The following is a 115,343-nucleotide window of genomic DNA, read 5'->3' on the forward strand; positions in this document are numbered from 1 at the left end:
TTTGATTTGGATATATTCTAAACTTAAAAGCTTTCATCTGTATCATTTCTTCACCTCCTTTTAATTTATATTACAGGTTTACATCTCCACCCTACTTACGTTGAGGATGGAGTATTTCGCCTATCTTTGATAAAATGTTTTTATGTACTCTAGATTTTAATGTTTATTTTCTGATATAAATAATTTGTATACCCTCTCAGGTCTACCTTTTGTTGAGTTTTGTTTTTCGTATAATATAGTAGCATTTCCAGACTTTAGGAGACTACTTAAAAATCTATTGGCAGTTCTTACTGTTACATTTAAACATGAAGATAATTCCTTGGGAGTAACTTCATCTCTTTGTAGAATTTCAGTAACAGATATAATCTTTTGAATAGTAAGAGTAGATAATTTAGAATTTTTGGCAATTGTATTTATGTGTGGAGTTACTTTATTTGAAACAGTAAGTAATTTATCACATAATAAAGGTCCTATTGTCTCATAACTTTCATTAACTAAGAAACTGTAGTTTAAATGATTTATTTTAGATTCCTTATTAGCACTTATGGCGTTAGACATAGCTTGTTTTATATCATTACCAATTCCATACCCAACACATACTTTAAACTCTATACTATTTTCAATAAATTCTTTTATATAACATGTAGTAAAATTTTTGGTTAATGATTTAATAGTGTCGCATTTAGTAAAAATTTTAAAAGAACTACTATTTTTTTCAATTATAAAATCAGTTAATTTGTCTTTTTTTACAGTATTCAATATTTTATAAATTTTATCTATATTATAATCATCATAGTTTGTATCTTTAGCTGTTATATATATTACACTAGGTTGGTTTACCTTCATTCTATGCAGATGAATGTCCTTTATTAATTCATTAAAAGTACTTTTTAATAAGTTTATGTCAGGATATATAAAATGAAAATTTACTCCTGCATCTTGTAACATAGGAACAATACTACTAAAACGAGTAGTAGAAAAATCAATTTTACCTTCATCCCATAACTTAATATGTTTTTTTGCAATATTTTTTTCAAGTTCTGCTATATCAGATAAACTCATTTTGGATGCATTTTCATTAATACTATACATTAAATCTCCAAAAGTACCATTTGATAAATAATATGATATGTCTTTTGGATTATCTGCCCAGTCCATTAGGTCAAAGTATGCTCTAGAAAAATCTAATGTATTGTATTTAAAAATAAGTTTTAGAAACGTATCATAATAACTTTGTAAATCAGTACCAAAATCAACTAAAGGTTTTTTTATAGTACCAGCTTTTTTTGTAATAGCTTCCTTAGGGATAGGGCCACTAACTGCAAATCCATCAAACTTATCTTCGATTTCTAGATACAAATCTCCAACATGAGAAAAATCTTTATAAATATATATTTCAATTTCTGCATTAATATTTAACTTTTTTATAGAGTTCTCTACAAACTCCTTTAAGAATTCAGTTGTTATGATTGCTATTTTCATAGACTACTTCCTTTTCAATTAGTATAATTATTTCATATTAGGTATTACTTTTTCTAGCTCTGATAAAACAATCTCTCTTTGTACTATTATATATAATAATATCATGACAAAATATTTATTGTCTAACTAATTATAATCTATACAATATGAATGATAAATTACAAGTACTTTCTGGAGCAATGATGATTCCTGTTATATTACTTGTTGTAGCAGGGGTATTTATAGGATTAGGGTCAGTTTTTGCAAATATGGAAAACGTTTCTGTCTTAGGGTTTATATGGAAGTATATTGATACCAGCAATAGTAACAGCCATATTGGTAGGGGTAACAGAACCAATAGAGTATACATTCTTATTTGTTGCACCATTATTGTACTTTGTAGTATATGTATCGCTAGCAGGATTAACATATGTATTTACAGAAATGTTTAATGTTTCTATAATGGGAGAATCATTTAGAAATATGTTTCCTAACTTGTTACAATCTCAAAAAGTGGGTACATTACCTTTATTATTTTTAATACCAATATTCTTTATAGTTACTTATGTAATATTCAAATGGGCAATTAAGAAGTTTGATATAAAGACACCAGGAAGAAGTTCAGAAGAAGTTAAGCTTTATAGTAAGAAAGAATACAGAGAAAGACAATCAGTAGATAATGTTAAAGCAGTAAATAATGGTGCAGTAGAAGATACAGTAGAAGACAAAGATACAGAACTTGTACATTCTATAATAGAAGGTCTAAGAGGAAGTGGTAATATAAAAAATATTACAAACTGTGCAACTAGGCTTAGAGTAGAGTTAAACTCAATAGATGGATTCTATGAAGATGGTTTCTAGGTAAATGATTTAGGTGCAAGCGGAGTAGTTAGAAAGAAAAATTCAGTTCAAGTTATATTTGGTCCAAGAGTTATCACAATAGCAGCAGAAGTTAAAGCTGTATTAGGTGTAGATTAATGGGTATAAAGCCGTGCAAATTAGATTAGTTTGCATGGCTTTTTTAGTTTCAAGAGTATTATAGTTATTTTGAATTTATGGAAAACTTGTGCATAATAGTCATATCTACTAAATAAACTGATGACTTTAAAATAGGACTGTTAAATTAAGAAATACGGAAGTATAAAAAAATGAAACATAACAAAACATAATAAAACATAACTAAAATTATAAAAAAATATAAAATATTATAGCTAAATAGTATAAAACATAATATAATTACTTTGAAGGGGGTGACAAAATGTGGGAATTTTATAATAATTTAATAGATAAAGTACCAGAAAACATAAGAGTAAAAGATTTTGTTATAGGTTCAGAGTTTGCTATGGTAATAACAGATTATGGAGCAGGTATTAGTCATTTATTATGTGATAAAAGATTTTCTTTTGAAAACGATATAAAAATAAATATGTCTTTAAAAGATTTATGCACGTCAATTAAGTCTTGGAATTTTATAGAGGCTAGTTTAGGATTAGCAGCAATAAATTCTTATTATAATCAGAATATTTGCAATAAAACATCAAAAGTAGAGAAAATTAATCATCATTTTATTTCCATGATTGATGATTCATCAAAAAAAATAGCAGTAGTAGAGGGAAATCTTAAAAATAAAAATAAAATTAAATTTAGATATGATGTGGATTTTTTCAATAGAAAAATAGAAGAAGGTGATTACAACATATCAGCATATGGATATTTAGTAGAAAACTATGATAGTACATATTTAGGTGGAGACTTAATTATTAATAAACATTTAATAAAAATAGCCAATGATTCACTTAATAAAGAAAGCGTAATTTGTGATATATCGACACCTATATCTTCAGATTTTAAAAAAATAGGTATAAAAAATATAGGTGGATTTGTTGTAGAGGATATAGACAAATGTTTTAATTTAGTAAAAATAAGTGCACCTTATGAGGATATTGAAAAGACAGGTAAAATGATGAAAATAGTAGGGGCAGAAAGGGATTAAATAAGTGAGTAAGAGTGTAAGAAGTAATAAATTAATTATGCTTTGTTTAGTTATTATATTGATTGTATTGATATTAGTATCGTTAGCACTTGGAAAATATCCAGTAGAGCCTCATCAAGTATTTGGAATTTTAGTTTCAAAAATATGCAATATAGATAAGTTTTGGACAGATAGCATGGAAACTATATTTTTAAATGTTAGATTGCCAAGAATAGTACTTGCATGTTTAGTAGGTGGGGCATTGGCAGCTGCAGGAGCATCATATCAATATATTTTTTTAAATCCTATGGCATCACCAGATATACTAGGGGCATCATCTGGAGCAGCATTTGGAGCAGCTTTAGCGCTATTTCTTTATAAAAGCGGTAGAGAGGTTACTGTTAGTGCATTCATTTTTAGTTTAATTACTGTAATTTTAGTTTATTTGATAAGTGAAAGAACAAAGGGAAGTAAAGTGTTAGGCTTAATTTTATCTGGTATTATGGTAAGTTCATTATTTTCTTCAGGTACATCTTTTATAAAACTTGTAGCAGACCCTAATGACCAGTTACCTGCAATTACATATTGGTTGATGGGGAGTTTATCAGGAGCTAAAATATCTGATATAAAATTTGCAATTATTCCTATGCTAATAGGTATAGTACCTCTAATACTTATTAGCTGGCAAATAAACACATTGACTGTAGGAGAAGATGAGGCAAGAACAATGGGGATAAATACAAAGCGTATAAGATTTATTACTATTATATGTGCTACACTTTTAACTTCTGCAAGTGTTGCTGTAAGTGGAATGATAGGTTGGGTTGGTCTTGTAATACCACATTTATCTAGAAGATTAGTTGGAAATAATTTTGTTTATTTATTGCCAACATCAGCTATGTTTGGAGCATCGTTTTTGTTGTTAGTTGATAATGTATCTAGAAATTTATGGACTAGTGAGATACCTATAGGTATATTAACATCATTTATTGGTGTACCATTTTTCATATATCTGATTACGAAAAGGGGGGATTAATATGATTTTAGAAGTTAAAGATCTCAGTTATTTTTATAAAGATCAAAATGTACTTAATCAAATATCCTTTAATGTTGAAGGTAGTCAGTTACTATGTATATTAGGACCTAATGGTGCAGGGAAAAGTACTATGTTTAAGTGTATACTTCAGTTATTAAAAGGATATAAAGGTGAAATATTATTGGATGGAAAAAACTTGAAGGATTATAAAATTAAGAATCTAGCAAGAAAAATAGCTTATATCCCTCAGTCTCATAATCCTGTGTTTAGTTATTCCGTTGTTGAAATGGTATTGATGGGAACAACATCACAAATTTCACCTATGTCTAAACCTACTAAAAAACAAATGGAAATAGTTGAAGAATCTTTAGACAAAATAGGAATTTCCTATTTAAAAGATAGGAGTTTTGTAAATTTAAGTGGAGGAGAAAGACAATTAGTACTTATTGCGAGAGCTTTAGCTCAAAACGCAAAGATACTTATTATGGACGAGCCGACCTCTGATTTAGATTATGGGAATCAAATCAGAGTATTAAATACAGTAAAAGAATTAACGAGGGATGGATATATAATAATTCAGTCAACACACAATCCAGACCAGGCCTTTTTGTATGCAGACAAGGTTTTAGCTTTATACAATCATGAAATATTAGCTTTTGGTGTGCCTAAGTACATAATTAATTCTGGTCTAATTAAAAAATTATATAACGTAGATGTAGAATTAAACAGTTTATATGATGATAAAATCAGAGTCTGCATACCAAAAAGTGTAACTATATAATTTACTTAAGGGGGATAAAATGAAAAAGAAATTATTATCATTGTTATTGGTACTAACTTTAGCAATAACATCTTTAGTTGGATGTACATCATCAAATGATGATGTTAAAGGTGAAAAAGAGGATAAAAACGCATCTAAAACAATAATGTTTACTGATTCAGTAGGTAGAAAGGTTGAGATTCCAGCAAATATTGAAAAAATAGCACCTTCAGGAAGTTTAGCACAAATCGTACTATTTTCAGTGGCACCAGATAAGTTAGTTGGATTATCAGGAGATTGGACAGATGATTCAAAAGACTATGTGGATAAAAAGTATACTAGTCTTCCTGTTTTTGGTCAATTTTATGGTAAGGGAGATTTAAATATGGAAGCCCTTGCAGCAGCAGAACCACAAGTAATTATTGATATAGGTGAGAAGAAAGGTAGCATGAAAGAAGATTTAGATTCTATACAAGAACAAACAGGTATACCAACTATATTTATAGAAGCTACAACTGCTAATATGTCAGAATGCTACACTAAGCTAGGAAAAATTTTAAATGTAGAAGATAATGCAAAAGTATTAGCTGATTACTGTAAAACTACTTATGATACAACTGTAGAAACGATGAATAAAATAGGTGATAAGAATAAAGTAAACCTTGCTTATTGCTTAGGAGATACAGGAACAAATGTAATCGCAGAAGGGTCTTTCCACTCTGAAATTATTAATATACTTGCAAATAATGTTGCAAAGCTTGATGACCCATCAAGTAAAGGCAATGGAAATGAAGTATCATTAGAACAATTATACTTATGGAATCCAGATGTAATAGTGTTTGCACCACAGAGTATATATAGTAAAGTAGGAAGTCAGGCTGAATGGCAAAAAATAAGTGCTATATCTAGTAATAAATACTATGAAGCACCAAGCACTCCATATAATTGGATGGGATTCCCTCCATCTGTAAATAGATATATGGGTATGATTTGGTTATCTGAAATACTTTATCCAGAGCATTTTAATTATGATTTAAAAGAAAAAACAAAAGAATTTTATAAGTTATTTTATCATGTTGATTTAAGTGATGGACAATATAGCAAATTAACTAAAAACGCTATTAAATAGTATATAGATATAAAGTTATTAAATAATGTATAGACATAAAGTTAATAAATAATATATAGACGTAAATTAGAAGAAAGTAGGATTTTACCTACTTTCTTTCATAAAAAGGGGAATTGATATGAAACTAATTACAGTAGCAGGGCCACCATCATCCGGAAAAACATCTGTTATTCTTCATCTAATTAAAGCTATGGAGGCAGAAGAAAATAAGGTTGGAGTAGTAAAGTTTGACTGCCTTACATCTTTTGACCAGATTAGATATGAAGAGAATAATATACCTGTTCAAATTGGACTTTCTGGTAAAATTTGTCCAGACCATTTTTTTATAAGTAATATTGAAGATGCACTTTATTGGTCTAAAAAATTAAACTTAGATATTTTAATTACTGAAAGTGCAGGGCTTTGTAATCGTTGCTCACCATATATAAAAACTATACCAGCAGTTTGTGTAATAGATAATTTATCAGGGATAAATACACCTAGAAAAATAGGACCAATGCTAAAATATGCTGATATTGTTGTAATTACAAAAGGAGATATAGTATCACAAGCAGAAAGGGAGGTATTTTCCTTTAATGTACGTCAAGTAAATTCAAAAGCTAAGATAATATTTATAAATGGAATCACAGGACAAGGAGTGTTTTTACTTAAGAAATATTTAAGTGATATAAAAGAAATAACTACGCTTAGAGAAAAGCAATTACGTTTTACAACACCAGCATCAGTGTGTTCTTACTGTACTGGAGAGACTAGAATTGGAGAATCTTATCAAATGGGAATGATAAAGAAAATGGAGTTTGACTATGAAATATGATAATTATGAAAATTTACTAAACATGTCTATAGAAGAGATAAAAGAAAGCTATTCTATGGCCTTTGATTTTTTCTTAAATTATAATCTAAGTAATATAGATGACTCAATTGCTTTTAATAATTTAATAGAATCTTTAGATGAGGAATTTTATATAACTTTTGGTATAGAAAAAGAAGAATTATATATTAAATTGGTGGAGTTTTTAAAAGAATTTGACCAAGATGAAGAGAGCTTAAATATAGAAAGTATTACTATTAATGGTGGGTACAATAAGCTAAAAGAAAAAGAAGCTATTTCGTTGAAAATAAAGGCTGGAGAAATTATAAGTATTGTTGGACCTACAGGCTCAGGAAAAAGTAGACTGCTAGAGGATATTGAATGTTTAGCCCAGAGAGACACTCCTACTAACAGACAAATATTAATAAATGAAAGTGTTCCAAGTGATGAAACTCGTTTTGTTATGGATGGAAAGTTAGTAGCTCAACTTTCACAAAATATGAATTTTGTAATGGATTTAACAGTAGAAGAATTTTTACAAATGCACTCTAAAAGTCGTTTCTGTAAAAATCAAGATGACATAGTAAAAAAATGCTTTTATTGTGCTAATAAACTAGCTGGAGAAAAATTTGAATTAACCACAAAAATAACTCAATTATCGGGAGGTCAATCAAGAGCTCTTATGATATCGGATACTGCATATATGAGTTCTTCACCGATAGTTTTAATTGATGAAATTGAAAATGCAGGTATAGATAGAAAAGAAGCTCTAAGACTATTATCTAAAAAGGAAAAAATAATTTTGATTTCAACACATGACCCTATATTAGCTTTAAATGCTGATAAAAGAATAGTTATTAAAAATGGTGGAATTTCAAAGGTAATATCTACGACAGATGAAGAAATAGAAAGTATTAAATACATAGAAAGCTTAGATAATATTTTACTAGATATTAGGCACAAGGTTAGAAAAGGTGAAGTCTTAAATAGAAAAGAAATAAAAAGTATTGTACAGGAGGAGGTAACTGGCTTTGTGGGAAATTTATGATGATTTAATAGAAGGAATTCCTAAGGATATAATCGTTGAAGATATAGCTGTTGGGCAACATAATATTTTAGTAAGAAGTAGTGTAGGTAGTGGTATCGGTTTTGTATATAATGAAGATGGGCGTCCTCCAGAGTTCGTAAAATCTTTTAAAGGAAAATCTTTATATGAAATAGCTGGATGTATTAAGTCTTGGAATATCACAGAATCAGGAATTGGCTTAGCTGCAATAAATTCTTATTATAATTCTGTAAAAATTTCAAAAGAAAATAATATAAAGTTAAATGAAAACAATTTTATAGAAGATAGAATTAATGACCCTTTTATTTCATACCAAAATATGATAAGGGGGAAAAAGGTAGCGGTTATAGGTCATTTTCACTATTTAGAACAACTATTTGCACCTGTGTGTGATTTATCCATAATAGAAAGTGAAGATATATATGGTGATTATCCAGAGACTTCAGCACCATATATCTTACCTGAACAGGACTTTGTAGTTATATCTTGTTACACATTAAGTACAAAAACTTTTCCTTGGTATTTAGAATTAAGTAAAAATGCTTATGTGGTATTGGTAGGTCCAGCAACTCCAATGGCACCTATATTATTTAAGTATGGAGTAAATGATTTATCAGGATTTGTAATTAAAGAACATGATAAAGTAATGAGCATAATAAGTGGAAATGAGAGAAACAGTATGTTTTACAGTACAGGTCAGAAAGTAAATTTAAAAGATAGTGGGGAAATTTAAGTATGAGAATGAATTGGAATGATACTACAATAAAATCTTTTGTTGATGCAAGTGAATATACTGGTTTTCACAAGATATTAGCTAAAGAAATAATTCCATACATCAAAGATAGCCAAACTTTTTGTGATGTAGGTTGTGGATTAGGTTTAATAGATATGTATTTAAGCGAAGAACTAAAAGATATAACTTGTATTGATATAAACCAAAATGCTATAAATTACTTAGAAAAATCAATAAAAGACAATAATATAAACAATATTAGATATATGGTCAAAGATTTTAAAGAGATAAATACAAGATTTGATACTATATTAATTTCATTTTTTTCATATGAGAATATAGAATTTTTTACTGAACACTGTGATAGATTAATTGCAATTGTTAATGATAAATCCAAAACTCATATTCCAGTATCTAAGAAAAGAATGGACATGGTAGAAAGACATAGTTCAAAAAATTTAAAATCATTATTAGATGAAAAGAAACTTAAATATGAATTAATACCATTAAGTCTTGAATTTGGACAGACATTTACCTGTAAAGATGATATAGTCAGGTATGCTAAGTCTTATGATGAAGGCGGAGAGTATGAAACTATATACAATCATATTATGAAAAATGTAGTTAAAGGAGATAAAGTAGCTTATTACCTTCCGTATGAAAAAAATATATCTGTTTTTATAATAGACTTTAATAGATAGATAATTGTAAATTTTAATTTAAATATTTATATTTCATAATAAAGCTTAGACACTTAGTTTGTAACATATACAACTAGTAAATATAAATACTAAATTAAAAGTAGTATTTTTATCAGATGAATTACTATATATTTATAATTTTGCATATAGTGCTATATTTTGATTTAAGTTGACAATTTATATAAGATTGCATACAATTAAACTAAGAATTGAATAAACGTATTTAAAGAGTAGGGAAGTTGGTGAAAATCCAACACGAACCCATCACTGTAAGCATGGATAAATTCTACATAGCCAACAGATGTTATTTAGAAAGGCTGAGAAAATGAAATGTAAGTCAGATACCTACATTAAATATTAGTAAATAAATTTAGAGGGGAGCAACTAGATTTATTGTTTTGTATATGGAATTTAGAATTTAAAGTATACATATTAAAATGGGATGTTATAGCATTATTTGCTATAACTTTTTTTATGCTCATATTTCTAAATAAGGGGGAAATGTATCATGAGGAAGATTTCAAAAGGGAAGTTGAGTAGTATAATTTTAGCAGTTATGCTGATGTTATCATTGCTAACAGGGTGTAGTAAACCAGAGGAAAATAATGATGTTAGTAAGATGAATAATGAAAAGGAAGTAGTTTTAGCAGCAGCTAGGGATTTGGCACCAGGTGAACAAGATGCTTATTACACAAGTTCTATACTTTATGTTTGGGAACCGCTAATAGGATTGGGTGATGATGGAAAACCAAAGGCAGAACTTGCAGAAAAGTGGTCAAATTCAGATGATTATAAAGAATGGACATTTACAATAAAGAAGGGTGTAAAATTTCATGATGGTGTAGATTTGAATGCAGATTCAGTAGTAAAAAACTTTGAACGTTATATGAATATGAAAACAAAATCCTCACCTTTTTATTCGTTTGATATAGAAAAGACATATCCTAATTTACTAAGTGTGGATAAAGTTTCTGACTATGAAGTTAAACTTACTTTTAGTAAACCAATATCAACTTTAATATACAACATGGCTAGATTTGGAAGTGCTATGTATAGTCCAGAGTGTTTTGATATAAAAACGGGAGATTTTACTAAATATGCACAAGGAACTGGTCCATTTAAGATAAAAGAAAGAGAAAAAGAACAATTTGTTTTGTTAGAGAGAAATCAAGACTATTATGGAGATAAAAGTAAAGTTAAAAATGTAAGAGTAAATGTAATTAAAGATGCACAAACTCGTTACACAGCACTTAAATCAGAGGAAATTATGGGTGTTATGGATTTAGGGGCTATTACTCCAGAGTTAGCTAGTGAGCTAATAAAGGATGAAAACTTTGAGATTAAAACATCTCCATCAACAATAACTCAATTTGTATCTACAAACGGTACTAGGGCACCATTTAATAATGTTAAGATAAAAGAAGCACTAAGTTTGTTGTTGGATAGAGAAACTATAGTAAATAAATTTTATGGAGGATATGGAACTCCCACTATGAATATATTGAATCAAGGTTCTCCTTTTGCTAAGGAAATTAAACCTGTTTATGATGCAGAAAAAGCAAAAAAAATCATAAAGGATGAGTTAAAAGGGGAAACAAAAGAGTTAGAGTTTATAATACCATCTTATGGTGTAGACCGTTATCCATACAAAACTGTAGCAGAGTATATACAATCTGTATTAAGTGAAGTTGGATTAAACTCTAAAATAACTATACTTGATGGAGCAGCTTTTAAGGAAGCACAAAAAACAGGAAATTATGATATAGCACTTCACACTCAAGGGCTTCCAAATGCAGAACCATTTTCTATATTTGATAGTTATATGAGAAGCACAGGGTCAAGTAATATAGCTTATTCATTGGGCTATAAAAATGAAAGAGCAGATGAATTAATAGGTCAATTAGAAAAAACAATGGACTTAGATGAAAGAAGTAAAATATATAATGAACTTCAAGATATATCAGCAGAACATCCATCAGCTATACCATTATTTGAAGATGTTAACTTAATTGCCTATAATAAAAAAATAACTGGGTACAAACCTACATTATATGGAACTACATTAGCAAATATGGAGTGGAGTAAGTAGTGAAAACACCATTTAAATATTTAATTAGAAGGATATTGATGACTATCCCTATTTTGATAGGAATAACTTTTCTAGGATTTATATTAGGGGTTATAGCACCTGGTGACCCAGCGGTTGAATATTTAAGCATGGATGGTATTTCTGCTCCTACAGATGAAGAAATAGAAAGAGTTAGAGAAGAATTAGGGTTAAATGATAATATTATAGTTCAGTATATTAATTGGACTAAAAAAGCTATGACTGGAGATTTAGGACTTTCCTATATCAAAAAGACATCTATCACAGAAGAGATATTAAGAAGGTTACCAATAACCTTCTCTTTATCTTTAATGGCTATATTTTTTGTTATAGTGTTATCTATACCACTAGCTATAATCATGGCTTTAAAAAAGGATTCAACGATAGATAAGATTGGCACTTTTGTATCATTGCTTCTGACATCTATTCCAGGGTTTTGGTTAGCTATTATCATGTTAAGTATATTTTGTGAGAATCTTAGATGGCTACCTACAAGTGGGTATGGTACAATTAAACATTTAATAATGCCTGGATTTGTTTTAGCAGCTGGAACTATAGGAACTGTAGCAAGGCTAAATAGAGCAACTTTAATAGAAAGTATAGGACAAAACTATATAACAGTGGCAAAAGCTAAGGGCCTGCCAAATAAAATAGTTATTTTTAAGTATGCTTTTTTAAATTCATTAATGCCTATTGTAACTGTTCTGGGAAATTATTTTGGTGCTATTTTAGGAGGCTCCACAGTGGTTGAGGTTATTTTTAGTATTCCAGGTATGGGAAGCTATGTAATACAAGGAATAATGAGTAGGGATTATCCAGTAGTGCAAGGATATGTGCTATTTACAGGGATTATATTTATAGTGTTTAATTTAATTGTAGATATATGTTACCTATTTCTTAATCCTAAAATGAGGGTTGGAGGTAAATAATATGGATAAATTTAAAGAAATGTTATTTATACATAAACTAGCTTTTTTAGTGCTAATAATTATGATACTTGTTGCAATGTTTGCACCAGAGTTAGCTCCATATGACCCTAATCAAGTACAAATGGAGGATAGGTTAATGGGGATTTCTAGAGAGCATATACTTGGAACAGATACTCTAGGTAGAGATATTCTAAGTAGAATATTATATGGAGCCAGAGTATCCATATCTTTAGCTTTTTTAGCAAGCCTATTAACAATGCTATTTGGTAGTTTTGTAGGTATAATAGCAGGATATTGTGGTGGTATAGTAGATACGATAATCCAGTCTATTGTAAATATATTTCAAGGTCTTCCCAGTCTTAGCTTTATGATTGCTCTTGCTGGAGTTCTTGGACCAGGTATAAAAAGTTTATTAATTGCAATAGTATTTACTTCCTGGGCTGGTTTTTCAAGAGTAGTTAGAGGAGAGGTATTAAAGGTAAAAGAAGAAAAATATGTTGAAGGTGCAAGAGCATTAGGTGCTAGTCATCTTTATATAATTTTGCACTATATAATTCCAAACATATTTGCTCCTTTTATAGTACTATTTACAATAAGGATAGGAAAAAGTGTACTTTCTATGGCATCGTTAAGTTTTTTAGGTCTAGGAATACAACCTCCACAAGCCGATTGGGGTGTTATGATAAATGATGCTAAGACTCATTTTAGAAGCTATCCAAATCTATTATTAGCACCTGGTTTTAGTATATTATTATTGTGTTGCAGTATAAATTTAATTGGAGATGCACTAAGGGATATGTTTGATGAAAAAAGCAACTCTTTAAGCCAATATCTTTAGAAGGAATAAAACTATGAATAGAGATATAAGTATAAAAGGTTTAAAAATTCATTTTAATACTAAAGAAGGAAAAGTAAAAGCTGTAGATGGAGTATCTAGAACCTTTCAAAGTGGTAGAATTACAGGAATTATTGGAGAAACTGGAAGTGGAAAATCGGTGCTAGGACTAGGAATTTTGAACCTTGTATCTAATAATTCAATTGTTTCAGGCAGTGTTTTATATGAAGAAAAAGATTTGCTAAAAATTAAAGAAAAGGAAATTAGAGAAATCAGAGGGAAAAAAATAGCGTTAATCCCCCAAAATCCATCAAGTTCTTTTAATCCAATATTGAAAATAGGAAGTCATATGAATGAACTTTTTTATTATCATGGAAAAGAGAAAAAGAATTCTTGCAAGAGTAAAAGTTTAGAGATATTAAAAAAATTCTTTTTCGCAAATAGTGAGTTGGTTTATAATTCGTATGGATTTCAGCTAAGTGGAGGTATGAGTCAAAGGGCATTGGCAGCTATAGGGACATCATTAAAACCTAACTGGATAATTGCAGATGAACCAACTAAAGGGTTGGATGCAATAATAAGAAAGCAAGTATATGAAGTATTTTATGATTTAAGAAATAATATGGGTGTTAGTATGATACTTATAACTCATGATTTAATGCTGGCTAAAAAGCTTTGTGATGAAGTTGTAGTTATGTATGCAGGTAAAATCATAGAAGAGGGTCCAAAAAATAGTATATTTAATAATCCACTACATCCTTATACAAGAGGTTTAATCGATTCACAGCCAAATGAAAAATTAATACCTATTGAAGGGATAGCACCAAGTTTAACAAACTTACCAAAAGGATGTAGATTTTCTCCAAGATGTAAGGTTGCAAAAAAAACATGTATTGATTATGAACCAAGACTATTTGATGTTAATGGTTCAAAGGTGAGGTGTTTTCTTTATGATAAAAGTTTGTAACCTTTATAAGGAGTTTAAAAGCGGAATAATCAATAAAAAGATAGTCAAGGCGGTAGATGATGTATCATTTGAAATAAAAGAAGGAAAAACATTAGGTCTTGTAGGAGAAAGTGGATGCGGAAAATCAACTTTATCAAGGCTTATTTTAAGACTTATTAAATCTGATGGAGGTAAAATTTATTTTAATGGTAGAGATATCAGTAATTATGATTTTTCTCAAATGAGGGATTTAAGAAAAGAGATGCAGATAATATTTCAACATCCAGATTCTGCCCTAAGCCCTAAAAAAACTATATATGGGAGCCTTGTGGAGCCATTAAAAATTCATAAACTCTACGAAAAGAATAAAGCAAGAGAATACATAATGGAATACTTAAGTTTTGTTGGGCTTAGTGAGGAAATTTTAAATAGATACCCACATCAAGTAAGTGGAGGACAAATACAAAGAGTTGCTTTAGCTAGAGTCCTTTTATTAAATCCTAAATTTATGATATTGGATGAACCTACATCAATGCTAGATGTATCTGTGCAAGCTCAAGTTATACAGGTTTTGAAGAAAGCTCAAAAACAGTTTAATATAACCTATTTATTTATATCTCATGATATAGACTTGGTAAAAGAAGTTAGTGATGAGGTTGCGGTCATGTTAAATGGCAAGATAGTTGAAACTATAGAGGCTAAGGAATTGTATAAAAGTGCAAAGCATGCTTATACTAAAGAGCTTATTGAGAATTTCACTAATTTTTAAAATATAGTAATCAATTGTTTAGTCAATCAATTATTACATTAGTAAGAGTAGTTTTTTGAGTATAGAAAATTACAAATCTTGTCCCTAACACTTTTAGAAAGGAAGATTAAGCATGTGTTATAAAAATATAGATTTTGAGAAAAAATGGCATGAGTATATTGAAAGTAAAGAAGGATATGCAAGAGAAAGAGCTTTTGATGATGAAGCGGAAAGAATATTTTTCAAAAAATTATCTCATAAATATGATGATAATCCAACACTTTATGATTATTCAAAAGAAGTATTTGATTTTATAGATGAGTTAATAGATGAAGGAAAAAATCTTATAGAAATTGGTGCAGGTACTGGAAAATTTACTATACCACTTTCTAAGAAATGTAAAGGTGTAATTGCTAATGATTTTTCAATAGATATGCTTAATGTGCTTGAAGGAAAGATTAGTGAACATAATATAACTAATATAGACACAGTACAAGGGAAATGGGAAGAGATTAATGTTGGGCATAGTGATTATATTTTATCTGTGAATTCTCTTTATCGAATTTGGGATATTAAAGATGCTTTGAGTAAGATGGATAAGTTAGCTAGAGAAAAAGTGATTATAGTGAGAACTATTCAAAAACCATTATTTAATGATTTGTATATGGATTTAGGTGATAAAGATAGAACTTGTCCAGATTATATATATATTCCAAATATACTACATTCTTTAAATATATGTGCAGATATAAAATTTATTGATGTTGAAAATGAAATTGAATTCAATAGTATAGAGGATATACTTTTTAAAATGGAAACAGAATTAAATAAAAAGATTAACATTAGTGATATGTTAGATAAGTATATAGACAATATGATAGAAAAAAGAGAAAACAAATATATTTTTAAACATAAAACTAAAGTTGTAATTATATACTGGAATAGTATAAGTTAGATTTATTAATATTATCAAAGCATAGAAACTCTTCTGAAAATATTTACAATCTCGACACATTATGCTACAATTATTTAGAATAAATAAAATTTAATAAGAATTACCTCATCTAATAAAAAGATTGAGGTAGAGGTCGCATTTACTAAGATTAATATTGAAGAGGTTGGAAGCCAATGAAGCAATATAAAAGGAGTAAGTGCCGAAGTGCTAGTGTCCAAAGCTAGTGCTGGGGCTGTATTTAATAAGTACAGCACTGTCATCAAAATTATCCCGAATTTTGATGGAGAGCTATCTTAACTAAGATAAAGGGAAGGTGTAGGTATATTGTATTTAGCGCATTTAGCTCAACATGTATCCATGTTGAGCTTTTTTACATCTATACAAAATAGGATAGAAAAGGGAAGCAATAATAAAATATTTTAATTTAAAAAGTGGGGAGATTAAAAATGAGCAGTTTAAAAAAGAAAAAGTTTACTATGCCACAGACACTTACTATAATATTTTTACTAATAGTAGTAATGGCAGTTCTTACTTGGATAGTGCCAAGTGGAAATTTTGAAAGGGTAGATATAGACGGAAGATCGGTTGTTGTAGCTGGAACTTATGAAAAAGCAGCATCAAATCCACAGGGAATTACTGATGTATTTACAGCACCTATAAATGGATTTATAGATGCGGCTGAAGTAGTTGGATTTGTTTTGATAGTTGGAGGAGCTTTTGGAATAGTTAATAAAACAGGAGCTATAGAAGCTGTTATAGCTCATACTGTAAATAAAATGAAGAGATTCCAATTTTTAATAATACCTATATCAATGATTCTATTTGGATTAGGTGGAACAACATTTGGAATGAGTGAAGAAACACTACCTTTTTATATGATATTTATTCCACTCATGACCAGTATGGGATATGATTCATTAACAGCAGTAGCGACAGTATTTATAGGAGCAACAGCTGGATTTGGAGCAGCTACTACTAATCCTTTCTCTGTAGGAATAGCACAAGCATTGTCACAAATAACACCAGGTTCTGGGATAGAGTTGAGAGTTGTTATGTTTATAATATATATGGCTATATCTATAGGATTTGTTATGATGTATGCCAATAAAGTTAAAAAAGACCCTAAAAAGTCTTTAGTACATGGTATATCATTGAATCAAGAATCAATGGCTAATACTGATACAAACATAAAAGAATTTACAAAAAGAGAAGCTATGGTAATAGCAATTTTCACAATAGGTATGGCAATTATGATATATGGAGTTTTAAAGCTAGGATGGTACATAACTGAAATTGCAATGATATTTACAGCTATAGGTATAATATCAGGAATAGCATCAGGGCTTAAACAAGATGACATAGTCAATTCATTTATAAGTGGAGCAGGAGATTTAATGACAGCAGGGTTATGTATAGCATTTGCACGTGGAATAGTAATAATAGCAGAAAATGGATTTATAATAGATACAATTTTAAATTCTGCCGCAAATTTATTAAATGGACTTCCAAAAACTATATTTATAAATTTAACTTTCTTAATAGAAGGTTTAATAGCATTTTTTATACCATCAGCATCAGGACTTGCATCACTTACAATACCTGTACTTGCACCACTTGGAGACTTAGTAGATGTATCTAGACAAATGATAGTTACAGCTTATCAATTTGGTATAGGTGTAACTAATTTAATAACACCTACATCAGGTGTTTTAATGGGAGCACTAGCAGTAGCTAATATTCCTTGGTCAAAGTGGGTTAGATTTGTAATGCCTTTAATGGTAGTATTAACAATTACTGTAATGGTATTTTTAACAATAGGATTATTTGTTGGATTCTAATAGGAGGTATATTATGATTGAAAGTATAAAGAAAAGAGCTTATGAGATAGAGAATGAACTGGGAAAAGAAATTGAAGAAGTATGTGATTTTATATTTAACAATCCAGAGTTAGGAGAAGAAGAATATATATCATCAAAGTACTTAGTAGAGAAAATGAAGGAATATGGATTTGATACAACTTATCCGTACTGCAATATGGATACTGCTTTTAGAGCAGAGCTAGGGGATAACGATGGTCCAACTATAGCATTTTTAGCTGAGTATGACGCACTACCTGGATATGGGGAAAATAAAGAACCAGGTCATGCTTGTGGACATAACTGGATTGCTGCATCTACATTAGGTGCTTGTATCGTACTAAGTAAGTTAAAAGAAAATTTTAAAGGAAAAATTGTACTAATAGGAACACCAGCTGAAGAGACAACAGGAGGAAAGTGTGATTTAGTTAAAGCAGGAGCTTTTGATGATGTTGATGTAAGTTATCAGATGCATATAGAAGCTTTTAATAACATAAACTGCAAGGCTTTGGCAATAGACTCAATAGAGTTTAGTTTTGAAGGTGTATCAGCACATGCAGCTAGCCACCCTCATATGGGAGTTAATGCATTAGATGCAGTACAACTTACTTTTGCAGGAATAAATGCACTAAGACAGCATGTAAAATCAGATGTTAGAATACATGGGATAGTTTCAAATGGAGGAGAAGCTCCAAACATAGTTCCAGAAAAAGCAGCCTGTGAGTTTTTCGTAAGAGCTGCTGAAAGAAGTTATTTAGATGAAGTAACTAAAAAAGTTATAAACTGTGCGAAAGGTGCAGAGCTAATGACAGGAGCTAAACTTTCTTATAGATACTTTGAAAATTCTTTTGACAACATAATTAATAATAAGGTGCTTCAGAATATAACAAAGAATAATTTAATTGAAGCAGGTATAACGGATATATTAGAAGGAAAAGAGGGGCCAGTAGGTTCTACAGATATAGGAAATGTAAGCCAAGTTTGTCCTACTATGTATACAGAAATAGCTCTAGACATAAATCCAATGGTATATGTTCATGAAAAAGAGTTTTTAAATTATGCAAATTCTGAGGAAGCTTATGATAAACTCCACAAAGCAGTAAAGGCAATGGTAGGATGTGCGTTAGAAATTTATCTAGAAGATGGACTACTTGATGAGATTAAGAAAAATCACTTAAATTAAAAATAAAACAAAGGGGTATTACCGAAAAGTTGGTAATACCTCTTTATTTTTTGATAGAAGTCATATTTTTGTAGATTCTATAGATAAAGTTATATTATTTATCTAATCTTAATCATATAATAATATTTCTAAGTCAATATTAAATAAAAATAAGTAATCTATCAATTTGGCATAACTTTTGCTTTATACTAAGTTAAAAGATTTTGAACTATATTAGAACTATTAAAATCTCACATAATATAAACAAAAGAAAGGATAGATTTATAATGAAAACAATAGCAGTAGTAACTGATGGATTATCTAAATTAGAATGTTTTTTAAATAAAAATCTAAAGCTAATATTTAAAGATAAAGTAAAAATAAAAAATTATTATTTAAATAGAATAACAGAAGAAGAATTGATAAAAGATGACATAATATTAGTAATGATAGATGATAGAGTATTAAAAATAAAAAAATATGTAAAGGATGTCTCAAAAATAATAACTATAAACAGGAGTATAAAGCAAAGGGATATATACAAGTTATTTTCATTACCAGAAGGAATAGATGTATTAGTAGTAAATGATAATAACCATACTGTATTAGAAACAATATCTAATTTATACAATATAGGAATAAATCACTTAAATTTTATACCATATAATCCTAATGAAGAATATAGACACATTAAGATAGCTATAACACCAGGAGAGAGAGAGTTAGTTCCTGAATATATTAAAGAAGTTATTGATTTAGGACATAGATATATTGATAGTTCAACATTTATTCAAATAATAGCAAAGCTTAAACTAGATGATAAAGAAATTACTGAAAGGTTAATTAAATATACAGATGAAGTGATTAGTTTATATTCAGGTATAAATACTAAATATAAAGAACTTACTATAAAAGCAGATGAATTAAACTCTATAATAAACCTATCAAATTTAGGTATGGCAATGATATCAGAGAAGGAAAATATAATTATTTGTAATGATAGTTTGAGTGATACACTAGATATTCAAAATGATATTATAGGAAAAAATATAGATGAACTAGAGAATGAAAATATTAAAAAGATTTTTAGATTAAGTAAGGCACATGATGAAGTTATAAAGTTTAATAATAAATATTTAAATGTAAATAAGTATAATATAGAAAGTTTTGGAAGGGTGACTGGATATTATTTTTGTATTCAAGAAATAACTTACATAAGGAAATTGGAACAAAACCTATCAAAGAAGCTTAGAGAAAAAGGGCAAGTTGCTAGGTATACCTTTGATGACATAAAAACAGTATCAGTAAAAATGGAAAGAACTAAAGAGCTAGGTATGAAAATAGCGGAATCTGATTATACAGTTCTTATAACTGGAGAAAGTGGAACAGGAAAAGAACTCATGGCTCAGTCTATTCATAATGCATCACCAAGACATAGTCAACCATTTATAGCTATAAACTGTGCAGCTATGCCAGAAAATTTACTTGAAAGTGAACTTTTTGGATATGAAGAGGGTGCTTTTACAGGTGCTTTAAGAGGAGGAAAAAAAGGTTTATTTGAGCAAGCTAATAATGGAACTATATTTTTAGATGAAATAGGAGACATGCCTATATATTTACAAAGCAAATTACTTAGAGTATTACAAGAGAATCAAGTCATGAGAGTTGGGGGAGAAAATGTAATAGACACTGATGTTAGAGTAATTGCAGCTACAAATAAAAATTTATTAGAAATGATAAAAAAAGATAGGTTCAGAGCTGATTTATATTATAGGATAAATGTATTGCCTATAAACATACCACCTTTAAGGGAGAGAAAAGAAGATATAGAAGTTATGTTAAAGTATTTTATGAAAAGGAAGAGGGAAATTAGTCAAGATGTTCAAGACATTATTAATGCATATGAATGGCCAGGGAATATAAGAGAGTTAAAAAATACAGCTATGTATATTAACATTATGAGTTCTGAGCATGTTATTTTAATCAATGACCTACCTCATAACCTATTAAATATAACTGAAGATTATAGTAAAGAAATAAGTACATTAAAAGATAGAACATCTATAGAAAAAGTAAGGTTAGTAATGGAATGCTTAAAAAATGCCAATAACCTTAATAAAAACATAGGTAGAAATGGTATTGTTAATTCAATAAATGAATTAGGTTATAATATAACAGAAGGTGAGGTAAGGGGAATACTTAATATACTTAAAGAACTAGATTTGATAATATGTGAATCAGGTAGAAAGGGAAGTGAGTTAAATAGAAGAGGGAAAAATATATTAAATAGTATTTAATAGGTCAATAAAAAGGAAAATATAAATGCCTATTTTGCCCATTAATTAGACTTAAGACTATTCAAAAAAGCCGAATTAAACAGGATTAAAATAAAATGTAAATTAGTAGAATGATTTATATAACTGCTGCCTTAGAAAAAGTATTTTAAAAATAAATTAGAATTTTTAAATAAATAAAATATTGGTATGCTACTTGCTCTTTAACAGAGAAGTAGCATTTTTTATTGTTCATAAATAATTTAAGGGGTGAAGAAAGTGATTAAAAAGAAATATCCAGTAATAGGAATATCAGGAAACTTATTAATTGATGAAGGGGGGATGTTTCCTGGTTATGAAAGGGCTTATGTAAACAATGACTATATACAGTCAGTAGTTATGTGTAAAGCTATACCATATATTGTACCAATTGTATATGATGATGAGATTATAAAGGAACAAGTATCAAATATAGATGCACTTATACTATCAGGAGGGCAAGATGTAAACCCTCTCATATGGAAAGAGGAACCTCATAATAAGCTAGGTGCAATATCACCCAAAAGAGATGGTTTTGATATGAAGTTATTAAAACATGCTTTAGATATGAAAAAACCAGTGTTAGGTATATGTAGAGGGGAGCAAATAATAAATGTAACTGAGGGAGGAAGCTTATATCAAGACTTATCTTTAATTGAAGGAGCTTACATAAAACATAATCAGCAACATTTATCTAATATACCTACACATACAGCGCAGATAAAAGAGGGTACAAAGTTGTATGAAATATTAGGAGAAAAAGAAATCTTAGTTAATAGTTTCCATCATTTAGTTGTCAATAAGGTAGCTCCAGGATATATTGTTTCAGCTACTGCTAAAGATGGTTTAGTTGAAGCTATAGAAAAGGAGGGAAATGAGTTTGTAATAGGTATACAATGGCATCCAGAAATGATGACTAAGGATTGTGATAATATGAAAAAAATATTTATGGCGATAGTTAAAGAAGCATCTAAAGAAAAATAATTATAACTATATTTAAGTTGGGTTTGGAGGAATAACAATGAAAAAAAGCGTTAAGTTAGGTTTCTGGAGTATTGTATTATTAGGGATTAATGCAATAATAGGGTCAGGTATATTTGGTTTACCTGGAGATGCTTATACAAATATAGGTCCAGCAAGTATATTAGTACTAGTTTTTTGTATGTTTTTAGCTGTCTCTATTGCTTTATGTTTTGCTGAAGCAGGGAGTTGGTTTGATACTGATGGAGGGCCATATCTTTATGCAAAAGAGGCATTTGGAGATTTTATTGGGTTTGAAGTTGGATTTATGAAGTGGATAGTTAGTATGATTGCTTGGGCGACTATGGCAAACTTTTTTGCAGTTACACTATCATCTATATGGCCTCAAGCAGCCGAGCCACTTATTAAAAATATAATAATTGGTATATTAGTTGGAGGGCTTGGGCTTATAAATTTTATGGGAATGAAGCAATCTAAGCATTTAAATAATATAATGACTATAGGAAAATTATTACCAATAGTTTTATTTATAGCTATAGGTTTATTCTTTATAAAAGGTTCTAATTTTACACCATTTGTAATAATACAAAAAGGTCAAAGTACATCATCAGCTTTTGTAGCAGTATCAATAACTTTATTTTATGCTTTTACAGGGTTTGAATCTTTAGCTGTTGCAGCAAAAGATATGGAGAATCCTAAGAAAAATGTACCTAAGGCATTAGTGATGGTAATGTTTGTGGTATCAGTAATATATATGCTTATATTGGGGATAAGTATAGGTGTATTGGGAGATGGATTAAGAGGGTCAGCGACTCCTGTTGCAGATGCTGCTATTAAAATGTTAGGTCCTATAGGTGGATATATAATTACAATAGGGACTATAGTATCTGTTGGAGGTATAAATATTGCATCATCTATATTTACACCAAGGTCTGCTGCTGCTTTGGTTGAGCAAGGATTAATGCCTAAGTCTATAAGAAAAACTAATAAAAATGGAGCTCCATATATAGCAATTATAGTATCTGTTATAGGAACTTTATTAATAGCATGGTCAGGGTCATTTACAACATTATCTCAAATAAGTGTTGTATCTAGATTTATTCAATATATTCCTACCTGTCTAGCTGTATTAATATTAAGAAAGAAGTATGCTGGTAAAGACATAAACTTTAGGATACCTGGAGGAGCAATTATACCAATATTTGCAGTAGCTATAAGTGTAGTATTATTGATAAAAGCAGGTATTGATGAACCAATGAAGATAGTTTGGGGACTAGGTGGTATGATAATTGTAGTTCCTATATATTTCTATATGACTAAGGTATACTCAAAGAAATATAATGATATTGAAGTCAAGTAATCCTTATAATTATTAGATAGTAAAATTACGAGGATTGTAATAAATTTTCTATCTATAAATTGGATGCAGAAATATAATCATGTGAGTGATTTTTTTGTACTTTAGCTCCAGTATTGAAATTAACAAAGAATTATATTTATATGTATTTCATAAGGATACTTTTGAATTGAGGATAAGCGGTATAACATTTTGGTGTTATACCGCTCTTTGCATAAATAACTTTATTTTTTTACTGATCTAGTTGCATAAAATGATGGAATATTAAATTCATCTAATAAGAGATGTCTATAAAGAAGAAACTGTATGTACAAAGAAAGGAGTAGAGTATAAAATAGAGTTTAAACTAAAACTTATAAAATTGTATGGTTAAAATAAGGAGCAGATAAAAATGAAAGTATTAATTTCTATAGATTCCTTGAAAGGAAGTTTATCTTCAATCGAGGCAGCAAATGCAATAAAAAAGGGAATATTAAAAGTAAAAAAAGATGCAGAAGTAAAAATATTGCCACTTGCAGATGGTGGTGAAGGGACAGTAAATGCTTTAGTTCAAGGAATGAATGGGAAAAAAGAAACTATAGAGGTTACTGGACCCATAATTAAGAAAGTAAATGCGACATATGGATTATTAAAAGGTACAAATACAGCAATAATAGAAATGGCTCAAGCCTCAGGATTAACATTAGTTCCAACTGAATTTAGAAATCCTTTATATACCACGACTTATGGTGTTGGAGAAATAATAAAGGAAGCAATAAATAAAGGCTATAGAAACTTTATAGTTGGAATAGGTGGAAGTGCTACTAATGATGCTGGGGTAGGTATGCTTCAAGCTTTAGGATTTGAGTTTTATGATGAAAACAACAACTTAGTAGGGTTAGGTGGAACAGTTTTAAATGAAATAAGACATATAAAAGTAGATAATAGATTAAAAGAATTAGATGAATGTAATTTTAAAATAGCTTGTGATGTAAACAACCCACTGTTTGGAAAAAATGGAGCTGCGTACATATATGGACCTCAAAAAGGTGCGACACCAGAAGTAGTTGAACAATTAGATAATGGACTTAGAAATTTTTCTAAGGTAGTAAAAAGTAACCTAAATAAAGATGTAGCTAATGTAGAAGGCGTAGGAGCAGCAGGTGGATTAGGTTTTGCATTTTTAGCGTTTTTAAATTCAAAATTAGAATCAGGAGTAAAAATAATATTAGATGAAATTAAATTAGAAGATGAAATAAAATGTGTAGACCTTGTTATAACAGGTGAAGGTAGATTGGACAATCAAACTGCTATGGGCAAAGCGCCAATAGGAGTTGCAAAACTAGCCAAAAAGTATGGAGTAAAAGTAATAGGTTTAGCTGGGGCAACGACAGAAGATGCAGTTAAGTGCAATGAAGAAGGGATAGATGCTTATTTTTCTATAGTAAATAGGGCTATGACAATTGAAGAAGCAATGGATAAAGAAACTGCAAGTAATAATATGACTGCTACAACAATACAAATATTTAATCTTATAACTAGTATACAACAGACAAAAAATAAGTAGTATTTAAAAGTAAGTGGTATTAAAATTAAGATATATTGAGTAAAAAGAAAGCTGTCACATATGAATTTAGATTTTTTCAGTGTGACAGCTTAATTTATTTTGTATTAATAATTTTAATAATATGTATTGTGAACAAATTAATGAATTTAGATGCTTTGAATAAGATAAGCTATTCTATTCATAAAACTACTATAACTATCTGCTTTAGTGAGCTCTTTTACATTATTCCACTCAGATAGTATTTCAATAAAACTTTCAAATATGTAATTGAATCTTTCTTTTTCTTTTTCGTTTATAGGTATCATGGCTATAATTTGAACTTTTTCCTCTCCCCATTTAACTGGTTTATCGTTTACAATTAAACAGACTCCAGTTTTTAAAGCATTCATTTTCATACTATGAGGAATTGCTACATTGTTATTAAACGCAGTTGAAGACATATTTTCTCTTATAAGAACGTCATCTATATAGTTAGGCTCAACATATTTATTTTCATATAGTACATTTCCCATAAATCTTATATAATCTTTAGCACTGTCTAAATATATGTTTTTCATAAATAAAGATTCACTGAAGTACATTTCTAAATGATTTTGTACAGTAAGTATATTTTTTCTTTCCTTAATCTGAATAAATTTACTTTGAATATTGTCATAATCTTTTCTGTTTGGATAAGGATTTATATAGACAAAAGGTAGAGGACATCTATCACTAATTGGTAAGGTAGTAATAACCATATCTACTTTGCTATCAAAGTCTAGATTATGAATGTCTGAAAAAATCTGAATAACTTCTATAGATTCATTAAATCTTTTTTCGAGGTCTCTCACTATTTTGAGTTGTAAGTCATAGTAATTTGGAGTAATTAATGCACAGAGAACTTTATCTTCTAGTAGTTTTTGCCTATCAAAAAATGAGCCTACATGAAGAGATATATATGATATCTCATCTTCATCTATCTTTATATCCTCTAAAATTTGAATTTGATTACAAATATAAACAGAAATATCATATATTAGAGGATAGGAATCTTTTAACTTTTGAGGTATTTGATTTCTCAAAACTTGATTATTATTGGCCCTACTTACTAAGTTTTTTACATGAAGAGTAAATCTCACAACGAATTCATCATCAGATAAATCTATAAAATATAAATCATATACATTTTTAATTATTTTTTTAGTTAAATCAACGAAATGTTCATTTATATAATTAGATAATGATTTAGTATCCATTTGATGGTAGTTTAAGACTGTGGTTTTGTTTGTTAACTGAAATACTAAATAATATAGTTCTGCACTAGTTAAAGTTATATCGTATTCAGACTCTAAAAAGCTCGATATATCTTTTGCTATATTTATATCTATATTATTGTCTATGTAGTTTACTACTTCACCTGATTCTATGTAATTATTCTTTTTTATCCTATCTATGGTTATCATTAGATGAAGAAGTATGTTATTTATAGCATATTCATTTGTAAATAAATTGTACTTTTTTAATATATGTATTACATTTTCCTTTAGTTTAGTTAGATTATATTCCTGATATATTTTTTGAACATCAAATAAACTTAAAAAGTCACTTCCTGTTTCTTTAAATATTATAGAACTCATTAATTTGCGTTTTGAAGACTCATCTCCAACTAGTTTTAGTAAAAATCTTGATTGTTTTATTTTTAAATTATAATTTTCTATAAATTTATTAGCTTTGACTATATCACCTTCAATGGTTGCTGAGCTAACAAATAATTCTTCACTTAAATCAAATATATTAATTCCTTTACTGTTAATGATAAGTTCCTTTAAAATTAAATTTAACCTATTAGCAGGTGATGCATTTTCTGAACTATCAATTTTAGTTTGACAACTACTATTAAGATTTACTTTATATCCTTTTTTAGAGGACAATATAATTTCACCAGTAGAATTAATCTCATTTACATATTTTCTAATTGAACGTGTTGATACGTTAAGATAATTAGCTATTGTAGATGAATCTATCCAATCATGTTGCGTTTTTATGAAATTTAAAAATAACTCTTTTTTAGATGTTTTCATCAATATCCCCTCACATAGTTTTTAAAATAAAATCTGTATGATATGATATATTGTATAATTGAATGTACGTATTATAAAGTACATTATACTATATATTAACATGTCTAGTTAAGAGTAAATGATTTCCTATTGTTAGGAACTATATTTATGTTAAAGGAACTTATTTAGGAAGTACAATATAAATATAATCAAATAAAAATAAAAAAAATTCATTAAGAAGTAAATTAATGAATGAAGATATTGGAGGTATTATTATGAAAAATATAAGAGTGTTATTAGCATGTGGTTCAGGAGCAAGTACAGGGTTTATGGCAACTAGTATGAGAAAGAGTGCAAAGAAAAAGGGGATAGAAGCAGATATAAAGGCTAGAAGTGAGTCAGAAATAGATAAATATTTACCAGAGATAGATTGTTTATTATTAGGGCCACATCTAGACTATATGAAAGATGAGATTCAAAAAAGAGCAGATGAGTATAACGTTCCAGTAGCATGTATATCTAAAATTGCATACGGGAGATTAGATGGTGCAAAAGCTTTAGAAGAAGCACTAGAGCTAATATCAAATAAATAAAATATTTATAGGGAGATTATTTATGAATAAATTTATAGATTTATATACATACTTGCTACTGAATTTTAATATAGGGAGTTTAGATATTATTATTAGAAATATAAGTTTTCTCATGGGTCATATACTTATGTGTGGTGGATTTGCAATGCTTATAAAGTTTGATATTGGAATGAGTCCTTTAGATGCAATATTAATCCATATTGAAAATAACTTTAAATATTCATATAAAGTTTTAAAAACTACAGTAGATGTACTATTTTTAATTCTAGGTGTATATTTAGGTGGAAATTTAGGATTTGGAACTCTATTTTACATATTATGTACAGGGACCACAATTTCAATTTTTAGTAAATTAATCTCTACTAATAAAAAAATATACTTTTCAAATATATAAACTGATAAATGGATAAGTATGAGATATATCTGTGAATCGTATTCAATAATTTAAGTCGCTTGAAGACTGAAAATCTTGTAATTGCTCAATTTTGATGATTGAGCAATTACTTTTTTATTGTGATATAACATAATGATAATATAATAAACTAAAGTATAAAATTATAATATTATAAATTTATATATATAGACATTGACTAAATCATAATTGTGTATAAAAATAAGTAATTAAGAGGTAATATATTATTATAATATGTGATAAATTTAGACAAATAAAACCTATATATAAGGAGAGCGAAAATATGATAATTGAGTTAAATAAAAGAAATTCTGAAAATCTAACAAAAACAGAAATGGAAATAATTAAATTTATAAATCAAAATGAGTCGATATTATCAGAATTGTCCATAGTAGAGATTGCTCATGAAACATATTCGTCTCCAGCAACTGTTTCAAGAGCAATTAGAAAATGTGGTTTAAATGGATTTAATGAACTTAGATATAGATTGACAGTAAAAGATGAAAATAATGATATACACAATATGGGGGATATAATAAACAAGTCTTTTATAGAAGCACAACGAGTTATAGAACAAATATCTTTAACTACACTAATTAATATAATAAAAACTATAAATGAATCTAGTAAGATATACGTCCTAGCAAGAGGTCTTACTGAATATGTAGCAAAAGAGTTTAGCCTTAAGTTACAATTGCTTGATTTCAATGTGTTTTTCATAAATGACCCTAATATAATGAAAATAAAATCTAAATCAATGAAAGAAGATGAACTTATAATCATATTTTCGTTGAATGGAAATACTAAAGAACTTGTAGAATCAGCACAAAATGCCAATTTAGGTGGAGCCAAAGTTATAACATGTTGTTGTAGTGAAAATGCAAAACTTATAAAGTATTCTGATTTATATATTGTAGGATATAAGCATTATCATATATCTATATCTGAATATGAAGTGTCTTCTAGGTTGCCCCTGTACATTATATCTAGGATAATTATAGATTATATGGTCAAATATAATAATTCTGGAAATTAAATTGAAAAAGTCTATGAAAATCTATTTTCTATTTATGAAAAGATTTTCATAGGCTTTTTTATTATAATGAAAACATACACAACAGAAGTAAGGGGGAAGACAATGATATATACATTAACCACGAATCCAGCAATAGATATGAACATATCTACTAATGGTATAAAAAGTAAATTAGTAAATCGTACATCAAATGCTACATATTCTCCTAATGGAAAAGGTTTAAATGTAACATTTGTACTAGGTCATTATGGTATAGAGTCTAAGATATTAGGTTTTTTTGGAGGATTCTCAGGAAAATATATAGTTGAAGAAAGTGAAAAGAAAGGGTTTGATGTACTACCTACATGGGTAGAAGATACAACTCGTATAAATATATTTTTAAATGATGGAAATGATGAGTTTAAATTTGTAAACTCTGGGTCATATGTAAATGCAAAGCAAAAATTAGACATGCTAGAGAAGCTAGAGTCATTAGAAGATATAAGTTATTTGTCAATAAGTGGAAGTTTACCACCTGGTATTGATGAGAATTACTATGAAGATATATTTGAGATTTGTAAAAATAAGAATATAAAAACAATACTTGATATAAGTTCGCCGAAATTAAATGAATTATTAGAATATAATCCATATTTGATAAAACCAAATGATGAGGAAATCAAAGATATATTTGGAATTATCGTAAGAGATGAAGAGGATATTAAGGATGTACTTAAGTTTCTACATTTAAAAGGAGCTCAAAATATATTACTAACATTAGGAGAAAAAGGTTCTTATTTTTACAATGGAAAAGCAATTTATTATGCTAGTGCTCAACCAGTTACAGTTGTTAGTTCTGCATGTGCTGGTGACTCTGCATTAGCTGCTTTTTTAAGTATATGGCTAGAAAATCCAGAAGATATTGAAGATGCATTAAAAAGGTCTGCGGCAACGGGTGCAAGTGTGGCTGAAAGTAATGGTATAGGTAATTTGGCGAATGTAGAAGATTACATAAAAAATATAAAAGTAAGAAAGGTGGTATAAAAATGGGGAAGAAGATAATCCTTGGGGTAACAGGTTGTCCAACTGGAATTGCTCATACATTTATGGCAGAAGAAGCATTAAAAAAATCAGCTAAAGAATTAGGATGTGATATAAAAGTTGAAACAAATGGCGCCATAGGTGTAGAGAATAAATTAACAGCAGAAGATATCGAAATGGCAGATGCAATAATAGTTGCTTGTGATAAAAACGTTGATATGGATAGATTTAATGGAAAACCAGTAATAGAGGTGCCTGTAAAAGAAGGTATACACAAAGCTAGTGAGCTTATAAAAAAGTGTATTGATGGTAAAGTACCAGTTAGAAAAGGAAGTACATCAAGTAACAAATTTACAGAAGAAGGTAATTTATCGTTTGGTCAAAAGTTATATAAGGACTTAATGAATGGGGTATCTCATATGCTACCTTTAGTAGTAGCAGGTGGAGTGCTAACTGCTATATCATTTTTGTGGGGAATTTATTCATTTGACCCAAATTCAGAACAGTATAATCAGATAGCAGCTACATTAAAATCTGTTGGTGGATATTCTATGAATTTGATGGTTCCTGTATTAGCAGCATTTATAGCTCAATCTATATCAGGTAGACCTGGTATGTTGGCAGGGCTTGTTGGAGGAATGATATCGTTTGACACAGGTTCAGGGTTCTTAGGTGGAATTATATCAGGATTTTTGGCAGGTTATGCAGTTAAATTATTCGTGTATTTATTGAGAAAATTACCAAGACAGTTGGAAGGACTTAAATCGATTTTTATAATTCCTATAGTCAGTGTAGGTGTTGTTGGTATATCTATGTTGTTACTTGGAGGACCATGTTCAGCACTTAATAATGCTATGATGAATTTCCTTTCAGGATTACAGAACTCAAGCCCTATAATCTTGGGATTAGTAATAGGGTGTATGTCAGCATTTGATATGGGAGGTCCAGTAAATAAAGCAGCATATGTAACTGGAACTATGCTTCTAGGTCAAGGAAACTACTTATTCATGGCAGGTGTATCTGCAGCTTGTATAACACCACCATTAGTAATAGCTATAGCATCTACTTTATTTAAAAATAGATTTACAGAAGAAGATAGAGCAGCAGGACTGATTAATTATATACTAGGTAGTACTCATATAACAGAAGGAGCGATACCTTTTGCGGCAAAGAATCCACTGAAAGTCTTGCCAGTACTTATGATTGCATCATCAATATCAGCGATTTTAACTTACATAATGAAAATAGAGGTACCAGCTCCACATGGAGGATTTTTAGTCTTAGGATTAGTAAATAAGCCACTTTTATGGGTAGGATGCATACTTGTAGGTTCATTAGTAGGAGCAATACTTTATATGATGGTTACACCTAAGGTAGTAAATAACAATAATACTACAGAAAATACAAATGAAATTAAAAATGGACATAAAAATGAAAATAAAAATACAAATACAAAATTGGAAAACGTATCTAATAACATATCTTTGTATAACGAAGAAACAGTAGTTTTAGATGTTAAAGGAAAAAATAAAACAGATGTAATTGATGAAATGGTTGAAATACTTGATAAATCGGGTGTTCTTTTAGATAAAAATAAATTTAAAGAAGAAATTCATAAGAGAGAAGAAATATCATCTACAGGTTTTGGTATGGGCATAGCGATACCACACGCAAAAACAGATGCAGTAAAAGTACCACGTGTAGCAGTTGGTGTATCAAAAGAAGGGTTTGATTTTGAATCGGAGGATGGAAGTCCAGTACATATTATATTTATGATAGCAGCTACAGATAATGGTGATAATTTACACTTAAAGACATTGTCTCAACTATCTGCAAAGCTAATGGATGAAGAATTTTTAAATGCGCTAATAAATAGTAAGACAAGCATAGAAATAGTATCAAAATTAAATAATGAAGAAATTAAATCATTATAAATATATAGGAGGATGAATTATGGCATTAGTGACAACTAAACAAATATTATTAGATGCACAAGAAGGGCATTATGCAGTAGGAGCATTTAATGTTGAAAATATGGAGATGGTTATGGCAGTAATAGAAGCTGCTGAAGAACTTAAATCACCTGTAATACTACAGACAACACCTTCAACAATAAAGTATGCAGGATTGGATTATTATTTAGCAAATGTAAAGGTAGCATCAGAGAAGGCAAGCGTTCCTGTAGCAATGCACTTAGACCATGGTTCAAGTTTTGGGCTAGCAATGCAGGCACTTAGAGTTGGATATACTTCTATTATGATTGATGGTTCTCATGAAAGTTACGAAGATAATATATCAGTATCTAAAGCTGTTGTAGATGCATGTACACCTTCAGATATACCTGTTGAAGCTGAATTAGGTAAAGTTGGAGGTAAGGAAGACGATTTAGATGGTGGTGATGGTGGAGCATATACAGACCAACTAGAAGCAAAAGAATTTGTAGAAAGAACAGGGGTATCATCTTTAGCAGTAGCAATAGGTACGGCACATGGGTTATATAAGGGAGAGCCAAAGCTTGATTTAGATAGATTATCTGAAATTAGAGAGGTTGTATCAGTTCCATTAGTGTTACATGGTGGGTCTGGAATACCAGATGAGATTATTAAAGAATCTATAAAAAGAGGAATTTGTAAGGTTAATTATGCAACAGAGTTAAGGATTGCTTATAGTAATGGGGTTAAGGATGTGCTTAATTCTGACCCAGAGGTAATTGACCCTAAAAAATATGGTAAAAAAGGTTTAGATTCGGTTAAAGAATTTGTTAAGAGTAGAATGGAAGTTTGTGGATGTGTAGGAAAAGCAGTAGGGGCAGTGGAGTGTTATCAATAAAACCTAATCATAAATAAAAATAAAGTAAGAGGTCTATAATAAACCTCTTACTTTATTTTATATATTTAAGAGAGTAAGTGAGCAATATGGAATAAAGAAGATATTATTAATATAATAAAAATCTCTTCTTTCATTTTAATTTAATAGTAAAAAGACCATAATAGAGGAATAGTTATTAAAGTAGATGCTACTTCAATGATGAATATATGATAAAATAATTTTGTAGAGTATATATAATAATTATAAAATAAGATTGTTATGTTAATTTTTAAAATTAAAAAGTATAATAAAAAAGAAAATTTGATAATTATTTAGAGTGCTTTTTAATTGAGTGTAAAAAGTTACCAATTATTAAGAAGTATAACTAAAATATATATTCAAATTATTTTATGGAAAGTCGTATATAATTATAGATAAATTAAGACATAAAGCAGATAAGAGATTAGTATGAAAAGCAAATTTTTAGATGCAATTCAGTGATTCTGTTAATCAAGTAGATAAATGAAAACTAGAAATGAAAATTAGTTTAAAATAGTTATAAGATAACTTTAATTCATTAATGTAAAGAGCTTTTGAAGGAGAATTATTTAGCTAAGTAATATTACATAATAAATATGAGGTGATTAAATGAGAAATATACCAGATGAGATTAAAAACTCAATAATAAATATATTTCCAAAAGAAAATACTATGGCCATCATAATATTTGGTAGTTATGGAACAGATAGGCATACATCAGAAAGTGATATAGATATAGCATGGATTCCTATCAAAAAAGTATCAATTACAGAGCTTGCAACGAAAACAGAGGCTCTAAGAAATATATTAGATGTTGATGTAGACTTAAAGATTGTTACAGATAACTATACAATAGCACTTAGAAAGGCTATTTTAGAAGGTGATGTTATTTATGAATCTAAAGATTTTAAGGATTATATAAATAATTTCTATTTTGAAAATAGTGATGTAATAGATATCTTAGATTGGAGGGATATGTATGGTAATTAGAAATAAATTGTCTTGGAGTTCAATAGAAGAAGTAAATAGAGATTTTGGTTCTTGTTTATATGATTTGCAAAACTTCAAAATACTATATACTAAAGAAGAAATGCCTGAATTATGGGCTAGATATATAAAAGAAGGTTTTAAAAGCTATATGGTATCATTTCTAGAATTAACAAAAGCAATGCTGTATTATAAATCAACTAATTTAAATATAAAATCTAAGACCTTCTATGATTATCTCTTGGCTTGTGAGTATCATAACTTATTGCCCCAAAATTCTTCTATTGTTATAGAAACACTTAGAAAGTTAAGAAATGATGATTCTCATGGATATGATATACCAGAGTTTGAAGATATGTATGAGTTGTTTACAGAAAACGAAGAGGTATTTGTTAGTATAAGAAATACTTGTAAAAAATGATTTTTAGGGAGACGCATTTTAACTAAGATGTAAAGGAAAGAAAAACCTTGAGTAACTTTGAGTTTTTAAAAGAAGTTAAATAAAATGTATCAGAGATAAGTTAGTAGTAGCAATTGGCTAATATCTTATTTGATTATAATAAAATAACAATACGACCTCTTAATACAGCTTTAGAATTTAAATTTATATTAAGAGGTTGTATTTAATTAAATTAATACAAATGTTGTATAATTAAATCATAAATACTAAAAGTTAATGAAGCCAAAATAGAAAATATCATTATACAAATATATGCATATAAATTTATTATAAAGATTAATAAATCATATATTATTTACAATTTATTAAGAAGAACTAGATGTACTCCTATTATATTGAGATATGAAACCTTTAGGCATTTTACTTATAAAATACACAACCATAATACAAGACAAAGGCTTGTCTACTATATTGCTAAGGATTCTTGGAAAGAATGCAGCAGTAAATATCTTCTGACCAGACTGAACTAAAAAACCGACCAATAAATCAGCACCACTTCCACTTAAACCACCAAACAATAAAACTGAAATAGGAGTACCAATTAAAGGACAAACAACAGATAGAATTAGTCCTGTAATAATAGCCTCCTTATAACCAAAACCTTTTTTCTTAGAAATATAACCAACGATAAGACCAAGAACAATATTTACAAGGGCAAAAGGTATATTCGTAGGGCCTGATATAACTCCTAAAACCAAGTTTGTACAGCCACCAATAAGAGCACCCCAAAAAGGCCCTAATACTACAGCTCCAAGCACAGTACCAACCGTATCTAAAAATAATAATGGTATATTTATCATAGATATAGCTATACCTAAAACAATGTTAATAACTATACACATTGAAGAAAATGTTATTTTCTTAGTATTCAATTATAATACCTCCTAAAAAAAATGTATATATTTTTATCATAGTATAGATTATAAAAGATTACTAATTGTATATTTCTATATAGAATACTATAAATATAGAGCAAATGAATAATATAATTATCAAAATATGTAGTATTATTAAAAGTGAGAATACTTAAGGAGAATATTATGAAAAGAAACAGAGAGATTGTAGTAGTTTGTCATTGTATATTGAATTGTAACTCTAAAGTAGAGGGTCTATCAGAATTTAAAGGTGCACAAAGTATAACAATAGATTTAATAAATAATGGATATGGAATAATTCAATTACCATGTCCAGAGATGATTTTGTATGGAATAAATAGGTGGGGACATGTAAAAGAACAGTTTGACAATTTGTTTTTTAGAGAACAATGTAGACAAATGCTAATACCTTATATAAGACAGTTTGATGAATATTTAAAAAATAATTATAATATAAAAAGTATCATTGCCATAGATGGTAGTCCAAGTTGTGGATATAATAAGACCTGTAGTTCTAAAAATTGGTTTGGTGAATTAAGTGGTTGCAAGGACTTGATGAATAAAATAAATGATGTCCAAATGGTAGAAGAGAAAGGTATTTTTATAGATGAGTTAGAACAACTACTTAATGAATATAATTTAGAAATACCTATAGTTGGATTTGATGAACTTAGAGAAGATAAGTAAGTGAAAATTTTATTGATATATGCTTAAGAAGTATGATAAATGCTAATATATATAAGCTTTAGTGAAGGTATAGGTAAAGACATAGTAGAAGGTAAGGTTGGATTTAAGGATTTAGAAGCTTATGCACTGAAAATGCCAGTTATAAAGAATAAGTCTGGAAGACAAGAAATGTTAGAAAATATGCTTAATAGGTATATATATGAAGTTGATACAATTTGTAACAAGTAGTTGTATTGTTATGAATCTTAGATGATTAAATAAAAACTAGGGAGTATTCTCTAGTTTTTATTAAAAAAATTATAAATAAGAGCATTCTTTATCAGTAAAAAATTGTCTGAAAGATTTTCTATTGATAGTGAGTTTTCAAATACCTTTGAGATAAAAGATATATAACACTAAGTAAAAAATAAGCTATAATAAACTTATCAAGAAGCTATATATGTATAGTTGCTAGTGGAGTTGCTTTACATAAAGAAAATATGGATAACAGTATTAGATGAAGAATAACTAAAAAGGAAAATAGGGTAAATAAGAACGTAGGGAGATTTTTGTTAGATAAATCTTCCTACGTTTTTATTTACAATAATTTTGAATGATGTTTGTTTTAGTTAGTAGTTTTGAGAAATATATAATGAGATAAGTGGTTACACTAATAAAGATTATATAAATATATATCTAAATATTTTTTGTTATATAGAAATACATTGTGTACGGTTAAAAGTTAGTGGCAAAAGTTATTATTAATTTGTTTATTAATATATAAATACAGATTAGAATTCCTTTGATAAAACTATAGAATAATAAATTTAAAATATATTTATGGATATATAAATTATAATGAAATATAATATATAAGTATTACTCTAAATATTTATAATAATATAATATATTAAAATATGAAGCTGGAAAGTTGATGAGAATTATATGAAAAAGAAAATATTGTTTTTAGGAATTATTTGTATATCTATAATTTTACTAGGTAATTCTACTTATTCCCAAAAGAAGCAACTATCTGAGAAAGAAAAGGTAGATGACTTTAAATATGTATATAATGTTATAAAAACGGGGTATCCTTACTTAGATGTAAATAAGAGACTTAATAATATTGACTGGTTAGAAAATGAGGATAAGTATATAAAAAGAATTAAAAATACTGAAAGTGATGAAGAATTTATAGAAGAAATGTCATCTATATTACCTGAATTAAACAATAAACATACTGAATTAATAGATAATAAAAACCGATATGAACTTTTTAAAAAATCATACTCTAATAATAATTGGTATGACTTTCTTAATGATAAAAAAGTTGTAGATAGATATGATTCTATAAATACTAAGATAAAAATGCCAAATGATATTTTTGTGAAAAAAGAACTAATTTTAGAAGATATAATTAAAGGCAAGGTTGGATACATGTATTTACCTGCAATGTCGCCACAAAATGGGTCAATAGATAAGGATTTAAAAATGATAGGAGATTATATTAATAATTTAGAAAAACATAAAGTTTTAATTATTGATATAAGAGGAAATTCAGGCGGAAGTGACAGGTATTGGAAAGGAATTGTATCTAAACTTATAAAAAATGATATAAAAATAGAGGGTTATAGGCTCTATAGAAATAATAACAAAATAGTAAAAAAATATACCAATGCAAGAAATATAAAATTAGAGCCTATAGAAAATCTACCAGTAGGTGTAAAGAAAAATGCACCAGAAGAAACTTTAAAAAATTTTAGTGATTTTGAAAAGACTTCTTATACTATAAATACTAATAATGATTTAAAATTTCAAGGTAATATATACTTACTTATAGACGAAAAAGTATATTCATCATCAGAGTCGTTTTCTATGTTTTGTAAAGAGACTAAGCTTGCAACTTTAGTAGGAGAAACTACTGGAGGTGATGGTGGAGGAATAGACCCTGTGTTGTTTGAGTTAAAAAATAGTGGTTTAATAGTTAGAATGTCAAGTTGTATGTATTTAAACAAAGATGGAATATGTGATGAAGAATTTAAAACTATTCCTGAGTTTAAAGTAAAAGACTGTAAAAGAACGATAAATTTTAAAGATGATAACAGTATAAAAAGGGTACTAAAGCTTGAAAATATCAATTATTAAATAACAATTAAATATTACTTTATACTGGAGAAAATAGAATTAAAAAATCAACGGTTTGAGATGTTATATTACTTCCAGCACTTGACCAAGGCAAACATATAAGAACAAGTAAAAATAGATTTCCAACCAGTGAATAACGCCACCTAAGTAGAGACTATAGGTGGCGTTTTCATATGGCAATAGAAAGGAGGAAATCCCATGAATCGACCTTTAGCATAGCTTGCCGTTTAGCGAAAACCAAAAGATTGCTCTATTTGACTACATCATTGAAAATTCAATTAAAATACGATATATTAAAAACATAACAAGCTAACCAAGATTGTAAAATGTGTTAAGTATATTTTAATTTGGGAATTTGAAACAAAAGAGGATTATGGAAAAGCATTACAAAACCTATATCAAAAATATGACAAACAACTTAATCATTGCTTAATTGTTTCTCACGATAAGTTAATTGGAGAACGTATTTACTAAGGAGAACTTTAATGCAGATTGAGCGTTTAGTACAAATGGTTTTTTATATAGTCAATCGTGAGCATATAACGGCTAAAGAATTGGCAAATTATTTTAATGTATCAACAAGAACAATATACCGCGATATCAATACTCTGTCTATTGCCGGAATACCTATCATATCTACAAAGGGAACAGGTGGGGGAATATCGCTAATAGACGGATATGCTCTCGACAAATCATTGTTATCTAAAGAGGAGCAACAGAATATATATCAGGGATTACAAATGTTACAGGTTATAAAATATCCTAATGCTGAAATTGCATTAAGTAAAATTAGTGATATTTTTAGAAATGTCTTGGAACCAAAATGGTTGAAAGTTGATTTTACATTCTGGCAAAGTGATGAAAATAAGATAAATAAAAGATTTTCAGAATTAATGTTAGAGTTAAATAAATCAAACAATTTTAGAATATTTGATAACTTTGAGGATGCTAAAAATTATATTTTAAATCTAAAATGACAGAAAATAATAAAATAATATAAGCAAAGCATTTAGAAGTATTGAATATAAAAATAAAATAAATATATATGATGAGTATTTAATAAGGAAATGGCATTTTCAGCATTAAAAAATTAATATAAGTAAAAATTTAAGAAACATATTTATTAATAACCTTTCTATGTTACAAAAGTGTAATATTGGTAGGCAAAATGTAATATTTACATAAGGATTTAACCGTACAAAACCTTTAAAATGAAGATATACTAAGAAGTGAGCAAACGGAGGTTATTAATTATGAAAGAAATATTAAAAATAAAGAATATATCAAAAGATTATGGTATAAAAGGATTTAAAACAAATGTACTAAAAAGTATATCTCTTACAGTTAATGAAGGTGATTTTATAGCAATAATGGGGCCATCAGGTGCAGGCAAAACAACATTACTTAATCTAATGTCTACACTTGACAAACAAACCTCAGGAGAAATAATACTCGATGGGATTGATATATCGAAAGTAAAAAATAATGAACTATCGAAATTAAGAAGAGAAAAAATAGGATTTATATTTCAAGACTATAACTTACTAGATAATATGACACTCATGAATAATATAGCACTTCCTCTGGCGTTAGGGAAAAAGAAAAGTAAGGAAATTGAAGATAAGGTATTTTCTATAGCCAAAAAATTTGGATTAGAAAATCATTTAGATAAATATCCATACCAATTATCAGGTGGTCAAAAACAAAGAGGTGCAGCAGCAAGGTCACTAATTACAAACCCAGCAGTAATATTTGCAGATGAACCAACGGGTGCTTTAGATTCTAAATCAGCTTATGAACTTTTAAACTCATTAGAAAGGATAAATAAAGAAAATAATGCTACTATTATAATGATTACACATGACCCTCTAACAGCAAGTTATTCAAATGAAGTATATATGATAAATGATGGAACTATAAAGTGTAAATTAAACAAAGGAAGTAGTAGAAAAGAATTTTATGGAAAAATTATGGATATGTTGGCCTCTATGGGAGGTGAAATGTAAGTGAGTGTACTTGGGATTGCTTATAATAATTTTAAAAGTAATATAAGAACTTATTTGGCATTTTTTATATCTATGGTCTTTTCAGTAGTTGTACTGACTAATTTTGAATTACTAAGATATGGTGATGCCATAAATGTATTGCAAGGAGAAAATCAGAAATTCACATTATCAGTGTTAATATCTGTAATAATAATATTATCAGTATTTTTATTTTTCTTTATATGGTATGCAACAAATATATTCTTTAAAAATAGGTCAAAAGAAATAGGAATACTATCTTTTATGGGGTTGGATTTATATACTATAGGAAAAATATATTTTGTAGAAAATATGCTTATAGGAATAAGCTCTTGTATAACAGGAATACTTATAGGGATAATAACATCTAGATTTTTCCAGGTAGTGATAATAAAATTATCTGGATTTGATATAAATGTATCCAATGGGCTTAGTATCAAAGCTATAATGTATGCCAGTTTGATATTTATTTCTATATTTATGATAATGACTATAAAAGGTTTTGTAACAATATGTAGAAGTAGTGTAATAAACCTAATTAACACATCTAAGAAGCAAGACAAAATACCAAAAGTAGGAATAGGATTATACATATTAGCCATAATATCAACTTTAGTATTAGGATGTGGTTATTATCTTTCTATGGATATACGCTCTGGAAACATAACTAGTGTAATGGCAGTTATAGTTATAATAATAATAGGTACTTATGGTCTATTTAAATCAGTTATGCCTGTTGTATTTCATATGATAATGAAAAATAAAAAAGTATTATTTAATGGAAATAATATAATTGCTATAAACAATATAAATTACAGATTAAATAAAAACTATAAAACTTACTCTATAATAGCTATAATTATAACTACTACAATATCAACCCTTGGTGCATCAGTTGCTATAAAACATCTACAACAAAATGCTCAAGAACAAAGAAATGTATATACTGTTAGTATAGTTTCAACAGATAGAAATGAAGTAAACAGAAAACAAATAGAAGATATAATCAAAGACACTAATAATATAAGGTATTCAGTAAATCCAGAACTAATTGCTTTAGAAAATCCAGATAGCAAATATGATTATGATAAATTAAATACAATAATGAAATACAGTGATTTTTACAATACTCTTAAAGTAAATGGAAATGAGGAAGAATTAAAAGAGTATGGCGAAAAACTAGTTAAAGGAAATAATGTAATACAGTTAAAAAGTCCTCAAACGATAGTAACATTAGCTAAAAAAGAAACCAGTGTGAACATTGATGGACAAGTATATAATATTACAAAAGGGGAAGTAAAAGTACCAGTATTAGGAACAGGGATTAATGACAGTATTATAGTAGTGAATGATAACATCTACTCTAAGTTAAAAGACAAAGGACAACCAATATATTTCTATGGAGCAAAAGTATCTGATGAAGAAAATAGCCAAAAGATGTTTGATAATATTGAAAAAAATTTAAGTATGCAAAGTGGCTACATGAGAAATGGATATAAAGCTCAGAACGAAAGTCAATGGATGAAATTTGCATATGTAGTGCTTGTATTTTTATTTTTAGTATTTACGCTTGTGGCTGGAAGTATAATATACATGAAAATATATAGTGATGCTTATGAAGATAGAGATAAATATAAAACTTTATTAAAGATAGGAACGACAGAAAAAGAAATAAATAAAGCTGTATTTAAAGAAGTAGCCATATTTTATACTTTACCAATGTTAAGTGCAACAATATCAAGTTACTTTGCATTAAGACTAGCAGGCAATTTATTAATGGCTGATTTATTTAGTATATATATATTGAGCTTAGTAATATGCTTAATAATATTTATAATATATGGAGCAGTATCTGTTAATAAGTTTAAGAAGGTAATATACGAAAATTAATCAACAAATCTATTAAAATAAAGGGGGTGTCTCAAAATGAACTTTTTAGTTCATGAGGCACTCTTTTTTGTATAAAATCAAATATATTTTCATCATTTCAACAATGAAAAAGAGGCTTATATCTATTTTGAGACAGCCCCTTATTAATTAGGTCTAAGTCGTTTGACTAATAAATGTATACAAAATATGATATGATAGAGATAATTTATATTATAAGAAAATATTAAAATAATGGAGATTACATAAATGTATAAAATTTTATTAATAGAAGATGATATTGATTTATCAAAAGAAATTGCTTTGGCATTAGAAAGATGGGGATTTAAAGTAGAAGTAATTGATAAATTTGAACTGATTTTAGAAGAATTTATAGATAAAAAACCAGATGTAGTACTTTTGGATGTAAATTTACCACTGTATAATGGATTTTACTGGTGTGAGAAAATAAGGTCTGTTTCAAATGTTCCAATAATATTCCTTTCATCAAGAGATTCTGATATGGATTTAATAATGGGAATAAATAATGGAGGAGATGATTATATTACAAAACCATTTTCTATAGATATATTGGTTACCAAAATAAATGGGATAATAAGAAGAACTTACAATTATAGCGACTCTAATAGTGTTATATACTACAAAGATTTGATGTTTGATGTGGGAAAAGGAATCATAAAGAACAAGTACAAGGAAAAAGATATAGAATTGACTAAAAATGAAATAAAAATTTTAACTTTATTATTAAAAAATAAAAATAAAGTTGTATTAAGAGAAAGTCTTATGATGACTTTATGGGATAATGATGAGTTTGTTACAGATAATGCTCTTACAGTAAATATGAATAGGCTAAGAAGTAAAATTAAAGAGTTAGGGTTTGATGATTTTATAAAAACTAAAAAAGGAATAGGATATACAATATAATGATAGTAAAATATTTAAAAGACAGATTCAAGTATATTGTACTTTTTTTAATTATCATTAGTATAATAAATATTTACTTATTTGCTATAAATATATTTGAGAATCAATATGCAGAGTTAATATACTTAGATTTTTTAGCTTTACTCATAATAATAGTATTTTTTATTGTAGATTATATAAACTTTAAAAATAGCTATAAAGATTTATGTAAGTGTTTAGAAAATAATGATGATATAGACAACTACTTGATTAGTGGACAATCCTTTGAAGAAAATATCATAAGAGATATTATTGAAAATTTGAAATCAAAGAACAATGATGATACAAAAAATTATAAACAATCTCTAAAAGAATTGGATGAATACATAGCTAAATGGGTTCATGAAATAAAGATTCCAATATCATCTTTGAGTATAATTACAGATAGATTAAATAATATAGAAGATAGTATAGATATTAAGAATCAAATTGCAAAAATAAACTTTTTAGTAAATTCTATTTTATATAGTAGTAGAAGTAATAGTATGTTTGAGGACATATTTATGAATAAAGTTAATTTAGAAAAATTAATAAAATCCTCTATAAAGAATAACTCGTTTTTACTCATAAAAAACAATATTGAAGTTAATTTAAGCAACTTAAATTATACTGTTTACACGGATTCTAAATGTATAGCATATATTTTAGACCAAATTATTAATAATGCTATAAAATACTCAAAAGAAGTTGGTAAAATTGAATTTAATGCAAAACCATTAGAAAACGGAGTAGTGTTATCTATAAAAGATTATGGCATTGGTATAAATGAAGAGGATATATGTAGAGTTTTTGATAAAGGATTTACAGGAACAAATGGAAGGAATAGATTGTATAAATCTACTGGAATGGGACTATATTTTGCAAAAAAGATGTTGGATAATTTAGGGCATAAGATTGATGTGTACTCAGAGAATGGTGTTTATACAATTTTTAATATTCATTTTTATGATATATCAGATTATTTAAATCTAGATAATTAGATTAATAGAAATAGTGAATTCATTTTAAATATGAAAAATATAGTAGTATTTTTACTTTAAAATATAATTTGAAATAGTATTATGAATCAAAAACAGGTAGATAATCTACCTGTTTTTGATTCATAATACTATTTATAAAAATTATTATCTCTAAGAACTTGAGCACGTCTACGATTAATTAAAAACTGTTTTAATTCAGTTAAGCAAAAGAATAAAATAGCTCTATTTTCAAATTCTGTTCTATCAACAGGTAGAGGTTGATTTTGAATACTAAGCATTAACCTGCCCAATTCTTCAAGAAGAAGATTCCCTGTTTCGGCTTCAAATTCAGTATAACCTATCTTATGTATGAAAGCAGATAGAATATGAGCTTGTGGTGGAGTAGAATTTAGTTGAGATATATAACTATACAAGTTTTCTAAGATATCCCGTTGGCTTTTTATAATATCCATATGTTCTAAGAAAAATTTAGTATCACTTAATAAAGTATTATTAATATTATCATAAGTTTCAGAAATACTATTATCAATAAGTGAATTTAAGGTATATAAATCTCTACTGAACCTATTTTCTTTTTTAGGATTTACAATAATATCGGCAATATCTATAAGCACAATACTCACTTCTTCTTGTAATTTTTTTTGAACTTCATAGATTTTATGTATATTTGTTGGAATATACATATTTATTATGACACCTATTCCAGTGCCTATTGCAAATATTCCAGCTTCATTTAAAATCCATTTAATAGATGTTTCTCCTTGGAGGAAGTAATGGGATGCGATTACTACACACATGGCAATAACATCTTGAATTTTTAATAAAAAACAAAGTGGTATAATTATGAATATAAATATTGAAAATGAAGTCAAATTATATCCTAAAATATTAAAACATAAATAGGAAAAAATAGTACATAAAAGAAAGCCATAAACCTTTCCAATAGAGCCTTTAAGAGTTTCTTTTTTAGTGTCCTTTACTGTAAGTAGTACTATAACCCCAGCGACCATTGAGTATTCTAATTTTAACAGCCAAGCAATAGATATAGCAAGAGAGCATCCAAGAGATAATTTTATTACTTTAAGTGAATTAATATTATTCAAATATAAACCTCCTGTAAACAAATATAATAAAGATAATTTTAACATAAAACTAATGGGGTTTGAAATGTAATTAATTATACTTAATTATTTTATTGCCCTATTTAGTTAAATACAATCAATATATTCATATTTTATAAAATTTTTTTATAAAAGTTTAAATTTACAAACTGCCATGAGACTATAAAATAGCAGTAGTTTATTAGAGAAAGAAAATTTAAAATTGATATTAAAGTAACAAATGAAAATAGTCAAAAATGTATATACTATTATTAACAAAAAATAAAATTATATAGTTAATGTAATTTTATAATTGGTTTGGTATGGTGATTTTTAACTTTTATGTTATACTATTTATAAAAGTAGGTATAAATATAAAAATACATAATTAAATATGTATGAGAAGTTTTAAATAGCCTTATATGAACTTAATTATTGTTAATAATGACAAATTGGAGGAGATAAACATGAAAATCACTGAAGGATATATGCCTTTTGAAGGTTTTAAGACCTATTACCGTATAGTAGGAGAAGCTACAGAAGGAAAGAAACCATTAGTACTACTTCACGGAGGTCCAGGTTCTACACATAACTACTTTGAAGTATTAGACAAGATAGCTGAAAGTGGTAGACAAGTTATAATGTATGACCAAATTGGTTGTGGTAATTCATTTGTAGAAGGGCATCCGGAGCTATTTAATGCGGACACATGGATCAAAGAGCTTATCGAACTAAGAAAACATCTAGGGCTTGATGAAATTCATCTATTAGGTCAGTCTTGGGGAGGTATGCAGGCTATTTGGTATGCTCTTGAGTATAAACCAAAGGGTATTAAGTCATATATTCTTTCATCTACTCTTTCTTCTGCAAAACTTTGGGAAAAAGAACAAAAAAGAAGAATATCATATATGAGTGAAGCTGACCAAAAGGCGTTACTTGATGCAGTAAATACTGGAGATTACTCTAGTAAAGAATATAATGATGCATTGGAAAAGTTTATGGAGATGTATTGTGCAGGGGAAGTAACTGAAGATTCTCCTGAATGTTTAAGAAGACCTAAAAAATCTGGTTCTGAAGCATATATTGTAGGATGGGGATACAATGAATTTTCTCCTACAGGTACTCTTTCTGGATATGAGTTTACAGATAGATTACATGAAATAAAGGAACCTTGTTTAGTAACTAGTGGAGCGATAGATTTGTGCTCACCATACATTGCAAAGACTATGTATGATAGAATTCCTAATAGCAAATGGGAACTATTTGAATATTCAAGACATATGCCATTTGTTGAAGAAAATGATAAATATATAGAGGTTCTAACTAAATGGTTAAATGAAAATGATTAAGCTTATATAAATTTATAAAAAGGGATTAAACTGATTGTTTAATCTCTTTTTTTTATTATTTTATTATAAAGGGTATTATTTTTTATATGTGATAAATTTTGAATAGAATAATCTGAGCAATCATAAAAAGGTTGCAAATATTTAGAGATAGATAAAAGTCATAAAACTTTAATAAATCATGTAAATTATTAAAAACTACTATAATTAACATATAATAACAGAGTTTAAAAATACTTAGTTTTCTAAGGTTTTAGAAATTTTTTTTAAAATTGGTATAATTATTCTGTTTAAACTTGCTTAAAAAGTATATTTATTATAATAAGAAACAATTATATAGATAGGAATAGATTATTATATTAATATACAAATAAAAATAACTATAGAAGGAAAGGCATATTATGGAAAAGTCAAAAGTTATTGAAATGATAAAAAATAATCCTAATATTATAGCAACTATAAATAATCCAACTGATGAGATGAAACTACTAGCTATCAAAGAAAACGGACTTGTACTAGAATATATAAATAATCCAACCAGAGAGATGCAAGAATTAGCAATTAATAACAATATTAGAGCAATTAAATTTATAAATGACCCAACAGAAGATATGATGATAAAAGCAGTAAATGATGGATGGAGTATATTAGACTATATAAAAAATCCAACTGATAAAGTGATTAAATTAGCTATAAATCAAGCAGGGTGGGCTATTAAATATTCTAAAAATCCAAGTGAAGAGTTACAATTATTAGCAGTAAGAAAAAATTATGATTCAATAAAGTTTATAAAACAACCTTATGAAAGTGTACAGGAAGAGGCAGTAAAAATAAGTTATGATGCATTAAGATATATAGATTCTCCTAGTTATAATACAGAACTTATAGCTATTAAGAATAATGAGGCAGCTATTAACTTTATAACTAATTTAGATAAGAATAAAATATTAGAATTTTTAAAAGTAAATATTTTAGTGATTAAGTATATTGTAAAAAAAATATCTAAGGATGAGCTAGAAGAAGTATTAAAACAAGTACTATCAAAAGAAGATGTTGAAGAAAAGTATATTAGAGATTTTTTAAATTGTAATATTATAGATAGAAACAGTGACTATATAGCAATAGACAAGATGATGTTTATTTATAAATATGGAAGTAAAACAGCAAAAAAAATAGCTGTAGATGAAAAATTGAAAATTATGTAGGAGAGAGAAAAAATGAATTTTATAGATACATTAAAAAGCGTTGACTTAATATTATCCACTGGAGAAGTACCTCTAATAGTTGGTGAAAGTGGAATAGGAAAAACAGCTCTAGCAAAAAAACTTGCTAAAGAAAATAATTGGAGTTTGATTGTAATTGATGGAAATCTACTTAAAGAAGGTGAAATAGGAGGTCTTCCAACTATAGAATCTTATGTAGGAGTTAATTCTAATGGATATAAGACAGAAAAGAAAACGACAGTATATGCTGTTCATAATAAACTAAGAGAAATTGATGAAGAAATATCTAAAGGAAAAACAGTTATTTTATTTATAGATGAGATAAATCGTTGTGAGCATACTGTACAACAAGAACTTATGAATCTAATTTTAAATAGAGAGATTAATGGATATAAGTTACATGATGATGTAAAGATTTTAGCAGCAATGAATCCATCAAGTAAATATGGTTCAGACTTCGATTATCAAGTTGTAGATATGGATTCAGCTCAAGAAAATAGATTTGTTTGGTTAAATATGGAGAGTGACCATACACAATGGTTGAAATGGGCAATAGATGAAGGCATTGAAAAAAAGATTATAGAGTTTATTTCAACTTTCCCAGAATATCTGCATAAAACAAATGAAGATGACATAAGAGCAACTCCGAGAAGTTATGAAAGAGTTTCTAAAATTTATAAAGTTTATAAGGATAAAAAGAAATCAATTCCTAGAGCAGTATTTTTAAATGTTATAAAGGGGAATGTAGGTAAGGTTATAGCAGAAGAGTTTATAAGTTTTATTGAATCAGATTCCAGCCCATTGATATCTTATGAAGATGTTTTTTTAGGTGATACTATTGATGAACATCTTGTAGAAAGAGTAAAAAATGAAAGCCATACAAGACTTTATCTATCAGCAATAAATATTCTAAAAAATTTAGAATTAAATATGAGAAATGACGAGTATAAATCAAAATATTATATTGATAGGTTTATTGAGTTCTTAAAAATATATCCGATAGATTTAATGATAGGAATTATGAAGGATATTAGAAATAGCTATATTGAAGTGTATAAAAAAGCTATAGAAAATGAAGAGTTTGTAAAATCTTACTTTGAGTCATATCGTTTAATAAGGGGATAGTATATGGAAAATTATTTTGATAAGCAAGCAAAAGAACTCTATATTAAAGCTAGTGAAATTATAAATACTCATTCTATGCTAAAGGCAAATCGTGCTAATGAGAAATTTGAGGTGGATATACCAAAAGATTTTAAAGATGAATTTTTTAGTCTAGTAGATAAAGTTAATTTAAGCCTTATGGAAGAAAAAGATAATTTTTATGGATATTTTTTGTTTCAGATGTCAAGAGAGATACGATTCGATATAAGTAGTCCTACAGGTGTGAATTTTAAAGGAGCTAAATACGTCATATACTTTAATCCAATAATTTTTTTAACTCTCAATATAGAACAAATGGAAAGTACAATAAAGCATGAAATTTATCATATAGTATCTGTGCATTTAGTGAGAGCAAAAGAATTAAAAGGAAAGTATAGTACATTAGCCATTAATATGGCAATGGATATAGTAGTAAACAAATATTTGAATAATTTACCGCCATATGCTACTACTTTAGAATGGGTAAATCTGAAATATTCTCTAAAACTAGAGCCGTATGAGCCTTTTGAGTATTATGTAGAAAAGATTCAAACTGAATTAGATTTGTTAGAAGAAGATGAAGATGGTGAAGAAGATGATAGTGACAAGTATGGAAATATAGAAACTGATTATAGTCCAGAAAAAACTCATGATATATGGGAAGAATCCGATGATATAGATGAAAGAACTCTTAGAGAATTTACAGAAAAATTTATTGATAGTTCTCAAAAAGGTAAGATTCCAGCACACTTGGAAAATATGATAGCAGCCATTAAAAATAGTAAAGGCGAATTACCATGGAATTTATATCTTAGTAGATTAATGGGAACAGTTGAAAGCAACAAAAAGAAGACTATAACAAGGAGAAATAGAAGACAGCCTAACCGATTAGATTTAAGAGGAGAACTTAGAAGTCATAAAGCAGAAATAGCAGTTGCTATTGATATAAGTGGAAGTATTAGTGATGAAGAATTTAAACAAGCAATTAAAGAAGTTCTTAATATAGTTAAAAATTATAATCATGAAATTACTATTATAGAGTGTGACAGTGAAATTAGACGTGTATATAAAGCAAAAACTATAAAAGATATAAAAGATAGAGTTAAAATAGGTGGAGGCACAAAATTTACTCCAGTCTTCGAATATGCTAATAATAAAAAGATTAACTTATTAGTTTACTTTACTGATGGTAAGGGTGAAAATAAGCTACAAGTAATACCTAGAGGTTATAAAGTTTTATGGGTTATTTCTGGAAATGGAGATAAACTTTCACTGAGAGAGCATTATGGAGCAGTTAAAAAACTTAGTAAAGTTGAAACAAAAGATGATGCATTAGAGATAAATGATGTTAGAAATGATGGATACTCAATGAATAGCCAAGCACCAATTTTATAAATATTATACTGGATATGATTGTTATGATTTGTTCGATTGTTATGGTTTATTCACTATCAAAATTAATAAAAAATACATAGATTAATAGTCAATGTATTTTTTATTATTTAAACAATAAAAGTTTTACTTAGCTTAAAATCTTAAAATATGGTACAATTAGTATATAGTAGATAGTTTTGATGATGTAAATTCAGTTGTCAAAACTATTTTTTGTTAAGGATGGTGAGGTTTTGTGTTTAAGATTGATGATTATATAATGTATGGAATGACAGGTGTTTGTAAAGTTTTGGACATAACAAACGAAAAAATTACAAATGGTGTACAAAAAGAATATTATGTATTAAGTCCCCTTTATTCTAATAATACAATAATAAAAATACCTGTTGATAATAAGAAAGTTCCAATGAGAAAGATACTTTCTGAAGTTACTGTGGCTTCGCTAATAAGTGATATACCAAATATGGATACATCCTGGATAGATAATGAAAAAATGAGAAGTGAGCAATTTAAAGTGATGCTTAGAAGTGGTAAGTGTGAAGAGTTACTTAAATTAATAAGAAGTATATACTGTAATAAAGAACATATAAAATCTCTTGGTAAAAAATCACATCAAGCAGATGATAATATGATGAAAGAAGCAGAAAGATTATTAAATGAAGAGTTTGCAACTGTTTTGAATATTTCTCCTGATGAAGTTACCTCATATATATCAAGTCATATACCGCAATAAAGTATTTTTTATATTATCTCCTACTTAAAAAGTATAGCATAGTTAAAAATATAAAAAAAATAAAATAATATTTAAATATAATTTTACAATAAGTGCTTATGAATATTTTATTGCTATTTTTAATTATTTCAGAATATTATTTATTCACATTGCTTTTATTAAAAACTGAATATATAATAATATTATAGGAATCGTTAAAATGATGTTTATAATATACAATTCTTAAAAAATTAAATTATTATTGAATATACTTTTTAATCAAGGGGATGATTGAATGGTAAGTTTAATAAGCATGCTGGAAATCTGAAGTAAAATTAATAATATTATAAGAGTATTATCGTTTAAAGTATATGACAATATAAAATATATTTTAGTGTTGATTAATAAGGTGGCTACTATATTAAATAGAAGTCACCTTATTTAATTTTACCTATATCGTAAAAATTTATATTTTACTAAAGTAAAATAGCTTCATTTAAGTTACATATAGTTTTAATCTCTCTGTAAAAAATATTATTTTTAGTTTCATATAAACGCACTTTGAACTTAATATTTATCCAGCTTATTATTTTTATATTATTGCTAGAATTAAGTATATTACTAAGATATTTTTAAATATTAACATTAAATTATTTGGAATTATACCAATATAAACATAAGTTACATTTTATTATAAATAATACAATTTAGATATTTAAGGATTAATTATTTTTCATACATGAAAATATAGATTAGATAAATACTTTTAGTTTAGAAGAGTACATTATAAATATAATCGACAAAATAAGACTAAATATACCTTTATAATTTAAATTGATATATTTGTTGTATATTTATAGTGTAACTTGAAAAATTATAGACATACAAAATTTAGATTATTTCTAAAAGAGTAATATATAATAATTACTATAGTTTGTTTTTAATCAAACTTTTCTATATTAATTAAGTAAATGTTGAGTTAACAGATAAAAAATAATTGATTTTGAAGAATTTAAATTTATTAAGTTAATTAAAAATATAACAATCATTTAAAAATTAAAAATAGTTAGTTAAAATTGATTAGAATATTCTTTTTTTTAATTTTATTATTGATAATGTTTCTTAAATAACAAATGCTCTTTGACGGCGTATAGTCTAAGTAATATAAGTTGCATATCAAAAACCTATCTAATAAATAATATGAATCCATAAAACAATAAAATTTCATCTCTAAAAAACTATTTTGACGCTTAGTTTAACTTATATTTCCAGACGGAAAATTTATATAATATACTTGACAAGTATAATTTGATTTATTCTAATTATTTACTGTCGATTATTCGATTTTTTTCTTATTTTTTTGTTGCATATAAGTATGTGTTTATGGTACGATTTACATGGTGAAATAAATAAAGGGAGGTGAAAAATAAATATTCGTGAAAAAGTTTTCAAGTTGAGGTATTTTATGGTTAATAAATTATAAATAGTATCACCTCAATTAATAATATCAAAGCGAATATCTAGGTAATCACTTTAAAACAACAGTTTTTATATTTAGATTCACAGAATGCATGTGTATATTTAATAAGAAATAAATTTAATCTGTGAATAGATAGTAGTTTATTTATTTAAGTTGACAAGTAATTGAATGAAGTATTTAGAAATTTAAAAAACAAGTAAAGACAGTATTTAATTTGAATAAATACATGTTGCTTTATTCAAAACTCCTTTAAAAAGGCAATAGTAATATGATTACGCAATTTGCCACAAAAGGAGGAATTTAGTTTGTAAAATACTATCAAGTAAAAAAATAAGAATTGCATATAGTGAAGATTTTTTCATTTAATTAGGAGTAGTTAAATTAGAAAAAATTGCTAGAGTGATGAATTTAGAAGTTAGATATAAAATTATCCATTATGTTATGGCAATATTGTATTTAAGCTAAATAATAATTAATGAACTAATAATTTATAGTTTGGTTTTTTGTGGTGTTAATTTATAAAGATAACAGGTTATAAATATACCTGACAATAATGAATTTATATAATTTAAATTTATAGATATAGTATTTAAATTTATTGACAATAAAGATATTAATCTTTATGCCATGAAAACATCTAGATTCTACAAATAAAAACGCAATTATCTTAATAATTATTACGAATTGTTTTACAAAACAATATCACCATATCTTTCATTAAAAGAAAGAGTCTGGATAAAACGTAGAAAATATAAAAATACAATTAAGAAAGGATTTAAACTTATGAGCACAACAGTAAATAAAAAGGGTAAATTCCCTATAGGATTTTATATCTGTGCAACAACTTTCTCGTTTGAAAGAGCAGCATATTATTCTGCAAAGTTTTTAATTTATATATTCCTTACAACAGCTATTGTTAAAGGTGGTCTTGGAATAGATAAAGGACAAGCAGCTATAATGCAAGCTAACCTTGTTGCATTCACATATTTCGCACCAATAATTGGAGGATATATATCAGATAGATGGATAGGAGCTAGATATACTATACCTATAGGTATGCTTATCATGGGGGTAGGATACTATCTTGGTTCTATTGCAACTACAGTTTCTATGGTAAATGCAATGATAATTCTAGTTTCAATTGGTACTGCATTCTTTAAAGGAAATGTATCAGCAGTAAATGGACAACTTTTTGATAATCAAGAAGAACTTGATACAGCATTCTCTGTACAATATTCTTTTGTTAATATAGGTTCTTTCATCGGAACAACAGCAGTTGGTATACTTTATCTTAAGACATTTGCTAAAAATGGAATACTTGGTTTCTCTCAATGTTTCTTCATAGCAGCTGTTCTTTGTGTAATCGGTGCAATCTGGTTCACATATGGATGGAGATTCCTTGGAAATGCAGGGAAAAGACCTTTTAAAGAAGGTGTAGTAGCTGAGAAAGTTAAAGAAAAAGATAATACTCCTCTTACAAGTATGGATAAGAAGAGAATTTGGGCTATTATACTTATTTCATTCTTCTCTGTAGTTTTCTGGTTATTCTGGTACCTAACTTATCTTGCAGTTTATGATTATGGTGCAGCATTTGTAAACATGACTATTGGAGGGTTTGAAGTTCCTCTTGCTTGGTTCGACTCATTAAATGCACTTGTATGTATTGTACTAGGTCCAGTTCTTGGAGCATTATGGTTTAAGCTTGCTAGTAGACCACAAGGTGATATAAGTTTATTTAAAAAGACAGGTCTTGGATTAATATTCTTAGGGCTTGCATTCTTAATGCTTGTTGGAGCAGAGCTTACAAGAGGTGTTGGAGCTCCTGAAACTGCTAAAGCTAGTATAATATGGATAGTTATGTTTGGTATACTTCTAAGTTTTGGGGAAATGTTATTCTCACCACTTGGTAACTCTTTTGTAAGTAAGTATGCTCCTAAAAAACTTCTAGGTGTTCTTATGGGGGTTTGGACATTTGCTACTTTCATAGCTGGTCAAGGATATGGATATATATATGCATTTACTCTTAAGTTTGAGATGATTAAAGTATATACTATAATTCCAGTGATACTATTTGTTGCAGCTATATTATTATTCTTATTTGACAAGACATTAAATAAACTTGTTGAGGATGATAAATAATCAGTAAATAACTATACTATGTATATTAATCTATGATAGTTATATTGTATTAGATTGATATATAGCTAATTGATAATAATCATATAAAGTGTTACTTTTTAACATGATGTATAGTGAAATAAATTTGTTAAACAAAATATATAAATAAAAATACTAGTCAATTAAGACTAGTATTTTTATTTATTGTTAAATTAGATAAAGTATTAATACACAATTTCTCCACTTAAAATAGTATAGGCACTTCCTCCAATTTTTACAGAAGAGATATCATTGTTTTCTTTAGCTATATTTACATATACCTTTCCAGGTCTATTTATAAAGTTTCCTTCTTCACCAATAAAGTCAGTTTTATCTAAAATACTGTGTTGTACTATATAAGATGATACACAAGCATTTCCAGTTCCACATACAGGGTCTTCTGTTACTCCTACATATGGAGCTATAGATCTTAAATGATAGTCACATTTTTTATCTAGAGTTTCTACACAAAATGGAGTTATTCCAATTAAATTATTATCAGCACTAAATTCTTTTATTTTATTTAAGTCTGGAGAAATATTTTCTAAATCATCTAGAGACTTTAATCCAAAGACAAGCCACCAAATTCCTGTATTTACTTTCATAATTGGATATTCAAGAAGTCTATCTTCTTTTACACCTATCATTTGTGCCAGTTCTTTTCTACAGCTATTTAGATTTTCGAATTTAGGAGGATTTTGTTCCATCATAAATATGTTTTCATTATCTATTTTTTTAAGTTCTACAGATAGTACACCAGCTTTTGTCTCTTGATAAAAGATGTTCTTGTTAGCATCAAGTTTTTCCTCTTCTAAAAGAGCATGGAATGTTCCTATTGTAGCATGACCACATAAGTCAACTTCTAAGCCAGGTGTGAAAAATTGAACCTTGAAATCTGCCACATCTGATTCTGAGACAAATGCAGTCTCTGATAAATTCATTTCCTTTGCTATATTCTGTTTGATTTCGTCAGAAATATTGGATGCATCTGTGACTACACCAGCAGGATTTCCTCCAAAAGGTATAGTTGTAAATGCATCAACTTGTTTGATTTTAACTTTATTCATCTTTAAGACCCCCTTTTATTTTTTGTGAAATATAAATTTCATGTTGTATGTATTGATTTCCAATGTATAAAATATTAGAATTTTTTGTCCAAATTGAAATAGCTTCATCACCTTCAGATAAATTTCCTGTTAATATTTCAGAATCATCTACAATTAAAAGAATACCTTTATAAAGTTTTTTATTTTTAAGTGTAGCTTCATTACCTCCATGGATATGAACGTTGCTTAGACCCTCTATATTTTTATCTTCCAAAAGTAGTATTTCAACATTAATATTTTTTTTAGAAGCAGTTAAAAGCTCATCTTTTAGGTTGAGAATTTCTTCATGTGAACAAGAAATTATAATTTCTTGTTTGGCATTATTTATCATTTCGATTGCTTTTTTTAATATATTTTTAGAGCCTTTTATGTTTAAAACATATTCTATACTTTTTCCTTTATTTAATATCTGTAAGTTGTTTTCTAGTTTGTCCATAGAATTATTGAATTCTTCTTTTTTACTTTTTAGTAATTCATTAGGGTTTATAGGTACATATTTTATAGGGTCAGTTTCAATATTGATAATTATATTATTGTTAAGTAATTTTGTTATATTTTCATAGACTTTTGATTGTGGTACACCTGATAATTTACTTATTTCATATCCAGTTAGAGGGTTTTCCTTTAGTAATGATATGTAGATTTGTGATTCATATTTGGTAAATCCTATGTTTTGTAGTTCGTTAACTATAGCATCCATATATAAACTCCTTTAATAAAAATATGATAACTACCTTAGTAGGTACTGATATTATTTTATAATGTATATATATAATTGTCAATCATATGAAGTAAAAAATTAAGTTACAAATTAGAAAAGTTTTATAGTGTATTTTTGAAATGAAGTTCAAATTTAGTTAACAGCTAAATAAAATTTACAGATTTTTATAATTACTACATAAGTGACTGCTGAACTTACAACCTAGTGCGGAAAACCCACTCCTTTAGGGTGTAGGATAGATAGCATAAATAGTGTATAAAAAGTATTGACATAAATAAATTTAATTAATGTTTGACTATAATTATAATCTTAAGAATGTTAAAAATGAATGGTTACAAAAAAGTGACTAATTGAACTAGTACATAAGTCGTAGTATATTAATATCAAGAAAACAATAAAAATAATAAAGGAGATATATATTATGGCAAAAATAATAAATAACAATGAATTTATAAATGAAGTAGAAAACAAAGAAGGGTTAGTAGTCTTAGATTTCTTTGCTACATGGTGTGGACCTTGCAAAATGTTATCACCAGTATACGAGGCTTTAGGAAATGATATGACTGAAAAAGCAAATTTCTTAAAAGTAGATATAGACCAAAGTATGGAATTAGCTCAAAAGTTTGAAGTGTCTACAGTACCAACTGTAATAATATTTAAAGATGGTAAACCTATAGATAGATTAATAGGGTTTATACCTAAAGATAATTTAAAAAATAAAATTGAATCATATATGTAATTAATTTAAATCATATATATAAACAAAAAAACTCATTATAAAATGAGTTTTTTTATTTATAAGATTTATTTATGTAGTTACAAATAAGTGCCTAATTGTCAGTGATGTTGGCTATTGATATATTATTTATATAAAAGAAAAAAGAAAGGTTATTAGAAAATAGGTGAGATTATGAGATATGACATTGTAATAATAGGAAGTGGACCAGCAGGGCAAGGTCAAACTGCTGTATCTAGTGCAATTTCACATTTAGATAAACAGAAAATAAAGAAATCTGTACTTGTTGATACTTATTAAATAAAAGTAAATAGTAGTGCTAGTAGTTATAACCATAAGTTTATAATTATAATATAGTTAATAAATTTTCACAGATATTTGAAATTATTATAAGTATTTATTGTTGTTTTATACAATATTGAAAGAGGCATTTAAAGTTAATAAAATAAAAATTACAGGTATTATTTATTTAATACACTCCCAACACTAAAAGAAGTTATTTCAAAATAAAGATTTGACTACAGAAAAAAGTGGATTCTATCAGATGAGTTCACTTTTTTTGCAAAGTATTAAATAATCTATATGTAAATAAAAAAGGGTATCTCATTTATAATTTAAGAATATTGTAAGACCCCCCTTTTTTAAGTGTGCAATAAAATTGTCTTTTTAGCTATTACTTATCTATTACTAAAAAGGAATAAAAAATTTTTATTTAAAAGCCAAATTTTTAATAGCATATAAAAGATTCTCTTTCGTATTTTAAAATTTGACAAACTCAAGTTTTAGTTAAGAGCTTGTTTAATATAGGTTATGTTCTTATAAAGAATTTTGTTAATTAATTCTTATTAATCTATATTTTGGATTTATTAAATATGATGGACAAGTTAATAATTATATTGGTAGAGATATTAAATAGAATAGTAATTAAGCATAAATTTGACAAGTGTGAGTATTTGAATAATAATAGGGTTAGATTTTATATAAGAATTAAATAATTATAAAGTATAATTAACATTCAATAAACATTCATTATATATAATGAATAAGTTGATATTTTATTTAGGAGATGATTATATGAGAGTATTAATAATCGAAGATAATAAAGAGCTTTCTTATAATATGAAGATAGGGTTGGAAAATGAAGGATTAGTAGTAGATATAGCAAATTGTGGATTAGATGGAGAAGAAAAAGCATTTATAAATGACTATGATGCTATATTATTAGATTTAAATTTACCAGATAAAGATGGAATAGAGATATTAGAATTTTTTAGAAGTAATAATCTAAATACACCTATAATAATTGTAACAGCAAGAGATGAAGTAAATGAATTGGCAAAAGGGCTTGATTTAGGAGCTGATGATTATATAGTAAAACCCTTTCAAATTATAGAATTGAGAGCTAGGATACAAGCAGTTATAAGAAGATTTTATGGTAGGACAAATCCAAATATAGAGGCAGGTCCTGTCAAAATAAATCCGTCATCTAGAAAAGTGTACGTGTATGATAAAGAAGTAAGTCTAGGAACTAAAGAGTTTGATATAGCAGAATATATTGCAAGTAGATATCCAGATATCGTATCAAGTATAGATATATCAGAACATGTTTATGATGAATACTTTGACCCATTATCCTCTGTATTAAGGGTACATATAGCTAGATTAAAAAAGAAATTAAGAGAAGTTGCAGGAAAAGAGATAATAATAACTACTAGAGGGATAGGATATTCTATATGCAAGGATTAAAAGATAAAAAAACTATAGTTTTAATTTTATATTCTGTTATAGTCTTTATAATTTTTACAGTAGGTTTGAAATATATTATAAATATATCTAATACAAGTAAAGAATTAATGGCTAGTGATTCAAATGCATATTATGGAATAAATATAGATAATACTTATAACACTATGGAAGATAATACTTTAGATGAAAGATTAATTTCTGATTATAATCTTGCCCTTAATGGTAATTTTAATATAATTATAATGTTGTTTTTTGCTTTTATAGTAACCTCTAACTTTATCCTTTTAGCAATATTGAATAGATTAGAGTTTAAAGAAAGAATGGGGATATTAAATAATATAAATAATATAGAAGATGAAGACGAAGTATTGAGTATAGACCCCATTATGTCTAAAGTATATAAAGATTTAAAAGATAAGTTTGATTCTCATATTGAAGATTATAAAAGATTAAATTCATATTTATCTCATGAACAAAAAAATGCCATAGCAATACTTAGAACAAGTTTAGAGTTAAGTGGAAATGAAGAACTGTTAAATACTCTTAATAATGTTTCAAATACTGTAGAAGATGTACTTGCAATAAGTGATACAAAAAATAATGAAGATATGTATGAAGTTGATATAGCTTTAATATGTGCGCAAGTATGTGACCACTATTCTAAAGTATATGATAATTTAAGTTTTGATTTTGATGAAGATGAAAATATGAGTATCTATGGGAAAGAAAAGTGGATTTATAGAGGTGTATCTAACCTTTTGGACAATGCAATAAAATATGGTGAATGTAAAGATATCTGTGTAAATGTGAAAAATCAAAAAGGTAGCGTTATTGTATCAGTAAAAGATAATGGTATTGGAATGAATAAATATAGTATGAAAAAAATATTTTATGACAGATATAGAATAAATGAATTAAATAAAGATGGATATGGTATAGGTCTTAGTTTAGTAAAACATGTATGTAATTTATGTAACGGATTTGTATGGGTAGAAAGTGAAGAAGGTAAAGGTTCAACTTTTTATCTAGTATTTAAAGAATATAAGTAACAAATTAAGATAGATATAATAATTCTAAGACATTATTGAATTGGTAAGAGGAGATGTGAAGTGTATATTTTAAATAATGCAATCAAAAACTTACTTAGAAATAAATTGCGTAGTTCATTTAGTGTAGTTGTTATGTTATTGATGGTCTTAGCAATATTGATTTCCTCAATAATAAATTCGAACGTTAATGTGATAAAGGAAAATTATGAGAAAAAATTTGAATCAGAAGTTCAAATTAAGCTTGATAGTAAAAAACTTGTTCAGGATAATTCAGGAAAGTCTATGATAAAATATAGTAACTTGAGTGTAAATGATTATTTAAATTTTGCAAAGTCAAAATATGTAAAAAAAGTATCTTTTATTGGAAATATCACAGCACACTTTGATGATAACAAATATAATTCTAATGATGACAGGCAAATCGTAGATGATGATATGAGGGCTAAAAATTATGGGATTATAGGATATACAGAAAAGAATGAAAGTTTTAAACACTATAACCTGGAGAAGGTAAAAGGAAGAGTATTTCAAAAAGATAATGAATGTATGGTAAGTAAAGAATTTATTGATATTAATAAGTTAAAAATTGGAGATACGATATCTCTATTAAGTGATTATAGTATTAATACTAAACTAAATTTAAAAATAGTAGGAATATATAAGAAAAAAGACACTAAGAATGATAAAGAGATAGAAATGGTTCAAGATGAAAGTATCTATAATAGTATATTAACTACGTACAATACTCTAGTAGAATTTGAAAAGAAGATTGAATCGGAAAATCCAATAATTTATACAAATGCTAGGTTTTTATTGAGAGACTCTAATAGTAGAAAAGATTTTGAGAAAGAGATAAGAGATAAAGGTCTAAGTGACATTTATAAAGTTACTATAGATGAGTTTGCGTACAGTAAATTAATAGCACCAATGCAACGTTTGTCTAATATAGCTTTTACAGTTACGCTTGGAATATTAATATTAGGTTCGATATTATTGATGATAAATTCTATAATAGCAATAAAAAAAATAAAGTATTACATTGGTGTGTTAATATTAATTGGAATGCCTAAATTTAAGATAGTTCAGAGTTTCATATGTGAAAGTATTATGATAACTTTAGTATGCCTTATACTTGGAGGAGGAATTGTAAGTATATCAGCTTCAAAAATATCAAATTATGTTTTTGAATATCAAAATCAATATAATGTAATACATAATGCTGATTTACTGAATAGTAGAGAATATAAAAATATAGATATAAATAGTGATGATATCAAACAAGAAATAAAAAGTTTAAGAGATAAATTAATTCCAAATTTAATATTTAAGATAATTATTGTAGCGATAATATTGATATTATTAACTGGCATAGTAGCCGTATATAGTACAATTATATATAAACCAATACAGATAATTTATGATAGAAATTAGGTGATGTAAATTGGTAATGCTAGAACTGATAGATGTTAATTATAAATATGAGGGAAGTAATAAATATGTATTAAAAGATGTAAGTGCCAAATTTGAAGCTGGAAAAATGTATGTTATTATAGGAAAGCCTCGGGCAGGAAAGAGTACTTTGTTATCTATAATATCAGGTCTTGATGATTATACTGATGGAAGTATTATTTACAAGGGCAAGGATTTAAGAGATATAAATAAGGATATGTATAGAAATAAGGATATAGGAGCTATATTTAAAGATTATAACTTATTAAATAATGAAACTATTTTGGAGAATATGTTTTTACCAATGAGAATTAGTGAAAATAAGAAAAAGAATAAAAAGGAAATAGTATATAAAATTCTACAAAAGGTAGGAATTGATAAAGAAAAAGTAATGGATAGAGTAGAAAACTTATCTTATTATGATAAACAAAAAGTGTGTATTGCTAGGTCATTATCTAATAATCCTGACTTAATAGTATGTGATGATATTATAGAAAGCACAGATGATAAAAGTGAAGAAAGTCTAATAAATGTGTTTTACAATTTGGCACATAAAGATAATAAATGTGTGATAATAGCAACAAGTTCAGAGGAAGTTGCTTTATTTGCTGATGAGATATGGGGAATAAATAATGGAAACTTGATGTTTATAAAAAGTAAAGATAACAATATAGATTAACATAAATAAAGCATTATCATAATTTTGTGATAATGCTTTTTATCTTTAAAAGAACATATAAATATTCAAACAAATCTTGCCAATCGTCAGGTGAAAACTGACGAATGATTAATCGTTCTGTCTCCATTTAAATCCCCCTATTTTATAAGTAATAACCCATAGTAAATTTTTTAAAGACCTAATAAAAAAAGCTAACATGGGTTTCTTTAATTCTAGTATTTTAGTATGTATCTGTCAAATATAAAGATACTGTTATAGAAGTTGTTTTAGATTGAAATTATATGAAAAACACCTAAATAACACGAAAATGAGCTACAGTTGGGGGGAACTGTAGCTCATTCTATTTTGGGGGAGATAGGTTGAACTTATTGGTTATCCGTATCATATTTTTAGTATAGTCACTTATTTTAGATTATATACATTTTTTTATAAATTTTACATAAAATGTTAAATGTTATAATTGATTAGGTATTATTAGAGGTGATAAAGTTTTAATTATAGAAAATTAATGAAAAAATGTATTATAAATAATTGGAAAATATTATATAAGGTATTAAAATATTAATGTATTTACAGCAATTTAGGAAAAAATATGAAATCTATTCGTAAATATGAAATAAAAATATAATTTAAAAAATATTTGAGGAAAATTTCATATAAAGAATCTTTTATATTAATCTGATTTTTGGGTATACCTATTTTAAAAAAACTTATAATGCAATATAATCTGAATTTAAACAAATACTTAATGAATGCACATTAAGATACTTGAAAATACTGGAAGATATATATTGGAATAAAAAATATTGAATAACTTTAAAGAATTGAATATAGATATAAAACATTTAAATATATTTAAATGAAAAAAATACAAAAAACGACAATTTGGTTTCGGCTAGTTAAAATGTTTTGTAATTGTAGTATTATAGGGTAAAATGCAAAATATATGCGAAAGTAAAATTTTAAATATTGACATTAAATTAAATATAATATACTATGTAAGTGTGATGGAACATTTTTTTCAGAGGGGATTTATAGTGAATATAAAAAAAATATTTAATAACAATGTAGTAGTAAGCTCCCTAGAAGATGGCACAGAGATAATTGTAACTGGTGCTGGAGTTGGATTCAAGAAAAAAGTAGGAGATTTGATAGATGAAAGTTTGATTTCTAAGAAATATTTTGTTCAAGATAATCAAAAAGACAAATACAATCAAATACTTAATAAAACCTCAATTGAATATTTTAAAATTTCAGATGAAATTATAGGAAAAGCTAATGAAGTTTTAAATACTCAAGTAAATGATTCAATAATATTGGCTTTAACTAGTCATATAGAATTCGCTGTCCAAAGAGAAAAACAGGGTATAAAATTACCTAATTTGATACTGAATGAAACAAAACAACTTTATAGAGAAGAATTTGAATTTGGATTATGGGCAATTGATGAAATTGAAAAAAAGATAGGAATAAGGTTGCCTGAAGATGAAGCAGGATATATTGCTATTCATATAATCAATGGATTAGAAAATTCTCAAAAAGATGAAGGTATTAATATACTAGAGTTTTCAAAACAAGTTGTTCAGATAATAGAAGAAGTACATGGATTTAAATTAGATGTAAATTCACTGAACTACTCTAGGCTTATAACTCACTTAAAGTTTTTCGTTCAAAGAATTTTAAGAAAAGAAACTTACAAAGATAGTGATGTTGAAGATATGTATAAACTAGTAAATAAAAACTATAATAAACCTAAAGTATGTACTGAAGAAATTGCAGCATTGGTATTAGACAGATTTGAATATAAAATTAGTAAAGAAGAAGAATTATATCTAATGATTCATATAAATAAAATAACAAACAGTGGTTGTTAGGATTGTAACTGATAAAGCAGGCAAAACCTAAGTCATTGAACTTAATTTTAGTTAAGTTTTTTGATTTAGGCTTTTTTATTGAATACAGACAGTGACTTTTAGGATTGTAACTGGTTAAGCAGGCAAAACCTAAATCATTGAACTTAATTATTAGATTAAGTTTTTTGATTTAGGTTTTTTTATTAAATAAACACAATGGCTTTTAGGATTGTAACTGGTTAAGCAGGCAAAACCTAAATCATTGAACTTAGTTATTAGATTAAGTTTTTTGATTTAGGCTTTTTTATTAAATATAGACAATGGCTTTTAGGGTTGTAACTGGTTGAGCAGGCAAAACCTAAATCATTGAACTTAGTTATTAGATTAAGTTTTTTGATTTAGGTTTTTCTATAAATTAGATTATGTTTTTTATATAAAAATAGGAGGGTGAAAATATGAAAAAAAATAAGTTAGGTCTATGGAATTTCTTCCAAATGTTAGGAAAAACGTTTATGTTCCCAATAGCACTACTTAGTGTTTCTGGTATGATGCTAGGTCTTGGGGCTGGTTTTACAGACCCTAAGATGATTGCAATGGTTCCATTTCTAGGAAATGAATATGTTAATATGATTTTAAATTTTATGTTAACAATAGGATTATTTGCATTTAATAACTTGGGGGCATTATTTGCAATGGCAATTCCACTAGGATTATTAAAAAAAGAAAAAGAGTTTGGTGCATTTTCAGGTTTAGTAGGATTTATAGCAATGCATATAGGTACAAATTTTTATTTAACAAGAGCTGATTTATTAGTAGCAGCAGACCAAATGTCAACTAATGGTCAAGCTATGATTATGGGTATACAGACATATAACACAAGTGTTTTAGGTGGTATTATAGCAGGTTTAATTGTTTATGCAATGTATGATAAAGTTAGTAATTTGAAAATACCAGAATCATTAGGATTCTACAGTGGACCAAGATTAGTTCCAATTGTTAGTTTAATAGTTATGAGTATCGTTGGTTTATTAATACCTATTGTTTGGCCACCATTTTTCAATGCGTTCCAAAGTTTAGGAAGATGGATTTCTTCAGCAGGGCCATTAGGATATTTCTCATATGCAGTAGCTGAAAGGGTTACAATACCATTTGGATTAAACCACCTTGTAACATCTGTATTCCGTTTTACACCAATAGGTGGAACTGCTGTTATTGATGGAGAAACATACTTTGGAACATTGAACATGTTTATGGCATATGTGGAGAATAATCAGATTATACCTCTTGATTTAGCTGGTAAAATGGAGCAAGGGAAATTAATGATTCAATATGGTTTAGCTGGGGCAGCATTAGCTATCTATCGTACAGCAAAACCAGAAAATAGAAAAGCACTTAAAGGACTTCTAATATCAGGAGTGTTGACAGTTATTATAGGTGGTATAAGTGAACCAATAGAGTTTTTATTCTTATTTATCTCACCAGCATTATTTGCTTTCCATACATTTATGAATGGTTTAGCAAACATGGTACTTCCATACTTGGGTGTATTGATGGGATTCACAGGAGATTTAATAGCATTTATAAGTTTTGGAGTATTGAGAGGAGCAGCTACAGGATGGCCAATAGCAGTATTAGTAGCAGCTTTATACTTTGCAATATATTACTTTGTATTTAAATGGGCAATTCTTAAATTTAATATAAAAACTCCAGGACGTGAAGATAAAGAAATAAAAGTTTCTGAAGGGAATGGTTCAGATTTTAAAAATCTATCTACATACAAAGGTCAGCAAATGATAGCAGCACTAGGAGGGCAATCTAACATATTATCATTAGACAATTGTGTAACTAGATTACGTTTAAAATTACAAGATGTATCACTAATAAATGAAGATGCAATTAAAGAAGCTGGTGGTATAGCTGTTGTTAAATTAGATGAACATACAATTCAAGTAATTATAGGTACTCAAGTGTACTCTTTAAGAAAGCAAATGGATAAGGCGATGGAAGGTCATTTGGAGGCATATAATGATTAACTTTGATAAAAAAGTAAACCGATTGGGTACATATTGTACCCAATGGGATTATGTAGAAGATAGATTTGGAAAAAAAGGATTACTTCCTTTTACAATATCAGATATGGATTTGGAATTTCCAAATGAGATAACAGAAGTATTGAAAGAAAGATTAAATCATAGAGTATTAGGATATAGCAGATGGAAGCACGATGATTTTAGAGATTCTATCAGAAATTGGTACTCTAAGAGATTTAATTGTAGTATTGATAGCAATTGGACATATTACAGTCCAAGTGTAATGTATTCAATTAGTAAACTCATTGAAATTTTTAGTGATGAAGGTGATGAAGTATTAATAAATACTCCTGCGTATAATGCTTTTTATGAAGTAATAGGAAAAAACAATCGCAATATTATAAAATCTCCCCTTATAAATAAGGATGGATTTTACTCTATTGATTTTGAGGATTTTGAGAAAAAATGTAAAGATTCTAAGATATTTATTTTATGCAATCCTCATAATCCAACAGGTAGAGTGTGGAGTGAATTAGAGCTTATTAAGATGGTAAGGATTTGTAAGGAGAATAATGTAAAAATAATATCAGATGATATACATATGGATATTGTATATGATAATAAAATGACACCTGTTTTAAATGTGGCAGACAATTATTTAGAGTCTATATTTATTTGTACATCAGCATCTAAGTCTTTTAATATACCAGCATTGACTGGGTCATATGTCATTATACCAAATGAAGAGACAAGAACTAAGTTTGAAAATATAACTAGATATCGTGATTTTGTAAATTCACCAGCTATACTAGCTATTTTGGGGACAATGACTTGTTATAATGACTGTGAATATTGGCTAGATGAGTTATTGAAATACCTTAAAGAGAATCTTCAATATACAATTAACTATATAGAAAATAATTTAAATCCATTAAAATTGGTTATGCCAGAAGGCTGTTACTTTGCTTGGATTGATTTCTCTGAGCTTAAAATAAGCAGTGAAAAATTCCAAAATCTATTAATAGATATTGGTGAAGTTGCTATTATGGCAGGCAAGGTATATGGAGAAGAAAGTGAGTTTTATTTAAGGTTAAATGTTGCATGTTCAAGAGAAAAACTTGAAGATGGCTTAAATAGAATTAAAAAAACTATAGATTATATTACAGAAAATATTTAATATAGAAGGGGAGATGATTATGAACTATTTAAAAACAATGGTTGATGTTATGACTACTGAAATGAATGCTATAAAGTGTTTAATAGATGAAGCAGGTATTGAATATGAAAATATAGTTAATGAAATTGCAAACTGTAAAGGTAAAGTGATTTTTATGGGTGTAGGTAAATCTGCACATATAGGTAAAAAATTGGCAGCTACATTTGCAAGTACTGGTACACCAAGTTTTTTTGTACATGCAACAGAAGCAGTACATGGAGATTTAGGAATGATTGAAAGTCAAGATATTACAATTTTAATCTCAAATAGTGGAAATTCTATGGAAGTTGTAAATTGTATAAAATACGTTAAAGCAATAGGTTCTAAAACGATTGCTTTTACTTCAAATAGAAATTCAGTATTGGCAAAAGAATGCGATTATGCTTTAATATATCCTGCAAAGGATGAAGCTGACCACTTAAATTTAGCACCAACAACATCATCTACAATTACTTTGGTTTTAGGAGATTCTATTGCATGTGCATTATCTAAAAACAGTAATTTTGACTCAGCTGATTTTTATAAATATCATCCAGGAGGAAGTCTAGGTGAAAAACTAAAGGCAGCTAATAATGGTTAAAAGTAAAAAGGAGAGTATATTTTATGTTTAAAATGTTTAAGAAAAAATCAATAAAATCACCAATATCAGGAAAGGTAATAGAGTTATCTAAAATACCAGATGCTGTATTTTCTCAAAAACTTATGGGCGAAGGTGTAGCTATAGATTCTACAGGTGATATTGTTTATGCTCCAGCTAATGGTAAGGTGGCAGTTGTAGCAGAAACTAAACATGCATTTGTTATAGAACTAGAAAATGGAATGGAACTTCTTATTCATGTTGGTTTAGATACTGTAAACTTAAAAGGTGAAGGATTTGAAGCATTAGTAAGTGTAGGAGACCAAGTAAAAGAGGGGGCACCAATGTTAAAATTTGACCGTTCATTAATTGAATCAAATGGTATCTCACTTATTACTCCAGTTACAATAACTAATCATTCAGAGTACAATATGAATACATATAATGTAGGTAATAGTGTAGAGGGTGGAAAAGATACTGTAATTGAGTTTAAATAAAAAGTATAAAATAAAAGATTACTGTCTATAAACTTATGTTGTACAATGTAAATTTAATATAAAGTTGTACTATATAAATTTAATATAAATATGTTAGATAAAAAGGGATTTGCTTGATTCTAAATTGAGTAGTTCCTTTTATTTTTTTGTAATTAGTTTTGTACGTTTATATTTAGATAGAAAAATACCTAATTATAAATAGTAATTGTTCAAATAGAGATTTAAATATATTGTTTGGAGATACATTGTAATTTAAAAGTTAGACACACATGATTTATATAAACTTAAAATAGAAATGTTGACAATAATAATAAACTTTAGTATGATATGTTTATTAAAAAGATAAACTATATGATGGAGGTGAATAATATGAAGATTGAAAATCTTTCTATTAAAGATATCAAAAAAGGTTATGTATTCAATGCAGACTTAAATTGCTATAGTTGCATTATTTGTGGAAAAACATATGAAGTAGGAGAAATATACCGAGTTGGTGACAGATTTTTTGAAGCATCAAGAGCTATTGAATTGCATACAAAATTAAAACATGGTGACTATTTGGAACAATTAGTCAATAATGATTCAAAGTACAATACATTAACTGATAATCAAAAACAATTATTTAAATTATTTATTAGTGATTTATCAGATAAAGAAATTGCAAAAGAGCTTGGAGTATCTACCTCTACAATACGTCATCAAAAATTTATGTTTAGAGAAAAAGCAAAACAAGCTAAGCTATACTTGGCTTTATATGAATCTGTATTTGAAGATAAATCTAATAGAGATAGTACTATAATACCAATCCACGAACATGCCAAAATGGTAGATGAGAGATATGTAGTAACTGAAGAAGAAAGAAAACACATTTTAGAAACATCATTTGAAAGTATGAACCCTCTAAAATTAAAAGTTTTTTCATCAAAAGAAAAGAAAAAAGTTGTTATTTTGTCTAAAATTTTAGAACAATTTGAGCAAGGAAAGCAATATTCAGAAAAAGAAGTTAATCAAATTTTAGAGTCTATATATTATGATTTTGCAACGATTAGAAGATATTTAATTGAATATGGTTTTATGAGTAGAAATAAAGAGTGTACAAAGTATTGGTTAACATAATAAAACGCCAGAATCTATTAGTATATAAAGCTATTTCTTACTTGATTAACTGTGAAAGGAGTCAAAAATGAATGATGAGTTGAAATCTATTTTGTACAACGAAGGTGTAGACATTATTCGTTTTGTTGATATATCTGAATTTCCAATAAATCAAACATGAGGTTTTTCTAAGGCAATTTTATTTTGTATAGGATTGTCAAAGAAGTTTATTAAAGATATATACAATAATTTACCTACAGACAGTGATGAGTTTTTGGAAAAAGAGGAAAAGATGGAAAAACTAGCTGATTGGATTTCTGAATATCTTCAAACAAAAGGTTATAGTGCTTATGCTCAATCAGAAAAAAATAATATAGAACATAGATACATTGAAAGAGGATATATTGACCCTAAGATGCAATCAGGTATTAGCCCTTTACCACACAAGACAATAGCTAATATTAGTGGTATTGGATTCATGGGAAAAAATAATTTATTTATCACTGAGGAATTTGGATGTGCTTTTAGTATGTGTACAGTACTTACAGATGCACCAATTTCTGTTGAAAAGCATCCTTTGATTGATTCAAAATGTGGTGATTGCAATGTTTGTGTAGAAAAATGCCCTGCAAAAGCTATACATGGAAATGCTTGGACTCATCAAGGGGGAAGAGAGTCTATAATTGATATTTCTAAATGTTTTTGTGTTTTAAAATGTATGGTGAATTGCCCATGGTCATTGAAATATGCAAATCAAAAATTATAATATAGATATGAGCTAGACATTTTTATTGTTTTTTAGCTTTCTTAAAAAAATAAATTTATAGGGTGCTTAATAATTGCACCCTTTGTAAAATTTAATATGAATAAACACAATAACTGAGGTAATTGTCAATAACAGCATAAGCTAGAAGAGCAAATAAAAGCTTAATAATAAAATCTAAAAACGATAAGGATATTTTTAAATAATTTTCAATAAAATATTTGCCTATAATGTGTCTAATCTAGCATATTTTTTTAATAGAATGAAACCAACTACTGCAAGACAAGCTTGTGTCAAAGGTACAGAAATCCATACACCATTTAATCCCAGTATGTTTGGTAAAATCAAAGCAACTAGAGCAGTAAGTAGTAAAGGCTCTCCATAAATTAAAATATATGCTAACAGATTCTTTCTGACTGCATAAAAGAATGATGTTGTAATACGTAAAAATGCTATAAATAAAAATCCTGAAATAAAAATTGGAAGTACACTAGAAATGCTTTGTGCTACTATGTCTGATACTCCAAAGAAGTTTGGTATTTTATCTTTAAGAAGATAAATTACAATCATACAAACAATTGAAGTTGTAAATGCTGTGATATAGGCCATTTTTCTAACTTCATTTACAGACTTTAAATTATTTGCACCATAATAATTTCCAATCAATGGTTGACATCCATCACCAATACCTTGTAAAAGTAATTGAATAATACAAATTATATAACTTACAACTGCGTAACAAGCAGCAGCTTGTGCACCACCATATGAAAGAGCACCTTTATTTAGAATTATAATGACTATATTTGGAGAAAGTGTTAATCCAAATGGAGAAACAGCAACTTCGATTATTTTTTTAAAGAAGTATGGCATAGGTTTAAATATAGCAAATCCAAATAACTTCTTTTTAATAGTCAAAAATAAAATACAAGGAAGTAGAGTAACCATTTGACCAATGACTGTGGCTATTGCAGCTCCTAATAATCCATATGAATATACTGAAACAAACAACCAATCCAAAACTACATTTGTTAAGAAGCCTGCAATCATAGAAGACATTGCCACTAATGAACCATTATAATTTCTAATAATTGGGATAAGACCTGTACCAATAATTTGGAATGTTGCTCCGTAAATAATAATTTTTATGTAAGATATTGCATGATTTAAGATTTCTCCCTCAGCTCCAAATATTCTTAAAATTGATTGAGAAGTCAAACCTAATATTATTGTGGAAATTATACAAGCCACAAGCAATATAAAAATAGTATTTCCAAGATATTTATTTTCATCTTCATCACCTCTACCAAGACATATAGCAATTTGAATTGCTCCACCCATACCAATTCCTGTCCCAATTGCCTGAATTAATGCAGTCAGTGGATAGGCAATATTGATTGCAGCAAGTCCTGCATCTCCGATATTTCTACCCACAAACCATCCATCTACAATGGCATAAACACCTGAAAAAGCAAAAGCTAACATAGAGGGTAGTACATTTTTTAAGAATTGTTTCTTTACCATAGTTATTTTTTAGTCTCCATTTCTTTTTTGAATAGTTCTAAAAATAGAGCATTGTTTTTTGTCATTGATTCTCTATTTGTTTGCCCCATTTTGTGCATGACAGATTCCTCAAGCTTAAGCAAATCTTGAAGAACATCTTGTGCATAAATTTTTCCTATTGGAGTTAGGTGAATGATTTTATTACGTCTATCATTCTCATTAACCAATAGTTCAATATAACCTTTATCTTTAAAATTTTTTAGTACAGAGTTTATAGTTTGCTTTGGCATAAGCCATTCGTCACATATAATTTTTTGGGTGCAATTTTCTTGATTTTCCCATATTGCATATAGTGCAAATAGTGAATGTACACTCATGTTATATGATTTGGCCCATTCGTCGTACAGATTGTTTAGACCAAGCCAATAGGCGTAATATTCTTTAATATGTTTTTTTATATCATCTTTCATGGTATTTTTCCTCCGTAATATTAGTCTGATTTAGGACTAATATTATCATGGTTTTTTATTAAAGTCAAGAGTAAAGTAAAAATAAAATAATATGTCCTTCTTTATTTTTCCAAAGATGTATTGTATTATTGATTCAGTGGTAAATACGATGAAATTAAGTTGGATAACAATAGTCATTCAGTATTTAAATTACATTATAAGTTGGTTATGTGTATCAAATATAGAAGAAAAGTAATAGATGATTTTGTTCGAAATGAACTAAAAAATATATTTATTCATATTGAACCAAATTATGGAGTGGAGGAGAAAGATTATGAAAAAAGATACATCTCATGTAATTAAGAGGGCCGAGCGATTTCAAGTTATTTTGATTGGCGAAGGGCTTCTTGTAGGTGCTATAGCTGGTTTGATTGTACTTTTATATAGGATACTTTTGGGGCAGGCTGGTACTTGGCTCAACCAAATATTAAATTTTGTAAAAGGTTCAACTGTGAAAATAGCACTCTGGTTTGCAGTGCTTGCACTGCTTGCGTGGATTGTATCAAAGCTAGTAAATTGGGAGCCAATGATTTCAGGGAGTGGTATTCCTCAGCTAGAAGGAGAGATGACAGGTAAAATCAAGCAAGTATGGTGGCGTGTGTTGCCAGCCAAATTTGTTGGAGGATTCTTATCGCTTATGGGTGGTCTTGCCTTGGGAAGAGAAGGACCTTCTATCCAGCTTGGTGCTATGGTAGGAAAGGGTATTTCCAGAGCTCTTGATAGAGGAAAAACAGAGGAAAAGTTCTTGCTCACTTGTGGGGCAAGTGCAGGATTATCAGCAGCCTTCCATGCACCACTGGCAGGCGTCATGTTTTCACTGGAAGAAGTACATAAAAACTTTTCAGTGTCTGTTTTGATTTCTGTGATGACAGCATCTCTAACAGCTGATTATATATCAGCTAATTTTCTAGGCGTGGAATCAGTATTCCAGTTTGACATTGGAAATGTGTTACCACAGAGTTATTATTGGTTGATACTGATTCTAGGTGTTGTGCTTGGAGTTATGGGGGCATTTTATAATTGGTTTACCTTATTTATTCAGTCTCTATATAAAAAGATTCCCAAAATAGGTACATTTGGAAAAATATTGATTCCATTTTTGATGGCTGGTATTTTGGGGCTTTTGATGCCTGAAGTGCTGGGAAGTGGGCATAATCTGGTGGAAGCACTGACAAGCCATGAATATCTGCTGGGAATGGTAGCTTTGATTTTTGTCATCCGTTTTGTATTTTCGGCTGTCAGTTTTGGGTCTGGTGCGCCAGGAGGAATATTTTTTCCACTACTTGTTTTAGGAGCCTTTATTGGGGGAATGTTCGGAATGGTAGGTGTACAGTTTTTTGGAATGAACCTAGACTATGTCAATAATTTTGTACTTCTGGCTATGGCAGGGTATTTTACTGCCATTGTACGTGCGCCTTTGACTGGAATTATATTGATTTTTGAAATGACAGGTTCTGTTAGTCAGATGCTTTCCCTATCCGTTATTTCAATTGTAGCATATATTGTGGCTACACTTCTGAAATCTAAGCCGATTTATGAAAGTCTTCTGGAGAGATTACTTGAGAACAATGGAGAACCTGTTCATAGAGAGAGGGGAGAGAAAATACTAGATCAGTTTTCTGTTATGTTTGGTTCTCCTGTTGCCAACAAAGCAATTCAGGATATTCAATGGCCAGAAAATTGTCTTTTGGTAGCCATTCAAAGAGGAGGAGAAGAAATTATTCCAAAAGGAAAAACAATTCTCAAGGCAAGTGATATAATTGTGACCATGACAGATGAGAGAGACAGTGGCGTTGTGTATGATAAAATGGAAAAACTCTGTAAAGAAAATACATCATATATTGTCTAGCATAATAGGATGTAAAAAGCATGTTATTGTGTTAAGAAAAATTAGTAAATAATGTGTGTAGAATGTGTTCTGGACAATTCTAAGAGTGACAACAACTATACTTTTGGATGGAGGCTAAATTATGATAGTAAGTGTAAGTAGAAGAACTGATATACCTGCTTTTTATAGTAAGTGGTTTTTTAACAGACTTAAAGAGGGTTTTGTGTATGTTGTTAATCCGATGAATCCAAAACAAGTCAGTAAGATAGAGTTAAATCCGCATACTGTTGATTGCTTTGTATTTTGGACAAAAGATGCAACTCCAATGATATGTGATTTGAATAAATTAAAAGACTACAAATATTATTTTCACTATACTATAACTCCATATGGTAAAGATGTAGAAACACGAATTTTGGATAAAAAGAAGATAATAGAGTCATTTAAAGAATTGTCTAGAAGCATAGGAAAAGAAAGAGTAATTTTGAGATATGACCCAATTTTTCTAAGTGAAAAGTATAACTTAGATTATCATATAAAAGCATTTGATAGATTATGTAGTCAACTTAATGGATTTACAGAAAAATGTATAATAAGTTTTATAGATTTATACAAGAAAACAAAATTTAATACAAAATCATTACATATAAAACCTATACAAATTAAAGAAATAGAAATGTTGTCGAAGGAATTTTTTAGAATATCTCATAAGTATAATATAACACTTGAAATATGCTGTGATGAATATAATTTAAGTAAGTTTGGCATTGGAAACAGTAAGTGTATTGATGATAAGTTAATATCAAAGATTATAGGTAGTGAAGTGAAAGTCAAAAAGGATGATACACAAAGGGACATTTGTGGATGTATTAAGAGTGTTGACATAGGACAGTACAATACTTGTAGACATTATTGTTTATATTGTTATGCTAATTTTAATTATACACAAGTAGAAAAAAATTGTAGACTCTATAATGAAGAGAATAGAGTACTTGTGGGTGCTATAAGAGAAGATGCAAAAATAACTGTTAGAGATATGAAGACTATTAAAATAGATAAAGACAATAATAATCAGATTAGTATATTTGATTAAAAGTAAACATAAAATGGTGACTATTTTAATATGTAAAAAAATATAGAAAAAAGTAAATGTAAAATAAACACTATTTGAATGTGTTAAAAAATATAGAAAATTGTAATAGTAAAATAAGTATAAATAGATATTTTCTATAAGATAGGAATCACTACAATATGTCAATTTGACCAAAATTTTGATATATTGAAAATATAGATAGATTGGTGAAAAGGAGGTATATTTTGAATTTATTAAAGAAATATCCTATACCTATTGCAAGTTTGATTCTATCAATATTTGCTCTAGGCAACTTATTACAATCCTATAGTGAATCATTACATAATGTAATTGGATTTATAGGATTTACTTTATATGCAATTTATATAGTTAAAATAATATTGCTTAGAAAAAGTGTAAAAGAACAACTAGGAAATCCCTTAGTTTTAAGTACATTTCCAACTATAACAATGGCTACAATGATATTTGCCACATATGTAAAACCTTTATCTCCAGAATTAGGTATTGTAATTTGGGGTATAGGAATTGTGGGACATATGGTATTAGTAGTATTGTTTAGTAAGAAGTTTTTAGTTAATTTTTCAATAAAGACAGTATTTCCATCTTGGTATATAGTTTATGTTGGAGTAGTTACAGCTAGTGTTACAGCACCAGTATTTAATCAACTTTTAATTGGTAAAATTGCTTTTTGGATGGGGTTTATATATTATATAGTTCTTATACCAATAGTTTTAAAGAGAGTATGAATAATCAAGGAGATGCCTGAACCATCTTTACCGACTTTAGCCATATTAGTCGCACCAGCCTCATTATTATTGTCTGGTTACATCAATTCTTTTTTAAATAAAAATAGTGTTATATTATACTTATTATTTGTATTGTCAATTGTATTTTACATTGTAGTTTTGGGATACTTACCAAAATTATTAAGATTACCTTTTTATCCAAGCTTTGCTGCATTTACATTTCCTATGGCAATAAGCGCAACTAGTATAAAATTAATGAATGGTTATCTAGTCAAATCTGGAAGTTCTGTAAGTTGGATTGCATATGCGTCAAAATTAGAAGAAATAATAGCTACTATTATAGTTTTATATGTGTTGATTTTGTTTCTTGTACTCGATAATCAAGAGGATGAAGGATTGATATGTGAACCCTTTTTCTTATGGTAAAAAGCGTCACAGATTTCACAGTTTGAATTGACGCTCCATAAAGATAGTAATTGGTTAATTTATCTCACATTTATTAGGTTGCTTGTATATTTTATTTTATTATTTATAATATCATTATAAAATTGCTGTTTTTTATCAATATATTCTATACTATCATTTAATTTCTGCAACTGTCTAAATAACATATCTTTCTTAGCTTCTAATATTTTTTTCCTTTCTGGAATTGAGGACTGACCCATTAAGCATAATGATACATAATGTTTCATTTCTTTGATACTCATGCCACAGTTTTTTAAGCATGATAAACTTTTTATCCATTCTATATCTCTTTCATCAAAAGTCCTATAATTACGGCTATCTCTTTTGACATTGGGAATAAGTCCCTCATTACAATAAAATTTTAATGTTTCATAAGTTAGATTGGTTTGTTTACATACTTCTTTCATAGAATACATAAGAGTTCCTCCAAACATATTTGAATTTTTTTAAAATTAGGTATTGACCGGTAGTAACAACCGGCTTGTATAATTCTATTGTATCCCAAAAATGTACAATGTCAAGGAGGAATAAATAATGGAATATGTTGAATTAAGTAATGGCGTGAAAATACCAAAATTAGGTTTTGGAGTATTTCAGATAACAAAAGAGGAATGTGAAAAGTGCGTGTTAGAGGCAATCAGTGTTGGTTATAGACATATTGATACCGCTCAATCTTATTTTAATGAAGAAGAAGTAGGAAATGCAATCAGCAAATGTGGTCTGAAAAGAGAAGAATTATTCATTACTACAAAAGTATGGATTGATAATTATGGTTACGAGAAAACGAAGCAGTCCATTTTACAATCTATGAGAAAGATGAAAGTAGACTATATAGATTTAGTCTTATTGCACCAACCATTCAGTGATTATTATGGTGCTTATCATGCACTAGAAGATTTATACGAAGCTGGAAAAATCAGAGCAATAGGCGTTAGTAACTTCTCGCCAGATAGGTTAGCAGACATAGCGTCTTTTAACAAGATTGCACCACATGTAAATCAAGTTGAAACAAACCCATTTAACCAACAAGTAAAAGCACAAGAAAACATGATAAAAAGAAGTGTACAAATAGAAGCATGGGCACCATTTGGAGAAGGAAAAAGCAATATGTTTCAGAATCCTGTTTTAAAAGAAATTGCTGATAAACATGATAAATCCATTGCACAAGTTATTTTAAGGTGGCTTATGCAAAGAGATATTGTCGCATTAGCTAAATCCACTCATATCGAACGTATGAAAGAGAATTTTGAAATCTTTGATTTTCAGCTTTCAGATGAGGATATGTGTAAGGTCGCTATGTTAGATACAAACACAAGTTTATTTTTCAATCATCAGACACCAGAAACAGTTGATATGTTTGTAAATATGATTGAAGAACGAAAAGGAAAAATATAAAAATTACAAGGAAGAGAAGAGAATGAAAAAAATAGTTACGATTTTTCTAGGTTTAATGCTTATGTTTATTATGACAGCCTGTGGAACATCTGATTCAGGAAAAACATTAGTAGTTTATTTCTCCATGCCAGAAACTACTGAACCTAAAAATATGACAGAAGATGAAGCAAATAGTACAGTTGTCATTGATGGCGAAGTAATAGGAAATACTCAATATGTAGCAAATGTCATTCAAGAAAGTACAGAAGCAGATATATTTCGCATAGAACCTAAAACACAATATCCGACTGAACACGATGTTCTGGTGGAAGTGGCAAAAAAAGAGCAATCTAATAACGCAAGACCAGAACTAAAAAATCATATCGACGATATAAGCCAATATAACACAATCTTTATTGGTTATCCTACTTGGTGGAGCGATATACCAATGATTTTATACTCATTTTTAGACGAGTACGACTTTTCTGGAAAAACGATTATTCCTTTCAATACTCATGGTGGTAGTGGATTTGCAGATACTATAAATACAATTTCTGAGCTTGAACCTAAAGCAACAGTTTTAAAAGATGGATTTACCGTTTCTAGAAATGATGTTGAAGAAGCAAAGAACGATATTGTATCATGGTTGAATGGTTTAAAGTTAGAGTAGATAAAGGAGAAAATCTTTATGAAGGTGTTCATGGATAATAAGATTCAAAAATCAATTGTTGAAAAATCTGTGAACAGAGAGTTAGAGATAATATCTTTACTAGAAAATTATCTTGTATCAGCATGTTATCTTTCTTACTATTATAAAGATAAGTTTATCATTTAAAAATCTGGCAGATAAATATCTGTCAGATTTTTTAATTTGTATAAATTTGGGTAAATACGAAGATATGGGTTTGCTATTATATATAAAAATTATTAAAACAGGATAAAGAACTTAGATAAAGAATTACTATATAAGAACTAAATTTATTTAATATAATTAACTTTAATTTTATATAGTTACAAATATGTAGTTACAAAAAAGTACCCAATTGTGATGTATTTATAAAACTGATATAGTAATTATATAAAAACTTAGAAATATTTTAAAACCAAAATATATATATTAAAAACCTTAAATTAGTAAATATCAACACATTTATAAATGAAATAAAAGCATGTCTTAATAATTAATAAAAAGAAAGAGGAGATAAAATGTACAATATAGATGATATGATATATGACTGTCCAGTAGAGGCATTATCAAGTATATTAGGTAAAAAATGGGTGGCTATAATAATATGGGAGTTACAAAAAGATAAAAAAAGATTTGGCGAATTACAAAGAATTATTCCAGAATGTAGTAAGAAAATGTTAACTCAACAATTAGATTTTTTAATTGAGCAAGGAATTATAATCAACAAAAAAAAGTCAGTTAATAATATTGTAGAATCAACATATTTTTTAAGTGAGTCAGGATTACTATTACTTCCTGTTATGGAAAAGATGATTATGTGGAGCAATAAGAATTTAAATTGTGATAAATAAGTTTTTAAATTTGCTTTTAAATTTACAGTGACTTAATTAAGCTATGAGTGAATATAAAAGTAAAAACAAAAAAGTACATAACTTTTTGTTTTAATAGTGGAAATAGAATAAGGAGGAATTTTAATTTGGAAAATGTAAATTTATTTGTAGTATTTATAGAAGGAATACTATCGTTTTTTTCACCATGTATATTACCAATACTACCTATTTATCTAAGTATACTGTCCAATAGTAGTGTGGAAAATTTAAAAGAGGGAAAAACGAATTTTATAAGAAGTTCTCTATTTAAAAATACTATCTTATTTACTCTAGGAATTTCGACAACCTTTTTTATACTAGGGTCATCAGTAAGAGTATTGAGTATGTTTTTTAATGAGAATAAAGATTTAATAATGTTTATAGGTGGGATTATAATTATTATCATGGGATTGTTTTACATGGGAATAATTAAATCTTCAATACTAAATAGAGAAAAAAGATTGAATGTAAAGTTTAAAGAAATGAAAGCAATAACAGCGTATTTACTTGGATTTACATTTAGTTTTGGGTGGACTCCTTGTATTGGACCAATATTAGCATCTGTATTAGTAATGGTTTCTAGTTCAACTAATCATTTGAATGCAAATCTTTTAATAGTAGTATATACTATTGGATTTATTTTGCCATTTATAATTACAGCTATGTTCTATAGTAAGCTATTTAAGACTATCGATAAAATAAAATCTAATATGGAAACTATTAAAAAGATAGGTGGGGCTATACTTATAATATCAGGAATATTAATGATGATAAATGGATTTGAAAGTGTGAGCAAGCACTTTAATATTCCACAAAAAAATAAAGTTGAAAATAATCAAAGTGTGAATCAAGGAGAGAATAAACAAGAAAATTCTAATGACAATACACAAGGGGAGTCTAGCAACAAAGACAATCAAAAAGAATCTAATGATGAAAATAGTGATAACGGCTCTAATGATGAAGAAAGAATAAAATCCATTGATTTTACTTTAACTGACCAATATGGTAAAACACACAAATTAAGTGATTATGAAGGTAAGGTTGTGTTCTTAAATTTTTGGGCTACATGGTGCCCTCCATGTAAAGAGGAAATGCCTCATATAGAGCAGTTGTATAAAGATTATAAGAAAAATAATGAAGAGGTAGTAATTTTAGGTGTAGCATCACCAAATTTAGGAAGAGAAGGTTCAAGAGAACATGTAATTAGCTTTTTAAAAGATGAAGGATATACTTTTCCTGTTGCACTTGATGAAGATGGAGAACTAGCATATCAATATGGAATTAATGCTTTTCCAACTACATTTATAATTGATAAAGAAGGATATGTAACTCAGTACATTCCAGGAGCAATGAATAAAGAGACCATGAAGTCTTTTATTGAAACTCAGAAAAATAAAAAGTATTAAATATAAGGTTACAAAAAAGTACCTAATTGTATCACCTAGAAAACCTTGTTATAGTAAGTGTATAAATAACGAAGGAAAGGGTTGAAAATTATATGAAAAAAACATTTGATGCAATAATAATAGGATTTGGAAAAGGCGGAAAAACATTAGCAGGAGATTTGGCTAATAGAGGATTAAAAGTAGCTTTAGTAGAAAAATCAAATAAAATGTATGGAGGAACATGTATAAATGTAGCATGTATCCCAACTAAAAGCTTAGAAAATTCAGCAAACAATATAAGAAATATAAACTCCTGGAGTGATGCACAAATCGAATATGAAAAAGCTATAGATAAAAAAGAAATTTTAATTACAAAGCTGAGAGAAGCTAACTATAATAAGTTAAATTCAAATGATAATGTAACTATATTTACAGGAATGGGTACTTTTATTGATGAAAATACAGTAGAAGTAAAAACTGAAAATGAAGTTTATGAATTAGTATCAGATAAGATATTTATCAATACTGGCTCAAAATCATTTATACCTAATATTAAAGGTATCGAAAATAATAAAATAGTATATAATAGTGAATCTCTTATGAATTTGAGAACTCTACCTAAAAAAATGACAATTATAGGTGCTGGGTTTATAGGTTTAGAATTTGCAGGTATCTATAGTTCATTTGGAACAGAAGTCACAATATTAAATTCAAATAATGGAATTTTACCAAATGAAGATATTGAGGATTCAGAAGAAATAATAAAATTACTTGAAAAGAGAAATGTAAAAATTATAAATAATACAAAGGTAAAAGAGATTAAGGAAGTTTCTAATTTAGCTACAGTAGAATATGAGATAAATAGTGAATTAAAGGAAATAACAAGTGATATAATACTTGTAGCTACAGGTAGAAAGGCAAATACTGAAGGTTTAGGACTTGAAAATGCAGGTATAGAATTAAATGAAAGAGGATTTATTAAAGTATCAGATACCCTTAAGACTAATAAAGAACACATATGGGCTATAGGAGATATAAATGGAGGACCTCAATTTACTTATATATCACTAGATGACTATCGTATAATAATCAATCAATTATTTGGAAATAAGACTAGAACAACTAGTAATAGAAAAAATATACCAAATGCTATATTTATAAGTCCAGCATTTTCAAGAGTTGGTCTTAATGTTAAACAAGCAAAGGAAAAAGGATATGATGTATTAGTAGCAAAGATACCAGTTGATGCAATTCCAAGAGCTAAACAAATTGGAAAGACAGATGGATTTATAAAAATCGTAATAGATAAAAATTCCAATAAGATACTTGGTGCTAGCATGATATGTGAAGATTCTAGTGAGATTATACATTTAATTCAGTTAGCAGTAGATTTAGAAGTAGAATACACATATTTAAGAGACCGTGTTTATGCACATCCAACTATGACAGAGGCTCTTAATGATGTTTTATCTCCTAATATGATAAAGGAAGTATAGAATAAGTCTAATATATAAATAAAGCCTAAAATTATCATTATAAATAAATTTTAAAGAAAGGATACTATGAGAATTTACTAATAGTATCCTTTTTTTACATTATAAAGTATAAATATAGTGTGAAAGTTATTATTTTGTATTATAAGAGAGCATTAAAAGGTATAATCTAAATATTGAGTAATATAAATGAATAAGATAATATTAGCAAACTTAATATCAAGGTGGTGAAATATTCTATGAATAAAATATCTAAAAGGGGATTTGATGAGAGTGACAAACATTGGTTTTCAAGGAAAGAACTTATAAGACTTGTAAAGGCCCAAGAAGAAATAGAATGGTTAATAAATAGAGATTATAAAATAGACCCTGTTGCAACTTTTGTGGGAGATAGATATCAGTTTTCAATAAGACAAAGAGATGCACTGAAGAGAGCAGTATGTACTGATGAAAAAAATAGAATAAGACAATCAAAGATACTTTCTTTAGATAAAATAAATGAAGGAATTATATACATAGATGGTTTTAATTTGATAATAGCTCTAGAAGTAGCATTATCTGGAGGAACTCTAGTCATAGGAAGAGATGGAAATATAAGAGATTTAGCAGGTCTTAGAGGAACATATAAAATTATAGATAAAACAGAAGAAGCTTTAAACTTAATAGGAAAGTTTTTTAACAAATATAAAGCTCCAAAAATTAAATTTTACTTAGATGCACCAGTTTCTAATTCTGGAAATCTAAGGTATAAGATATTAGAACATGCCAAGGAATGGAAAATTGAAACAGAAGTAGAATTAGTAAAAAATGCAGATGTTATATTAGAAAAACTTGATAGAGTAGTTAGTAGTGATGCTGTTATAGTTGATAAATGTATAAGTTATTTTAATGTAGCTAGAAGTATAATTGAAGAATACATTAAAGATTGTAATATTGTAAATTTAAATGGATAATAACCTTTAATTATACAGAGTAAGTTTAAAAATAGAAGAACGAATACATATCGAATTTCATAAAGTATTGTAAAAAGACATATGAGAGGATGGGTATGTGTGAAGCTATTTAAAATAAACATTAAAAAGTACAGAGCACCTATATATAAATATGCTTTAGTAAATGTAAACTTGAGGTCTGTGAAATCTACAAGTTCAAGTATTATAACTGTAATACCTCAAGGTTCTAAATTAGAGGTGTTAGATGAAGAAGACGATTGGATTAAAGTAATTTATAATTTTCAAGAAGGGTATGTATACAAGGATTTAATATCAGTAAGTGAATATGCTTGGAGTAATTTAAATTTAAGAGAAGATAAGTCTACAACTTCTAATATAATTACAGTAATTCCTGAAAAGTCTAGGGTCGAAGTTCTACAGGTAGATGGTGATTGGAGTAAAGTTGTATATGATGATAAAACAGGATATGTTTTTAATTATTTCTTGTCAAATGATGGAAATAAACCTAATGAATTAGACTATAAGTATTTTTATACTGATATGACTAAATTTGTTAATGAAAATAATATTAAAAGTACTAGTGACTATCTAATTACCACAGACCTTAAAAATAAATACACTTATATTTTTAAGAAAGATAATGGTGGCTGGGGGCAATTATATAAATGGGAATGTACTATAGGTAAACCTGAAACTCCAACGATAACAGGTATTTTTTATATAAGTGGTAGAAAACCTTCTTTTGGGACTGATGAGTATTCAGTTAAGTATGCCACTCGTATTAAAGGAGGGTATTATTATCATTCTGTGTTATATAATTCAACTGGAAGTTATATAATAGATGCTAGACTTGGTGAAGCTCTTAGTCATGGATGTATAAGACTAAGTACAGAAAATGCTAAGTGGATATATGATAATATACCTGACACGACAACAGTTATAATTCATTAAAAATATTATTTATTAGTTTCAAGGAGTTTAAAATAAAATAAAATTAAAGATAAGAATTTAAATAATAAGAGAGTGTCAATAATTAAATAAAAATATTTTGAGACACTCCCTTATAAATATACATAATTAATTTATAAGTATTATTATACTAAGAGATTTTCTTAAATAATTCTATAATTTTGTCTTTATCAAAGAAAACAGGATTGGCTCCAGCACAAGCATCTTTCATAGAATTTTCAGCAAGCAACTCAAAATTAGGATTATCAACACCAACATCTTTTAAAGATTTTGGTATTCCTACCTCTTCTGAAAGAGCCTTTATTTTATCTATTACAAAATCAACACATTCTTTATCTGATTTGTCATGTATATTCATTCCAATAATTTCAGCTATTGGACGGAATTTAGAAGGTGCAGATTTAGCATTTTCTTCTTCAACTATTGGTAGTAACATAGCATTACATACTCCATGAGGTAAATCATATAAACCTCCTAATTGATGAGCCATGGCATGGACATTTCCAAGACCTGCATTACTAAATGCAATTCCATTTAAAAAACAAGCATAACACATTTGTTCTCTAGCATCTATATCATTCCCATCTTTAACAGCTCTAGGAAGATATTCAAATATCTGTTTTATAGAATATAGTGCAGTTGAATCTGTAACATCATAAGCTCCATTAGCCACTACAGCTTCTATAGCATGAGTAAGTGCATCCATACCAGTGGCTGCTGTTAAGTTAGCTGGCTTACTAATCATTAATTCTGGGTCATTTACTGTCATTGTAGCTAGTGCATTTGTATCAACCATTATCATTTTTACATGTCTATCTTCATCTGTTATAACATAATTTATTGTAACTTCAGCTGATGTACCAGCAGTAGTAGTTATTGCAACTATAGGAAGACATTTTTTGGAAGTTTTATTTACACCTTCATAATCTCTAATGTCTCCTCCATTGGTAGCTAATATAGAAATAGCTTTGCCACAATCTTGTGGAGAACCACCTCCTATAGTTATAACAAAGTCGCAATTTTCTGATTTTAGTATTTTAAGACCATTGTTAACATTAGTTACAGTTGGATTTGGTTTAACTTCATCATAAACAGCAAAGGTTACACCTATTTGAGATAACATATCTGTTACTTTTTTTACAGTACCATTTGAAGTTAGAAATTTATCGCTAACGATAAATGCTTTTTTAGTGCCTAAAGATTTAATAGAATCTTTAGCTTCACTAAGACACCCTTTTCCAAGTAAGTTTATTGGTGGTACATAATAGATACTCATAGTTAAAATCTCCTTTTTTGAATTAATTTTTATGTAAAATATACATACCTATAATAGTCTTATACTAATTCACATATTATATATTGGTTTTGAGGTTAAAATACATATTGCGAGTTTTTATATAAGAACTAAGTTCGTAATTACGATTATGATTAGAATTTAACATAGTATTTTTATCATGTCAATAAAAATATTAAAAATAAAAAAGAGCATAAAAAAACAAAGTTACTGTAATTAAGTCAGCAACTTTGTTTTTATCAATCTAATTTATTATAATATCTTCATTACGTTCTTCCATCATAGATTGAATGTTTTTTTGTGCATTTAAAAGTAATTTTTTTATCAGTTCTATTTTTTCTTCACTAGACCTAAAAAGTGGAAGTGTTACACTAACAGCGGCTCTTATACATCCATTTTTTCTTATTGGTACAGCAAGGCATTTTAGATATTCCATTGATTCTTCACATTCTGAAGCTATTTGAGTTTCACGAACTTCAAGAAGCTGGTCATATAAAATATCAAAGTCAGTAATTGATTTTTTTGTAAATCCTTTTAACCCATCTGGATATAAACTTATTAGTTTTTCCTTATCAAAATCACATAAAAGTGCTTTTCCAAGACCTGTACAATTAGCAGGTATCTTTTTACCAACATAAGAAATAAGTCTAATTGGCTCTGGAGAGTCAACTTTTCCAATATAAAGAACTTCGTTATTGTCAAGTATACCAAGTTGACAAGTTTCAGAACAAGAATTAACTATATTAGTCATTTCGTCAATTATGTAGTTAAAAATAGTTCTTTTTTCAAAAAACGAAGACCCTAATGTGTAAGAACGTATACCTATGGAATATTTAGACGTATTTTTATCAATAGTAATGTATTTTCTAGCATTAAGTGTATGAACTATAGGAAAGATACTACTTTTTGGAGCATTGATAGCATCTGCTATTTCTGTAAGAGTATATCCATTCTCAGATTCAGCTAATGCTTCTAAAATATCTAATATCCTAGCTGTTGGGCGATGATTATCTGAAGTCATAAATTTCCCCCTATCTTTGTTAATTTAAAGTGTTAGAATATGTTGATTTTAGCATAATGTATGATAATTTACAATGTAGAAATAAAATATATGACTGTATATACAAATAAGCTTTAATTGTAAATATTTGTATATGATTTTTTTTATGAAAATTTATATTGAAAACTTGAAATAATTTCCAAAATATACCTGAAGAAAGTACACTGTATTTAGCTATATAATTTAAGATAAGACAATAATAACCGTATTTTATATATAAATATCGAAATATTATGAATTTAAATTATATAAATTGTGATATATAGATGTGAATTGAGAAAAATTACTTTTTATATTTTGCATATAATGAAGATAATTGATAACTATTGATATATTATCAGATAATTTGAAAAAATTTTGACAAAAATTTATTTTTTTTATTGACTCATAATTAGGAAAATGCTATCATTAATTCAAAGATTCGTAAATAAAAACTTAGTTCTTAAATACGAACCGAAACGGCCGTTAAAATTAAAGCTAAAAAATTTAATAAGAGTAATTAAATATCATGTTTTAGGAGGAGTAACTTTATGATAATGGATTTTATTAAAAAAATTCCTGCAGGTATGATGATAGTTCCAATGTTTATAGCAGCTTTCATTAATACATTTTGCCCAGATATTGTACAAATAGGTTCATTTACAACAGCAGTATTCTCAAGTGTTGGCTCTGCAACTATAATAGGGGTTCAACTAGTATGTCTTGGAACTCAGCTTCAATTTAAAGAAATGCCAAAAGTATTAAAAAGAGGAGGCATACTTCTTGGCTCTAAATTTGCTATAGGTGCTTTAATAGGTATACTTATAGGAAAATTATTTGGAATGGATGGAGTATTAGGTCTTACAACTTTGGCAGTTATAAGTGCAGTTACAAATAGTAATGGTAGTATATATCTCTCATTAATGACTTCATATGGAGATGAAACAGATTGTGCAACTATGAGTTTACTTACTTTGAACGATGGGCCATTTTTTACATTGATAGCTCTTGGAACTTCAGGACTTGCAAATGTTCCATTAATGTCATTATTGGCTGCAATTGTGCCAATACTTGTTGGTATGATAATAGGTAATTTTGACAAAAAGATGAAAGAATTTTTAGAACCAGGATGTAATTTATTAGTACCTTTTGTAGGATTTGCACTTGGAAGTAGTATAAATCTTGCAAGTATATTAAAAGGAGGTCTATCTGGAGTATTGCTTGGATTAATATCTGTGTTTGTAGGAGGTATATTTATAGTATTCTGTGATAGATTTATAGGGAAACGTCCAGGGTATGCAGGATGGGCTGTAGCCACAACTGCAGGGAATGCAATTGCTGTTCCTGCTGCTGTTGCATTAGTTGACCCAACATGGCAGCCATATGTTGCAACAGCTACAACTCAAGTAGCAGCTGCAGTAGTTGTTACTGCGATATTAGTTCCTCTTATAACTAGCTGGTGGGCCAAGAAGCATGGATGTCCTAAATTCCCAAAACAAAAAGATGATGGGACAATAGTAGCCTGATGAATACAGATATATAATTACTAAGATGATTTTGTATATTAATAAAATTATATTATTTATAAAGGAGAACAAAGATAATGATAAATGCAGTGATAATTGATGAAAAAGATAATGTTGCAGTAGCTATTGAGGCAATATCTAAGAACAGTGAAATTAAATTTAAATTAAAAGATAAAACAATAAAGACAATAACAGCTTTAGATGATATAACTATTTATCATAAATTGGCTATAAAGGATATGGCTGAGGGAGATAAAGTTACTAAATATGGAGAACACATAGGAGAAGCTAATCAAGAAATAAAAATTGGTCAACATGTACATATTCACAATGTTAAAAGTGTTAGGGAAGATTTAGATAAACAAATTGTATCGAACATATAAAGTAACATTTATAATTCAAGCAAAGTAGTATTTAGTATTAAATGATTAAAGTATTTTGTGTTGAATGATTGAATAAGAATGATTTTAGTTAGCTAATTAGCAATAAGAATAAAATTTATAGTACAAGAAAATCACATAAAGTATGATAAAGAGACTATTTTAGGAGGAAATCAATATGAAATTTTATGGATATAAAAGACCAGATGGAAGAGTTGGTATAAGAAATCACATATTAATATTACCTACAAGTGTGTGTGCATCAGATACAACGAGAATTATAGCCTCACAAGTTCAAGGGGCTGTTACTTTTAATAATCAAAATGGATGTTCTCAAGTAAGTTCAGACCAACAATTAACTATGGATGTTATGGCTGGATACGCAGCAAATCCTAATGTATATGGTGTAATAGTTGTGTCTTTAGGTTGTGAAAATTGTCAAAATGACTTGGTAGTTGATGCAATAAAAGAGAGAACAAATAAACCAATAAAGACTCTTGTAATACAAGAAGAGCATGGAACTTTGAAAACTATAGAAAAAGCTGTTCGTTATGCTAGAGAAATGGCACAAGAAGCTTCTTTACTTAGAAAAGAAGAATTTCCAATATCTGAACTTATATTAGGGACTGAATGTGGAGGGTCTGACCCAACAAGTGGGCTAGCTGCTAATCCGCTAATAGGAGAATTAAGTGATAGACTTGTTGATTTAGGGTCTACTTCAATTTTAAGTGAAACTACTGAATTTATAGGAGCAGAACATATATTAGCTAGAAGAGCAGTAAATGAAGAGGTAAAAGAAAAAATACTACATATAGTACATAGATATGAAAATTCATTAAAATTAGTTGGAGAAGAAGTTAGAGAAGGAAATCCATCTCCTGGAAATATAGCTGGTGGACTTACAAGCTTGGAAGAAAAATCACTAGGCTGTATACACAAAGGTGGGCACAGAGTAATAAGTGAAGTATATGATTATGCAAAGCAAATTGATAAGAAGGGTCTTGTAATAATGGATACACCAGGAAATGATGCTTCATCTGTTGCGGGTATGGTTGCAGGAGGAGCTCAAGTCGTAGTATTTAGTACAGGGAGAGGGACTCCATCAGGAAATCCAATAGCTCCAGTAATAAAAATAACTGGAAATAAAATAACTTTTGCAAATATGGAAGATAATATGGATTTTGATGCTAGTCCAGTTATATATGGACCACAGACAATGGAAGAATTGACAGATGATTTATTAAATCTAGTTGTAGATGTAGCAAATGGTAAGCAATCAAAAGCAGAATCACTGGGATATACTGAAATGGCAATAGCTAGAGTGTGTAATTATGTATAAAATATAGGACTTAAAAAGGTATGCATTTAGAATTTTACTAAAGGGTGATAGTATGAAGTTTGTTAGTTTTAGTAGTATTGAAGATACATCTAAAAAGGTAGGAATTCTCTCAAAGGATGAATTGTTTATTATCGATGTCAATTCCATAAGTCTTAGTAAATTTTTTATAGATGTAATTGATTTAATTCAAAGCGTATCTCAGGATGATATTATTAAGTTAAAAAATATTATAAGTGAAGAATCATTTAATGCCTATAATGTTTTTAAAAGAGAAAAATGCACTATACATGTTCCTATAGAAAAGCCAATACATGACATTTTATGTGTAGGAGTAAACTATAAAAAACATCTTGAAGAAACTCAAACTCATTTTGATAGTAGCTTTGAAGAACCTGAGAAAACAGTCTATTTTACAAAACGTGTGACAAAGGCAATAGGTCCAGAAGACGAGATAGATGCTCATTTTGATATAAATAATCAGTTGGATTATGAGGTTGAACTTGGAGTAGTAATAGGTAAAACAGGTGTTAATATAGAAAAAGAAGATGTAGAAGATTATATCTTTGGTTACACTGTGATAAATGATATTTCTGCTAGAAAGTTGCAAAAAGAACATGTTCAATGGTTTAGGGGAAAGGGATTAGATACATTTACATCTTTAGGGCCATGTATCTTACATAAAAGTGCAATTTCTTTTCCAGTAAAACTTAATGTATATAGTAGAGTAAATAATGAAGAAAGACAAAATTCTAATACAGAGTTATTCATATCAGATATCTCAGATATAATTTCACAACTTTCAAAAGGGATGACTTTAGAGGCAGGAGATATTATAGCTACTGGAACACCTTCTGGAGTAGGGATGGGCTTTTCTCCTCCTCGATATATGAATAGTGGAGATGTAATTGAATGTGAGATTGAAAGTATTGGAATATTGAAAAATTATGTTAAGTAAATGTTTTATTATATAATTTTAAAACATGGGCTATAAACATATTAAATGAACATATCAAAATAAATTTTAGGAGTTTAAATTATGAAAGCAGAATTTTTGACACCAGTTGTTACAATATTTGATGAAGACGGAAATTTAGATAGAGAAGGAAACAAAAAAGTATATGATTACCTTATAGATGGGGGAGTAGATGGTCTAGTTATAATGGGAAGTACTGGAGAGTTCTTTAATATGTCTATGGATATGCAAAAAGAGCTTATAGATTTAGTAATTAATCATGTCGATAAGAGGGTTAAAGTGTTTATAGGTACAAGTCGTATGTGTGCAGATGAGTCTATAGAACTTTCAAATTATGCACATAATAGTGGAGCAGATGGAGTTATGATAATAAGTCCTTATTATTTCTCACTTGATGATGATAGTATTGAACTGTTTTACAGTAAGATAGCTGAAAACACAGATGCAGAAATATACCTATATAATTATCCAGATAGAACTGGTTATGATTTAAGTCCAGAACTTACATTAAAGCTTGCAAGAAAGCATAAAAACATAGTTGGATATAAAGATACAGTAACTTTAATGGGACATACTAGAGATTTAATAAATACTATGAAAACAGAGTTCCCAAATTTTAAGATATATAGTGGATATGATGAAAATTTTATACACAACTTAATGTCTGGAGGAGCAGGATGTATAGGAGGATTATCAAATCTAATTCCAGAAGTATGTTCTAAATGGGCTGAAGCTTATAATAATAAAGATATGGACAAAGTTATTGAAATTCAAAAATATATTAATAAAGCAATGGATTTTTATTCAATAACAAATCCATTTATACCAGCAATGAAGAAAGCTATGAATATTAGAGGATTAGAAATAAGTGATTATGTAACTGCTCCATTTATAAAGCCAAATGAAAATCAAGTATGTAAAATTAAAGATTTGATGGATGAATTAAATATAAACTAGGAAGATAAAGAGGGTTTTAAATTGATTTTTATAGTCATTTTAAACCCTCTTTTTGAGTGGATATATTAAATCAACCTTGCAAAGTAATTAACAATAAACTACAATTATCTTAATGAAAAATTAAATATAAATAATACTAGGGTACTATTTTAGTTTAATAGGGAAAGTGATGTAAATTCACTACAGCCCCCGCTACTGTATACGGATACAAAATCAAATCCACTGAGATTCATAGTAATTTTGGGAAGGTTGATGGAGGAAAAGCCGTGAGTCAGGAGACCTGCCCAGTATTACATAAATACAATTTAGGGTGGAGATTGTAGTTTATAATAAAATGAGATATCAATTCATTTTTTATAAAATTGATATAGAAGCTTCTCCTTGCTAATTTAGGAGAAGTTTTTTATTTTACTAAAAAGTTATATTTATAAAATTAATTTTAGTAAAATGTCTTTTTAAAATATATGTAGCCACTCATAAAAAATAAAATAATGGAGTGAAAGTAATGAAATTTAAATCAAATGTTTTAAAGCAGTTTTTCTTAATTGTAATGGTAGTTTTTTTCGTAGGAGGTATTGTAGGTTGTAGCAAAAAAGATAACAACAATGAACAAGTTAATAGCGGTGAAAAACTAGAATTAAAATATGCAAGTGGGTTTAGTGTTGAGAATTTAGAAGATGGAATTAAAAAGGTTGTTGATGGAGATAATAGAGAACTAATTTTGATTCCTAAAAAGATAAAAATACCTGAAAAATACAAGAATGCAAATATAGTTAGGACACCTGTGGATAATGTATTGATAGCATCTACAACACAAGCTTGCTCTTTAAGGACGATAGGTGAGTTAGATAGTATAAAAGCAGTAACAACAGAAGAACAATATTGGACTATCAAAGAAATTAAAAATTTAATGAAAGATGGAAAGATACATTATGTCGGTTCAAATTTAGCACCAGACTATGAAAAAATAGTAGACTTAAATCCTGACTTGACTATAGTGAGTAGTGGTTTATCAGAAGCAGATACAAAGTTTATAGATAAGTTAGAAGAATTGGGACTTAACTATGTTGTAGATAATGAATATAAAGAACAAAATCCATTTGGAAGAATGGAGTGGACAAGCTTAATAGCTGCATTTTATGATAAAGAGGATATAGCTACTAGTGAATTAGATAAAACAGTACAAAAAATAGAAGAAGTTAGTAAAAAAATAAAAAATAAAAGTAAACCTAAAGTTGTATGGGCGTCTGTATATGAAGGTAATGCTTATATAGCACCTAAAAATTCATATGTAGATAATATGATAAACATGGCAGGTGGAATAAATGCTTGTGCCTCAATAGATTCAAATGAAGGGCGAGTAAGTATTGAGCAATTGCACGAAGTAGCAAAAGATGCAGATATATTTGTGTATTCATCAAGTTCAGATTATGCACCAAATTTAGAGTCTATAAAATCTAGTGCACCAGTGTTATCTGATTTAGATGTTGTCAAAAAAGGGAATTTATGGGTGTTTGCTCCAGATTATTATCAATCGGTGGATAGGACAGATGAATTAATAGTAGATTTGGTTGAAATGTTTCACCCAGGTACTACTGGTGAAAAAATTAAGCATTATGTAAATTATGATAAGTAATAGATAAGATTAAATTAACAAGTAAACTTTATAAATTTGAGTTAATGTAGTTTTTAATAAGAGGAGTATATAGATGGACTTTATCAATAAAAGCAGAATTAAAAATACTACTATATTTATAACCTTAATTGTAGGCATAATACTTACTTTTTTGATATGTGTAGCATTTGGTTCTGTAAAAATCGAATTTAAAGAAATAATAGATGTTGTATTAAGAGGAATAGATAGTACAGAACACTATAAAATAATCTATAATATAAGGATTCCTAGAGTTCTTGCAACTATGGTAGGAGGTGCTTGCTTAGCAGTATCTGGTATTTTACTACAGATATTTTTCAAAAACCCAATAGTTGAACCATATATCTTAGGTGTGTCTTCAGGTGCCACTTTATCAGTAGCACTGATGATTTTAGGCGGATATACATTAGGATTTGAAAGTATAAATTCAATGAGTATATTTATAGCCGCATTTGTAGGAGCTTTAATTGTAATGTCTATAGTTATTCTATTTGCCAGCAAAGTAAAAAATATAACAACGCTTTTAGTTATAGGAATTATGACTGGATATGTATGTAGTGGAATAACAAATATATTACAATCATTTGCAAATAATGAAAAATTAAAAGAATTTACTATGTGGTCTATGGGAAGTTTCTCAGGATTTACATGGGAAAAAGTAGAAATACTTATGTTAGTCGGCATATTAGGTCTTTTGATGACTATATTCATAATAAAACCTCTAAATGCTTTTTTACTAGGGGAAGAGTATGCAAAGAGTATTGGTGTAAATATAAAATTTTTTAGATTTTTGGTAGTATTTATATCTAGTATACTAGCAGCAATAGTATCAGCATTTGCAGGTCCTATAGGATTTATTGGTCTTGCAGTACCACAAATAGCAAAATTGATATTTAGAACATCGGACAATAGAGTATTGATACCAGTAGTAATTCTTTTAGGAAGTATAGTTACAGCTCTTTGTGATTTAGTATCCAGAGTAATTTTGTCGCCAATAGAATTACCAATAAGTGCAATAACTTCATTATTAGGTGCTCCAATTGTAATAATGTTATTGATGAAAAGGAAGGATAGGGCTTAGACATGTTGAGAACTAATAATTTAAGTGTTGGATATGATAAAAAAGTAGTTGTAAGTGACATAAACATAGAGGTAAAAAATGGAGAAATATTATGTCTTTTGGGAAGTAATGGTGCTGGTAAAACTACTATATTAAGGTCTTTATCTAAACTCATAACACCAATAAGAGGTGAAATATATTTAAATGATGCAGATATAAATCATATCTCCAGAAAGACATTATCTAAAAAGATGGCTTTAGTACTTACAAATAGATTATTAGGAGATTTAATGACTGTACAAGATGTAGTTAATATGGGAAGATACCCTTATACAGGATTTTTTGGAAATCTATCTAAAAAAGATTTAATAATGGTAGATGATTCATTAGAATCTGTAAATGCACTTCATTTAAAAAAAAGATATTTTGATGAACTTAGTGATGGTGAAAAACAAAAGGTATTAGTTGCAAGAGCATTAGTTCAAGAGCCAGAAATAATAATATTAGATGAACCTACAACTCATTTGGATATAAAGCATAGATTAGAACTTATGAATATACTAAAAAAACTAAGTAAGGAAAAATCAATATCAGTAATACTTTCATTACATGAAATAGATATAGCGCTAAAAAGTTGTGATAAGGTTGCTCTTGTGAAAAACAACAAAGTTATAGCGTATGGTCAGCCAGAAGATATGGTAGATGAAAATATGATAAATTCACTTTATGAATTAGAGGATAAAAATTTTAACAGTTTATTAGGTGCAGTAGAAATTAGCAATAAATCAAAAAATGAAGTTTTTATAATTGGTGGAGGTGGCAAAGCAACACCAATCTACAGAGCTTTTACTAAAAGAGGTATAGGTATATATTCTGGCATAATACATGAAAATGATATTGATTATGAAATTGGTAGGACTATGGGCATAAAGTTGTTTACAGAAAAGCCATTTGAGTCAATAAGTGATGAAAGTTTCGATTTGGCTATTAGAAATTTAAATAATTCTAAGATTATAATAGACACAGGATTTAGCGTAGGAGAAACAAATAAAAGAAATATAGACATTATAAAAGAGGCTTTAAAATTGGACAAAAAAGTTTATTCATTTAGAACTAAAAGTGAGAGTAATAAGTATTATAAGCATTTGAGTGACAATATAGAATATGTAGATAAAGTTTCTAAAATAGTGGATAGTATTGATAAAAATAATTTACTGTAAATTGTAATTTATGGCATATTTAGGAATGATAAAATATATAAAAGAGTATCGTAAGTAGATTTTTAAAGTGCATTTTTAAAATCTCTAGATACTCTTTTTAGAAATTGTTTATTTAGTGATACATTTTTTTACTATGTATTTTCAACTACACACTTAAATAAAAAAATAATACTTTATAGATAACCAATAGCCTCATCTCTAGTTAGAAAAAAGTGAATTCCTGTAGTTGATTCTTTCCATCTATTTTCATGAAAATCTTCAGCTACCACCATTTCTCCTACTCGATATATAAAATTTTCATCAGCATATGCACGAGCACTTTTAAAAGATTCTTTACCATCGATGCTTGTAATTGACAGTACTTTTGCTTTGTCACATCTACAAGCATTTGATGTAGCAGATACTCTTTTTGCATCACTTGGTATCAACAATTGTACCATTCTAAAATTAAAACATTTTTTATAAGCTACAAATGCACCTGTTTCAGGACAGTACAATTTAAAAAAACGAGTACTTTCATCTGATACTACTCCATCCAATGTAGCATATTCCAAATTAGAATTTTCTAAATTAGTTCCTCTAATATCTGAGTTAGATAAATCACAAAATCTAAAATTGGCACCACCTAGGTCTGCATTTTTTAATATCGAATTTTTTAATGAACAATCTGAAAAATAAGAATTCTTAAAGCTAGAGTTTTCTAAATCTGCCTTTTCTAAATTTAAATTGATTAGGTCAGACCACGAAAAGTCAATATTACTTAAACAATATCCTCTTAAATCCATATTTTCTAATCTTACTTCTTTTAAATCTGCCCTTTCTCCATCATTATTATTTTTAAGCCACAAATAATGTTTATCAAGTATTTTTTCTAATTCTTGTTTAGAAACAGTTTTCATTAAAATCACCTTCACTAATTTATTTTTATATATTTAGTAGAAAAATAGTCATATATGTAATTATATAACAATGCGCAAAAAACTTCTAAATAATATATAAAATATTAAATATATTATTGAAGATTTATTATTTCTAGTAACATATAAACATTGAGTAAATATTTTTATGGTTTTATTTAGAGAATAAAGTAAAGAAAGGAAGATAATAACTATGATTTTAACTTCTTTAAATAAAAATAATATCAATGATATAATAATAAAAGTTTAGATATAAAAAAATTTGTGTATATACTATATGTAGTATATAATAGATAAAGCACTAACTATATGTAGTGCTTTTGTTTTTGGAAAATACTTATTATGCCCTATAATTATAGGTTGTTTTTGGAATTTGAACTGATAAATATTAAAAGAAATAATAAGTAAATTAAATGAAATTATAGCACAAGATTATGTTAAAAGGACGGTAAATAATGAATTGGATAGAGCTTAACAATCAAGTGATAATTAAAAATGAACAAGGGAAATATCAATTGGAAAAGGATAAGGAAGCCCTAAGTAGTTACATAGAAGAATTTATAAATCCAAAGTTAAAGAAATTTAACAATCTAGAAGAAAGATTGAAGTATTTAATGGAGGAAGGTTATTATTTAGAAGAAGTAATACATAAATACAGCATGGATTTTATCAAAAAGATATACAAACTTATTGAGGAACATAAATTTAAGTTTCAGTCATATATGAGTGCAAATAAATTTTATCAAAATTATGCATTAAAAAGTAATGATGGAAAAGAAATATTAGAAACGTATAATGAAAAAGTATTAATTGTAGCTTTAACATTAGGAAATGGTGATGAGAGTCTAGCTTTAAACTTGGCAGACAAAATAGTAAAACAAGAATTTCAACCAGCTACACCTACATTTTTAAATGCTGGAAGAAAAAGAGCAGGAGAAATGGTATCATGTTTTTTACTATCTGTAGAAGATAGCACAGAAGGTATTTCATATGCTATATCTTCATCAAATCATTTATCAAAAATAGGTGGAGGAGTTGCACTAAACTTATCTAAGCTTAGAGCATCAGGTGAATCTATTAAAGATATAGAAGGTGCAGCTGGAGGTGTTGTTGGAGTAGCTAAAATGTTGGAACAATCATTCAGCTATTTTAATCAGATGGGAGCTAGGCAAGGTTCTGGTGCAGTTTATCTCACAGTATTTCATCCTGATTTTGAATTATTGATGGATACTAAAAAGATAAATGCTGATGAAAAAATAAGACTTGCTACATTATCGCTGGGAGCTATTATACCTGATAAATTTATGGAGTTAGCAGAAAAAAATGAAGTAGCCTATGCATTCTATCCTCATACTGTGTATAAAAAGTATGGAGTTTACCTTGATGAGATAGAAATAAGTGAGTGGTATGATAGGTTAGTTAATGATGAAGATATAAGAAAAAAAGAAATAAATCCTAGACAAATGTTGACTAAAATAGCACAAATGCAACAAGAAAGTGGATATCCATATGTAGTGTACATAGATACAGCCAATAGGGAACATACATTGAAAGAGGTTGGTATGGTAAAAATGTCTAATTTGTGTTGTGAAATATTCCAATACCAAACATCTTCAGAAATAGAAGGCTATGGTGGAGAAAATAAATGGGGTCAAGATATAAGTTGTAATCTTGGTTCTTTAAATATAGCAAATGTTATGGACAATAAAACTATAGAAAGCACAGTTGAGACATCGATAAGAGCATTGACATTTGTAGCAGATAAAACAGACATAAAGCCAGTACCGACTGTAAATAATAGCAATAGCAAATCTCATTCTATAGGATTGGGAGCTATGAATTTACATGGATACTTAATAAGAGAAAATATTTTATATACTTCAGAGGATGCTATAGAGTTTTCTAATGTATTTTTTGCAATGATTAGATATTATTCAATTAAAGCATCTATGAAAATAGCTATAGAAAAAAATCAAACTTTTGAAGGGTTTGAAAAATCAGAGTATGCTAAGGGAAGAAAAAGCAAGGTATTATCAAAATACTATGAACAATCTTATCTACCTAAGTTAGAAAAGGTAAAAGCATTATTTGAAGGTATTTATATACCAACAAAAGAAGACTGGACAAAATTATTGGATGAGGTCAAAGAAAAAGGTATATATAATGCATATTTAATGGCAGTAGCACCAACTCAAAGTATTAGTTATGTTCAAAATGCAACATCAAGTATAATGCCAATTACTGAGCCAGTAGAAGTAAGAACATATGGAGATTCAACTACGATATATCCAATGCCATTTTTAACTAATGAAAATATGTTGTATTATCAATCAGCATATAGAATGGATATGAGGAAAGTTATAGATTTAGTATCAACAGTTCAACAACATGTTGACCAGGGAATATCAACAACATTGTTTGTTACAGATGAAAAGACAACTAGAGATATAGCTAGACATTACATATATGCATATAAAAAAGGTCTGAAAAGTTTATATTACACAAGAACAAAGATGACAAGAGACACTCATGAGTGTCTAGTATGTTCAGTATAGGGAGAGAAATATATGACATTTAAATTACATAAAACACATGATGCAGTTAATTGGAATAAAGAAGAAGATGGATTCACACAGGCTTTTTGGGAACAAAATGTAAAACAATTTTGGCTTCCTGAAGAAATATCTGTTTCTAAAGATATTAAGGTATGGAATGAATTAGATGATAATGAAAAAGATTTATATAAAAAAGTATTAGGTGGACTGACATTACTGGATACAAAGCAAGGGAATAATGGGATTCCATCGATGATGAGTTTAACAGATAATCTTCAAAGAAAAGCAGTTTTATCTTTTATGGGTACTATGGAAGAAATACATGCAAAAAGTTATTCTTCTATATTTATGACTTTGCTTTCTAACTCCGAGATAGATGATTTATTTGAATGGATAGAAACAGAGCCAACATTACAACGAAAGGCTGATTTAGTTTTAGCTCAATATGAAAATACTACAAACCAAAAGAATTTATATTTATCAATGGTTACAAGTGTGTTTTTGGAGAGTTTCTTGTTTTATTCAGGATTCTTTTATCCATTGTATCTGTCTGGTCAAGGAAAAATGGTTGCTAGTGGAGAAATAATATCACTTATTCTTAGAGATGAGTCTTTACATGGTAAATATATAGGACTTCTTGCGCAAGAAATATACAATTCATTTGACAATGCTGATAAGAAAAAATTAGAAGATAAGATGTATTCTATACTTGATATTCTTATGGAAAATGAGATAGAGTATACAAATGTAATATATAAAGATAGTGGACTTGAAGAAGAGGTTGTAGATTTTTTGAAATACAATGCAAATAGAGCTTTAGAAAATTTAGGATTTGAAAGACTTTATACTGTAAATGCTATCAATCCAATTGTGTTAAATGGACTTAGTACTGAAACTAAAACACATGATTTCTTTTCAACTAAAGGTAATGGATATCAAAAAGGGGTCTATGAAGAGTTAGAAGATGAAGATTTTATAATATAATTTATTTTATAAATTGTGACACACTGTTGTCACTTTTATCATGATAATATCAATGTATAAAATAAATATACGGAGGTATTTTTTATGAAGTATGAATGGAGAAAGAAAGATAAAAAGTTATATTTACCTAATGAGAATCCTGTAATAGTTGATGTACCAGAACAGAAATTTATTATGATAAAAGGAAAAGGAAATCCAAATGATAAAGAGTTTAGTGAGGCAATTGGAGTTCTATATTCTTTAGCATATGCAATAAAAACTATGCCTAAAAAGGGTATTGTGCCAGAAGGTTACTTTGATTATACTGTTTTTCCATTAGAAGCTATATGGGATAAAACAGAAGATAGTAAATGTTCAAGTACACTTATTAAGGAAGAATTGATTTATACTATAATGATACGTCAACCAGACTTTGTTACACAAGATTTATTAAGCAAAGCAATTGAGATAGTAAAAAAGAAAAAGCCACATAATCTGATTGAAAATGTTGAATTTGGAATTATTAATGATGGACTATGTGTTCAAATGCTTCATAGAGGTTCATATGATAATGAACCAGAGAGTTTTATTATTATGAATGAATTTTGCAAGAAAAATAAACTTATAAGAAAATCTGATATACATCGTGAAATATATATAACTAATGAAAGTAAAGTATCAAATGCTGATTTGTTGAAGACTGTTTTGCGTTTTGAAGTAAAAAGAGAGATGTAAGTATATATATTGCTTTATTGTTATACTATAATAAAGTAATGAGGTGATTATATGAAAAGTAATAGATTATTTGAAATTATTTATATCCTGTTAGATAAGAAAAGAGTCACTGCAACGGAGTTAGCTGAACACTTTGAAGTATCTAGACGAACTATTTGTAGAGATATTGAAATATTGTCATCTTCTGGTATTCCAATTTATACTGACAAAGGTAGAAATGGTGGTATAGGTATTTTAGATAATTTCACTTTTGATAAATCTATTTTATCTGAGCAAGAGCAGAATGAAATTTTAGCTTCACTGGAGAGCTTAAATGCACTTAAGTATCCAAATATTGATTCTACATTGGCAAAACTTAAACCTTTATTCTGCAAATCAGATACAAGCTGGATAAGTGTTGATTTTTCTCATTGGGGTAGTGATGATAGAGAAAAAGATAAATTTGTAAAGATAAAATCTGCTATATTAGATTGTAATATTATAACTTTTGAATATATAGACACTTATGGAAAAATAAGTTTACGCTGTGTAGAGCCACTTATGATTTGGTTTAAAGAAAAATCATGGTATCTTAAAGCTTATTGTCGTAAAAAAAATGATTATAGAATTTTTAAAATTATAAGGATGAGAAATATCTGCGTCTGTGAGCAGACATTTGTGAGGAGTATACCAACAGAAGTAGGAGAAATAAAAGAAAATGAGTATAAAAATATCAATTTGGAATTGAAAATTTCTAAAGATATAGGATATAGAGTATATGATGAATTTGATATTGACAATATATCAGATGATAACAATGGAAATTTTATAGTGACTGTACAATATCCACAAAACGACTGGATTTATGGATATATACTTTCTTTTGGAAAAAATATTGAGGTACTAGAACCCATAGATGTTAGAGATAAGATTTTACAGATTATTGATGATATTAAAATAAAATATTTGTGATTACTAAAAAAAGTGAAGTATTAATTATACTTCACTTTTTTTAGTAAATTAGCAAAGTATAATTTAGTTTTTTATCACATTTTTATTTTACATATATAGAATCAGTGTCAAATTATCTATACTAATTGTGTATATATCATTATAAGTAGATTAATAGTAATATACATATGTTATTGTTAAAACAAATTGAATATATTATTTTAATATTGTAAGTAAAATAGTAATAATTTGTAAATAAACATTACTTTTTTAAGAAAAAATTAATATATTGACAAAAACTAAGTGCTCATTTAAACTAATAGTTGAGAATAATATTCAATATTAAATAATAGGAGGAGCTATGAATAAATATCTTCTAATAAATCCAGTAGCAGAAAAAATGTATGGGGAAAAGTTTAATATTATCAAAGAAACTTTGATAAAAAAAGGGTACATAATGGTTGAATGTGAGGCGCAATTAGAATATGTAAAGAATCAGTACAAAGAATATGCAAAAAAAATTGAAAATACAATGTTAGATTGTAGATGTCCAGAAAGCATAAATCTTTTAAAAAGAAATAATTTGATAAGTGGCTTTGAAGTTCCTATGATAGAACCAATATTAGTAAGGACTTGTAGAGTCTTATATGAAAAATATATTAAAAGTGAAGAAGATATGTTAATAGTAACCTGTCCATGTACACAATTAAGAGATTTTGCAAGTGAAAAGTTTAAAGGCAAAGATAATGCTGTATTTTATACATGGAAGGAATTTGCTGAAAAAGAAGGTATAAAATCACTTGGAAAAATAGATGAATCTCCAATTCCATTAGGATATTTTAAGGATTCTTTTGAAAAAGTTCTTGAAGTATCAAGTGAAGATGAAATATTAAGTAAAATACAAGAAATTAAAAATGGCTCTGAGGATAAGTACGATATAGTAGAAATGTTTTATTGTAAAGATGGATGTAATAATGGAGATGGTTTGTAAATGGGCAATAAAATTAATGATAAACTTTTGAGGTTAATAAAAAGTGTTTTAATATTTTTTATAATTCTTGTATTGTGGAAAATTACAAATTATCTTAGTATTTGGAGTGAATATATACTACCACCACCTGAAAAAGTGTATAGTACATTTTTAAATATGATAAATGATGGTTCAATATTTATTAATGTATATGCAAGTATGAAAAGAGTTTTGATAGGGTTTGCAATAAGTACAATTATAGGTGTTCCTTTAGGTATATTCTTTGGAATTTATGGTAAAGTTTATGAGTACTTTAAATCATTGATAAATTTTTTGAGAAATACACCACCGCTTGCTCTAATACCAATGCTTATATTATGGTTTGGTATAGGTGAAGAATCAAAAATAATAATTATAATTTTGGCATCTTTTTTCCCAATCTTTACAAGTACATTAAAGGGGATTAAAAATTGTGATTCAAAGTTAATTGAAGTAGGCAGAGTATTTGAATTGTCAAAGCTTCAGATAATATTTAGAATAATTATTCCTAATGCAATTCTCGATATTGCAGTTGGTCTAAAGTTAGCACTTGGATATAGTTTTAGAGCAATTATAGGAGCTGAACTTGTAGCTGCTTCGTCAGGTCTTGGATATTTAATATCTGATGGAAAAGAAATGTCTAGAACAGATGTTGTTATTGTAGGAATAATTGTAATTGGACTTCTAGGAATAATTACAGACTATATATTTTCAATTATTGTAAAGAAGGTAAGCAAAGGAAAGATGGTGGAAGCATATGAGTAGTCTAGTATGTAATTCTGGGTATATAATCAGAAATCTATCTAAAAGTTATAAAGTTGATAATGAAGAACATGTAGTGCTTAGTGATATTTCTTTAAGTATAGATAAAAGTCATATAACTGTAATTTTAGGTGAAAGTGGATGTGGCAAAACTACTTTACTTAGGGCAATTGCATCACTTGAAGATGTAAATAGTGGTGAAATTAGGTTTGTAAAAGATAATAAAGAGTATAAACCTAATGTTGGCTTTGTATTTCAAGAAAGTAGGTTGATGCCATGGTTAAATGTAAGTGAAAATATAGCTTTTCACAATCAACGAAAAAACACTCTTTTAAATAAAATACTCAATAAGTTAAATCACTCAAAAAGTACCACTAATAAAGATAGAAATGATAATCTTATATATTTAAATGGCAAGGATGATTTAAGTAAATCAAACAAACAAGATAGTATTGATATAGAAAAATATCTTAAAATGATGAACTTACAGAAATTTAAAAATTCTTATCCAAATGAGCTTTCAGGAGGTATGGCACAGAGAGTAAGTATAGCTAGAGCACTTTCTTTTAATCCAGATATGTTGTTTATGGACGAGCCTTTTTCAGCACTAGATTATTTTACAAGGATTGATATGCAAAATGAAGTTATAAGAATACATAAATCAACCAATAAAGGTGTAATATTTGTAACTCATGATATTGATGAAGCATTAAAGATAGGCAAAAAAATAGTTGTTTTTACAAAGGAAAGAAAAATAGAAGAATTTAATATAGAGGATGATTATAATAGAGATTTAACTTCAAATTACTATATTAAATTAAAAAAAGATATTTTAATGACAATGAAATCAAATAAAAGCATTTAAAGAAATTAATAATATTTTAAGGAGTAAAAATATGAAATTAAAAAAACTATTGATAGGTATAACAATATTAACACTTACAACAGCGTCTTTAGCTGGATGTGCAAAAAAGAATGAGGGTGAAAATCTTTCAGAAATAAATTTAACTTATGTAAAATCACCACTAAATGTGCCTTCTATAATTCAAAAACAAGATGATTTATTTGGGAAAGAATTTAAAAAGGATAATATAGCAGTTAATTTTCATGAAATAACTACAGGACCGGAGCAAACACAGGCTTTAGCGGCTGGAGAGATAGATTTTTTACATGCATTAGGAGGGACATCAGCTTTAATAGCAGCATCTAATGGTGTAGATTTAAAAATATTAAACACTTATAGTAGATCACCAAAAGGATTTATGATTTTAACAAATAATGATTCAATAAAATCAGCAGCAGATTTAGTTGGCAAGAAGGTTGCTGGACCAAAAGGAACTATATTACATCAAGTATTAATTGCAGCACTTGATAAAGAAGGACTAAGTATGGATGATGTTGAGTTTGTTAATATGGGTATTCCAGAAGCATCAGCAGCTCTTTCTGATGGTAGTGTTGATGCTGCATTGATTGCTGGACCAGCAGCTCTTAAAGCCATGAAGTCTGGAAGTAAACTTGTAGCAAATGGTGAAGGTTTAGTAGATGGTATAATAGTAACTGCTGTTAGTACAGATTTTGCTGAAAAACATCCAGAGGTAGTTGAAAGATTTATGAAAGTTGAAAAAGAAACTTTAGAATATGTAGACAATAACTTTGATGAAGCTATGGAAAAGGTAGCAAAAGAAGTTGATTTAAGCGTTGAAGAAACTAAAGAGTTATATGCTTGGTATGATTTTAGTTTAGATATAACAGACAAAGATATATCTTCTCTTGAAGAGACACAAGACTTCTTAATAAAAAATGGATTACAAGAGAAAAAAGTAGACATAAAAGAATTAATATATAATGCTAAATAGTAGAGTTAATAGTGCTAAAAGTTTAAGTTACCTTATTTAAGGTAACTTTTTCTATTCTATTGATAAAAATATATGCTAATGGTATGTTTATATATGGAGCAATATGAGAATGTAATATTAACATAGGGTAAATAAGAAAATTAAAATATGGAGGAATTATATGAGTCATAAAATATATATTGTAGAAGATGATATATCAATAAGTACATTACTTAAAGATTATATAGAGAAATATGGATTTGAAGTAATGGTTGAAGAAAACTTTGATAATATAATTACTACATTTGCAAATTTCAAGCCAGACTTAGTGCTTTTAGATGTAAATTTACCAAAGTTTGATGGATTCTATTGGTGTAGATGTATTAGACAACAATCAAATATTCCTATAATTTTTGTATCAGCTAGAGATAGTAATTTAGACCAGATTAGAGCTTTAGAAAGTGGAGCTGATGACTATATAACAAAGCCTTTTTATTATGATGTAGTAATGGCAAAGATAAAAAGTCATATAAGAAGGGTATATGGTGAATATTCGCCTAAAATAGATGAGAGAATATTAGAACTAGATGGACTAAAGTTTTATCCAGAAAGATTAGAGCTAGAGTTAGAGGATAAGACCTTGATTATCACTAAAAAAGAAGGAATATTACTTGAGTGTCTTATAAAAAAATACCCTAAAGTAGTAAGTAGAGATTATCTATTAGAAAAGATATGGGATGATATTGAGTTTGTAGAAGAAAATACTCTAAATGTAAATGTTAGTAGAATAAGAAAAAGATTTGAGGAGTTAGGTATAAATGATGCTGTTCAAACTGTACGAGGAGTAGGATATAAGCTAAATAAAAATTGGTAAGGAGAGAATATGAAATTATTATTTAAAGATTGTAAAGGCTATATTTTTATATATTATTTAGGAATATCTATGACAATTATTTATTGTAGTCTTATGAAATTTATCAGTGTAGAAGAAGCTTTATATATCTTATTGTTTAGTACTTTTATCTTATTGTTTTTTTTGATATATAAATATTATAAAAATAGAGAAGTATATAATCTCTTTAAAAAAGGTATAAACTCTTTAGATGAATCCTTTTTATATTTAGGGAGCTCTTTTTTTGGAGAAAACATATCAGTTATTTTAAAACAACAACATAGATTATATCAATCAATGATTCAGGAACATAAAAAAATACATAGTGAACATTTAACTTTTATCAACCAATGGATTCATCAAATGAAGACTCCAATATCAGTTATAAGTCTTCAACTTCAGGAATATGAAGGTGAAGAAGTTACTGAAAATATAAAAAAGGAGATAGATAGAGTTAATAAAGGTTTAAACATGGCTATGTATTTCGCAAGAGTGGATGAATTTCAGAAAGATTTTGTGGTTGAAAAAGCTAATTTGAATGATATTATAGTAGATACTATAAATGATGAAAAGAGATTATTTATAAAGAATGGGATAATTCCTAAAATAGATATAGATAAATCTATTTATATTTATACAGATATAAAATGGATGAAATTTATAATAAATCAGTTAATTACAAATGGAGTTAAATATTCTAAAGATTATAGTAAAGATTTGATTATAAAATCTGAAGAAAATAATAAGTCTATAATTTTAAGTATAATAGACAAAGGTGTTGGAATTGTATCTAAAGATATAAAAAGAGTATTTGACCCATTTTTTACAGGAGAAAATGGACGTAAATTTGGAGAATCTACAGGTATGGGACTCTATCTAGTAAAAAAAGTATGTGACAACTTAGGTCATAAGGTCAATATAAAATCAGAAGTAGGAAAAGGAACCGAAGTTTCAATAATATTTAGTAAAGATAATATAAACTAATAAGAGACTATTTTAAGATGGATTAACATTGTATTTATAATTTAAATGTCTTGTTAAAATTAATGTGTATATATTTTTTAATAAGATTTATAATTATACAATCTAATTTTAAGATAGTTTATTTTTTGCAAATATTACATAGATGTAATGTTTGTGTAATGTTTGTAGATAGTGAAATTTTCTAATGTCAATTAAAATTAATATAAGAAATGACATAAGAAAAGAAATTTTAAGAAGATTATATAGTAAAGAAAGGGTGTTTATCAATGAGTTTGGATATTATTTTTATATTAAAATCAATCATAATAGCTATAGTAGAGGGACTTACAGAATTTATTCCAGTGTCATCTACAGGTCATATGATTTTGGTGGGAAGCTTAATAGATTTTAAAGGTCAATTTGCTGAGATGTTTGAAGTTGTAATACAACTTGGAGCTATACTAGCAGTAGTAGTACTTTACTGGAAAAAAATAAAGGATAGTGTTATAGAGTTTTTTAAATTCATATTTACTGGAGGTAAGGAAGGAAAAACTGGATTTAAATTTGGAATAAATGTTATTGTAGGTTGTATACCATTTGGGATTGTGGGAGTTATATTTTATGATAACATAAAAGCATTGTTTAACTTACAATCTGTAATTATAGGGTTCATAGTTGGGGGTATTTTATTATTAGTAATAGAAACTCTATTTAGAAAAAAGAAGCACTCAACAGATAATATAGATAAAATCACTCCAGTGCAAGCTTTAAAAATCGGTGTATTACAAGTTTTATCTGCGTGGCCAGGAATGTCAAGAAGTGCATCTACTATTATGGGTGGATGGATAGCAGGGCTTAATTCTCCTACAGCAGCAGAATTTTCATTTTTCTTAGCTATACCAGCAATGGTAGCTTCTTCAGGACTAGATTTATTTGAATTTGATTATTCAATAATGACACCAACTTTGTGGATTGCTTTAATTGTTGGATTTATAGTAGCCTTTCTTGTGTCTATAGTAGTGATGGAAAAGTTCGTAAATTTTCTAAAGAAAAAACCAATGAGAGTATTTGCTATATATAGAATAGTGGCAGGTATAGTACTTGCTATATTAGCTTTTACCAATATAATTAGTATATAAACTAAAATAAATTCAGTATTTATATAAAATTTCTTTAATTAATATGAGTAGTATTTAATATATACTTCATGTCATTTTATAAATTAGAAAGGAGTTATAAATAATGAAAACCTTAATTGTGAGTAATTTGAGCAAAGTATATGGTAAAAAAATGATTTTTAATGCATTAAACAATATAAGTTTTAGTATAGAGGACGGAGAATTTGTAGGAATTATGGGACCATCTGGAAGTGGCAAGACTACTCTTTTAAATATGATTTCTACTATTGATAAAGCAACTACAGGAAAAATAGAATTAAAAGGTAAAAATCCATTATCATTAAAAGGTGAAGAACTTGCCTTATTTAGAAGAAGAGAGTTGGGGTTTGTATTTCAAGATTTTAATTTATTAGATACTTTAACTATTGGTGAAAATATAGTATTGCCATTGACATTAGATAAGGTAAGTGTAAAAGAACAAGATGAAAAGCTAAATGAAGTATCTAAAATTTTAGGTATAGAAGATTTATTAAATAAAAGGACTTTTGAAGTGTCTGGTGGCCAAGCTCAGAGGACTGCTATTGCTAGGGCATTAATCAATAAACCATCAATACTTTTAGCAGATGAGCCAACAGGTAATTTAGATTCAAAATCATCAAAGACTGTAATGGAGCTATTTCAAAAGATAAATAAAGAGAATAAAGTTACTACTATGATGGTAACTCATGACCCATTAGCAGCAAGCTATTGTAATCGTATTTTATTTATAAAGGATGGAGCTATATACAATGAAATATATAAGGAAAATAGTAGAGAGCAATTTTATCAAGAAATAATGGATGTGCTTACATTATTGGGAGGAGATAATTAATGAACATAAAACAATTTGCCATTAATAATATTTCAAGAAATATTAAAGCATATCTAGGATATTTAGCAAGTATTGTTATATCCTCTTCACTACTTTTTTCTTTTATTATGTTTACAAGTCATCCAGGTTTAGATATAGCTCAATTTCCTGACTATTTAAAAGAAGGGCTTAAGATGAGTAAAATAATTGCATATTTATTTTTATTCTTCTTTGTGTTTTATTCAGTGAGTGTTTTTCTTAAGAGTAGATATAAAGAGTTTGGAATACTCTATATTACAGGTATATCAAAACGACAAGTAATGAAATTGGTTCTTATAGAAAATATAGTAATAAATATAGTATCTTCTGTAATTGGGATAATAGTAGGTTTAATTTTTTCAAAGATATTTTTAGTAACTATGTCTACTTTTTTAGAATTATCACCACTAGAATTTTATATACCATTAAATGCAATGTTTTCCACTTTAATTTATTTTATGGTTTTAGCTATATTAACATCTATATTTACTTCTTTTATAATTAAGGAAAATCAAGTATTGAAGTTACTTAAAGGTACAAAAACTCCAAAACCAGAGCCTAAAACATCACTAATACTTGCTATATTAAGTATTTGCCTGTTTATAATAGCGTATTATAGTGCTGTTACATCAACTGACCAATATACAACATATTTACGCTTAGTTCCAGTTACATCTCTGACGATAGTAGCAACTTATTTATTCTTTTCTCAATTTAGTGTGTACTTTATAAAAAAATTGAAGATGAAGAAAAGTTTTTATAGAAGTAATACAAATATGCTTTGGATTTCAAACTTAATTTATAAGGTAAAAGATAATGCTAGGATATTCTTTTTGATAACTATAACTTCTGCAGTGGCATTCACTGCTATAGGTACTGTTTACTCATTTTGGAAAGATGTAAAACGTCAAATTAATTTAATATATCCTAGCACAATATATTATTCAACAATGACTTTGCATAATGACACTAATAAACCTGACAGTAAAGAGAAAGATAAGGAAAGAATGAGTTTTATAGAAAATAAGTTGAAAAAAGAAGGTATAGATTATGCAAGAGTTAATGGTGAGTTTAAAACTGTATTTCCTAAGAAAAGTGATTTTAATGTGAGAATAATGAAAGAATCAAAGTACCTAGAAATTACAAAGACTATAGGAGTTAAGCCTATAAGTTTTGAAGATAATGAATCTATATCATTGTTTTCATCAAGTTTACCTGGAGATAAGAAAGTCAAAGAAAATGTCATTATAGGGAATAGAAGTTTAAAGGTGGCAAAACAAGTTGAAGAATGTGTTATGCCAGCGTATTATAAAAATATGTATGTGGTAAAAGATAATTTTTATGATAGTATAAAATCAAAGTTTATAATAGATAGATTTTCAACATTTGAGGTAGAAGATTCAAGTAAAACTATAGATATATGTAGACAATTTGAAGATAAATTTGATAATGAGTCTAGAATGCAACCATATTTGTTTTTCTCTAAAGAATTAATGATAGAAACTGGTAAACTAACATATTCTACATTTATGTTTTTAGCAGTATTTATAGGTTTAATTTTCTTTGTTACTACAAGTAGTTTCTTATATAATAAGTTTTATATGGATTGTCAAATTGACAAGAAAAAGTATGAACAGTTAAATAAATTGGGGATGACATATAAGGAGATTAAAAGAGCTTCAACCATTGAGATTGGAATTGTGTTTTTGTTACCTTATGTAGTAGCTGTTGTACATTCGGTATTTGCACTTACTGCACTTAAGAACTCTTTTGATATAGAGGTTGCATCATCTGCGGTTTTGGTAATGGGAAGCTTGTTTATAGTTCAAATAGTGTATTTCTTACTTATAAGAAATAATTATTTAAAAGAGATAAGATTAAATTTAGTCAATTTTTAATGACTATTATTAACTAATAACAAAAAGGTTTAAAATTAATTAGTATTACTGGAATTATAAATGTTTATTTTTTCAGTAATATTTTTTATTGTATTAATTATTAAGATTCTATACAAATATGACATAATAAATGTCAAAATTATAAAAATATTCTACTTATATAAAGTATAAAGAGGTTATATGTACATATCTGTAGAAATAAATAATATAAAAATATTAATTAATGTTATTAGGGGGTGTTATTCATTAGTAAATTAGCTAATGCATTAAGAATGATGATATTAATTCAAAGTAGAGGTAAAATGAAATGTAAAGAGTTATCAGAAGAGTTGGAAGTAAGTGAAAGGCAAATAAAAAGTTATAAGATGTGCTTGGAGCAAGCTGGTATATTTATAAATTCAACACCTGGAATTTATGGTGGTTATGAAATCGATAAATGTAATAGTATCTCATCAATTAAATTATTAGATAATGAAGTTTCAATTCTAGATATGGTAAATTCACAGCTAGAGTACAATAATGATATTTACAAAAATGAATTTAATAGTATTGTAGAAAAAATAAAAGCAGTATTAAATACAGGAGAAAAAAGCGATACATATATGGATTATTTCACAGTACAAGCACAACGTAATTGTGATTATGAGTTTGAAAAAAATAAGTGTAATGAAATAACTAGAGCATATACCACAAAGCGTAAACTTTGGATAGAGTATTATTCATTGAATTCAGGCAATAGTGAAAGAATTGTTCATCCATATGGTTTGTTTAATTATAAGTCAGATACTTATATGGTAGCTTTTTGTGAAAAAAGATTTAAGTTTATAGACTTTAAATTATGTAGAATTAAAAACTATAAGGTTTTAGAAAAAAAGTATAATGTAGATAAAAGTTTTAATTGGGGTGAATACAGTAAAAATAGTATAGGAATTTATAAGGGAGAAGAAATTAATGTTGTTATAAAAATTAGCCATCCATTTTCAACAATTATAAAGGAGAAAGTTTGGGTTAATAATCAACAAATTATAGAGTATGATGATAAATCTATAATGTTTAAAGCTAAAATGAGAGGTTATGAGGAGATAAAAAGTTGGATTTTAAGTATGGGAGCCTATGTTGAGGTTGTAGAACCAGATAGACTTAGAAATGATATATTGTTAGAGATTGAAAAAATGAAAAAAATTTACTAATTTTTTCAAATAATTTATACTTGGACCAATATACTTCACGGTCTAGTGTTAATATATTAGTTGAGAGAGGTGATATTATGAAAATGAAAATTGAATTTAGTACAGGTTGTATACCAATATCTTATAATTCACTCTTTATGAGTATTATAAAAGAAGCAATAAGAAAATCTAATGAAGATTACTATAAAAACATGTACTATTATAATGAAAAACACAATAAAAAAACTAAAAATTTTACATTTTCAGTTTATATAAAAAAATATAGTATTGAAGGTGATAATTTTATTATCAAGGATAAAGTAATATTAAATATAAGTACTCCAGATTTAGAATTAGGTTTTCATATATATAATGGATTAATGACTTCTAAAAAATGTTTATATAAAGACTATGAACTTACAAGGATTAGAATAGATTTATCAAGAGAAAAGAAGGTAACAGAAGAGAGGGTACTATTTAATGCATTATCTCCAATCTGCATAAAGTCTAGAGAAGGGAAATTCTTAGAGATAAGTGATGATAGATATATAGAAGAGTTAAACTATATAACTAATGAAGTTGTCAAAAATTATAGGGGAAATGGATTAAAAAGAAAGCTAGAATTTGAAAATATAGGTCTCAAAAAGGTAGTGGTTAAAGAGAGTTTAAGAGAATTTAAAAAAATAACAGGTAAAGAATATCAATATGTTAATGGTTACAAAGGTAAGTTTATATTAAAAGGTGATATTGATGATTTAAATCTTATCTACAATCTAGGACTAGGTTTTAGGCGTGCTCAGGGATTTGGAGATGTAGATATTCTAGAATGGAAGTGAGCTAAATGAAGTTAAGGGTTTATAGAGGAGACTGGTTCTTTAATATGGGTATAGTTGGATTTTTAAATATAATAAAGAAAGCAGATAAGAAAGCAGAAATATTTATTATGGAAGATTATATCGAATTTGATAGTTCATTTCTTGAAAACTTTCATGAGGATTATTTTAATTACTTTATGGATGAATATGATGTATCAAAAAGGATTAGGAAGAGTATTGATTACAGTATAAATTTTATTAAATCTAAGCCTGATAAAATTAAAGATGGAATTAAAAAAATTAAAGATAGTATAAAACAACAAAATGATAAGGTTAAAAAATTTGATGAAGAAAAATTCAACTTGATAAAAGAAAAGTTAGATAGTATATCTAAGATAAAAAGTTATGATGAATTTGACATATTAGAAACTTTAATTGATGAGATTATAGATATATTTAAAATTAAATCAATAAACGATAGACTTACAGCTAATCTTTATAAATATGTAGTTCAAGATAATTATTTTGGACAAGTTAGTTTTTTTAATGTTGCTAAGGCTAAGTTAGATTTAGATGGATTAAAACAGGTAATGTTTAACGACTATTTAAGACAAATCATATATCTAGGGGAGTTAGAGGATTTACTAGAAGAGAATGATTATGATAAATTGAAAAACTATTTGAATGATAGATTAAATAGTATGGCTAAAGATGTAAGTGAAAAAAAAGTTAGTAAGTCTAGTATAAATACTATAGAAAAAATTATGAAGGAAATAAATAAAAACTTTATAAAGAAAAATAAAAGTATTAAAGATATAAAAGAGTATATGGATAGTTTAGAAGTATGTGAAATGTGTGGTTCATACAAAGGTATATTAGATGAGTCTTCAGAAAGTAATTTTGCTCCTCTTGGAGTAAGTACCAATAATGCTAGAAATATGTTTTGGAATCAGGAGTACACATCATCAATATGTGATATTTGTAAGCTTATATTATTCTGTACTCCAGCAGGGGCTACTTATACAAGAAAAAATTATTTAACTAATGAAGAAAATGAGTTTTATTTATTTGTTAACATGGATACTTCTATAAATGAACTTTTTGAGAGAAATAATGAGTTAAAATTACAGAAAAGTGAGTCTTCAAGCTCCCAAGAAGAAACTCCTTTTAATAAACTTATAAAAAGTATAGTAGAAGAAAATAGATTAAAAAGTGAATGGCAGCTTAGGAATATCATTTTTGTAGAATTTAAAGCAAGTATAGATTCTAAAAAATGTAAAATAAATTACTTTAATATTCCTACTTATTTAGCAAAAATCTTTACAAACAAGGATGTAAATAAAAAAATACAAAGTATCTATGATTATAAGCTTAAATCAAATGTATTAGATTTACTTTTGAAAAATAGAGACTTGAAGCATTTAATTAATAATACTTTAAGAAATAAAGTTAAGAATGACATGGAAGGTAGAAATAAATCAAATATATCAGGAACAGATTGTTTTAGACTGGTTCAATTAAGATTAATAGTAAATAACTATAAGAGAGGAGTGTATAAAATGGATTATAAAAAGTTAAGAAAAGTTTATGAATCAGGTTGTGAAATACATGATTATTATGTTAATAAGAATGCTAAAAATAAAATAGAAGGAATAACATATAAGCTTTTAAATTTGATTAAGGTTGGTAATAAGAATGATTTTTTTCAAACAATTTTAAGAATTTTTTCACCAAGTGAAAAAACTCCACCAGAAGAATTTTTACAGATGCTTAGTGAAGAGGAGTTAGATTTTGAAGCTATAGGATACGCATTTACAATGGGATTAATGTCAGAAAAATGTGAGAGAAAAAATAGACAAGTAGATAATAAGGAGGAAAAATAATATGAAAAGAGGATTAACGTTTACAGTAATAACACAAGCTCAAAGTTTAAACTATGGTGAAGGAATAACCAATATATCCGAATTAAAAAAACTAAGTAGAGGAGATGGAAATATCTACACATTTGCATCTCGCCAGTGTTTAAGATATGACATAGTAAGATTAGCTTCGGAGTTATTTAATTGGAATTTGCAGGTTGTAGATAAAGAAAAAGGTACAGTTCAGTTTAAAGATAATATAAATATAAGAGAATCAGAAGAAATGGACTTGTTTGGATATATGAAAACAAAT

107 protein-coding genes and 3 riboswitches (1 of these 110 running past the window's edge) are annotated in these 115,343 nt (G+C 27.7%); of the genes, 94 read left to right on the top strand and 13 right to left on the bottom strand.

Annotated features, from left to right (window positions below; translation table 11 throughout):
• Positions 1-156: 156 nt before the first annotated feature.
• Together KGF41_RS13235 and KGF41_RS13240 are read right to left on the bottom strand one after the other, a co-directional pair.
• Positions 157-1,482: a hypothetical protein gene (locus tag KGF41_RS13235; RefSeq protein WP_227856729.1), complete on the bottom strand. Its 1,326-nt coding sequence runs from the start codon at positions 1,480-1,482 to the stop codon at positions 157-159.
• Between the two features lie 130 nt (positions 1,483-1,612).
• Positions 1,613-1,783 (bottom strand): hypothetical protein, encoded by a 171-nt coding sequence (locus tag KGF41_RS13240; RefSeq protein WP_227856730.1) that lies wholly within the window; start codon positions 1,781-1,783, stop codon positions 1,613-1,615.
• Here KGF41_RS13240 and KGF41_RS13245 point away from each other — a divergent pair.
• The 21 genes from KGF41_RS13245 to KGF41_RS13345 all read left to right on the top strand — a co-directional run bounded on the left by KGF41_RS13245 (position 1,771) and on the right by KGF41_RS13345 (position 25,403).
• Complete coding sequence (locus KGF41_RS13245) at positions 1,771-2,322, top strand: PTS transporter subunit EIIB (protein ID WP_227830087.1); 552 nt, start codon at positions 1,771-1,773, stop codon at positions 2,320-2,322. The two genes, KGF41_RS13240 and KGF41_RS13245, sit on opposite strands and share 13 nt — an antisense overlap.
• Before the next feature lie 397 nt (positions 2,323-2,719).
• Positions 2,720-3,454, top strand: coding sequence for an enolase N-terminal-like fold-containing protein (locus KGF41_RS13250; protein ID WP_227830086.1), 735 nt, complete (start codon positions 2,720-2,722; stop codon positions 3,452-3,454).
• Positions 3,455-3,458: 4 nt separating this feature from the next.
• Positions 3,459-4,469: a FecCD family ABC transporter permease gene (locus KGF41_RS13255; RefSeq protein ID WP_413841418.1), complete on the top strand. Its 1,011-nt coding sequence runs from the start codon at positions 3,459-3,461 to the stop codon at positions 4,467-4,469.
• A 1-nt stretch (position 4,470) separates the two neighbouring features.
• Entirely contained in the window at positions 4,471-5,250 is a 780-nt protein-coding gene (locus tag KGF41_RS13260; RefSeq protein WP_227830085.1) for an ABC transporter ATP-binding protein, read from the top strand.
• Positions 5,251-5,269: 19 nt separating this feature from the next.
• Positions 5,270-6,358, top strand: coding sequence for an ABC transporter substrate-binding protein (locus tag KGF41_RS13265; RefSeq protein WP_227830084.1), 1,089 nt, complete (start codon positions 5,270-5,272; stop codon positions 6,356-6,358).
• Between the two features lie 118 nt (positions 6,359-6,476).
• Complete coding sequence (locus tag KGF41_RS13270; protein ID WP_227433850.1) at positions 6,477-7,172, top strand: GTP-binding protein; 696 nt, start codon at positions 6,477-6,479, stop codon at positions 7,170-7,172.
• A complete protein-coding gene (locus KGF41_RS13275) occupies positions 7,162-8,217 on the top strand; it encodes an ATP-binding cassette domain-containing protein (RefSeq protein WP_227830083.1) in 1,056 nt (351 codons plus the stop codon). Before KGF41_RS13270 ends, KGF41_RS13275 begins: the two co-directional genes overlap by 11 nt.
• Positions 8,201-8,968, top strand: a complete 768-nt coding sequence (locus KGF41_RS13280; protein ID WP_227856731.1) for a Rossmann-like domain-containing protein — start codon at positions 8,201-8,203, stop codon at positions 8,966-8,968. Before KGF41_RS13275 ends, KGF41_RS13280 begins: the two co-directional genes overlap by 17 nt.
• Before the next feature lie 2 nt (positions 8,969-8,970).
• Positions 8,971-9,669, top strand: a complete 699-nt coding sequence (locus tag KGF41_RS13285) for a methyltransferase (RefSeq protein ID WP_227830081.1) — start codon at positions 8,971-8,973, stop codon at positions 9,667-9,669.
• A gap of 209 nt (positions 9,670-9,878) precedes the next feature.
• A riboswitch (cobalamin riboswitch) is annotated at positions 9,879-10,016 on the top strand.
• A 161-nt stretch (positions 10,017-10,177) separates the two neighbouring features.
• Positions 10,178-11,758, top strand: a complete 1,581-nt coding sequence (locus KGF41_RS13290; protein ID WP_227842811.1) for an ABC transporter substrate-binding protein — start codon at positions 10,178-10,180, stop codon at positions 11,756-11,758.
• Positions 11,758-12,705 carry an ABC transporter permease gene (locus KGF41_RS13295; protein ID WP_227856732.1) on the top strand — a complete coding sequence of 316 codons (948 nt, stop codon included), beginning with the start codon at positions 11,758-11,760 and terminating at the stop codon, positions 12,703-12,705. Before KGF41_RS13290 ends, KGF41_RS13295 begins: the two co-directional genes overlap by 1 nt.
• 1 nt (position 12,706) lies before the next feature.
• A complete protein-coding gene (locus tag KGF41_RS13300; RefSeq protein WP_227830078.1) occupies positions 12,707-13,543 on the top strand; it encodes an ABC transporter permease in 837 nt (278 codons plus the stop codon).
• A gap of 13 nt (positions 13,544-13,556) precedes the next feature.
• Entirely contained in the window at positions 13,557-14,507 is a 951-nt protein-coding gene (locus KGF41_RS13305; protein WP_227842812.1) for an ABC transporter ATP-binding protein, read from the top strand.
• Positions 14,491-15,255, top strand: a complete 765-nt coding sequence (locus tag KGF41_RS13310; protein ID WP_227850597.1) for an ABC transporter ATP-binding protein — start codon at positions 14,491-14,493, stop codon at positions 15,253-15,255. The genes KGF41_RS13305 and KGF41_RS13310 overlap by 17 nt, the downstream gene beginning before the upstream one ends.
• A gap of 112 nt (positions 15,256-15,367) precedes the next feature.
• Positions 15,368-16,189 carry a class I SAM-dependent methyltransferase gene (locus KGF41_RS13315; RefSeq protein WP_227830075.1) on the top strand — a complete coding sequence of 274 codons (822 nt, stop codon included), beginning with the start codon at positions 15,368-15,370 and terminating at the stop codon, positions 16,187-16,189.
• A gap of 119 nt (positions 16,190-16,308) precedes the next feature.
• Positions 16,309-16,488: riboswitch (Lysine riboswitch) on the top strand.
• A gap of 147 nt (positions 16,489-16,635) precedes the next feature.
• On the top strand, positions 16,636-18,027 hold the full coding sequence (locus KGF41_RS13320) for a YfcC family protein (RefSeq protein ID WP_227433860.1): 1,392 nt from the start codon (positions 16,636-16,638) through the stop codon (positions 18,025-18,027).
• A 13-nt stretch (positions 18,028-18,040) separates the two neighbouring features.
• The gene (locus tag KGF41_RS13325) at positions 18,041-19,228 is read left to right on the top strand and encodes a M20 family metallopeptidase (protein ID WP_227838960.1); all 1,188 of its coding nucleotides are present in this window, start codon (positions 18,041-18,043) and stop codon (positions 19,226-19,228) included.
• 266 nt (positions 19,229-19,494) lie between these two features.
• A complete protein-coding gene (locus tag KGF41_RS13330) occupies positions 19,495-21,504 on the top strand; it encodes a sigma-54 interaction domain-containing protein (protein WP_227830073.1) in 2,010 nt (669 codons plus the stop codon).
• Between the two features lie 246 nt (positions 21,505-21,750).
• Positions 21,751-22,503 (top strand): gamma-glutamyl-gamma-aminobutyrate hydrolase family protein, encoded by a 753-nt coding sequence (locus KGF41_RS13335; RefSeq protein WP_304521243.1) that lies wholly within the window; start codon positions 21,751-21,753, stop codon positions 22,501-22,503.
• Positions 22,504-22,540: 37 nt separating this feature from the next.
• Complete coding sequence (locus KGF41_RS13340) at positions 22,541-23,860, top strand: APC family permease (RefSeq protein ID WP_227856733.1); 1,320 nt, start codon at positions 22,541-22,543, stop codon at positions 23,858-23,860.
• A gap of 388 nt (positions 23,861-24,248) precedes the next feature.
• Positions 24,249-25,403, top strand: coding sequence for a glycerate kinase (locus tag KGF41_RS13345; RefSeq protein ID WP_227830070.1), 1,155 nt, complete (start codon positions 24,249-24,251; stop codon positions 25,401-25,403).
• A 146-nt stretch (positions 25,404-25,549) separates the two neighbouring features.
• Here KGF41_RS13345 and KGF41_RS13350 read toward each other — a convergent pair whose 3' ends face one another.
• Positions 25,550-27,463 (bottom strand): PTS sugar transporter subunit IIA, encoded by a 1,914-nt coding sequence (locus KGF41_RS13350; protein WP_227842815.1) that lies wholly within the window; start codon positions 27,461-27,463, stop codon positions 25,550-25,552.
• 254 nt (positions 27,464-27,717) lie between these two features.
• Between KGF41_RS13350 and KGF41_RS13355 the strand changes: the two genes are divergently transcribed.
• From KGF41_RS13355 to KGF41_RS13390, 8 genes are all read left to right on the top strand, one after another.
• Entirely contained in the window at positions 27,718-28,035 is a 318-nt protein-coding gene (locus KGF41_RS13355; RefSeq protein WP_227842816.1) for a PTS sugar transporter subunit IIB, read from the top strand.
• 22 nt (positions 28,036-28,057) lie between these two features.
• Positions 28,058-28,429 carry a hypothetical protein gene (locus KGF41_RS13360; RefSeq protein WP_227842817.1) on the top strand — a complete coding sequence of 124 codons (372 nt, stop codon included), beginning with the start codon at positions 28,058-28,060 and terminating at the stop codon, positions 28,427-28,429.
• Between the two features lie 301 nt (positions 28,430-28,730).
• Positions 28,731-29,483 (top strand): MurR/RpiR family transcriptional regulator, encoded by a 753-nt coding sequence (locus KGF41_RS13365; RefSeq protein WP_227830066.1) that lies wholly within the window; start codon positions 28,731-28,733, stop codon positions 29,481-29,483.
• A gap of 102 nt (positions 29,484-29,585) precedes the next feature.
• Complete coding sequence (locus tag KGF41_RS13370; protein ID WP_227830065.1) at positions 29,586-30,506, top strand: 1-phosphofructokinase family hexose kinase; 921 nt, start codon at positions 29,586-29,588, stop codon at positions 30,504-30,506.
• Positions 30,507-30,508: 2 nt separating this feature from the next.
• Entirely contained in the window at positions 30,509-32,437 is a 1,929-nt protein-coding gene (locus KGF41_RS13375) for a PTS fructose transporter subunit IIABC (RefSeq protein ID WP_227856734.1), read from the top strand.
• A gap of 19 nt (positions 32,438-32,456) precedes the next feature.
• Entirely contained in the window at positions 32,457-33,332 is an 876-nt protein-coding gene (gene gatY, locus KGF41_RS13380; RefSeq protein ID WP_227842819.1) for a tagatose-bisphosphate aldolase subunit GatY, read from the top strand.
• A gap of 627 nt (positions 33,333-33,959) precedes the next feature.
• Positions 33,960-34,340, top strand: coding sequence for a nucleotidyltransferase domain-containing protein (locus KGF41_RS13385; protein ID WP_227830062.1), 381 nt, complete (start codon positions 33,960-33,962; stop codon positions 34,338-34,340).
• Positions 34,330-34,758, top strand: a complete 429-nt coding sequence (locus tag KGF41_RS13390; protein WP_227842820.1) for a hypothetical protein — start codon at positions 34,330-34,332, stop codon at positions 34,756-34,758. Before KGF41_RS13385 ends, KGF41_RS13390 begins: the two co-directional genes overlap by 11 nt.
• Before the next feature lie 344 nt (positions 34,759-35,102).
• On the opposite strand, the gene KGF41_RS13395 is transcribed toward KGF41_RS13390, so the two are convergent.
• Positions 35,103-35,669: a CD3073 family putative ECF transporter S component gene (locus KGF41_RS13395; RefSeq protein ID WP_227830060.1), complete on the bottom strand. Its 567-nt coding sequence runs from the start codon at positions 35,667-35,669 to the stop codon at positions 35,103-35,105.
• A 168-nt stretch (positions 35,670-35,837) separates the two neighbouring features.
• Here KGF41_RS13395 and KGF41_RS13400 point away from each other — a divergent pair, with 168 nt between their 5' ends.
• The 8 genes from KGF41_RS13400 to KGF41_RS13435 all read left to right on the top strand — a co-directional run bounded on the left by KGF41_RS13400 (position 35,838) and on the right by KGF41_RS13435 (position 44,337).
• Positions 35,838-36,359: a CD3072 family TudS-related putative desulfidase gene (locus tag KGF41_RS13400; protein ID WP_227856735.1), complete on the top strand. Its 522-nt coding sequence runs from the start codon at positions 35,838-35,840 to the stop codon at positions 36,357-36,359.
• Positions 36,360-36,398: 39 nt separating this feature from the next.
• The gene (locus KGF41_RS13405; protein ID WP_413906973.1) at positions 36,399-36,587 is read left to right on the top strand and encodes a hypothetical protein; all 189 of its coding nucleotides are present in this window, start codon (positions 36,399-36,401) and stop codon (positions 36,585-36,587) included.
• Positions 36,588-37,283: 696 nt separating this feature from the next.
• Positions 37,284-38,483: a S41 family peptidase gene (locus KGF41_RS13410; RefSeq protein ID WP_227856736.1), complete on the top strand. Its 1,200-nt coding sequence runs from the start codon at positions 37,284-37,286 to the stop codon at positions 38,481-38,483.
• 485 nt (positions 38,484-38,968) lie between these two features.
• Positions 38,969-39,460: an HTH domain-containing protein gene (locus KGF41_RS13415; RefSeq protein ID WP_227856737.1), complete on the top strand. Its 492-nt coding sequence runs from the start codon at positions 38,969-38,971 to the stop codon at positions 39,458-39,460.
• A gap of 276 nt (positions 39,461-39,736) precedes the next feature.
• Positions 39,737-40,489, top strand: coding sequence for an ABC transporter ATP-binding protein (locus tag KGF41_RS13420; protein WP_227838930.1), 753 nt, complete (start codon positions 39,737-39,739; stop codon positions 40,487-40,489).
• A complete protein-coding gene (locus tag KGF41_RS13425; protein ID WP_227856738.1) occupies positions 40,490-42,397 on the top strand; it encodes an FtsX-like permease family protein in 1,908 nt (635 codons plus the stop codon). It abuts the gene before it with no gap.
• A 246-nt stretch (positions 42,398-42,643) separates the two neighbouring features.
• The gene (locus tag KGF41_RS13430; RefSeq protein ID WP_227856739.1) at positions 42,644-43,318 is read left to right on the top strand and encodes a response regulator transcription factor; all 675 of its coding nucleotides are present in this window, start codon (positions 42,644-42,646) and stop codon (positions 43,316-43,318) included.
• Positions 43,318-44,337, top strand: a complete 1,020-nt coding sequence (locus KGF41_RS13435; RefSeq protein WP_227842825.1) for a sensor histidine kinase — start codon at positions 43,318-43,320, stop codon at positions 44,335-44,337. The genes KGF41_RS13430 and KGF41_RS13435 overlap by 1 nt, the downstream gene beginning before the upstream one ends.
• Before the next feature lie 128 nt (positions 44,338-44,465).
• Here the strand turns inward: KGF41_RS13435 and KGF41_RS13440 are convergent, their stop codons facing one another.
• Entirely contained in the window at positions 44,466-45,440 is a 975-nt protein-coding gene (locus tag KGF41_RS13440; RefSeq protein ID WP_227856740.1) for an aromatic acid exporter family protein, read from the bottom strand.
• A 464-nt stretch (positions 45,441-45,904) separates the two neighbouring features.
• Here KGF41_RS13440 and pepI point away from each other — a divergent pair, with 464 nt between their 5' ends.
• The 6 genes from pepI to KGF41_RS13470 all read left to right on the top strand — a co-directional run bounded on the left by pepI (position 45,905) and on the right by KGF41_RS13470 (position 54,872).
• Positions 45,905-46,786, top strand: coding sequence for a proline iminopeptidase (gene pepI / locus KGF41_RS13445; RefSeq protein ID WP_227841259.1), 882 nt, complete (start codon positions 45,905-45,907; stop codon positions 46,784-46,786).
• A gap of 398 nt (positions 46,787-47,184) precedes the next feature.
• A complete protein-coding gene (locus tag KGF41_RS13450) occupies positions 47,185-47,988 on the top strand; it encodes a hypothetical protein (RefSeq protein ID WP_227830050.1) in 804 nt (267 codons plus the stop codon).
• A 12-nt stretch (positions 47,989-48,000) separates the two neighbouring features.
• A complete protein-coding gene (locus KGF41_RS13455; RefSeq protein WP_227830049.1) occupies positions 48,001-49,131 on the top strand; it encodes an AAA family ATPase in 1,131 nt (376 codons plus the stop codon).
• Between the two features lie 3 nt (positions 49,132-49,134).
• Positions 49,135-50,544, top strand: coding sequence for a VWA-like domain-containing protein (locus tag KGF41_RS13460; RefSeq protein WP_227830048.1), 1,410 nt, complete (start codon positions 49,135-49,137; stop codon positions 50,542-50,544).
• A gap of 232 nt (positions 50,545-50,776) precedes the next feature.
• A complete protein-coding gene (locus KGF41_RS13465; RefSeq protein WP_227830047.1) occupies positions 50,777-51,274 on the top strand; it encodes a CarD family transcriptional regulator in 498 nt (165 codons plus the stop codon).
• A 2,242-nt stretch (positions 51,275-53,516) separates the two neighbouring features.
• Positions 53,517-54,872: a peptide MFS transporter gene (locus KGF41_RS13470; protein ID WP_227829633.1), complete on the top strand. Its 1,356-nt coding sequence runs from the start codon at positions 53,517-53,519 to the stop codon at positions 54,870-54,872.
• 203 nt (positions 54,873-55,075) lie between these two features.
• On the opposite strand, the gene KGF41_RS13475 is transcribed toward KGF41_RS13470, so the two are convergent.
• A complete protein-coding gene (locus KGF41_RS13475) occupies positions 55,076-55,957 on the bottom strand; it encodes a PhzF family phenazine biosynthesis protein (RefSeq protein WP_227829632.1) in 882 nt (293 codons plus the stop codon).
• Positions 55,950-56,696, bottom strand: coding sequence for a helix-turn-helix domain-containing protein (locus KGF41_RS13480; RefSeq protein ID WP_227829631.1), 747 nt, complete (start codon positions 56,694-56,696; stop codon positions 55,950-55,952). The genes KGF41_RS13475 and KGF41_RS13480 overlap by 8 nt, the downstream gene beginning before the upstream one ends.
• Positions 56,697-57,138: 442 nt before the next feature.
• On the opposite strand from KGF41_RS13480, the gene trxA reads away from it, so the two are divergent.
• From trxA to KGF41_RS13540, 13 genes are all read left to right on the top strand, one after another.
• Entirely contained in the window at positions 57,139-57,456 is a 318-nt protein-coding gene (gene trxA, locus KGF41_RS13485) for a thioredoxin (RefSeq protein WP_227842830.1), read from the top strand.
• Between the two features lie 171 nt (positions 57,457-57,627).
• Positions 57,628-57,753, top strand: coding sequence for a hypothetical protein (locus KGF41_RS20920; protein WP_255287840.1), 126 nt, complete (start codon positions 57,628-57,630; stop codon positions 57,751-57,753).
• A gap of 774 nt (positions 57,754-58,527) precedes the next feature.
• Positions 58,528-59,199 (top strand): response regulator transcription factor, encoded by a 672-nt coding sequence (locus KGF41_RS13490; protein ID WP_227829629.1) that lies wholly within the window; start codon positions 58,528-58,530, stop codon positions 59,197-59,199.
• Complete coding sequence (locus KGF41_RS13495; RefSeq protein ID WP_227842831.1) at positions 59,187-60,248, top strand: sensor histidine kinase; 1,062 nt, start codon at positions 59,187-59,189, stop codon at positions 60,246-60,248. Before KGF41_RS13490 ends, KGF41_RS13495 begins: the two co-directional genes overlap by 13 nt.
• 60 nt (positions 60,249-60,308) lie before the next feature.
• Positions 60,309-61,679: an FtsX-like permease family protein gene (locus KGF41_RS13500; protein ID WP_227842832.1), complete on the top strand. Its 1,371-nt coding sequence runs from the start codon at positions 60,309-60,311 to the stop codon at positions 61,677-61,679.
• Positions 61,680-61,695: 16 nt separating this feature from the next.
• Positions 61,696-62,376, top strand: a complete 681-nt coding sequence (locus tag KGF41_RS13505) for an ABC transporter ATP-binding protein (protein ID WP_227842833.1) — start codon at positions 61,696-61,698, stop codon at positions 62,374-62,376.
• 1,037 nt (positions 62,377-63,413) lie between these two features.
• On the top strand, positions 63,414-64,250 hold the full coding sequence (locus KGF41_RS13510) for a PRD domain-containing protein (RefSeq protein WP_227829625.1): 837 nt from the start codon (positions 63,414-63,416) through the stop codon (positions 64,248-64,250).
• 434 nt (positions 64,251-64,684) lie between these two features.
• Complete coding sequence (locus KGF41_RS13515) at positions 64,685-66,262, top strand: PTS transporter subunit EIIC (RefSeq protein ID WP_227842834.1); 1,578 nt, start codon at positions 64,685-64,687, stop codon at positions 66,260-66,262.
• On the top strand, positions 66,255-67,436 hold the full coding sequence (locus tag KGF41_RS13520; protein WP_227850607.1) for a MalY/PatB family protein: 1,182 nt from the start codon (positions 66,255-66,257) through the stop codon (positions 67,434-67,436). Before KGF41_RS13515 ends, KGF41_RS13520 begins: the two co-directional genes overlap by 8 nt.
• Before the next feature lie 19 nt (positions 67,437-67,455).
• Positions 67,456-68,055, top strand: coding sequence for a KpsF/GutQ family sugar-phosphate isomerase (locus KGF41_RS13525; protein ID WP_227829622.1), 600 nt, complete (start codon positions 67,456-67,458; stop codon positions 68,053-68,055).
• A 23-nt stretch (positions 68,056-68,078) separates the two neighbouring features.
• Positions 68,079-68,549, top strand: a complete 471-nt coding sequence (locus tag KGF41_RS13530; RefSeq protein WP_227829621.1) for a PTS glucose transporter subunit IIA — start codon at positions 68,079-68,081, stop codon at positions 68,547-68,549.
• 369 nt (positions 68,550-68,918) lie between these two features.
• The gene (locus KGF41_RS13535) at positions 68,919-69,665 is read left to right on the top strand and encodes a DUF2087 domain-containing protein (protein ID WP_227829620.1); all 747 of its coding nucleotides are present in this window, start codon (positions 68,919-68,921) and stop codon (positions 69,663-69,665) included.
• 193 nt (positions 69,666-69,858) lie between these two features.
• The gene (locus KGF41_RS13540; RefSeq protein ID WP_227856741.1) at positions 69,859-70,410 is read left to right on the top strand and encodes an epoxyqueuosine reductase; all 552 of its coding nucleotides are present in this window, start codon (positions 69,859-69,861) and stop codon (positions 70,408-70,410) included.
• Positions 70,411-70,632: 222 nt separating this feature from the next.
• Here KGF41_RS13540 and KGF41_RS13545 read toward each other — a convergent pair whose 3' ends face one another.
• A complete protein-coding gene (locus tag KGF41_RS13545) occupies positions 70,633-71,928 on the bottom strand; it encodes an MATE family efflux transporter (RefSeq protein WP_227829618.1) in 1,296 nt (431 codons plus the stop codon).
• Between the two features lie 2 nt (positions 71,929-71,930).
• Positions 71,931-72,377, bottom strand: coding sequence for a MarR family winged helix-turn-helix transcriptional regulator (locus KGF41_RS13550; protein ID WP_227842837.1), 447 nt, complete (start codon positions 72,375-72,377; stop codon positions 71,931-71,933).
• 159 nt (positions 72,378-72,536) lie between these two features.
• On the opposite strand from KGF41_RS13550, the gene KGF41_RS21150 reads away from it, so the two are divergent.
• The 5 genes from KGF41_RS21150 (at position 72,537) to KGF41_RS21160 (ending at position 76,509) form a co-directional block, all read left to right on the top strand.
• The gene (locus tag KGF41_RS21150) at positions 72,537-72,719 is read left to right on the top strand and encodes a transposase (protein ID WP_227842838.1); all 183 of its coding nucleotides are present in this window, start codon (positions 72,537-72,539) and stop codon (positions 72,717-72,719) included.
• Positions 72,691-74,265, top strand: coding sequence for a ClC family H(+)/Cl(-) exchange transporter (locus KGF41_RS13560; protein ID WP_227850608.1), 1,575 nt, complete (start codon positions 72,691-72,693; stop codon positions 74,263-74,265). The genes KGF41_RS21150 and KGF41_RS13560 overlap by 29 nt, the downstream gene beginning before the upstream one ends.
• A 121-nt stretch (positions 74,266-74,386) precedes the next feature.
• Positions 74,387-75,337, top strand: coding sequence for a DUF1848 domain-containing protein (locus KGF41_RS13565; protein ID WP_227850609.1), 951 nt, complete (start codon positions 74,387-74,389; stop codon positions 75,335-75,337).
• A gap of 224 nt (positions 75,338-75,561) precedes the next feature.
• Positions 75,562-76,083, top strand: a complete 522-nt coding sequence (locus KGF41_RS21155) for a hypothetical protein (RefSeq protein ID WP_413841279.1) — start codon at positions 75,562-75,564, stop codon at positions 76,081-76,083.
• Between the two features lie 12 nt (positions 76,084-76,095).
• Complete coding sequence (locus KGF41_RS21160) at positions 76,096-76,509, top strand: hypothetical protein (protein WP_413841277.1); 414 nt, start codon at positions 76,096-76,098, stop codon at positions 76,507-76,509.
• A 59-nt stretch (positions 76,510-76,568) separates the two neighbouring features.
• Here KGF41_RS21160 and KGF41_RS13575 read toward each other — a convergent pair whose 3' ends face one another.
• Positions 76,569-76,964: a MerR family transcriptional regulator gene (locus KGF41_RS13575; RefSeq protein WP_227829613.1), complete on the bottom strand. Its 396-nt coding sequence runs from the start codon at positions 76,962-76,964 to the stop codon at positions 76,569-76,571.
• 118 nt (positions 76,965-77,082) lie between these two features.
• Between KGF41_RS13575 and KGF41_RS13580 the strand changes: the two genes are divergently transcribed.
• From KGF41_RS13580 to KGF41_RS13615, 8 genes are all read left to right on the top strand, one after another.
• Positions 77,083-77,943, top strand: a complete 861-nt coding sequence (locus KGF41_RS13580; protein ID WP_227829612.1) for an aldo/keto reductase — start codon at positions 77,083-77,085, stop codon at positions 77,941-77,943.
• Positions 77,944-77,965: 22 nt separating this feature from the next.
• Positions 77,966-78,592, top strand: a complete 627-nt coding sequence (locus KGF41_RS13585) for a flavodoxin (protein WP_227829611.1) — start codon at positions 77,966-77,968, stop codon at positions 78,590-78,592.
• A gap of 18 nt (positions 78,593-78,610) precedes the next feature.
• Positions 78,611-78,757, top strand: a complete 147-nt coding sequence (locus KGF41_RS13590; protein WP_227829610.1) for a hypothetical protein — start codon at positions 78,611-78,613, stop codon at positions 78,755-78,757.
• A gap of 371 nt (positions 78,758-79,128) precedes the next feature.
• Positions 79,129-79,461 carry a winged helix-turn-helix transcriptional regulator gene (locus KGF41_RS13595; protein ID WP_227829609.1) on the top strand — a complete coding sequence of 111 codons (333 nt, stop codon included), beginning with the start codon at positions 79,129-79,131 and terminating at the stop codon, positions 79,459-79,461.
• A 125-nt stretch (positions 79,462-79,586) separates the two neighbouring features.
• Positions 79,587-80,885 (top strand): cytochrome c biogenesis protein/redoxin, encoded by a 1,299-nt coding sequence (locus KGF41_RS13600; protein WP_227856742.1) that lies wholly within the window; start codon positions 79,587-79,589, stop codon positions 80,883-80,885.
• Positions 80,886-80,977: 92 nt separating this feature from the next.
• Positions 80,978-82,360, top strand: a complete 1,383-nt coding sequence (locus KGF41_RS13605) for a dihydrolipoyl dehydrogenase family protein (protein WP_227829607.1) — start codon at positions 80,978-80,980, stop codon at positions 82,358-82,360.
• A gap of 236 nt (positions 82,361-82,596) precedes the next feature.
• Entirely contained in the window at positions 82,597-83,310 is a 714-nt protein-coding gene (locus KGF41_RS13610) for a DUF434 domain-containing protein (protein ID WP_227842842.1), read from the top strand.
• Between the two features lie 81 nt (positions 83,311-83,391).
• On the top strand, positions 83,392-84,261 hold the full coding sequence (locus KGF41_RS13615) for a L,D-transpeptidase family protein (protein ID WP_227856743.1): 870 nt from the start codon (positions 83,392-83,394) through the stop codon (positions 84,259-84,261).
• A gap of 148 nt (positions 84,262-84,409) precedes the next feature.
• Here KGF41_RS13615 and KGF41_RS13620 read toward each other — a convergent pair whose 3' ends face one another.
• Together KGF41_RS13620 and KGF41_RS13625 are read right to left on the bottom strand one after the other, a co-directional pair.
• Positions 84,410-85,555: an iron-containing alcohol dehydrogenase gene (locus tag KGF41_RS13620; RefSeq protein ID WP_227842843.1), complete on the bottom strand. Its 1,146-nt coding sequence runs from the start codon at positions 85,553-85,555 to the stop codon at positions 84,410-84,412.
• Between the two features lie 262 nt (positions 85,556-85,817).
• Positions 85,818-86,594 carry an IclR family transcriptional regulator gene (locus KGF41_RS13625; RefSeq protein ID WP_227829603.1) on the bottom strand — a complete coding sequence of 259 codons (777 nt, stop codon included), beginning with the start codon at positions 86,592-86,594 and terminating at the stop codon, positions 85,818-85,820.
• A 569-nt stretch (positions 86,595-87,163) separates the two neighbouring features.
• Here KGF41_RS13625 and KGF41_RS13630 point away from each other — a divergent pair.
• The 8 genes from KGF41_RS13630 (at position 87,164) to KGF41_RS13665 (ending at position 95,721) form a co-directional block, all read left to right on the top strand.
• Entirely contained in the window at positions 87,164-88,138 is a 975-nt protein-coding gene (locus KGF41_RS13630) for a 2-keto-3-deoxygluconate permease (RefSeq protein WP_227829602.1), read from the top strand.
• A 77-nt stretch (positions 88,139-88,215) separates the two neighbouring features.
• Positions 88,216-88,521 carry a UxaA family hydrolase gene (locus tag KGF41_RS13635; RefSeq protein ID WP_227829601.1) on the top strand — a complete coding sequence of 102 codons (306 nt, stop codon included), beginning with the start codon at positions 88,216-88,218 and terminating at the stop codon, positions 88,519-88,521.
• A gap of 175 nt (positions 88,522-88,696) precedes the next feature.
• Positions 88,697-89,857 (top strand): UxaA family hydrolase, encoded by a 1,161-nt coding sequence (locus KGF41_RS13640; protein WP_227829600.1) that lies wholly within the window; start codon positions 88,697-88,699, stop codon positions 89,855-89,857.
• Positions 89,858-89,909: 52 nt separating this feature from the next.
• Complete coding sequence (locus KGF41_RS13645) at positions 89,910-90,812, top strand: fumarylacetoacetate hydrolase family protein (RefSeq protein ID WP_227829599.1); 903 nt, start codon at positions 89,910-89,912, stop codon at positions 90,810-90,812.
• Between the two features lie 81 nt (positions 90,813-90,893).
• Positions 90,894-91,787 (top strand): dihydrodipicolinate synthase family protein, encoded by an 894-nt coding sequence (locus KGF41_RS13650; protein WP_227856744.1) that lies wholly within the window; start codon positions 90,894-90,896, stop codon positions 91,785-91,787.
• Positions 91,788-91,909: 122 nt separating this feature from the next.
• Positions 91,910-92,090, top strand: a riboswitch (cobalamin riboswitch).
• Positions 92,091-92,292: 202 nt separating this feature from the next.
• Positions 92,293-93,423, top strand: coding sequence for an ABC transporter substrate-binding protein (locus KGF41_RS13655; RefSeq protein ID WP_227829597.1), 1,131 nt, complete (start codon positions 92,293-92,295; stop codon positions 93,421-93,423).
• Positions 93,424-93,496: 73 nt separating this feature from the next.
• Positions 93,497-94,522 carry a FecCD family ABC transporter permease gene (locus tag KGF41_RS13660; RefSeq protein ID WP_227829596.1) on the top strand — a complete coding sequence of 342 codons (1,026 nt, stop codon included), beginning with the start codon at positions 93,497-93,499 and terminating at the stop codon, positions 94,520-94,522.
• 2 nt (positions 94,523-94,524) lie between these two features.
• Complete coding sequence (locus tag KGF41_RS13665; RefSeq protein WP_227856745.1) at positions 94,525-95,721, top strand: ABC transporter ATP-binding protein; 1,197 nt, start codon at positions 94,525-94,527, stop codon at positions 95,719-95,721.
• A 173-nt stretch (positions 95,722-95,894) separates the two neighbouring features.
• On the opposite strand, the gene KGF41_RS13670 is transcribed toward KGF41_RS13665, so the two are convergent.
• Positions 95,895-96,620, bottom strand: coding sequence for a pentapeptide repeat-containing protein (locus KGF41_RS13670; RefSeq protein WP_227829594.1), 726 nt, complete (start codon positions 96,618-96,620; stop codon positions 95,895-95,897).
• A 473-nt stretch (positions 96,621-97,093) separates the two neighbouring features.
• Here KGF41_RS13670 and nrdE point away from each other — a divergent pair, with 473 nt between their 5' ends.
• From nrdE to cas7i, 17 genes are all read left to right on the top strand, one after another.
• On the top strand, positions 97,094-99,193 hold the full coding sequence (nrdE, locus tag KGF41_RS13675) for a class 1b ribonucleoside-diphosphate reductase subunit alpha (protein ID WP_227829593.1): 2,100 nt from the start codon (positions 97,094-97,096) through the stop codon (positions 99,191-99,193).
• A gap of 12 nt (positions 99,194-99,205) precedes the next feature.
• Positions 99,206-100,177, top strand: a complete 972-nt coding sequence (gene nrdF, locus KGF41_RS13680) for a class 1b ribonucleoside-diphosphate reductase subunit beta (protein ID WP_227829592.1) — start codon at positions 99,206-99,208, stop codon at positions 100,175-100,177.
• An 84-nt stretch (positions 100,178-100,261) separates the two neighbouring features.
• Positions 100,262-100,891 carry a GyrI-like domain-containing protein gene (locus tag KGF41_RS13685; RefSeq protein ID WP_227856746.1) on the top strand — a complete coding sequence of 210 codons (630 nt, stop codon included), beginning with the start codon at positions 100,262-100,264 and terminating at the stop codon, positions 100,889-100,891.
• Between the two features lie 51 nt (positions 100,892-100,942).
• Entirely contained in the window at positions 100,943-101,842 is a 900-nt protein-coding gene (locus KGF41_RS13690) for a helix-turn-helix transcriptional regulator (protein WP_227842845.1), read from the top strand.
• Positions 101,843-102,182: 340 nt separating this feature from the next.
• Positions 102,183-102,812, top strand: a complete 630-nt coding sequence (locus KGF41_RS13695; protein ID WP_227829589.1) for a hypothetical protein — start codon at positions 102,183-102,185, stop codon at positions 102,810-102,812.
• A complete protein-coding gene (locus tag KGF41_RS13700) occupies positions 102,813-103,595 on the top strand; it encodes an ABC transporter permease (protein WP_227829588.1) in 783 nt (260 codons plus the stop codon). It abuts the gene before it with no gap.
• The gene (locus KGF41_RS13705; protein WP_227829587.1) at positions 103,588-104,457 is read left to right on the top strand and encodes an ABC transporter ATP-binding protein; all 870 of its coding nucleotides are present in this window, start codon (positions 103,588-103,590) and stop codon (positions 104,455-104,457) included. The genes KGF41_RS13700 and KGF41_RS13705 overlap by 8 nt, the downstream gene beginning before the upstream one ends.
• 31 nt (positions 104,458-104,488) lie before the next feature.
• Positions 104,489-105,448, top strand: coding sequence for an ABC transporter substrate-binding protein (locus KGF41_RS13710; protein WP_227829586.1), 960 nt, complete (start codon positions 104,489-104,491; stop codon positions 105,446-105,448).
• Between the two features lie 160 nt (positions 105,449-105,608).
• Positions 105,609-106,301: a response regulator transcription factor gene (locus KGF41_RS13715; RefSeq protein ID WP_227829585.1), complete on the top strand. Its 693-nt coding sequence runs from the start codon at positions 105,609-105,611 to the stop codon at positions 106,299-106,301.
• Between the two features lie 93 nt (positions 106,302-106,394).
• A complete protein-coding gene (locus KGF41_RS13720; RefSeq protein ID WP_413906974.1) occupies positions 106,395-107,303 on the top strand; it encodes an ATP-binding protein in 909 nt (302 codons plus the stop codon).
• 266 nt (positions 107,304-107,569) lie between these two features.
• Complete coding sequence (locus KGF41_RS13725; RefSeq protein WP_227829583.1) at positions 107,570-108,421, top strand: undecaprenyl-diphosphate phosphatase; 852 nt, start codon at positions 107,570-107,572, stop codon at positions 108,419-108,421.
• A gap of 103 nt (positions 108,422-108,524) precedes the next feature.
• Positions 108,525-109,271, top strand: coding sequence for an ABC transporter ATP-binding protein (locus KGF41_RS13730; RefSeq protein WP_227829582.1), 747 nt, complete (start codon positions 108,525-108,527; stop codon positions 109,269-109,271).
• Entirely contained in the window at positions 109,271-111,187 is a 1,917-nt protein-coding gene (locus tag KGF41_RS13735; RefSeq protein ID WP_227842848.1) for an FtsX-like permease family protein, read from the top strand. Before KGF41_RS13730 ends, KGF41_RS13735 begins: the two co-directional genes overlap by 1 nt.
• Before the next feature lie 272 nt (positions 111,188-111,459).
• Positions 111,460-112,377 carry a WYL domain-containing protein gene (locus KGF41_RS13740; RefSeq protein ID WP_227856747.1) on the top strand — a complete coding sequence of 306 codons (918 nt, stop codon included), beginning with the start codon at positions 111,460-111,462 and terminating at the stop codon, positions 112,375-112,377.
• 77 nt (positions 112,378-112,454) lie between these two features.
• Entirely contained in the window at positions 112,455-113,192 is a 738-nt protein-coding gene (cas6, locus tag KGF41_RS13745) for a CRISPR-associated endoribonuclease Cas6 (protein ID WP_227856748.1), read from the top strand.
• Between the two features lie 5 nt (positions 113,193-113,197).
• Positions 113,198-115,054 carry a type I-B CRISPR-associated protein Cas8b1/Cst1 gene (gene cas8a1 / locus KGF41_RS13750; RefSeq protein WP_227856749.1) on the top strand — a complete coding sequence of 619 codons (1,857 nt, stop codon included), beginning with the start codon at positions 113,198-113,200 and terminating at the stop codon, positions 115,052-115,054.
• Between the two features lies 1 nt (position 115,055).
• Positions 115,056-115,343 carry the 5' end (the start) of a type I-B CRISPR-associated protein Cas7/Cst2/DevR gene (gene cas7i, locus KGF41_RS13755; protein ID WP_227840815.1) on the top strand. It continues 627 nt past the right edge of the window, so only the first 288 of its 915 coding nucleotides appear in the window; its start codon is at positions 115,056-115,058; its stop codon lies off the right edge, out of view.

The organism is Clostridioides sp. ZZV14-6150 (assembly GCF_020657875.1).
Lineage (GTDB): Bacteria > Bacillota > Clostridia > Peptostreptococcales > Peptostreptococcaceae > Clostridioides.

What these genes read in the sequence shown, in the direction of transcription:
- KGF41_RS13310 (WP_227850597.1), top strand. Translation starts at nt 14,491, where the DNA reads ATGATAAAAGTTTGTAACCTTTATAAGGAGTTTAAAAGCGGAATAATC.
- KGF41_RS13325 (WP_227838960.1), top strand. Translation starts at nt 18,041, where the DNA reads ATGATTGAAAGTATAAAGAAAAGAGCTTATGAGATAGAGAATGAACTG.
- KGF41_RS13355 (WP_227842816.1), top strand. Translation starts at nt 27,718, where the DNA reads ATGAAAAATATAAGAGTGTTATTAGCATGTGGTTCAGGAGCAAGTACA.
- KGF41_RS13605 (WP_227829607.1), top strand. Translation starts at nt 80,978, where the DNA reads ATGAAAAAAACATTTGATGCAATAATAATAGGATTTGGAAAAGGCGGA.
- trxA (WP_227842830.1), top strand. Translation starts at nt 57,139, where the DNA reads ATGGCAAAAATAATAAATAACAATGAATTTATAAATGAAGTAGAAAAC.
- KGF41_RS13655 (WP_227829597.1), top strand. Translation starts at nt 92,293, where the DNA reads ATGAAATTTAAATCAAATGTTTTAAAGCAGTTTTTCTTAATTGTAATG.
- pepI (WP_227841259.1), top strand. Translation starts at nt 45,905, where the DNA reads ATGAAAATCACTGAAGGATATATGCCTTTTGAAGGTTTTAAGACCTAT.
- KGF41_RS13730 (WP_227829582.1), top strand. Translation starts at nt 108,525, where the DNA reads ATGAAAACCTTAATTGTGAGTAATTTGAGCAAAGTATATGGTAAAAAA.
- KGF41_RS13410 (WP_227856736.1), top strand. Translation starts at nt 37,284, where the DNA reads ATGAAAAAGAAAATATTGTTTTTAGGAATTATTTGTATATCTATAATT.
- KGF41_RS13515 (WP_227842834.1), top strand. Translation starts at nt 64,685, where the DNA reads ATGAAAAAAAATAAGTTAGGTCTATGGAATTTCTTCCAAATGTTAGGA.
- KGF41_RS13640 (WP_227829600.1), top strand. Translation starts at nt 88,697, where the DNA reads ATGAAATTTTATGGATATAAAAGACCAGATGGAAGAGTTGGTATAAGA.
- KGF41_RS13430 (WP_227856739.1), top strand. Translation starts at nt 42,644, where the DNA reads ATGTATAAAATTTTATTAATAGAAGATGATATTGATTTATCAAAAGAA.
- KGF41_RS13525 (WP_227829622.1), top strand. Translation starts at nt 67,456, where the DNA reads ATGAACTATTTAAAAACAATGGTTGATGTTATGACTACTGAAATGAAT.
- KGF41_RS13300 (WP_227830078.1), top strand. Translation starts at nt 12,707, where the DNA reads ATGGATAAATTTAAAGAAATGTTATTTATACATAAACTAGCTTTTTTA.
- gatY (WP_227842819.1), top strand. Translation starts at nt 32,457, where the DNA reads ATGGCATTAGTGACAACTAAACAAATATTATTAGATGCACAAGAAGGG.
- KGF41_RS13250 (WP_227830086.1), top strand. Translation starts at nt 2,720, where the DNA reads ATGTGGGAATTTTATAATAATTTAATAGATAAAGTACCAGAAAACATA.
- KGF41_RS13625 (WP_227829603.1), bottom strand. Translation starts at nt 86,594, where the DNA reads ATGACTTCAGATAATCATCGCCCAACAGCTAGGATATTAGATATTTTA.
- KGF41_RS13565 (WP_227850609.1), top strand. Translation starts at nt 74,387, where the DNA reads ATGATAGTAAGTGTAAGTAGAAGAACTGATATACCTGCTTTTTATAGT.
- KGF41_RS13305 (WP_227842812.1), top strand. Translation starts at nt 13,557, where the DNA reads ATGAATAGAGATATAAGTATAAAAGGTTTAAAAATTCATTTTAATACT.
- KGF41_RS13615 (WP_227856743.1), top strand. Translation starts at nt 83,392, where the DNA reads ATGAGAGGATGGGTATGTGTGAAGCTATTTAAAATAAACATTAAAAAG.
- KGF41_RS13560 (WP_227850608.1), top strand. Translation starts at nt 72,691, where the DNA reads ATGAAAAAAGATACATCTCATGTAATTAAGAGGGCCGAGCGATTTCAA.
- cas8a1 (WP_227856749.1), top strand. Translation starts at nt 113,198, where the DNA reads ATGAAGTTAAGGGTTTATAGAGGAGACTGGTTCTTTAATATGGGTATA.
- KGF41_RS13275 (WP_227830083.1), top strand. Translation starts at nt 7,162, where the DNA reads ATGAAATATGATAATTATGAAAATTTACTAAACATGTCTATAGAAGAG.
- KGF41_RS13375 (WP_227856734.1), top strand. Translation starts at nt 30,509, where the DNA reads ATGGGGAAGAAGATAATCCTTGGGGTAACAGGTTGTCCAACTGGAATT.
- KGF41_RS13660 (WP_227829596.1), top strand. Translation starts at nt 93,497, where the DNA reads ATGGACTTTATCAATAAAAGCAGAATTAAAAATACTACTATATTTATA.
- KGF41_RS13590 (WP_227829610.1), top strand. Translation starts at nt 78,611, where the DNA reads ATGAAGGTGTTCATGGATAATAAGATTCAAAAATCAATTGTTGAAAAA.
- KGF41_RS13700 (WP_227829588.1), top strand. Translation starts at nt 102,813, where the DNA reads ATGGGCAATAAAATTAATGATAAACTTTTGAGGTTAATAAAAAGTGTT.
- KGF41_RS13545 (WP_227829618.1), bottom strand. Translation starts at nt 71,928, where the DNA reads ATGGTAAAGAAACAATTCTTAAAAAATGTACTACCCTCTATGTTAGCT.
- KGF41_RS13630 (WP_227829602.1), top strand. Translation starts at nt 87,164, where the DNA reads ATGATAATGGATTTTATTAAAAAAATTCCTGCAGGTATGATGATAGTT.
- KGF41_RS13345 (WP_227830070.1), top strand. Translation starts at nt 24,249, where the DNA reads ATGAAAGTATTAATTTCTATAGATTCCTTGAAAGGAAGTTTATCTTCA.
- KGF41_RS13360 (WP_227842817.1), top strand. Translation starts at nt 28,058, where the DNA reads ATGAATAAATTTATAGATTTATATACATACTTGCTACTGAATTTTAAT.
- KGF41_RS13285 (WP_227830081.1), top strand. Translation starts at nt 8,971, where the DNA reads ATGAGAATGAATTGGAATGATACTACAATAAAATCTTTTGTTGATGCA.
- KGF41_RS13235 (WP_227856729.1), bottom strand. Translation starts at nt 1,482, where the DNA reads ATGAAAATAGCAATCATAACAACTGAATTCTTAAAGGAGTTTGTAGAG.
- KGF41_RS21160 (WP_413841277.1), top strand. Translation starts at nt 76,096, where the DNA reads ATGCCTGAACCATCTTTACCGACTTTAGCCATATTAGTCGCACCAGCC.
- KGF41_RS13490 (WP_227829629.1), top strand. Translation starts at nt 58,528, where the DNA reads ATGAGAGTATTAATAATCGAAGATAATAAAGAGCTTTCTTATAATATG.
- KGF41_RS13650 (WP_227856744.1), top strand. Translation starts at nt 90,894, where the DNA reads ATGAAAGCAGAATTTTTGACACCAGTTGTTACAATATTTGATGAAGAC.
- KGF41_RS13595 (WP_227829609.1), top strand. Translation starts at nt 79,129, where the DNA reads ATGTACAATATAGATGATATGATATATGACTGTCCAGTAGAGGCATTA.
- KGF41_RS13270 (WP_227433850.1), top strand. Translation starts at nt 6,477, where the DNA reads ATGAAACTAATTACAGTAGCAGGGCCACCATCATCCGGAAAAACATCT.
- KGF41_RS13450 (WP_227830050.1), top strand. Translation starts at nt 47,185, where the DNA reads ATGGAAAAGTCAAAAGTTATTGAAATGATAAAAAATAATCCTAATATT.
- KGF41_RS13670 (WP_227829594.1), bottom strand. Translation starts at nt 96,620, where the DNA reads ATGAAAACTGTTTCTAAACAAGAATTAGAAAAAATACTTGATAAACAT.
- KGF41_RS13435 (WP_227842825.1), top strand. Translation starts at nt 43,318, where the DNA reads ATGATAGTAAAATATTTAAAAGACAGATTCAAGTATATTGTACTTTTT.
- KGF41_RS13495 (WP_227842831.1), top strand. Translation starts at nt 59,187, where the DNA reads ATGCAAGGATTAAAAGATAAAAAAACTATAGTTTTAATTTTATATTCT.
- KGF41_RS13575 (WP_227829613.1), bottom strand. Translation starts at nt 76,964, where the DNA reads ATGTATTCTATGAAAGAAGTATGTAAACAAACCAATCTAACTTATGAA.
- KGF41_RS13350 (WP_227842815.1), bottom strand. Translation starts at nt 27,463, where the DNA reads ATGAAAACATCTAAAAAAGAGTTATTTTTAAATTTCATAAAAACGCAA.
- KGF41_RS13315 (WP_227830075.1), top strand. Translation starts at nt 15,368, where the DNA reads ATGTGTTATAAAAATATAGATTTTGAGAAAAAATGGCATGAGTATATT.
- KGF41_RS13330 (WP_227830073.1), top strand. Translation starts at nt 19,495, where the DNA reads ATGAAAACAATAGCAGTAGTAACTGATGGATTATCTAAATTAGAATGT.
- KGF41_RS13705 (WP_227829587.1), top strand. Translation starts at nt 103,588, where the DNA reads ATGAGTAGTCTAGTATGTAATTCTGGGTATATAATCAGAAATCTATCT.
- KGF41_RS13415 (WP_227856737.1), top strand. Translation starts at nt 38,969, where the DNA reads ATGCAGATTGAGCGTTTAGTACAAATGGTTTTTTATATAGTCAATCGT.
- KGF41_RS13610 (WP_227842842.1), top strand. Translation starts at nt 82,597, where the DNA reads ATGAATAAAATATCTAAAAGGGGATTTGATGAGAGTGACAAACATTGG.
- KGF41_RS13260 (WP_227830085.1), top strand. Translation starts at nt 4,471, where the DNA reads ATGATTTTAGAAGTTAAAGATCTCAGTTATTTTTATAAAGATCAAAAT.
- KGF41_RS13470 (WP_227829633.1), top strand. Translation starts at nt 53,517, where the DNA reads ATGAGCACAACAGTAAATAAAAAGGGTAAATTCCCTATAGGATTTTAT.
- KGF41_RS13460 (WP_227830048.1), top strand. Translation starts at nt 49,135, where the DNA reads ATGGAAAATTATTTTGATAAGCAAGCAAAAGAACTCTATATTAAAGCT.
- KGF41_RS13365 (WP_227830066.1), top strand. Translation starts at nt 28,731, where the DNA reads ATGATAATTGAGTTAAATAAAAGAAATTCTGAAAATCTAACAAAAACA.
- KGF41_RS13740 (WP_227856747.1), top strand. Translation starts at nt 111,460, where the DNA reads ATGATGATATTAATTCAAAGTAGAGGTAAAATGAAATGTAAAGAGTTA.
- KGF41_RS13400 (WP_227856735.1), top strand. Translation starts at nt 35,838, where the DNA reads ATGAAAAGAAACAGAGAGATTGTAGTAGTTTGTCATTGTATATTGAAT.
- KGF41_RS13505 (WP_227842833.1), top strand. Translation starts at nt 61,696, where the DNA reads ATGCTAGAACTGATAGATGTTAATTATAAATATGAGGGAAGTAATAAA.
- KGF41_RS13340 (WP_227856733.1), top strand. Translation starts at nt 22,541, where the DNA reads ATGAAAAAAAGCGTTAAGTTAGGTTTCTGGAGTATTGTATTATTAGGG.
- KGF41_RS13520 (WP_227850607.1), top strand. Translation starts at nt 66,255, where the DNA reads ATGATTAACTTTGATAAAAAAGTAAACCGATTGGGTACATATTGTACC.
- KGF41_RS13720 (WP_413906974.1), top strand. Translation starts at nt 106,395, where the DNA reads ATGAAATTTATCAGTGTAGAAGAAGCTTTATATATCTTATTGTTTAGT.
- KGF41_RS13550 (WP_227842837.1), bottom strand. Translation starts at nt 72,377, where the DNA reads ATGAAAGATGATATAAAAAAACATATTAAAGAATATTACGCCTATTGG.
- KGF41_RS13725 (WP_227829583.1), top strand. Translation starts at nt 107,570, where the DNA reads ATGAGTTTGGATATTATTTTTATATTAAAATCAATCATAATAGCTATA.
- KGF41_RS13710 (WP_227829586.1), top strand. Translation starts at nt 104,489, where the DNA reads ATGAAATTAAAAAAACTATTGATAGGTATAACAATATTAACACTTACA.
- KGF41_RS13585 (WP_227829611.1), top strand. Translation starts at nt 77,966, where the DNA reads ATGAAAAAAATAGTTACGATTTTTCTAGGTTTAATGCTTATGTTTATT.
- KGF41_RS13390 (WP_227842820.1), top strand. Translation starts at nt 34,330, where the DNA reads ATGGTAATTAGAAATAAATTGTCTTGGAGTTCAATAGAAGAAGTAAAT.
- nrdF (WP_227829592.1), top strand. Translation starts at nt 99,206, where the DNA reads ATGACATTTAAATTACATAAAACACATGATGCAGTTAATTGGAATAAA.
- KGF41_RS13370 (WP_227830065.1), top strand. Translation starts at nt 29,586, where the DNA reads ATGATATATACATTAACCACGAATCCAGCAATAGATATGAACATATCT.
- KGF41_RS13690 (WP_227842845.1), top strand. Translation starts at nt 100,943, where the DNA reads ATGAAAAGTAATAGATTATTTGAAATTATTTATATCCTGTTAGATAAG.
- KGF41_RS13530 (WP_227829621.1), top strand. Translation starts at nt 68,079, where the DNA reads ATGTTTAAAATGTTTAAGAAAAAATCAATAAAATCACCAATATCAGGA.
- KGF41_RS13480 (WP_227829631.1), bottom strand. Translation starts at nt 56,696, where the DNA reads ATGGATGCTATAGTTAACGAACTACAAAACATAGGATTTACCAAATAT.
- KGF41_RS13420 (WP_227838930.1), top strand. Translation starts at nt 39,737, where the DNA reads ATGAAAGAAATATTAAAAATAAAGAATATATCAAAAGATTATGGTATA.
- KGF41_RS13405 (WP_413906973.1), top strand. Translation starts at nt 36,399, where the DNA reads ATGCTAATATATATAAGCTTTAGTGAAGGTATAGGTAAAGACATAGTA.
- cas6 (WP_227856748.1), top strand. Translation starts at nt 112,455, where the DNA reads ATGAAAATGAAAATTGAATTTAGTACAGGTTGTATACCAATATCTTAT.
- KGF41_RS13320 (WP_227433860.1), top strand. Translation starts at nt 16,636, where the DNA reads ATGAGCAGTTTAAAAAAGAAAAAGTTTACTATGCCACAGACACTTACT.
- KGF41_RS13665 (WP_227856745.1), top strand. Translation starts at nt 94,525, where the DNA reads ATGTTGAGAACTAATAATTTAAGTGTTGGATATGATAAAAAAGTAGTT.
- KGF41_RS20920 (WP_255287840.1), top strand. Translation starts at nt 57,628, where the DNA reads ATGAGATATGACATTGTAATAATAGGAAGTGGACCAGCAGGGCAAGGT.
- KGF41_RS13265 (WP_227830084.1), top strand. Translation starts at nt 5,270, where the DNA reads ATGAAAAAGAAATTATTATCATTGTTATTGGTACTAACTTTAGCAATA.
- KGF41_RS13685 (WP_227856746.1), top strand. Translation starts at nt 100,262, where the DNA reads ATGAAGTATGAATGGAGAAAGAAAGATAAAAAGTTATATTTACCTAAT.
- KGF41_RS13715 (WP_227829585.1), top strand. Translation starts at nt 105,609, where the DNA reads ATGAGTCATAAAATATATATTGTAGAAGATGATATATCAATAAGTACA.
- KGF41_RS13620 (WP_227842843.1), bottom strand. Translation starts at nt 85,555, where the DNA reads ATGAGTATCTATTATGTACCACCAATAAACTTACTTGGAAAAGGGTGT.
- KGF41_RS13580 (WP_227829612.1), top strand. Translation starts at nt 77,083, where the DNA reads ATGGAATATGTTGAATTAAGTAATGGCGTGAAAATACCAAAATTAGGT.
- KGF41_RS13290 (WP_227842811.1), top strand. Translation starts at nt 10,178, where the DNA reads ATGAGGAAGATTTCAAAAGGGAAGTTGAGTAGTATAATTTTAGCAGTT.
- KGF41_RS13535 (WP_227829620.1), top strand. Translation starts at nt 68,919, where the DNA reads ATGAAGATTGAAAATCTTTCTATTAAAGATATCAAAAAAGGTTATGTA.
- KGF41_RS13455 (WP_227830049.1), top strand. Translation starts at nt 48,001, where the DNA reads ATGAATTTTATAGATACATTAAAAAGCGTTGACTTAATATTATCCACT.
- KGF41_RS13645 (WP_227829599.1), top strand. Translation starts at nt 89,910, where the DNA reads ATGAAGTTTGTTAGTTTTAGTAGTATTGAAGATACATCTAAAAAGGTA.
- nrdE (WP_227829593.1), top strand. Translation starts at nt 97,094, where the DNA reads ATGAATTGGATAGAGCTTAACAATCAAGTGATAATTAAAAATGAACAA.
- KGF41_RS13735 (WP_227842848.1), top strand. Translation starts at nt 109,271, where the DNA reads ATGAACATAAAACAATTTGCCATTAATAATATTTCAAGAAATATTAAA.
- KGF41_RS13695 (WP_227829589.1), top strand. Translation starts at nt 102,183, where the DNA reads ATGAATAAATATCTTCTAATAAATCCAGTAGCAGAAAAAATGTATGGG.
- KGF41_RS13475 (WP_227829632.1), bottom strand. Translation starts at nt 55,957, where the DNA reads ATGAATAAAGTTAAAATCAAACAAGTTGATGCATTTACAACTATACCT.
- KGF41_RS13635 (WP_227829601.1), top strand. Translation starts at nt 88,216, where the DNA reads ATGATAAATGCAGTGATAATTGATGAAAAAGATAATGTTGCAGTAGCT.
- KGF41_RS13385 (WP_227830062.1), top strand. Translation starts at nt 33,960, where the DNA reads ATGAGAAATATACCAGATGAGATTAAAAACTCAATAATAAATATATTT.